Below are 115343 nucleotides of genomic sequence, written 5' to 3'. Positions count from 1 at the left end.
GTTATGCCGATGCCTCGATGAACGAGGCGCTACACGGCGACGGGTTCGACGGGTTCGACATCTAGAACCGAAAAAGCGGGCCCGCGTTCATCGAACGCGGGCCCGCTTTTCGTACGAAGAATCAGACAACAGCTGGAATGAAAAGCCGGCACCAAGTGGGGTCGGCTGTTTATTTATACCTGTGGTAGCTCGTCCCGGCGCACCCGGTAATCACTTGGGCCCTCCTGGCAGCGGCACCGACGGAATCGTCAGCGTCGGGACAACCGGATTCGCGCTCGGCACCACCGGGATGGTCTTCTCCACCGGAGGCTGGGTGACCGGCTGCTGGCCACCCGCCGGAGCCGTGGTGAGCGGAGCCCCGGTCGGAGGCTCCGCGATGGTCGTCGGTCCGGCGCTCGGAATCGTCGCGGGCTGCGACGGTTCCACGGTGCCCGGCTGCGACGGCACGGTGCTGGGCAAGGAGTTCGGCAGGGTGGTCGGTCCGCCGGTAATCGGCCCGGTACCGGGTTCGGTGGTGTCCAGACCGCGCGGATCATAGGACGGCGCGGTGCTGCCGCCATTCGTGCCGGGCACGGTGGTGGGCGCCACCGTGGCACCCGGACCGGTCGTCCCCTGCGGCTGCCCGGTGACCGGCACTGGGACCGGCGGTGCCGGCATCAGCGAGGTGGCCAGATCGGGAGCGACCTTCGCCAGCGAGGTGAGCACCTGCTGCCAGCGATCCTGCAGATCGTCCTTCTTGCCGTTGTCGTTGACCTGATCGACATTCGCCGACGCGCTCTCCAGCAACGCCTTGGCCTGCTCCGGACGCCCCTGATTGATGAGTTCCTGCGCCTGGACCAGATCGTTGTCGGCACGCGAGACGACCGTGCTCTGCGCCTGCTCGCTGAACACGACCTCCTTGACCCGCCACAGCGGATCACCCGGGTTCGCGTTGTACGAGAAGGCCGTCAGACCACCGAAGATCAATGCCAGCGCGGCCGCCGACCCCAGAATGGGTCGAAGTAGCCGTAGTCGCCCACCCGACTGCGCGCCGATCCGCGCCTGCCGGGCACCGATCTCCTGATTGACCGCGGCCACGATGGTGTCCAGATCAGGACCGGCCGGCATCGGCTCGTCCAGAATCTCGGCACGCCAGTTCGCGAGCAACGCCGCGAGCTGATACTCCTCCGTGGTGCCCGTCTGCACGGGACCGTCGCCGGAGATGGCATCGATCAGCGCGTCGTCGCGACGAACCGCCGCGATGTCCACCGGCCCGGTGTCACCGGCCGCCTCGGCGTAGGGACCGCTGTCTTGCGATCCAAGCCGCTTCCAGTCGCCCCGACCGCGCTCGCCATCCCTAGCCATACATTTCACCTGCCCTCGCCACTTGAGACTTGAGTTTCGCGAGTGCCCGATGCTGGGCGACTCGTATAGCACCCGCCGTACTGCCCACGGCGACTGCGGTTTCTTCGGCTGACAAACCCATGACCAAGCGCAGGATGAGGATCTCTCGGTGCTTTTCCGGAAGCGTGGCCAGCAGCGAATTCATCTGCCGACTCGTCTCCGATTCGAGAGCCCGCTGTTCCGGCCCCTGGTCGGTGGATATGACATCCGGTACTTCGGCCATGGCATCCGCTTTGTTACGGGCGGCATTGCGATGAGCGTCGGCGACTTTGTGGGAGGCGATGCCGTACACGAAAGCCATGAACGGTCTGCCCTGGTCCTGATAGCGCGGCAGGGCCGTCATGACGGCCAGACAAACCTCCTGCGCGACATCGTCCGCGGAGAGTTGACCGCGTTCGGCCGACCCGATACGCGCACGGCAATACCGCACCACAAGGGGGCGGATGCTCTCGAGTACCTGGGCTAGAGCAGACCGGTCGCCCTGCGCGGCGGCAGCGACGACGGCTGGGTCCAACTCCTCACCCGTATTGTTCATCGTCAGAGCTGATCCTGGCGTTGCGAGTGGCACCGTGACTGGAAGGCCGGTGCTTCCGCGGAGGGGCGGAACGGTCCAACAATAGCGGCTGACTCACTCGAGCCAGGCGTTACGGGGTCAGTCTCGGGGACGACTCAGGGACCTCTCGGGGACCACTCAGGGACGGTCGAGAGTGTCGCTCGCCGAACGCAATCGACCCCCGCGAAGAGCCAGCAAACGCGCACATTCGGCAGCTTCGGCGGCGGCGCCGGATTCCGGATCGATACCCGAACGCAGCATGGCGCAGGCCCAGCGCAGCGGCAGCAGTTCGAATTCCGCCGTCTCCCCGGCTACCTCGGCCGCGAGCGCGCGGGATCGGTCCAGGTCACCGGTGGCCGCGCAGGCGGCGGCGACCAGTAGCCGGGATTTGACCCGATGTCGTTGCGAGGGTGAGTCCTCGGCGAGGGCGAGCGCGGTCTCCGCATGTGCGAGAGCCGGATCCGACGATCCGGATGCGCCGTCTGCGACCCCTGGAACAGGACCGATGGGTTCGGGCGTGGCGATCAAACCGGCTCCGGGAGCGCACAGCGCGGTCTCGGCAGATACCCAGTGCAGTCGAATGCGTTGTCGCCAAGCGGTTCCCGGATCGGGAAGATGCTGCCCGAGATGGTTGCGGCAACGGTGCAGCAGCCGGGCGGCAAGCTCCGGGCGCGCGGTGCCGAGGGCATCGGCGGCCAGGCCCGTCAATGCGTCGCAAACCGCTTCGGCGCGAGCGATATCCGTCTCGAGGATGACCCGGCGGGCGGTCGGGTCGATTCCGGCACGCCCGGGGACGGGGGTGGCGGGCAGCACCAGGGCGGCGGCGCGGCCGTCGGCGACGGCGGCGCGGGCGTGCCAGCCGAGCTGGCGCAGCAGTGAGCCCTCGAGGCTGTACGTGAGTGAGCGCAGCACCGGATCGGTGGCCGACGCGCGGGCGTGACGGAGCTCGACGCGCGCGGCGGCGTAGTGCCCGATTCCGCTGAGTGAGACTGCGCGGAACCAACTTTCGACTGTGGTCCGCGCGGCGGGCAATCCCGTGGCAGCGCGACCGGGCGCGCCACCGAAGGCGGTATCGAGCAGGAGTGGGTTCACTTCGAGCACAGGCACTGCCGCACTGTAACCAGTGCCGCCTCGACCGGCGACAGCCGCCATAGCATAGAAATTCAGCTATCTTTCAGCATTCATCAGCGTCATTGTGTTTCCACTCGGTAAATCTGTGCTCGCTATCGCCTAGCACGCCCGTAAGGAATTCGTATGGCGTTTCGCGTTATTAACCTGAGCGCCTCGAAGCGGCCATCTCGATCGGGCTCACGACATGGGGCGCAATGGTTGAGATCACGCTGATCGCCATCCCGGCATAGCCGGGGCTGATCGCATTCGCGCCCAAAAAGTGCGCCCTACCAGGTGTTTTGACAAGTCGGATCGGCTATCGCGCCGATCGGCGACCGCTGGGCAACCGATCAGTATCGCCACAGGTGACCCACTTTGTAAATAGCAAAGATGTTAATTCTCTAATGCGCCGGTATTTGAATCCGGATGGAACGGACTATTGACGCGAATTCATTCCCCGACCTAACGTACGACATCGCCGCCGTCGGCGCCGTGTGAAATTACGGAGCCTTCGGAGTGCGATCGCCGGAACCCGGTGATGCGGCCCACTGTTTGCTCACCAGCACCGCTCGACAATGCCGACGAGCTCGCACCAAGAGGAGTTCACCATGCCCATGCCGACCCACCTCCCTGGTCCGAACGCCGATGTATGGGACTGGCAAATGCGCGGATCCTGCCGCGGACAGGATTCATCGGTGTTCTTCCATCCCGATGGCGAACGTGGCCGGGCGCGAGCCCAGCGCGAGATGCGCGCCAAGGAAGTCTGCCGCGCCTGCCCCGTCCTGTTGCAGTGCCGTTCGCACGCGCTGAAAGTCAGCGAGCCCTACGGCATCTGGGGTGGAATGTCCGAGACCGAGCGTGAGATGCACGCCCGCCGGAACCGCCGCCGGGCGGTCGCCTGAGCAATCCGCGAACACAGCTGCGGCGGCTGTGTGAGCACTCCTGTGACAGCTGGGTACCAGCGGTGCGGGCGAGGCACACGACCTCGTTCCCGCTGACCACGGCCGGTGTGAGTTCAGAAAATTTCCCATCCGCGCGGCGCGGCGCGCCGAATGCCTAGCAAATAACCGGCCACTGCCGCAGCAGAGGCTGGTTGGAACTGGCAAGGCTTCGGCGATTCTTACCAACTCCGGCGCGTCTTCGCGTGTCCCGCAAAGGACATGTTCGGGCAAGTCGGACAAATCGGAAAACGGCTGCGCGACAGTCGAATCAGCCGAAATCCCCACCCGAACACCCCCACCCGGGAGGAGGTGATAGCGACCGGCTACCCTCGTGACCGATGACACAGAACGGAGCGTTGTGACGGCGCGGCCGCCGGCCGCAGAGGGCGACTCGTTCCAGAGTTCCAGGAACGCTCGTACGGCCACACCGGCCGACTCTGCGATGACGGCACGCGCAGCCGAAAGCCTCGAACTAGCCGCACTTCTCCAGCGCTGCGGGCAGTCCGACGAGCCGGCATTCGCCGAGCTCTACGACCGCACCTGCGCTCGGGTCTTCGGCCTGGTGCTGAGGGTGCTACACGATCCTGGTTACGCGGAGGAGACCACCCAGGAGGTGTACCTCCAAATCTGGCGCACCGCGGCCAATTTCGATCCGGCCAAGGGCTCCGCTGTCACCTGGCTCATGACACTGGCTCATCGCCGCGCGGTCGATCGGGTACGTGCCGAACAGGCGCACGCCCAGCGCGAGGTCGCCTACGGAACCAGCACCCTCGGTAACGAATTCGACGAGGTCACCGAAGAGGTCGGTCGACGACTCGAACAGCAGGCGGTCCTACGGGGTCTGGAGACCCTGACCGAGACCCAACGCGAAGCCATCTCGCTCGCCTACTTCGGCGGACGTACATATGCCGAGGTCGCGGCCTATCTCGGCGTAGGGTTACCTACCGTTAAGTCCCGTATTCGGGATGGACTGACACGACTCAAGAAAAGTTTGGGAGTGACGTGAGATGAACGAAAGCCAGATCGATCTCGCGCACACTGTCGCGCTGGGATCGATCGGCGACGAAGATCAGCGCGCGGTGCGGGAATTACTGGATACCGACGACCCGCTACTGCGCGCGGACTTCACCCAGGAAGTGCAGCACACCCGAGAGGCTCTCGCCCTGCTGGCGACCGTGGCGGCCACACCGCCACCGCCCGCACTCCGCGAACGTCTACTCGCAGCCGTAGCAGCAGACCAGGCGCCACCCACCGCAATCCATCACAATGGCTCCGCGCTCCACTCCGGCAACGGCCGCCCGCGCGCGATCCGCGACTGATACACCAGTCGGCCCAGCACACCAGGACGCCCGACCGGTCCGTAACCGGACCGCCAGCCCCCTGCCGCGCACCGACTCCCAACACTCCCGTGAGGCCCTGGACAACCAGTCCGGGGCCTCACGCCTTTACTCGTCGTAAGCTCGAGCGTGCACCTACCGGCGGATGGCTCCGGGTTTCTCGGGCCACAACGCACAGTCGCCGCTGAAATCGCGCATCACGCGCAGCCGCCTGTACCGCCGAAGAGGTTTGGCGCGAACACGCCTGTGGCGCAGTCGAAACCTTGGCGCGAATACGCCCGTGGCGCAGTCGAAACCTTGGCGCGAACAGGTCCCTCGCGCATTAGCTCCTCGCAAGACCTCACACCGCGACTTCACCACCGCCATCCCCCATAACCGCGCACTCGCCGTCGGCGATCCGGCACGGCTCGGGACAACCGCGAACCATCACGGCTCGGGACAACCCGGCTCGCGGCGGATTTCGCCCGCGGAGCGTCCCACGCACCGCCCGCGCGATCGGAATTCTCCGAGGGCGCGAGGCGGGCCGACAGCGCCACTCGGATCGCATGTTGTTCCGGGGGAAGGGATTTGGATGAGGCACGGGGTACATGCCGCGCATGTACCCCGTGGCGATTTCGTGCGCGGCGGGGCAACTTCCGCGCGGCAAGGACAATGGCGGCGGGGTGGAGGTGACCGTTACGGCAAGGCCCCCGGACACTTTTCGTGTCCGGGGGCCTTGTCAGTGGCTCAACCGCGGTGTGCGGCAGCTACTTTCAGTGCGAGTGACCGTGGTGGCCGTGGTCGGCCTCCTCGGCCGGCTTCTCCGCGATGGAGACCTCGGTGGTGAGGACCATGCGGGCGACCGAGATGGCGTTCTCGACCGCGGAGCGGGTCACCTTGACGGGGTCGATGACGCCCTCGGAGACCAGGTCGCCGTAGGTCAGGGTGGCGGCGTTGAAGCCGTCCTTGCCATCGGTGACCTTGGAGACCACGACCGCACCGTCGACGCCCGCATTGCTGGCGATCCAGTACAGCGGAGCCAGCAGAGCCGCGCGCACGACCTCGACGCCGACGGCCTCGTCGCCGGTGAGCGACGCCTTCAGATCGGCCAGCTGGGCCGCCGCCTGCACCAGGGCGGTGCCGCCTCCGGGGACGATGCCCTCGGCGACCGCGGCCTTGGCGGAGGAGACCGCGTCCTCGACGCGGTACTTGCGCTCCTTGAGCTCGGTCTCGGTGGCCGCGCCGACCTTGATCACGGCGACGCCACCGGCCAGCTTGGCCAGGCGCTCTTCCAGCTTCTCGCGATCCCAGTCGGAGTCGGTGTTCTCGATCTCCATGCGCAGCTGCGAAACCCGCGCCGCGATTGCGTCGGCGGTGCCGGCGCCCTCGACGATGGTGGTCTCGTCCTTGGTGACCACGACGCGACGGGCCTTGCCCAGCACCTCCAGGCCGGCCTCGCGCAGCGTGATGCCCAGGTCCGGGTTGATCACGGTGCCGCCGGTGACGATGGCCAGATCGTCCAGGAACGCCTTGCGACGGTCACCGAAGAACGGGGCCTTCACGGCGACGGCCTTGAGGGTCTTGCGAATCGCGTTGACCACCAGGGTGGAGAGCGCCTCGCCCTCGATGTCCTCGGCGATGATCAGGACCGGCTTGTTCGCCTCGGCGATCTTCTCCAGCAGCGGCAGCAGGTCCGGCAGGGAGCTGATCTTCTCGCGGTTCAGCAGGATCAGCACATCCTCGAGGACGGCCTGCTGCGTCTCCGGATCGGTGACGAAGTACGGGGACTGGTAGCCCTTGTCGAACTGCACGCCCTCGGTGATCGCCAGCTCGGTCTGCGTGCTGGACGACTCCTCGATGGTGACCACGCCGTCCTTGCCGACGGTGGTCAGGGCCTTGCCGACCAGCGCGCCGATCTCCTCGTCACGCGAGGAGACGGTGGCGACCTGGGCGATGGCCTTCTCGCCGTCGACCGGGGTGGCCATGGCCTGCAGGGCGGCGGTGACCGCGTCGGCGGCCTTGTTCATGCCCTTGCCGAGGGTCATCGGGTTCGCGCCCGCGGCGATGTTCTTCAGGCCGCCCTTGATGAGCGCCTGGGCCAGCACGGTGGCGGTGGTGGTGCCGTCACCGGCGACATCGTTGGTCTTGGTGGCGACGCTCTTGACCAGCTGCGCGCCGAGGTTCTCGAACGGGTCCTCGAGATCGATATCGCGGGCGATGGTCACGCCGTCATTGGTAACGGTCGGGCCGCCGAAGGACTTGGCCAGCACCACGTGCCGGCCGCGCGGGCCCAGGGTGACCTTGACGGCGTCGGCGAGCTTGTCGACGCCGCGCTCCAGAGCCCGGCGAGCCTTCTCGTCGAACTCGATCTGCTTTGGCATGTGTGTACCTACTCCTGAAGTGGGTTGGGGGCGAACGCATTCCGCCCCGGCCGATGGCTTCTGCAAGCGACGACGCGGGGCGGAGTGTCCGGGGCTTCGGGGGGCGGAGCCCCCTTGAAGAGGTCCCGGAGAGTCGTTCTTACTTGGTGACGACTGCCAGCAGGTCGCGCGCCGACAGGATCAGGTATTCGCCACCGGCGTACTTGATCTCGGTGCCGCCGTACTTGCTGTAGATGACGACGTCGCCTTCCTTGACGTCCAGCGGAATCCGCTTCTCGCCATCTTCGTCCCAGCGGCCGGGGCCCACGGCGATGACGGTGCCCTCCTGGGGCTTCTCCTTCGCCGTGTCGGGGATGACCAGGCCGGAGGCGGTCGTCGTCTCGGCCTCGTTGGCCTGGACGAGGATCTTGTCCTCGAGCGGCTTGATGTTCACGCTCGCCACGTTGAGCCCTCCACTTTCAGGGGTCTTCGCGCCCGGGGCGGTTCCCCGAGCTCACGGTTTCGGTCACGTTGCTGACGCTGCGCACAAGCCCCGTCGTCGCGGGTGCCGGGACCATGGCCCAGTGCCACCTAGCACTCTATACACGGGAGTGCCAGCGCTCAAGGCCAGCCTCTGCTATTGCCGCACTCTATGCCGCATAGCCGGGCGCGCAACACGACGGCGGGCCGCCTCGCAATGCGACTCGCCGACCGGAACGGCCGAAGAATCTGAGGGCTTCCAAAGAAATACGAAAATCTGTAACGTTCGGATAACGGATTGTGACATCATTGACGACGGTCGCGTGACAGGGCTGCATCGAGTGCGTCACGTCACCGCCGGACAGTTACACAGAAGCTTCACCCCACTGCGCGGGAGCACTCCGCACAGAGCTGAGACGAGAGCCTTACCGCAAGTGATCGCTGGCTGGTCCCGACGCCCCATCGGACAAGGGCCCCGCCGGATCCGTAGCTCGGAATCGTCCGTCGAACACCCGACGGTTCCAGAGTCCGTTCGAGATGGTCGTCTACACCAGGACCATCCGCTCGAAGGGAGGTGAACATGCGAACATCCCTCGGCATCTCCGCCGGGAGCGAGGTGGTGTGCTCGGCGACGGTCGCCACCACCCCCAACGGCCTACAGCACTTCGATTATCGAGTCGTCACCGCGGATACGGCTCACAGCGATCTCGGCGATCTGGTGGCCTCCTCCATCGAGTTGATGACCACTCAGATCCCGCGCGACACGGTGTATCCCGTCGGCGCGCATCCGGCCGCGATCGCGGCCGCCGCACACCATGATTCGACCCCGGGACCACCCGGTGACATCGCGGTCGCCTATCGGGACCGGGAACAGGCCCAGATCATCCGGTCGGCTATCGGGCGGCAACGCCGCGACGTGCGACTCATCCCGGAAAGCACGGCGGCACTGGCCTTTCTGCGGCACACCGGGCTGCTGGATCGCTATCAGACGGTGGCCGTGCTCGATCTGGGTGCCACCGGGACGACTGTCACCGTGGCCGATCACGCCGACGACACCGTGCTGCGCTCCGAACGCACCGCGACGGTCAGCGGCAATGCCGTGGACGAGCTGATCCTGCGACACCTGCTGGACTGCCATCTGGCCCGGCGCGGCACCCGCCCGAATCGGGGCATGCTGCTCAATCGCTCGCGGGCGGCCAAGGAGCATCTGTCCATCGCGCCCGCGGTGACCATCGACCATGTGGCCGGGCAGCCGCTCAAGCTCACCCGGGTGGACTTCGACGAGCTGGTCGCGGATCTCATGCGGGAGCTGGCGGTATTCGCGCGCGCGGTATTCGCGCGGGCGCCGAAGTTCCCGGAGGCGGTCGCGGTCATCGGTGGCGGCGCGAATACCCCCGCGGTGCTGACGAGTCTGGAGCGGCAGCTGGATGTGCCGGTGCTCACCGTGCGGGAGCCGGAGGCGGCGATCGCCAAAGGTGCCGCGCTGGTGGCGGATTCGGCCGCACCGACCGCGTTCCCGGTGATCAGCCGGGGTTCGGAAGCGCCGATCGGCACCTTCACCAAGCTGGCGGGCACGCTCGCCGGCGCCATCGTCGTGGTCGGGTTGATCATCGGCTACGGCGTGAAAGAGCTTGTCCCCGAACCGCAGGGCACCAACTATTCGCCACCCACCACCGGCACCCAGCAGCCGGTCGTCCCCACCACGCCGCCGAGCGGCCCCACTTCCGGCGCGAGCACCACCGCCAATCAGAGTCCGGCGCACCGCACCACCTCCCCGCCGATCCCCTCCGCGGGCCAGTCCGCCGCCACCCCGCCGACCGGCATCCCCACCCCGCTGACCACGATCGCGCAGCCACCTCTGCGCCCGGATCCGGGCCTACCCCAGATCCCCTTCCCCTCCGATCTTCCCCGCCTGCTGGGTCCCCTGCTGGGCACCACCCTCCCGGCCAGCGATACCGGACCGAGCACCGCCGGAACCACTCCCCCCGGCTCCACCACCTCGAGTGCCCGCAACAATTCCGGCTCCTCCGGCGGCACGACCACAACCCTGGTCCGCCTCACCGATTAGCAGCCGCACACAGAAGCAGCCGCCTCGAAGCAACGCCGCTTCATGGCGGCTGAGTCATATTCGGCTCCCACACCACTAGGTGCACAGCTGCTGAGAGTGCCCCTGCCCCTGGACTTCCCATGTCACGCCGAGCCCGAGCGTGCAGCTACGGCGGTGATATGCCCGAATCGCCCCCGCCCCGGTTTCCCGGGGCGTGGGAAGCATTGGCTGGAGGGCGAATTCGGCCGCCGATACCGTCGCTGCGGGGAACAACCCCGAGTGACGGGAGTGCGGATGCGAATCAAGAATGTGCTGCTCGGACTGGTAGCCGCCGCCGGCCTGGCCTTGTCAGTGCTGTCGACCGCACCCTGGCCCTGGTGGATTCACGGCTGAGCGCGGCTATGACGCGGCTGGTGGTGGGTCAGAGTTGGCTGGTGGAGACGGGGAGGCCCGGATCGGTGGCGACCGTCAGGGCGGAAGGGGTTGCGCCGCCTGCGATTACGTGGGCGCCGAGGGTGGCGATCATGACGCCGTTGTCGGTGCAGAGGCGGGGTTTGGGGATGCGGAGGGTGATTCCGGCTGCGGTGCAACGCTCTTCGGCCATGGAGCGGATGCGGGAATTGGCGGTCGCGCCGCCGCCGAGAACGAGGGTGTTGGTGCCACTGTCCTCGACCGCACGGACGGCTTTCATGGTGAGGACGTCGGCGACGGCTTCCTGAAAGGAGGCGGCGATATCCGGGATGGGGAGGTCACGGCCGTCGCGCTGGGCGGCTTCGACATAGCGGGCCACCGAGGTTTTCAGGCCGGAGAAGGAGAAGTCGTAGCGCGGGTCGCGGGGGCCGGTCATACCGCGCGGGAAGGCGATGGCGTGCGGATCACCTTCGGCGGCAATGGCATCCAGCACGGGTCCGCCCGGATAGCCGAGGCCGAGCAGGCGGGCCACCTTGTCGAAGGCTTCACCGGCGGCGTCGTCGACGGTGCTGCCGAGTTCGACGATCGGCTGTGCCAGATCGGTGACCTTCAGCAGATGCGTGTGGCCGCCCGAGACGAGCAGCGCGACCGCGGGCGGCATCGGCCCATGCTCGAGGGTGTCGACGGCGACGTGTCCGCCGAGGTGATTGAGTGCGTAGAACGGGATATCCCACGCTGCCGCATAGGCTTTCGCCGCCGCGACGCCGACCAGCAGTGCACCGGCGAGTCCAGGTCCGATGGTGACGGCGAGCGCGTCCGGCTTCTCGATATCGGCGGCGGCGAGCGCCCGGCGCATGGCGGGCACAATCGCCTCGAGGTGTGCGCGCGAAGCGATTTCGGGCACCACACCACCGAAGCGCGCATGCTGGTCGACGCTGGAGGCGACCTCGTCGGCGAGCAATTCGCAACTGCCGTCGGGCAATCGGCGCACGATGCCGACTCCCGTTTCGTCGCAGGAGCTTTCGATACCCATGACGATCATGACAAGACCTCTGTGTCCTCCGGGAACCCGGCGTCCTGGGTGTACCCGGCCATGGCGGGCTTGCGCATGGTGTACGCGTCGGCGCCGCTGGGCTGGTAGTAGTTCTTCCGCAGGCCGATGATGTGGAAGCCGTGCTTCTCGTACATGGCGATGGCGGGGGTGTTGTCGGTGCGGACTTCGAGGAAGACGGGTCCGCCGCGGCGTCCGGCCTCGGCGAGCATGGCGAGCAGCAGTCGGGTGCCGACGCCGCCGCGATGCAGTTCGGGGTCGACGCCGATGGTGTGGATTTCGGCTTCGGGCTGATCGTCGGTGCCGAGCAGGGCGATTCCGGCGTATCCGATCATGCGCTCGTCCTCGTCGCGCGCGGTGATGTACCGGTTGTGTGAGGCGGCCAGTTCGGACAGGAACGAGACCTCGTGCCAGGGATCGTCTTCGGGGAACAGGACCTGTTCGAGCTCGGCGCAGCGCACGGCATCGGCCGGCCGCATCGGTTGGATGCGGATGGTCATCGGCCCACCTGCGCATAGCTGCGTTCGACCGCGTCGGGGCGGCGCAGGTAGAGCGGGACCAGTGGTTCGGGGGTGACGCCGGCGAGGATGTCGCGGGCGGCGACGCGTACCAACCCGTAGGGGGACGGGGTTTCGACGGGCAGCACGGGCAGGTCGAAGTAGTCGACGTGCGAGGCGGATCCGGCGATCACGGTGGCGGTGCCCGGGTCGAGGTCGGCGGGTTTGCTCACCTCGGGTCCTTCGACGCGGCCCTCGGCGCGGTAGCGCGCCCAGTACACCTCGCGGCGGCGGGCATCGGTGACGACGAGCAGCTCCACCGGTTCGGCGGGGGTTTTCAGGTAGCTCTCGGTGTCGGCGGCGATCGCGTCCAGGCTGCAGACGCCGTAGACCGGCACTCCGAGTGCGTCGCCGAAGGCGGCGGCGGTGGCCATACCGACGCGCAGTCCGGTGAAGGGTCCGGGTCCGATGCCGGTGACGACGGCGTCGATCTCGGCTCGGGTGCGCCCGGATGCGGCGAGGCAGGCCAGGATGTGCGGGGTCAACACCTCATTGTGCGCGCGTGCGTCCACGGTCACCTTGGAGGTGAGCGTGGTGATGCGAGGTGCGATTGTTCCCTCGTCCGCCGGTTCCAGTTCCACCAGTCCCGCCGTCACGGCAGGGGTCGAGGTGTCGACAGCCAGTACAAGCATGATTGCGTTAACGATACCGGGTGGTCGAGGCCACTCGATGCCGTCCCTGCCTGCACCCATTCAGTCGGCGGAGACCCACTCCCATTCGGCGGTGCGGATGTCGGAGTCGAATTCGCGGCGGAGCAGGACGCGCAGGTGGCGGTCGGCCAAGTGTTCGACGACGCCGAGACCCCATTCGACGACGACCACGGCATCGTGCAGATCGGTGTCGAGGTCGAGGGCGTCCAGTTCGTCGAGATCGCCGCCGAGGCGGTAGGCGTCGACATGCACGAGGGCGATGGAGCGCGGATCGGAACCGGCGCGATGTTGGCGGGCGATGATGAAAGTCGGTGAGCTGACGCGACCTTCGACACCGAGGCCCGCCGCGATGCCGCGGGTGAGCGCGGTTTTGCCCGCGCCGAGCGGTCCGTCCAGGACGACCAGATCACCGGGTTGCAGTTGCGCGGCGAGTTCACGGCCGAGGGCTTCGGTGTCCTCGACGGTGGGCAGGGTGCGCATATTGGTCATCGCGCGTCGCCGGTGTAACTGCGTACGACGCGGCCGCGTGGGGAGCAGACGATTTCGTAGTGGATGGTGCCGAGGGTGTCGGCCCACTCCTGCGGGTGCGGGACACCGGCTTGGCCGCCGAAGAGGATGGCGGTGTCGCCCTCCCGTACTCCGGCCGCGTTGTCGCCGAGGTCGACCACGAGCTGGTCCATGCAGACGCGCCCGATATTGGGTCTGCGCTCGCCGCCCAGCCACACATCGAAGCGACCGCCGAGGGTGCGGGGCACGCCGTCGGCGTATCCGGCGGGGATGAGGGCGACGGTGGTGTCGTGCGGGGCGATCCACTCGTGCCCGTAGGAGACGCCTTCACCCGCGGCGACCTGTTTCACCAGGGCGACCCTGGCGCGGAAGGTCATGGCCGGGCGCAGACCGAAGTCGGAGATCTCCGGAATCGGGGAGAGTCCGTAGACGGCGATACCCGGGCGCACCATGTCGAAGGCCAGATCCGGGCGGGTGAGGGTCGCGGCGGAATTGGCCAGATGCACCAATTCCGGTTGCAGCCCCTGATCTTTCGCCTCGGCGATGAATTCCAGGAAGCGGTCGCGCTGGATGTCGATGGTCGGATGGTGCGGTGAATCCGCGTGTGCGAGATGGGAGAAGATGGCGCGGAAACGGACCGTCCGATTGTCGACCAGCTCCCGAAGCAGAGCCAGTACCTGCGGGTATTCGATCGATGAGACACCGTTGCGATTGAGCCCGGTATCGACTTTCAGCGTGACGATCGCCATTCGATCCAGCTGCCGCGCGGCCACCGCGACCGCCTCCAGATGCCGCACCGAGGACACCGCGATCTCGATATCGGCGGCAATCGCGCTCGCGTAATCGGTATCGGAAGTATTGAGCCAGCACAGAATCGGCGCGGTGATCCCCGCCGCACGCAACGCCACCGCCTCCTCGACAGTGGTCACACCCAACTCCCGCGCCCCCGCCGCGAGCGCCGCCTTGCCGACCTCGACCGCCCCGTGGTTGTACCCGTCCGCCTTCACGACCACCATGACCGCCGCGTCCCCGGCGTGCTCGGCCAGAATTCGCACATTGTGGGCAATGGCATCGAGATCGACGAGGGTCTCCACCTGCGGATCGGGGTTGTTCACCCGTCCGATCCTGCCATCCCCACCCACGCGACTCCCGTCACACCCGGCCGCACACGACTGTGCACTCATGGCGGAGATATGCCCGAATCACCGCCACCAGTGCACACTCGGCACTCGGCGGCCGGGGCGCGAGTGCGCACTCATCACCAATCGATGTGCTGGGGGCCGCGAGTGCGCACCGGGCAGGGGCGAGGCCGCGAGTGTGCACTGGTGGCGGAGATATGTCCGAACCGCCGCCATGAGTGCACACTCGGCGGGCGGTCAGTTGGCGTGGGTGAGGGTTAGGGCGGTGAGGGCGGCTTCGATGGATTGCTGCGAGGCGGGGAGTAGGGGGAGGCGGACTGCGGGGGTGGGGATTCGGCCTTGGGCGGCCAGGACTCCTTTGATGACAGTCGGATTGGGTTCGACGAAGAGGGCGGAGGCCAAGGGGGCGAGGGCGTTGCCGATGCGGCGGGCTCGGTCGAGCGGGCCGGATTGCCAGGCGGAGATGAGGTCGGTGTAGGCGGCGGGGGCGATATTCGCGCAGGCCAGGATGGCTCCGGTGGCGCCCAGGGCGAGCAGCGGGGCGGCGTAGAGGTCGTCGCCGGCGAGGATCGCGGTGTGGTCGGCGGCGCGACTCATGAAGGCGATGGTTTCGTCGTCGATGCCGCCCGCGGTGTATTTGAAGCCCGCGACATTCGGCAATTCGGCTATGCGGCAGAGGGTTTCGGCGCCGAGCGGGCGGCCGGTGCGGTACGGGATGTGGTAGATCACCAGTGGGACCGGGCTGGCCGCGGCGAGCTGCCGGAAGTGTTCCACCACACCGGCTTCGGAGGGGCGCAGGTAGTACGGGACCACGGTGAGTGCGGCCGTGATTCGGGAATCGAGGGTGCGCAGGTCCCGTACCGAACTCGCGGTGATATTCGATCCGGCGGCGGCGATCAGCGGAACCTGACGTTCGGCACAGACATTCGCGCAGATATCGAGTACGCGGCGGCGTTCACCGGCGGTGAGCATGTCCGGTTCGCCGGTGGTACCGAGTGCGACTATGCCGGTCGCGCCCGCATCCAGGACCTCGTGGGCGAGTCCTTCGAGTGCCGACGCGGCGATCTCGCCGGTCGCGGTGAACGGGGTGATCAGCGGCACGAACAACCCTGTGAGTGTCATGGTGTCAGCCTGTCCGGCGCGGACCGTCACGTCTATTTCACGTTTCTGCCGCCGAGCATAAGATGTGCTGATGCTCGATCTGCGCCGCCTGCGCCTGCTCCGCGAACTCGCGCACCGCAAGACGATCGCGGCGGTCGCCGAGGCGCTGTCGTACACCCCGTCCGCGGTGTCGCAGCAGCTCACCGCGCTGGAGCGGGAGACGGGTATCGCGCTGCTGGAGCGCACCGGCCGCAGTGTCACGCTCACTCCGGCGGCCCTGCGCCTGGTCGAACACACCGAGACCATGCTGGCCACTCTCGCTCAGGCGACCGCCGAATTGGCTACGGCCAGAACCGAACTCACCGGCACCCTGCGCATCGGAGCCTTCCCGACAGCGGTCCGCACCATCCTCTCCCCTGCCCTGGTCAGTCTCAGTCGCGCACACCCGCACCTGGAACTGCTTGTGACAGAACTGGATCCGGCCGCCGCGCCCGCGGCCCTACGCGCCGAGACCCTCGATATCGCCCTGGTGCAGGAGTACGACTACGTCCCGATGGATCCCGAACCCGGGCTCGACACCGAGCCACTGCTGACCGAGACGATTCACCTCGCCGCCCCGAACCCGCCTTCCGAGGCTGCGACCATGCAGGCCACCGCTGCATCTTCGTCGTCAATCGTCGGTCCGGAAGCTCTTGCCGTGCACCGGGATTCGCCGTGGATCGCGGGTACCTCGGGCACGCTGTGCCACACCATGACCGTCCGCGCGTGCCGGGCGGCCGGATTCACGCCGCGTATCCGCCATCACGCGGATGATTTCGGCGCGGTGCTCGCGCTGGTTGCCGCCGGTCAGGGTGTGGCGCTCGTACCCGATCTGGGTGCGTTGTCGGTGCCGGCGGGAGTCATCCTGACCCCGTTGCCGACGCGGCGGCGCACTCGCCTCGCCTATCGCCGAGGGACCGCGGAACATCCCATTGTCGCGGCGGGGCGGGCTGCCCTGCACGCCGCGGTCACTCCGAATTATTGAGCCCCCAGTTATCCGGATAGCGGATGCCGCCCGCGACCAGTACGGCACCGACCACCGGCTTCAGCGGTCGGACAGCTCGCGCAGTGTGCCGATCGCCGCGCGGATGTGATGCAGCAGGGGCGTGGCCGAAATAGGCGCGCCCGCAGCGGTATTCGCATGTGCGGCGAGGTTGGCGGCGAGAGAGTGGACGCGGGCGGCGGCCGCGGCCGACCAGGCCGGATCGCGGCCTGCGGCGAGCAGGGCCGCGAGAATGCCGGAGAGGACATCGCCGGAGCCCGCGGTGGCGGCCCAGGAGCCGCCCGCCTCATTGACCAGGACGGGGCGGCCGGGGCTCGCGATGAGGGTGGCGCGGCCCTTCAACAGGACGGTCACCTGCCAGGAGTCGGCGAGCTTGCGGACCGCGGCGACTCGGTCGGGAGCGGGGTCGGAGCCGGTCAGGCGGGCGAATTCGCCTGCGTGCGGAGTGAGGACAGTGGCAGCCGCGCGACCGGTGAGGAGGCCGGGGTCGGCGGCCAGCAGGGTGAGACCGTCCGCGTCCACGACTACCGGAAGGTCGGTGGCGAGGATTTCGGCGAGGCGGTCGCGGGCGGCCGGATCGGTGCCCGCACCGGGACCGAAGACCCAGGACTGGACCCGACCGGTCTCCGAAATCGAGGGGGCGGCAACAACTTCCGGGAAATGGGCCAGTACCTGGGCGGCCCCGGTCCCCGCGTAGCGAACCATGCCGGAGGTGGCGGCCACCGCCCCGCCGGTGCACAGGATCGCCGCGCCCGGATAGGTGGAACTGCCCGCACAGATGCCGGTGACCCCCTGCGTGTACTTGTCGTCGGTCGACCGCGGAACGGGCCAACCCGCGCCTATCGACTCCGGCTCCAGCGCAGCGAGATTCGGCTCGGGAAGGCGTAATCCGATGGGCACCAACTCAATTCGCCCACAATAGGGCGCGGCAAGCGCGTGCACCCGCTTGTACGCACCGAACGCCACGGTGACCGCGGCCCGCACGGCCGGCCCGGTGACCGCACCGGTATCCGGGTCCACACCGCTGGGAAGATCGGCGGCGATAATCGGAACCCGCACGCCGGCAACAATTCTCGCGGCATCGGGGCGCAGCGCTCCACGCCCGGAGATACCGACGATTCCATCGATGACAAGGTCGGGGCCCGCCTCAGCACGCCGATCCCCACCGACCTTCTCTGCGGACTCGCCAGCCATCTCGGCGCGCACCCGCCCACCAGCGACCTCGACGTCCGCACCCGACATCTCGGAGCGTGGACTCCCACCGGCGATTTCGGTGAGCACTCGCCCGCCGGCCTTGCGCAGGGCGGCGAGTCCGGCGGAATGTGCGCGCTCGGGGGACAGCAGCACCGCATTCACCGCGACGCCGCGCCGCCGCAGGAATGCTCCGGCCCACAATGCGTCCCCGCCGTTGTCTCCGGACCCGACGAGCAGTGTCACCGACCGCCCCGCCACTCCCCCGGTCCGTTCCCGCAGTTCCCGAATCACCACCTCGGCGAGCCCGAAAGCCGCACGCCGCATGGGCATTCCAGCTGGAACCCGAGTGAACAGCTCGGCCTCCGCCGCCCGCACCTCATCACCCGTGAAGTACCCGCGCAACGCCGAATCGTCCATCGTTCGCCTCCCGCGCCAGCGAGTTTCCGAGGGGCCGACCCCCACCTGCCTACGACGAATGCAGACTACGCCCTGTCTGTCGAGCAGCTGCCTCGCAGCGCACGCCGCGGGTACTCGCCGTGCCGTGGCAGCGGGGTTCGGCGGCGCGTTCCGGGCGGGCGACCACCTGCGAATTGCCCGCAAATGGTGGGGGTTACGCTGGCGGGCATGCCGATCCGCTACTCGTCTGCTCGTGTTCTGCTGGTCGTGACCGCTATTGCGGGGGTGCTGGTCGCGAGCGGGTGTGGTTCGGATTCGCCGAAGTCGGCTGCGCCCAGTACGACTGTGGCCGCTTCGAGTTCGGCCGCGGTGCCGTCCGGTCCGCGCCAGCCTGCCAGTGTCACGGTCGAAGTGAAAGACATGAAGTTCTCGCCCGCCACGCTCACGGTCAAGGCGGGCGACAAGGTCACCTGGAAGTTCTCCGACAAGGCCCCGCACGCCGTGCAGGGCATCGGCGATACCGCCATCGGCATCAACAGCCCGATCATCCACTCCGGCGAGTGGAGCTACACCTTCACCACCCCCGGCACCTACCGCTACCTCTGCCCCCTGCACCCGGACATGAAGGGCACGGTCACCGTCGAGTAGCGCCCCGCCCCAATTCGATGACGGGACAGCCCGTCTGAGGATCGAACAGCCTATATAAGGGTTGTCCGATATCGAAGCGGGCTGGTCCGCCACGTCCCGTCATCTGTGGCGCGGATCCGTCATCCCGGCGCGTTTATGGCCGGGATCCACACCGCCGGTGCGGCAACGTATTTCGGCTGGGCGACGGCACACCAACCATGGGTGGGCTATTCGACGGTGACGGATTTGGCGAGGTTGCGGGGTTTGTCCACGTCGTAGCCTCGGGCCTGGGCTACCTCGGCGGCGAAGATCTGCAGCGGGACCGTTGCCAGCAGGGGTTGGAAAAGGGTTGGGCAAGCCGGGATTTCGATGAGGTGGTCGGCGAAGGGACGGACGGTGTCGTCGCCTTCCTCGGCGATGACGATGGTGCGGGCGCCACGGGCCTGGATTTCGCGGATATTGCTGAGCAGCTTCGAATGCAGGACCGCGCGGCTCTTCGGCGACGGCATCACCACGAAGACGGGCAGGCCCTCTTCGATGAGCGCGATGGGGCCGTGTTTGAGTTCGCCCGCCGCGAAGCCCTCTGCGTGGATGTACGCCAATTCCTTGAGCTTCAAGGCGCCTTCGAGGGCGACGGGGTAGCCGACGTGGCGGCCGAGGAACAGCACGGTGGACACGTGCGCGAGTTCGCGGGCGAGGGCGCGGATCCGATCGCCTGATTCCAGTACGCGGGCCACGAGTTTGGGCATGCCCTCGAGTTCGGCGAATTCGCGAGCGACCTCGTCGGGGTATTTGGTGCCGCGAGCCTGTGCGAGCGCGAGGCCGACCAGGTAGTTGGCGGTGATCTGCGCGAGGAATGCCTTGGTGGAGGCGACGCCGATCTCCGGCCCGGTGCGGGTGTAGAGCACGGCATCGGATTCACGGGGGATCTGCGCGCCATTGGTATTGCAGATGGCCAGGACTCGCGCCTTCTGATCCTTGGCGTGCCGCACGGCTTCGAGGGTGTCGGCGGTTTCGCCGGATTGGGAGATGGCGACGACCAGGGTGGAGCGGTCCAGAACCGGGTCGCGGTAACGGAATTCGCTGGCGAGTTCGACCTCGACGGGCAGTCGGGTCCAGTGTTCGATGGCGTATTTGGCGAGCAGGCCCGCGTGATACGAACTGCCGCAGGCGACCACGAACACCTTGTCGAATTCGCGTAGTTCCTGATCGGTGAGGCGCTGTTCGTCCAGCACGATGCGGCCGTCGAGGAAGTGTCCGATCAGCGTGTCGGCGACACCGGCGGGCTGCTCCTCGATCTCCTTGAGCATGAAGTAGTCGTGGCCGCCCTTCTCGGCGGCGGCGAGATCCCAGTCGATGGTGAAGGGGCGGGTGCGCACGCCCGCGGTATTGCCGTCGAAATCGGTGACGGCGTAGGTGTCGGCGGTGATGACGACGGCCTGATCCTGGCCGAGTTCCACGGCTTCCCGGGTGTATTCGATGAAGGCGGTGACATCGGAGGCGAGGAACATCTCGCCCCGGCCGACTCCGACCACGAGCGGGGTGTTGCGGCGGGCGGCGATGATGGTGCCGGGGTGGTCGGCGTGCGCGAACACCAGGGTGAACGCGCCTTCGAGGCGACGCACCACCGCGAGCGCGGAGGCGATGAAATCCCCTGCGGTATCGCCGGAGGCGTAGGCGCGCGCCACGAGATGCACCGCCACCTCGGTGTCGGTATCGCTGCCGAGTTCGACTCCGGCGTCCTCGAGTTCGCGCCGCAGTGGCACGAAGTTCTCGATGATGCCGTTGTGCACCACCGCGACCCGCGCGTTCGCGTCCCGATGCGGGTGCGCGTTGCGATCGGTCGGCGCGCCGTGTGTGGCCCAGCGGGTGTGGCCCATACCGGTCGTACCGGTGAATCGGTCGATGCCGGTTTCGCCGAGTTCGGCCTCCAGATTGGCGAGTCGACCGGCTTTGCGTTCGACGGCGAGCCCGCCCGCGCCGTCGAGAATGGCGACACCGGCGGAGTCGTAGCCGCGATATTCCATGCGGCGCAACGCGTCAACCACCACGCCGAGGGCATCCCTGTACCCGACGTACCCCACGATTCCGCACATGGGGCACCACCCTACCGAGGCCGGAGCGGTCCGCGAATCCGAGTGCGCGCGGGACCGGGCGGAACGCCCCAAGGACGCGGCGATCGGATAAGTTCACTGTCGTGTCGGCGTCTGTGAAATCGCTCCTGAGCACCTTGACCGCCCGCGGCCCGCACGCGGTGCTGCGCGGCAACCTCGGCATAGCCGGGCAGCCGGGTGTGGTCTATACGCCCGAGAAGGGGCTCAACCTACCCGCGGTGGCGTTCGGTCACGGCTGGCTGGCCGGGGCGGCGAACTACCGGCGACTGCTCGAACATGTGGCGTCGTGGGGTTACGTGGCGGCCGCGCCGGATACCGAACGCGGGCCGATCCCTTCGCATCTGAACCTGGCGACGGATCTGGTAACCACCCTGGATATCTGCACCGGGGTGCGCCTGGGTTCGGGCGATATCAGCGTGCACCCGGACAAGCTGGCCTTGGCGGGCCACGGTATGGGCGCGGGCGCGGCGATCATCGCCGCCTCCCAACGTGAGGTAGCCGCGGTGGCCGCCCTTTACCCCGCCCCCACCGCCCCGTCGGGTGAGGCCCTCGCCCCCGGAATCGACACCCCCGCACTGATCCTGGCCGGTGCCGCCGATCTCGATTCGGTGAGCTCCAACGCAATCCCTCTGGCCGCGGCCTGGGGCGGCCCCGCCATCCTCCGCTCCGTGGACAAGGCCACCCACAACGGCATGGTCGAAGGCCGCCGCGCCCTGACCGCCCTCGGTGCGGGCAAGCATGAACCCAAAACCGAACGCCTCACCCGAGCCCTCCTCGTCGGCTTCCTCAACTACCAGGTCCTGGGCGACAAGAAGTACAAACCCTTCGCCGACCCCGAAGCCCTCATCCCCCACACCGAAACAGTCGACCCCGAAGCCATCGAGGAAGAATCCGCCGAACCCCAAAAACTCCCCCTCCTCCAACTCGTCCAAGCATTGCGAAAGTAACTCGCCCCGCTGATCATTCGAGAGCAGTCGGCTCCGGGATTTCGACCCCGGAGTCGGGGATCTCGAGAGTGGGATCGCCACGTAGAGCACGGCGGCCGAACCTCTTGTGCCGCGCGGGCTTATCGCGCGAAATACCCTGTGCACCAGGCCCGACGATGCCGAGATGCAGTGCACCCAGCCGCCCCGTATCACCCGGCATGAGACCCATCGCGAAGCCGGGCTTGCGACATCAGGTGCCGAATAGCGAACGGCCGCCTGCTATTCGACGCCGGTCGGCGGGGGCTCCGGGATTTCGACCCCCGAGTCGGGTATCTCGACGGCGGCGTCGCCGTGGTCGACGAGTGGTGGATTGTCCTCCGGCGCATGGTTTTCGAGCAGCGGCGGCGCGCCCTTGCCGGGAGATGCCTGATCGCCGCCGGGTGTGAGACCCGCGCTCTCGGGCGGGAGTCCGGTCCCGTCGGGCGTCGGCGGGATCTCGCTGCCGGGAGCAACGGGAGCTTCGCCGCCGGGTGCCGGGCGGTCGGCTAGCGGCGGGCCGCTGTCGGGTGCGGGCACGCATTCACCCTGCGGGACTTGGCCATTACCGGGCAAGGCGGGCTGTGGGCCGGGCAGCGTTCGGTCGTCTACCGGCTGCGCCGGACATTCCGGTGGCGGTGGCGAGCACTGGTCCGCAGGTGCGCGGTCGTCGGTCGACGGTGCGGCCTCGCTGCCGAATGTCGAGCACTTGCCAGTTGAGGGTTGACCTCCGTCGCCGGGTGAGTGCGTGGCGTCGGCCGGAGCGGGTTGGCACTCGCCTTGCGGCCCCCGACCATTCGCGTCCGGCGGGGGTGAGCATTCCCGCGGCGGCCGTGCACATTGCCCGTCGGATATTTGGCTATCGGTGGTGGCGGGGGCTGGGCATTCGCCCGGTGGCAACTGATCGGAACCGTGCGGGTTCGAGCTATCCGGCGAGTTGGGCGGGGCGCTGCCTGCGGGCGCTGGGCACTCCGGTGGCGTGAGCTTGTCGGGGGTTGTATTCGGTTGCGGCACAACCGGTTGTGCTGACATGGCCTTGTCTGTGCCGGGCTGGACGGGATCCGTTGTGGAGTTCGGGTCGGTTGTAGAGGGATCGCCGCCGGGATCGGTCGAGGGATGGAGCAGGTCAGTGAGGCTGGCGAGGTCGAGGCTGCCGAAGAGGGATTTGAGGAGGTCGGCCAGGGCTGAGAGCGGGTTGGTGTTCGAATCGGGTTGGGCGCCTTCGGTGGTGGAGTCCGTTGAGGTTGTGGGATTGGACTGGCGTGGGGCGGCACTGCCAGCGGGTATACCGGCGGCGGGCCCGGTTGGGGCGGGTTCGGTCGAACCGGCGGGCTGACTCGGGGCGGCGTCGGATGAGGAGCTGGGGGCGGTTTGGGGTTGTGGACTGCCATTGGACGGTGTGGCGGGTGCCTGCTGCGGGCGAGTTGATGTGTCCGGCGCGGGGTTCGGCAGGGATTGCGGACGGGAGTGGGGTTGTGCGGATTCCGGGACAGGCTGGGTGGAGCCTGGGACCGGCACGGTGGGGGCCGCCGCGCCACCGGTGTCGAGGGTGGATGGCGGGGTTTTTCGCGTGGGGAGTGTGAGGTCGGGAGCTGGGAGGTTTGCGGGCTGCGGGTAGGGGAGGTCGAGGATTTGGTTGAGGGCTTTTGTGGCTGTGGCGTAGTGGGATTCGAAGGTGGTGTCGGCGGTTTTGCAGGCTGCGGTGAAGGTGTCGAGTTTGTGTTCCACGTCGGCTCGGAAGACCTCCGTGAGCCACGGGTTGGCTCGGTCGCCGATCATGGCGTCGATTTCCTCGGGAGATTTGCCGCCTATGGTGAGTTTCCTTGCGTCACCTGAAGTCTCCGGCAGGAGTGCGAGGGTGCCTTCGGCCTTGGTGACGACGGCCCGGCGGAGTGGGTCGATCAGGTCGGACAGTGCGGTCGCCGCCGTGTGCGCGGCGTCTAGATCTTCACGGGCTCGGCGTAATTGGGTGATGAGGGCGGCTTGGGCCGTGCCCCCGGTGGGGCCGGTCCAGGTGGTGGGGAGGGTTTGGGCCAGCGTCCACTGGGTGGTCCATTGGGATTCGGCCGCGGTGAGCGCCTTGGCCAGTTCGGTAGTAGCCGTGGCGAGTTCGGCCAGGTTGGTGCCGCGCTGCTCGTCGTAGGCGGCTTGCAGCGCGGACAGGTCGACCACGCGATGCTGGTCGAATGCCTTGGCGTACAGGGGCAGGAAGTGTTCCCAGTACTCCAGTCCGGGTGCACCGTAGTCCAGGATCTGGTCGACCGATTTGCCGGCGGGGTCGAAGGTCATGGGTGCACCGCCGAGATCGCGTCGGCGCGTTCGCGATCGATCCGCTCGTATTCGGTTGCGGCGTGGGCGAATACGTCGGCGGTGGCCGCGGTGCCGGCGCTCCAGTGGTGCAGGCAGGCGGCCATGCGTTCGAGACCTGCGTGGATGGCTGCGCCTTGCGCCGAATAGTTGCGGCCCGCTTCGTCATTGCCGAGCCCGAAGGGGTGCTCGGTAATGCGACGGGACTGCTGTTGCAACGTATCGGCGCAGGTGCGCAGTGTGGTGATGGTGTTGTGCAGGGCGTCGAGGTCTACGCCGAGCATGTCGAATCCAGGCATCGATCCCCCCTTGTCGAAACCCCCTGGTTCGGCTATTTGCCCAGGCGGCCTTCGTCTGTGCGAATCCACTCGGTGGACCCGTCCGGATGGTGGTGGAATTCCCAGGCGGAGTAGTCGCCCCCGCTGTCCACGACGGTGACATGGTCGGCGTAACCATCGTGATCCAGATCCGTCCACACGTGCATGGCGTGGTCGCTGGTGGTGGTCACGGTGTCGAGTAGGCCGTCCCCGTCGATATCCTGGGTGGGATGTTGTAGCTCGATGGCCCCGAGCGACCCGAGCTCGGAATGCGAGTCGAGATTCGGCAGATCAAGGCCCGGCAGATCACCCGATGTGACCATATGCGCTCCTCCGCGATGACGTGGTTACCATCCTGTCACCCGCGGATCGGCCACGCAGCAGCTTCATACCGATTGTGGATAACTCTCCCCCTGTGGACAACTCACCGAGACGTGCAAGGGCATCAACGCTTCGGAATCATCAGCCACAGAATCAGATACAGCACGAACTGCGGTCCGGGCAGCAGGCAGGACAGCACGAACAGGAATCGGACGAGACCCGCACTGATACCGAAGTATTCGGCGAGCCCGCCGCAGACTCCGGCAATCCACTTGTCCTGGCTCGAACGGGTGAGACGCTTGGTGGTCGGTGTAGTCATACCTCCAGTTTCGGCGCGACGACCGCACCGCGCATCGGTCCCTCGACCCATTCCGACCCTGAACTTCGGTAGGGCCGGGGTCAGGGTGCAACCCCGAGCAGGGCAGAATCGCGCAGGTGAGCACCACTCTGCATGCGCGCGGACTCGCTGCCGGACACGGCGAACGCACCCTCTTCGAAGACCTCGATCTCGTGCTGGCCCCCGGCGATGTGATCGGCCTGGTCGGGGTGAACGGCGCCGGAAAGTCCACCCTGCTGCGCATGCTGGCCGACGGAAACGCCCCGGAGGGTGAGATCACGCTCAGCCCACCCGATGCGACCGTCGGCTATCTGGCCCAGGAGCCGGAACGCATCGCGGGCGAGACCGTACTGGAATTCCTGCGCCGCCGCACCGGAGTCGGCGAGGCCCAGCGCGTCATGGACGCGGCCGCCGAACGCCTCGCCGAGGGCGGCGAGGACGAGTTCTCCCCCGCCCTGGAGCGCTGGCTCGCACTCGGCGGCGCGGATCTGGAACAGCGCGCCGAGGAGGTGTCCGCCGATCTCGGCCTGAGCGAGAGCCTCCCGCACGGCCTGGAGACCCTTATGACGGTCCTCTCCGGCGGCCAGGCGGCACGAGCGGGTCTGGCCTCGGTCCTGTTGTCCCGCTTCGACATTCTGCTGCTGGACGAGCCGACCAACGACCTCGACCTGAACGGCCTGGACCGCCTCGAACAGTTCGTCAACGGCGTCCGCGAACCGCTCATGGTGATCAGCCATGATCGAGAGTTCCTGGCGCGCACCGTGAATCGCATTGTGGAACTCGATCTGGCACAGCAGCAGGTCGGCATCTATGACGGCGGCTACGAGTCGTATCTGGAGGAGCGCGAGATCGCCCGCCGGCACGCCCGCGAAGCCTACGACGAGTTCGCCGACACCAAGGCCGGACTCGAGGCTCGCGCAGGCATGCAACGCAATTGGATGGAACACGGCGTCCGCAATGCCCGCCGCAAGAGCAAACAGGACTCCGACAAAATGGGCCGCAAAGCCCGCGCCGAAGCAACGGAGAAGCAGGCGTCGAAGGTCAAGCAGACCGTGCGCCGTATCGAACGCCTCGACGCCGTGGAGGAACCCCGCAAGGAATGGGAACTCCGCATGATCATCGCCGCCGCACCCCGCAGCGGTTCGGTGGTCGCGACGCTCTCCGATGCCACTGTCACCCGAGGTGAATTCACCCTCGGCCCGATCACCGTTCAGGTCGACTACGGCGACCGCATCGTCCTGACCGGAGCCAATGGCGCGGGCAAATCCACCCTGCTGTCCCTACTGCTCGGAAAAGCCCGGCCGGACAACGGATCCGCGGCTCTCGGCTCGGGCGTGGCCATCGGCGAGGTCGATCAGGCCCGCGGCCTCTTCCGCGGAACCGACACCCTCGCAGACACTTTCAGCGCCGAGATCCCGGACTGGCCCGAAGCCGAAGCCCGCACCCTACTGGCTAAATTCGGCCTCCGCGGCCCACACGTCCTGCGCCCCAACGACACCCTCTCCCCCGGCGAACGCACCCGCGCGGCCCTGGCCTTGCTCCAAGCCCGAGGCGTCAACCTCCTGGTCCTGGACGAGCCCACCAACCACCTCGACCTGGCCGCTATCGAACAACTGGAGCAGGCAGTCGAATCCTTCACCGGCACAGTCCTATTGGTGACCCACGACCGCCGCATGCTCGACAACGTCCGAGCTACCCGCCGCTGGCACCTCGACGCGGGCAAACTCACCGAGGAATAGACCATACCGGGTATATCCCTCTACCGACCGGCAGGGTGCTGCAACATGGATGTACTCACGCAGCGGGCTACTCGACGTTTGCCTGCGTGAGTACATCCGTATTGCGTCTCTCCCGGGGAATCGGTCGAATGGGATGATAGTTGGCTGGTACCCGGGGCCTTCGTAGCCGAAGACCCAGCGGGACAGCACGTTCCAGCGGGGTTCGGAAGAGGGCCATGATTTTTCGGAGTGGTTACCTCGCCTGCCGTACCCGACCTTCGCTCCCCACTCAGGCGCGAATACTCGCGACCCAGCCCGGCTGGCAGGCCGCGGTCACCTTCAGAACCACAACGAAAAAGACAAAACCACCCCATCCCCCAGCTGGACAATCGATCACCGGGAACTGAGCGGGCGACACGCCGAATGTGCCAACGCTCAGTTCCCGGTGATCGCACGTCCAGGTCTTCGAGGGTTCTTGTCTCTTCTCGTCCTGGCGTCTTTTGTCTTGTTTGTTCTTGTTTTGCCTCAGACGGCGGCGACGAGTTTGGCGAGATCGTCGGCGAGGCGCTGGGCCTGGCCGGGGTCGGTGGCTTCGACCATGACTCGCACCAATTGTTCGGTTCCGCTGGGGCGGAGCAGGATTCGGCCGGTGTCGCCCAGGAGGCGTTCGGCTTCGGCTACCGCGTCGAGGACCTCGGGGGCGGATGCCACCGCGGCCTTGTCGGAGACGTGGACGTTCACCAGGACCTGGGGGACGGTTTGGACTACCGCCGCGAGATCGGCCAGGGTGCGGCCGGTTTCGGCCATGCGGGCCATGAGCTTCAGGCCGGTGAGGACGCCGTCGCCGGTGGTGCCGAATTGGGGGAGGACGACGTGGCCGGATTGTTCGCCGCCGAGGTTGAGGCCGCTGCGGCGGAGTTCCTCCAGGACGTAGCGGTCGCCGACGGCGGTGGTGCGCATGGCGATTCCGGCGTCGCGCATGGCGATGTGCAGGCCGAGGTTGCTCATGACGGTGGCGACGAGGGTGTTCTCGGCTAGTTCGCCGGAGTCGCGCATGGCCAGGGCGATGACGGCCATGATGGCGTCGCCGTCGACCACATTGCCGTCGGCGTCGACCGCGAGGCAGCGGTCGGCATCGCCGTCCAGGGCCAGGCCGAGGTCGCCGCCGTGTGCGCGGACGGCACGCTGGATCTTGTCCAAATGTGTTGAGCCGCAGGCTTCGTTGATGTTCAGGCCGTCGGGGGCGGCATTGATGGCGATGACGGTCGCGCCCGCTTCACGCAGGGCGGCGGGGCCGACTTCCGAGGCCGCGCCGTGTGCGCAGTCGACCACGACGGTGAGGCCGCTCAGGTCGCGTCCGGTGGCTTCCACCAGATGCTCCACATAGCGTTCGTGGGTGCCTTCCAGGCTGTACTGGTCTGTCGCGCTGAACAATTGGCCGGGCTTGCCGAGGACGCGGCCGACGCCCGCGCCGGTGGGGCGGGTGAAGCCGCCCTCGGCGATCAGGGCCTCGATGCGGTCCTCGATGACGTCGTCGAGCTTGTGCCCGCCGGCCGCGAAGATCTTGATGCCGTTGTCGGGCATGGGGTTGTGCGAGGCGGAGATCATCACGCCCAGGCACGCGTCGTAGACGCCGGTCAGGTAGGCGACGGCGGGCGTCGGCAGCACGCCCACGGAGAGCACGTCCACGCCGGCGGAGGTCAGGCCCGCGATGACGGCCGCTTCCAGCATCTCGCCACTCGCGCGCGGGTCACGTCCCACCACGGCCAGTGCGCGCTTCTTTCCACGGCTCAAAACCTGAGCGGCGGCAGCGGAGACAGCAAGCGCAAGTTCAGGACTCAGCGAGTCATTGGCGAGCCCGCGGACTCCGTCGGTGCCGAACAAACGTCCCATTACCTCACCCCTGATAGGTAGATACAGCACGAGAGCAGGCACCCGGCCCTCTCCCCGCGGCGGCATGCAGCCGCGGGGAAAAGACAGCAACGATTCGCGAAAACCGTTGCGGGGAGCCTGCTCTCGTACAGGTTGCCGCGTAGACCGTACCGTGCCCGTCCCGGAGAGGGGCGGGCACGGTGGGGCCGTACGGCGGAAAAATCAGCGCTTCGAGTACTGAGGCGCCTTACGGGCCTTCTTGAGGCCGTACTTCTTACGCTCGGTGGCACGCGGGTCACGAGTCAGGAAGCCGGCACGCTTGAGGGCGGGACGATCCTCCGGGGTGACCTCGATCAGCGCACGCGCGATCGCCAGGCGCAGCGCGCCGGCCTGACCGGACGGGCCGCCGCCGACGAGGCGGGCGAAGATGTCGAAGGACTCGACACGCTCGACGGTCACCAGCGGCGACTTGACGAGCTGCTGGTGCACCTTGTTCGGGAAGTAGTTCTCGATGGTGCGACCGTTGAGCACGAAGTTGCCGGTACCCGGCACCATGCGCACGCGAACGACGGCTTCCTTGCGGCGGCCGACGGTCTGGATCGGACGATCGATCAGAATCGGTGCGAAGGTCTCTTCCTCGGCGGTGTACTCGGCCTCGTAGCCGTCACCCTCCTCGACGACCTCGACGGTGGTGTCTTCCACGACGAACTCGTCGTCGTTGAATTCCTCAGGAGCGGTCACTGGGCAACCTGCTTGATCTCGAAGGGAATGGGCTGCTGAGCGGCGTGCGGGTGGTTCGGGCCTGCGTAGACCTTCAGCTTGCCGCCGATGCTGTTACCCAGCTTGTTCTTCGGGATCATGCCCTTGACGGCCTTCTCGACCAGACGGTCGGGGCGGGTGTCGAGGATCTGGCCGACGGAGCGGGACTTGAGTCCGCCCGGGAACCCGGAGTGGGTGTGGATGAACTTGTTCTCACGCTTGTTGCCGGAGACGGCAACCTTGTCAGCGTTGATGATGATGACGAAGTCGCCACCATCGACGTGCGGAGCGTAGGTCGGCTTGGTCTTGCCGCGCAGCAGGTTCGCTGCCTGAACGGCGAGACGGCCGAGCACTACGTCAGTGGCGTCGATGACGTACCACTTACGGGTCACGTCACCCGCCTTCGGGCTGTACGTAGGCACAGTCGTTCCCTGTCTGTCGTATGTGGTGCCAGCCAGGTATTCGGTCGAGTGGCCCCGGCGGCTGGTGGAGACCCGGGACTCGTGCGACAGCCAGGCAAAACCCAGCTGTACCGAACGCCAACGAGACAGAGTACTTTACGCCCTCCGCTGCGCTCCGGGCGGGTTCGCGGCCCTGGGGAGTCCGGAACCTTCCCTCCCTCCGCTCAGTCCAGAACCCGGACGGGCCGCGAACTTGGCGCGTTTCTTCAGACGGCTATATCTGCAGGGGCGGGCCCGGGTCGACGCCGCGGACGGGTCCGGGGATGGTGTAGCGGAGGGTGTCTGTGCCCAGGGTCAGGCAATCCAGGTGTTGTGGATCGTCGATTCCGGAGACGCCGGGGCGCGGGGCATTGGAGGCCGAGGGGGTGATGGCGCACACCTGATCGATCAGGTGGGTGTCGAGCACATCGCCGATGCTGAAATCGCTGGTCGCCGCAGACAGTTCGATCGGCTCACTGTCGGCGTGAATGCCTATGGCACCGAGCGCGGCCATGCCGATGATGATGGGCGCGCCGAAACGCTTGCCCTTCATCTTGTTCCACAGCTTGCCCTTGCGCTTGTGCTCCCCCTCGCCGGACTCTGAATCAGACTGACCGGCACTGTCTTCCGGCATCTGCGGATTCGACTGACGCGACCCACTCGGCGGCATCGACCCACCGTACATCGCACCGGCCTGACCAGGAGCGTTTCCGGAAGGACCGGCAAAGTTCGCACCCTGCCCGCCATACCCGCCCTGCCCGTAACCCTGTTGGCCGTAACCACCTTGACCGGACTGGCCATAGCCCTGCGGTTGGCCCTGCTGCCCATAACCGGACTGCCCCTGCGGGCCATATCCCGGCCCGTACTGCACAACCGGGGTATTCGACTGTCCTCCACCGGGGTTCGGCTGCCCGCCGGCATTCTGCCCTCCGGCCGCGGGCTGCTGTCCACCACCGGGATACTGCTGGCCGCTACCCGAGGGCTGCTGGCCGCCTGGATACTGTTGCCCGGCAGCGGGATTCCCCTGCCCGCCGGATCCGGACGGCCACTGCTGCCCGTAACCCGGAACGTCCTGGCCGGTCTGCGGCCCACGGCCCATGACAGCCGTCATCTGATCATCGGCCGGAGTGCCCGGCGGCCGCGTGAAACGCCCACCCACACCGGCCAGCCCGGGCGGCAATCCACCGCGCGAGGCGGTCGGAATCTGTGCGACATCTTCCGCTGTCATACGCCGCGTTTCACCGGCCGCAGCCGCATCCGCGCCAGGCCGCGACCCGGTGCCGGGTGCGCCCGCGGGTTGCGCAGCGGCCCCCGCTTGCGAGCCGACCGGCGCGCCCATTCGAGGCTGCGGGCCGGTGGAAGGTCCCCCGAGGCGCGGGGATTCGGTGCCCGGAGCACCGGAGTCGCTCGGCTGCACAACCTTTCGCGGGCCCTGCTCGACCGGGCGTGCTTCCGCTCCGCCGGTGGCGGATTCGGCTGCGGCCACGGACATCCCGGTCGACCCGGGCATCCCCGCCTGTACGGGTGCGCCGGGCTGTGCGGATTGGCCGGACTGCGCGGGCGTGCCCGTGGGTCCTTGCGGCTGCCCGTGCCGGGGATATTCGCCCGTCGAAGGTCCGCCTCGGCTGCCGTGGTCGGCGTGCCGTGGCATGGCCGAACCCGGTTGCGGGACCTGGGTTTCCGACCGCGAGGCCATGGCCTCGGCGGTGAGTTCACTGTCATTGACCAGCAGGTGCGTGGCACCGAGAACCAGTGCGTGCATCGGATGGTCGGCGACGTGGAAGCGATGCCCGAGGTGGTTCTGGAAGGCCAGGCGCAGGGCATCGTTGAAGCAGACATTCCCGGCCAGCAGCACGGTGGAGGTGTCGGCGTTGATGCCACGGGCGGCGGCCATCACCTCGATGACCACATTGTCGGCGGCGCGCGCCGAGTGCAGCGCCTCGGCGGTGATGGGGACGCTCACCGATTCGGTGGGCTCCTCGTCGTCACCGTCGACGGCCACGACCAGGCATTCGCGTCCATCGGAGTAGACCCCGGTGGCTCCCACGGCAGGCCCGCGCCCCGGGGCGCGCACCAATCCGAGTGCCCGGAGGTATCCGGACAACGCCACCGATTCGGGCAGCGCCTCGGCGACCACGCCGAGTTGCTCGACCAGCCGGATGAATTCATCCACCTTGGGGTCGGGCCACTCGTCCGGGAAGGGTACAGCCAGCACATCGGGCGTTCCGCCCAGATGTTCGGTGACCGAGGCCAGCGGATTGTGCATGCGGGCCCGGAAGACCAGGTCGGCGGGCCAGGTCGCGCCCGCCACCACGATCTGCGGGTGGCCGAGGATGTCACGGACGTCGGAGATGGCGATGCCGACGTCGGGTCGCCGGTCCACGCCGGCGGTGTGCAACCGGCCGGACGCGTCCGCGAGCAGGTATGCGGGCGGTGTGTAGGTGCCCTCGACCTGGATGGGACGGATCGGCGCGCCGCCGCCACCGGCGGCCACGGACACCACGTCCCAGCCGAGATGCACTGCCCCAACTCGAGCTGTCACAGCCATTAGTGTGCCTGTTCGCTGTAGGAAGCGCGCGACTCCCTGTTCACTCCGCGCTCTTTCGGCCGGTCACGCCGCGCTCGTTCACGAGGCGGACTTCTTCAGCCGCAGTCGCGACCAGGTGAGCAGTGACAACAGTACGGTCAGCCCCAGCAGCATTCCGCCATCGAGGTACCAGATGTTCGCCGTATGTTTCCACAACGCGTCGGCCTGGGCGCTCGGGAACAGTTCCCGGATGTTCACCGTCGACGCGCCGGAGGCGTAACCCCAGCGGGCCGGGAACAGCCACGAAACCTGTTCCAGCACAACACGGCCGGTAACCGGAATCATGCCGCCCGCCATCACCAGCTGGCACATGATGACGACCACCAGCAGCGGCATCACCTGCTCATTGGATTTGGCGAGGGTGGACAGCAGCAGGCCGACGACCACACAGGTGACCGCGGTCAAGGCGATATCGATGTACAGCTCGGCACTGCCCGCGGAGAGCACCGCGCCGGGTCCGGGCCGCTTCTTGCCCGCGAGCACGATGCCCATCATGACGCCCGCCTGCAGCAGCGCGGCAATGCTGAACACGACGACCTTGGACATCAGGTATGCCCCGGATCGCAGTCCGACCGCGCGCTCGCGGTAATAGATGGCACGCTCGCCGACCAGGTCACGCACGGTGAGTGTGGAGCCCATGAAGCAGGCGCCGAGGATCAGCACGACCAGTAGCTGTTGTGCCTCGCTGCCGCCGGTCATGACGAACGACCCGTCCGGCATCTGGGTGAAGCCGCCCTTCTGGAAGCCGTTCTTGCCCGGCACCACCAGGGACAGCCCGCCCAATACGAACGGGAGTATCAACAGGAACGCCAGATATCCGCGATCGGCGAGGATCAATCGCAGCTGTCTGCGTGAGAGCGTCGAGAACTGTTTGAGCGGACTGGATTTCGGCGGTTTGGCCTTCTCCACCGGTTGTACCGCCGGTGGCGGCGGCGCAAAGGCTTGGCGGGAGCGGAAATTGGCGAAGGCGCGATCCGGATCGGCGGCGACGCGGGTGAAGATCTCCGCCCAGTCGCTGGTGCCGAGGAAGTCGCGCACGCTGCCCGGATGCCCCGCGAACGCGGTCTTGCCGCCGGGTCCGAGCAGCAGCACCTGATCGCACATGTCAAGGCAGGCAACCGAATGCGTGACCACGATGACGGTGCGCCCGGCATCGGCGAGCTCGCGCAGCATAGTCATGACCTGCCGGTCCAGCGCCGGATCCAGGCCCGAGGTGGGCTCGTCCAGAATCAGCAGGGACGGGCCGGTGAGCAGTTCCATGGCCACCGACGCGCGCTTGCGCTGACCGCCAGAGAGCCGATCGACGCGAGTGTCCGCGTGCTGGGTGAGTGAAAGTTCTTCCAGCACACCGTCGATGACGCGCTGCCGGTCCGCCTTGCTGGTATCGGGGGGCAGTCGCAATTGCGCGGCGAACCCGAGCGCCTGCTTGACGGTGAGCTGCCGGTGCAGCACATCGTCCTGCGGCACCATGCCGATGCGGGAGCGCAGCGCCTCGTACTCGGCGTGCAGGCCGCGCCCCTCGAAGGTGACCACACCCGCGGACGGTTGTGTCGTTCCCGCAATGAGTTTCGACAGTGTGGACTTACCCGCGCCCGATGGTCCGATGAGCGCGGTAAGCGTGCCGCGCCCGGCGGCCATATTCACATCGACGAGCAGTTGCTTATTGCCCTCGACGGTGAAACCGACGCCGTGCACATGCAGACCCTGTTCGGCGGCGGGGCGCTCGCGGCGGACCAGCGTGCCCTGCTGCACCTCGAAGTCGACATTGCCGATGGTGATGATGTCGCGGTCGCGCAGCACCGCGCGCTGTTCGCGGCGGCCGTTGACGAAGGTGCCGTTGGCCGAGCCCAGATCCTCGATGGCCAGATTGCCGCGATCCGACAGCAGCCGGGCATGGCGGCGCGAGGCCAGCGGGTCGTTGACGACGATCTGATTATCGTTGGTACGGCCGATATGCAAGCCGCCCTGCGGGATTCGATCCGCGCGCGCGGCCGGACCGGAGGCGGAGCGGGCGCGCACCGGTGGGGCGGCGGCGACGCTGGCCTTGGCGGTCATATTGATGTTGTCCGGGGCATCCGGATGCAACGGCATGACCGGCTGCACCGGCTGTGGGGCCGACTGCTGTGCGTGCGCGGGCATGCCCTGCGACTGCGGCTGCGCCGAGCGCGGCGGTTGCCCGGATTTCGGCGGCTGGGCATGCGCGGGCAAACCCTGCGACGGCATGCCCTGCGACGGCATGCCCTGCGACGGCATGCCCTGCGACGGCATGCCCTGCGACGGCATGCCCTGTGACGGCAAACCCTGCGCGGGCATGCCCTGCGAAGGAATTCCGTGCGACGGAATGCCCTGCGCGGGTTGCTGTCCCGAACGTGGCGGGCGCACGTAATTGATCGGCTGCTGTCCCTGCGCGGGCGGTCGCTGCACCGGCTGCTGCGGCGGTGTCGGCGGCCGATTCTGCTGCGGGTTCTGCTGCGGCTGCGGGAAGTTCGGCGGCGGTACCCGGCGCTGCTGCGGCTGCGCCGGCGGCGGCATCTGCTGCATTCCGACGCGCGGAATCAGGTGCAGCAGTGGCCCGGTGATGGCATCGCCGAGCCGCACCTGCATGGGCCGGTCGATCGGGATGGGCTGGCTCAGTCGCCGCGCGTCCACGAAAACGCCATTGGTACTGCCGTTGTCGGCGAGCACCCACCCGTTGCCCCGCCATGCCAGCGTGGCATGGACGCGCGAGACGAGGGGGCTGTCCACGAACAGCGTGACCTCCGGCGCCCGCCCCATGGTGATCTGCTGGCTCGCGTCGAAGACTCGATCGGTTCCTTCATGACGCACGGTGATCTGCTGCGCCCCCGGTGAAGACATGGCCCGGATACTACCGTCTGCCCCGCTCAGGGCCGCAGGAGTAAGCGGACCCAGACCGACCGGTCTGTGCGGACCGGATCAACGGCGCGAATCCCGCGCTCCGGCAGGATCGCAACCGATCCGAGCCCCGGTAGCCCGGACAACGAACCCCGCGTTCGGCGGATAATATGCGTGGGGCTCGGACCGGGTGCAACGCCCGGGGAGCCCGGTTCCGGGGAGGAAACGGCCGCAGTTGTAGGGAGAAGACGTGGGGATGCGCGCACGCCGGGCAACAGTGGCCATGGCCGTACTCACCCTCATCGCGGTCCTGCTGAGCGGCTGTACCCGGGATGTGCGCGGGCGCGCGGTATCGATCTACGACGATCCGTTCAAGGTCGCCGGACTGCCCACCACCAGCGGGCCCAACGGGCCGCGCACGGGCGCACCGGATTCCACGCTGACGGCCTCGAACTCCGATGGCGGGGAAATCGACAAACTGGTACTCAACGCGCTCGAGGACATCCAGAGCTATTGGCAGAGTGAGTATCCGCGCGAGTTCGACGGCGCCTTCAAACCGGTCGACAAATTCCTGTCCTGGAGTGCGAAGGCGCCACGCTCACAGGCCGTGCAGTTCTGCAAGGAAACCACGTACCGGCTGCAGAATGCCGCGTTCTGCAGTCTCGACGGGTCCATCGGCTGGGATCGGGCCATGCTACTGCCGACGGTGCAGGAGACCTTCGGAAAGATGGCGGTGGTCATGGTGCTGGCCCATGAATATGGGCATGCCATTCAAACAATGGCCGATATCGTCAGCCGCAAGACACCGACCCTGGTGAAGGAGCAGCAGGCCGACTGCTTCGCGGGGGCGTTCATTCGCAATGTGGCCGAGGGCAAGTCGAAGCATTTCACCATCAATACCTCCGACGGCTTGAACGCCGTACTGGCCGCCACCGTAGCCATTCGTGATCAGAATCCGGGCGATCCGAATAGTGTGCACGGCTCGGCGTTCGAACGCGTCACCGCGGTGCAGATCGGCTTCACCGACGGCGGTAAGGGCTGTAAGGGCATCGACTCCAAGGAGATCGACCGGCGGCGCGGAAATCTGCCGCAGTCCTTCGGGAATGACAGCACCAATGGCCAATCCGATGTGGACAGAACCAATCTCGACGAACTCTCCAAGGCGATGGCGAACATCATGCCGATCTCCAAGGAGCCCAAGTACAGCTTCGACGGCGCGAAACTGGCCTGCAGCAACGGTAAGGACACCGAACCGGTCACCTACTGCCCGTCCACCAATACCATCGGCACCGATCTGACCTCCCTGCACGATCGCGGAGTGGCCAACAGCGACGAACAGGATGGCTTGCCGGTCAGGGTAACCGGCGATTTCACCGCCTACATCGTCTACATCTCCCGCTACGCGCTGGCCGTCCAGCAGAGCGCCGGACAAGCCCTCAAGGGCGCGAAAACCGGCCTGCGCGCGGCCTGCCTGGCAGGCGTGATCACCGGAAAGCTGGCCGACCCCAACCGATCCAAGGCCAACGGCAATATCAGTCTCTCCGCCGGCGACCTGGACGAAGCCGTCTCCGGCCTGCTCACCGACGGCCTGGCCGCCAGCGACACCGACGGCAAAACCGTCCCCAGCGGCTTCTCCCGAGTAGACGCCTTCCGCGCCGGCGTCCTCGGCACCCAGAACACCTGCACCTCCCGCTATTCCTGACTAACCGAACGGCGGCGGCGCGACCGGCTCGAGGCGCAGTACGCGATTGCCGAGCATGACCTCTGCGCCCGGAATCAGGATCATCGGCTGATTCGCTTGCAGGCGAACCCAATCCCGGTATCCGGGCAGCCGGACCCGGGTGCCGTTGGTGGAGCCGCGGTCCACCACGGTGACATCCCAGTTCACCAGCCGGATCTCCGCGTGCGCCCGCGACATGCCGCCGGAGGAATCGTCGATCTTCAAGGGCACCAAGCCCGCCCGCGCCGCTTCGGACTGCTCGGGATCGCGGCCCACGACCGCGTCGGCGGCCAGCATGTACGTCATCCCGTCATCGAGGATGAGCATGCCGAGCGGGGGCCGAATCACCTCGGTGACCTGCTGCGTCTGATCGACCGGCATCCCGCACACCGAACAGAACGCGGCCCGCGGATCACTGGGATGCGCACGCGCGCACTTGAATCCGAGCACCTTCACGGTGAGCGTCGTAGCCTTGGCGGTCGCCTCCAGCCGCCGCTGCAGACTCGGATCCGGCTTCGGCGCGGGATTGGTCCCACCCATCTCGGTCGGCGCACGATGCGGGTCGTAGCCGTCCGCGCCATCACCCAGCGGGTCATGGCCCGTCCCGGCCTCGTATGGCGAACCATGCCCGGCGGTAGGCGCACCGTCCCGTCGCGAGCCGGAACCAGCACCGGCGGAGCGAGACTCGACCTGTGGGTCATAGCCGGCGGTGGCGGCATCCCCCTCGGTTTGCCCACCGAACCCCGGCGTGCCGGATTCGGATCGCCCGCCATAACCGGGTGCGGCGGTGGCGGATTCGGATCGCCTGCCGTAACCGGGTGTGGCGGAGTCCGATTCGGGATCGAAATCCAGTCCGACGGGAATCCGGTTGGAGGTGCGGGTGGGAGTCAGGTTGGGGTCCAGCGGAATTCGTTCCGGCTCCGGGTCGAAGGCCGCGGTCGGCGGAGGAGGCGCGGCCTGGTCCGATGGGGGTCCGGCGGTGTGCGGCCGGGTGCCCACTGCGGTTGCACGCGGCTGCCAGGTGCGCGCCGGTTCACCCTCGAACCAGACGATCGCGCCGCCGGCCTGCGCGATTCCCGCTGTGAGAGAGCCTATTCCGCGGTCGGGTAGCTCCGGAATACGGCGCTTGGCATCCTCGGCGAACAGGGCCGCCGCGCGCTCCGGATGCGCCGCGACGCGGTCGACGGTGAAGGCGGCGTCGCTGCCGCGGTAGTACTCCACTGCCCGTCCGGCCAGTACCGCGGTCACGGAGCCGTGCAGGAAGATGGCGATGCCGCCGGTGTCCGCGGCGGAGAGGATCCCGAACTCCACAGGTACGCCGGGTGAGATGCGTTCGGCCTCTTTCATCAGCCAGCGGGTGGCCTGGCGCGCGATGAGGCGGCCGGGTCCGTCCGGCGCCTGTTCGGTCGTCTCGAGTACGAGGTCGGCGAGCGCGTGGCCCGCCACCACGGCGGGTGAATTCGCCGTCACCGCTCCGCGTTCGCGGTGCGCCACCAGGATCACCGTCCCCGCCGCCCGAATGACCACATGTGGGCCCGCGACAACCTCGACCTGCCGATCCATCAATGGAACCGGCCCCCGGTGTTCGCGCGGCGCGGGATGTTCAGCACACCGACCAGGTTACGTTGCCGCTCCGTGTTGCGTCCGGGCCGCCATGGCGCGATGGACTGTTGACCACTTCGCACCGGGTCCGGCGATCCGCGACCCCGCCCGGCGGCGCGCGCGGTCGGTTACTTTGGATGCACCGTACGGGAGGAACGAGGACCTGACATGGTTCGGAATTCACGCAGATCACTCTTCGCCGCATGTGTTTCGCTCACCGCCCTGCTACTGACCGCGTGCAGCGTGAGTGGCACCCCGACCGCCGGTGAGCTCGATGTCCGCACGCTCGCGGTGGGCGGTTATCCGGTCGACCGGCACACCTATTCGCAGGACGCGGGCTCCAATGGCGCACTGCTGGAAGGTTTCCGGATGTCGGAGGCGGTGGTGCCGACGGTGCAGATCGACTCCGCCCTGGTCTACGGCGGCGGTGGGCGCGCCACCGTGGATGCCGCCGACGCCACCAAAATCGGACTCGCCACCTCGTCGCAGCCGGTGCTGGAGCGTAATCACCTGATCACCGCCTTCGCGGCCAGCGGCGCGGACCAGCCCGATGGGGTGAACCAGTCCGGGGGCACCAGCGTCACCAATATGGTGATGCGCTTCTCCGATGACAAGACCGCCAAGACCGCCGCGCGCGAACTCGAGGACGCGGATTTCGGTGTCGCTCCCGATCTGAACAAGAAGCTCCCCCTCGGCAAGTACCCGGACGCCTTCGTCCATTGGCGGCCGGGCATTGCGACCGTCGGCGCGTTCCTGCCCTATAAGCAGTATGTGATCTCGCTGTTCATCGAGCGCCCCAAGGCCGATGAGAAGGATCTGCTGGATTGGGTGCGCAAAACCTTCGACGCGCAGGTGCCGGTGCTGGACAAGTTCACGCCCACTCCGGAGAGCAATCTGACGGCGCTGAAGGTGGATCCGAATAATCTGCTGGCGCGCGCGGTGATCAAGGAACGTGGCTCCGGCACTCCGGATCCCAAGGATTTCGCCGTCTACGGCGGCACCAAGATCGTCCACAATGCCAATAACCAGACCAAGATCGGACAGGCGGTGACCGACAGCGGCGCGGACGCCCTGGCCACGGTCGGCGAAGCCTGGCTGATTCGCACCCGAGACGACGCGGGCGCGCAATCGCTCATGGCCGCCCTGCTCACCGATGAGACCGATCACTACGACAGCGTCGGGGCCCCCAATGACGTGCCCGGCGCGAAATGCCTGCAGCTGAACAGCAAGGGCGACAGCAACTCCGAGTTCAAGAACCGCTGCTATGTGTCGTACAAACGCTATATCGGTGTGGTGAGCAGCGATGACGAATCCGATGTGCGGCAGAAGGTGGCGGCGCAGTACGCCTTGCTGGCCAACAGCCTGTAGCCCGCATCGGTAAGCTCCGGCGTGCAGTGGCCGCACGAGATCAGGAGTTCCAGCCATGGCGATGAGTCCGGGCACGATCGTCGGCGGCTACCGGATCGAGCGGGTGCTCGGCTCCGGCGGGATGGGCACGGTCTATCTCGCCAAGCATCCGAGCCTGCCGCGCATGGACGCGCTCAAGGTGCTCTCGGCGGACCTCTCCCGCGATCAGGAGTTCCGCAGGCGTTTCGAGCGGGAAGCCAATCTGGTTGCCGGACTTGACCATCCGAATATCGTCGCGGTGCACAATCGCGGCGAGGAGAACGATCAGCTGTGGATCGCCATGCAGTATGTGCCGGGCACCGACGCCTCCGCAGAGCTCAAACGCGATCCGGCCGCCATGAATCCGCTACGCGCACTGGGCATTATCACCCAGGTCGGCCGCGGCCTCGACTACGCGCATCGAAAAGGGTTGCTGCACCGCGATATCAAGCCCGCCAACTTCCTGCTCTCCAGCGCGGACGGTGAGGACGAGCGGGCGTTGCTCGCCGATTTCGGTGTCGCCAAATCCACCGATGACACCACCGAACTCACCCAGACCGGCAGTTTCGTCGCCACCATCGCCTATGCTCCACCGGAGCAGCTGTCCGGCGAGGCGCTCGATCATCGCGCCGATATCTACAGTTTGGCGTGCTCGTTCTTCAAGCTGGTGACGGGCCGAAACCCTTATCCGGGAACACAACCCGCGCTGGTCATGATGGGGCACCTGCATGAGCCGCCGCCGCGTGCGACGGCGGTGAATCCGCATCTGCCCGAGGCCCTGGATCATGTCTTCGCGCGTGCGCTGGCCAAACGTCCGGCCGAACGCTTCGCGAGCTCGCGGGAGTTCACCGAGGCGGCGGCGAATGCGCTGACACCGGGGTACAACCCGGTCTCCACCACCACCTCGCCGACCTATCCGATCCAGGTCGCCTCGACCACCGAGACCACCGGTTACACAAGCCCTTCCGAGCCCACCGAGATCATCGGCAAGAGCCACCGGACGGTCTACATCGGCATAGCAGCGGCGGCGGTCGTGGTGGCACTGGCCATCGGGGTCAGCGCTGTGGTGTTGCGCGGCAACCACTCCGGCACTCCGGCCGCACCCACTGTGGTCGCCATCACCACCACCGCGAGCGGTGGCCCACTCTCGATTGCCAAGGCGCGCAGCGACAATCCGGCCTTCCAGGGCAAGACCATCACCCTGGTCGATGTCGCACGGCAATCCACCTCCGACAAGTATTCGATCTACCTGACCGGCACCGAGCAAGCGCAGTTCACGGAGGCCCTGGGCTTCGCCTACAACCCGCGATACCTGCCCGTGGACGGTGAGCCCTCACCGCGTCCGGCCGACAGCTACGGCGATCTGACGGTGCCCGACGACTCCTATATCGTCGCGGTGCGCAGCGATGAGAAGGCCGGTGGCGGTGGACTACTCGGCCTCCCCGGCGCGATCACCGGCTCACGCGCCATCGTGATACCCCTGGATGATCCGGCCGCGGTCGCCGCCATGCGCAATTGGACGCCGGACTCGGAACAGATTCTGCTGAACAAACTGATTCCGGTGCTGCACAACCGAATCAAATAGGGAGTGCCCGGAGACGGGCTGGGGAGGGAATATGGGAAAGCTCTGCCGGGGGGCGCTATCCGCGGCCACCACACTCGCCGTCGCATTGACCGCCGCCTGCGGCTCGGATGCCGCCCCCGCGGCACCGGCCGATCCGGTGATCGATCTGTCCACCCTGGATGTGGGTAATCTGGCCACGCGGCCCAAGTTCTACGACAAGCCGGTCAATTTCGATCAGGCGAAGCAACTGGAGGCACTTCGACTGGCGGGCTATATTCCGCTGCCGTCGGAGGTCGATCCGGAGGTGAAGTATCCGGCGCAGGCCATGAGCGTGACGGTACGCAGTTTCGTCGACTTCGGTTCCGCCGCCATCCACAATCGTATCGATGCCGATCCGGACGTATTGCGGGCCGCAGCACCGGGATTCATGAGCGGCTTCGTCACCAGCGGCAAATCCGACGACAAGATCAGCCTCGCCTACGAGCTGGAGAATATCGTCCTGCTCTTCACCGATGACCAGTCCGCGACCGCCGCGGCATCGGCGCTCGGACAGGCCGATCTGGACAACAGCGCCGGCGCGCAACGGGTCACGATCGACAAGTATCCGAACGCTTTCGCGCTGGTCGAGCACGATGACGGCGGACCCATCCGATCCTGGTATGCCACCGGCAGATTCGTGATTCTCACCGATATCTACGACAGCGTCATGTCCGAGATCAAGGAACGCGACCTGCCGAAACTGGTGACCCGTGTACAACGCAGCCTGGATGTCATACCGCCCGCGCTCGCGAAATTTCCGGCGACCCCGCTCGACAAACTGATGGACATCCCGATCGATCCGGACGGCGTCATGGCTCGCGCGCTGCCGACCGTGCTCGCGGACCCGACGCAGGCCGGGGTGCCCGGCATCTACGACCGGCACGGCGGGCTCCAGGTGGTGCAGGGCGCGGACGAGGAGCAGCTCTTCGACGAGGCGGGTGTGGACCGGGTGGCCTGGCGCGGCAACTACCTCTACCGAGCCCGGGACGCGGCGGGCGCCGCCCATATCGTCGATGTGCACGCAACCACCTCGCGCCTGTTCAAGCCGGTGGCGTCACCACCGAATCTGCCGAATGCCAAGTGCCGCAAATACACCGGTCCGGCCTTCGGCGCCATCGACCACTATTGCTTCGTCTCCTACGGCCGCTTCGCGGCGGAGGTGTCCGCGAATCAATTGCTGGACGCACAGCAGCGCATTGCGGCCCAATACACCATTCTGGTCAATGCGCACTGAAACGGGGGGAACTGCAATGCGTGGCAAGAGAATTCGCGGCGCGGCCCTGGCGATTTCCGCGCTCGCGCTGACCGCGTGCGGATCGAATGTCGGCGGAACCGCGCAACCGGGTGAAATCGATGTACGGACACTGGATGTGGGCAATTATTCGACAGCGCCGCTGGAGGAACGCTACACCTATTATCCGGACCTCGGAATGGGATTGAACCTGGCGGCCATGCGGCTCGCCGATCATGTCGCGAACGGTCCGGAGATCGACGTGAAACTGGATTACGGCACCGGGATGAAAGCGTTCATCGAAGGTGATGGAGCGACCGCGCTCGCAAAATCCGCACGGCCCGTACTCGATACCGATGGCATGTTGTTCGGCGTCTCGGCGAGCAATGCGGAAAGGCCGCAAGGCAAGGACGGAAAGCTGCCCGAGAACACCACTTTCACCGTGCTGACCGTTGTGCAGTTCGCCGATGCGGCCGCGGCGACCAAGGCGGCGATCGAATTGGAGGCGGCGGATTTCGACGTCGCCGCCGACGGCAATCAGCGGCTCTCGGTGCCGAAATATCCCGCCGCGCACGCGCATTGGCGCCCGGACCAGCCCACCATGGGATCGACGCTCGCGCACGGCGACTACGTGGTCAATGTGGTGGTCGGGGTGAACCTCCCCGATATCGCGCAGTTGACCGCACTGACCGAGCGGGTGTACGACGTCCAACTGGCGCTGCTGGACGGGTTGCCGCCGCTGAGCAAAGAGGGTGCACTGCGCCTGCCGTACGACCCGGACGGCATGATGCGGCGCACCTTGAACCCCAGTGCCTTCGGTATGCCGGACCGCAGCTCCCAGTACGTCTCCGAAACGCGCGGATTCCTGAATCAGATAGCGGATCAGGACCATTGGACTCGCGTCCTGAACGAAAACGGGGTGGATCGCTTCTCCCGGAGTTCCGAGATGTCGAGCAGTTCGATGCTCTATCGTGCCCGCGATACCGCGGCCGCGATCGCGCTGGCCGGAGTGATTCTGGACAAGACCTACCCGAACGCGGCGGCAGCGCCGTCCGTGCTGCCGAATGCCAAATGCGGTGAAAGCCCCATAAAGGACTCCTACTCCACAAAGCGGTTCCGGTGCGTGGTCACATATAGCCGATATGTGGCCACGGTCGAGAGCGACCAGTTGAGCGATGCACATCAACGAGCGAACGCCCAGTACGCATTATTGGCGAACAGCACGTGGTAACCATTATGTGACGTACGCACTGGTCAGCGAGGCCAATCCTTCGGCAGTGTGCTGGCGAATTTCTGTAACAGGGGTGGAACCGCCGGGCCGTGACTTCCGTCTAATCAGGTTGTAGAGGTCTCCCAGCCCGCGCAGTGTGCTTTACATACTCGAAAGGAGGCACCGTGGCCGGTGCATTCGAAGCCAGTAATGAGCTCATCCAGGCCAAGGCCCAGGAGTTCAAGAAGACCCACGACATGCTCATGCACGCCATCGCCGATCTCGAGCGCGATGAGGACAATATGACGGTCGGCTCGAACTGGCAGGGTGGGGCGCGGGACGCCTTCAACGCCTTCATGGAGCGGTACTACTTCCAGGCCGACAAGCTCAATGACAAGTTGGCGCAGACCGCCGAGAACCTGATCAAGGTCGGCTCGCAGTACGAGGACCACGACCAGGACTACAAGTCCCAGATCAACGCGCAGGTCTCCAGCCTCGATCTGCCCCCGGTCTAAATCCGGCCCTCCTCTTCCTGACGACAAAGGACATCACAATGGCAGCAGCCAACGGCCAGGTCATCTCCGCCCACTTCGAAGGCGTCGCCGACGGCGCCAACTCGGTCATCCGCCGTGCCGAGCACATTCGCGACCAGCTCGAAGCCTTCCACCGCAGCGTGGAGGAGTTCGTCACCAACAACTGGAAGGGCTCGACCAACGAGGCCTTCGCCGATATGCAGCGCATGTGGAACACCCACGTAGGCCAGCTCAACGCCACCCTCTCCGGCGCCGGCACCCTGGTCCGCACCGGCAACGCCGAACTCCAGGCCAAGGACATCGCCCTCGCGGGCCTGTTCTGAGCCGAAGCCACAACGGCTAAAACAGAGGCGCTCCCCGGCATGACTGCCGGGGAGCGCTTTTCGCGAGAGCCCCTCGTCATCCCGGCATGTTTTTGGCCGGGATTCACCTCAAGCAGGGGGCAGCCAACCCAATTGGATGAGGTCTTCGCCGGAGCGGGTTACGTAGGTGCCGCGGCCCGGGGGCATGAGGGAGGGGCGGGTGTTGCCGAAGAGGATGCCTTCTTCTCGACTCGCGCTCATGATCAATGCCGCGGAGTTGAGTTCCTTCAAGCGGTTCATGGTGGCCTCGTAGAGGGCGCGGCCCGCACCACCGGAGCGCCTGGCGATAATCAGATGAAAGCCGAGGTCGCGGGCGTGCGCAAGGTGATCGACCAGCGCGTGCAGCGGGTTTCCGGTGGCGGTGGCGACCAGGTCGTAGTCGTCGACGATCACATACAGCTCGGGACCCTTCCACCAGGAGCGGTCCCTGAGCTGCTGGGGCGTGACATCCGGGCCGGGCATGCGCTGGGTGACATACGCCGCGAGATCGGTCATCTGCTGGGTGAATTGTGGTGCGGTGGAACCATATCCGGCGAGATAGCCCGCCGGGACGGTGCCGAGCATGGTGCGCCGGTAGTCGCCCATGATGATGCGCGCGTGATCCGGGGTGTTGTTCGCGCAGATCGACTGCACGATCGAGCGCAGCAGTGTGGTCTTCCCGCTCTCCGAATCGCCGATGACCACGCAGTGCGGACTGGTCGCGAAGTCGAGATGCACCGGGGCCAGCTCGGATTCATTGATACCGATCGGGAAACGCAGTGTGGGCTGCGCCGGATCGGCGGCGTGCTCCTCGCGCGCTCCCGCCAAGGCGAGCAACTCTGCACGCTGCAGGCGTTCGGGCAGCATGCGCACGCGCGGGGCCGGGCGGCCGGGGGTACGTTCGGCGATCAATGAAACAGCCTGTGCCACACCGATTCCGAGCGTTGCCGGGTTGGGATCGCCGTCGACACGCGGCAGCGCGGTCAGCATATGCAGCAGGTCCGCGGTCATACCGCGCCCGGGTCGGCCCTGCGGCACCAGCGCCGCGAATTTACGCCCGAGGTCCGAGTCTATCGGATCACCGAGCCGCAATTCGATGCGGGTGCCGATCTGATCCTTGAGCGCGGGCCGCGCCTCCGGCCATCGTGCCAAAGAGATCACCACGTGCACGCCGTACGAAAGTCCTTGCACCGCAAGGTTCATGACGGTCTGTTCGAGAGCCTCGAACTCCTGCCGGAAGGTGCCGTATCCGTCGATCACCAGGAAGGCGTCCCCGAACGGATCCTCGTGCGCCCCCGCCGCGGCCGCGCTACTGCCCGGTTCCATGGACCGCAGTCTCCGGAATTCCGCCATGGATTCGATGCCGAGCTGCCGGAAGCGCGCCTCCCGCTGCCGCACTATGGTCACCATCTCGGCGACCGTGCGCCGTACCTTGTCGCTCTCCATCCGGCTGGCGACGGTGCCGACATGCGGCAGTCCCTGCAGGCCGACGAGGGTGCCGCCGCCGAAGTCGAGCAGATAGAACTGCGCCTGTTCGGCGGTGTGCGTCAACGACATTCCCATGACCAGCGACCGCAGCGCCGTCGACTTACCGGACTGCGGCCCGCCCACGACCGCCACATTGCCGCGCGATCCGGACAGGTCCACCACCATGGGATCGCGGCGCTGATCGTAGGGCCGATCCACAATGCCGATGGGCGCGCGCAGTGCGGCAATGGGATTCCAGTCCCCGGTGAGCACCGAACGCGGCACCAGCTGGTCGAGGGTGGGCGCCGCATCCAGTGGCGGCAGCCAGATTTCGTGTGCCGGCCGGCCGTGCTCGCGCACCCGCGACACCAGCATCTGCAGATTGGAGACCTGATCGGCCTCGGGTTGCTGCTCCACCTCGGCGAGCTGCACCGGCAGCGGAATACGGTCCTCCGCACGGAAATCCACCTGCGTCGCGGTGAAAGGCCGTGCGGCGATATCGATATCACCGTCCACGGCGGCCTCGGCGAGTTCCCGCTGCGACCCGACCCCGGCATACGGCCCGGACACGTATGCGGACTGGAAGCGCACAATCTCCCCGGAGTCGGATTTCAGGTAACCGCCGCCGGGATTACCGGGCAGATTGTAGGCATCCGGCACACCCAGCACCTGCCGGGATTCATTGGCGGAGAACGTCTTCAAGCCGATCCGATAGGACAGATGGCTCTCCAAACCCTTGAGCCGCCCCTCCTCCAGCCGCTGCGAAGCCAGCAGCAGATGCACATGCAGTGATCGCCCCAATCGCCCGATCATGGTGAACAGCTCCGCGAAATCCGGGTGCTGCGAAAGCAATTCGGAGAACTCGTCGAGAACCACGAAGAGCGCGGGCATGGGATCGAGGTCCGCGCCCGCCGCACGCGCCTTCTCATACTCGGAGACATTGGCGAAATTGCCTGCCGCACGCAGGACTTCCTGCCTGCGGTTCATCTCACCGGCGAGCGCGTCCCGCATACGGTCGACGAGATCGGCCTCTTCCTCGAGATTGGTGATGATGGCCGCCACATGCGCGACCCCCTCCAATCCGAGGAAGGTCGCGCCACCCTTGAAGTCCACCAGCACGAAGTTGAGCTGATCCGGCGAGTGCGTGGCAATGAGCGAAAGCACCAGTGTGCGAAGGAATTCCGACTTACCAGAGCCGGTCGCGCCGATACACAGCCCGTGCGGGCCCATACCGCCCTCGGCGGCCTCCTTGATATCGAGCGGCACCGGCAGCCCGTCCGCGCCGACCCCGAACGGCACCCGCAGTCGTTCGCGCCCATACCGCGGCTGCCAGGTGCTCTCCGGATTGAAGGTGCCGATATCGCCGAGTCCGAGCAGCTGCGACCAGCTCGAAATGACCTCGCCCTCTTCACCACCGGACTCCCCGGCGCGCTGTACCGCCGCCCGATACGGTGCGAGCCGCCGCGCCGCCTGTTCGGCCTCGCGCGCGGTAATACGGTCGATGACGGCGAATCGCTCCATCGTCCCGGTCGGTCCGCGTCCGGCGCATTCGCCGTTCTCCACCAGCATCTGAATTCCGCGCGAGGCGGCCAGCCGGGGCGCGTACCCGCTCAGGTCGACCACGGTGACGCCTTCGAATCCGTTCTCCCGCAAGGTATCTTCCTCGGATTCCAGTAGCCCGCCGTCGACCACCAGCACGATCTGCACCAGATTCGGATTGGGCGGCTGATTGCGCGAGTACCGGACCCGGTTGTACAGCAGCGGAGCCAGTCCCGCGTGCGCCTCACGAATGGACCCGTACACCATGCGTTCGCTGCCCACGCCGTCCTGCGCGTCCGGATGCTGGGTGTGCGGCAGCCATTTCGCCCATTCCCATTCACGGGCGGTGTCCGGTCCGCAGACAACGGCTACAAGTACCTGATCCGGACCCTGGAACATGGCCAGCTGCAGTAGCATTGCCCGCGTCATCTCGCGGGCCTGCGCCCGGTCCCCGGTGAGCTGCACACTGGCGAAGCCCTTCACGGCGAGCGCGGTGGGCAGGTCCGGGACCGTCGAATGGGTCCTCGCGAAGCGTCTCAGCGACACCGCGGCTATCGGCTCCAGCTCCTCCACCGGACCGGTCTCCGGGGCCACCAGCCGGGTGGCCAGCCGCTGACTGCCGAGCCCGATGCGGGCATGGCAGAAATCCTTGTCGCCGGGGCGTCGCTCCCACATACGCGTGGTGCCCGCGAGCATCCAGATGAGCCCTGGTTCCGGGTGACTCCACTCGACCGCGGCGCGCTGCTGCCCGGCGGTCTCCTCGACATCGCGGCGGACCTGATCCAGATAGCGCAGATAGTCCTTGCGATCCTCGTTCGCCTCGGCGGCCTTCTGCCCTTTACCGCCTTGACCTGCGTACATACCGACCATGGAGAAGACCATCATCATCGGGAACATCAGGCTCATCGGATTGGTGGCGATACCGCTGCCCGAGGTGAACATGAGCGCGACCATGCCCAGCATGCCGACGCCCATGACCACCGGCATGAGCTTGCCGAACAGGTTTGCCGGAATATTGCGAGGAATCTCCGGCGGCGGCTGCAGCGTCACCTCACCGCCGGGTGAGCGCGGAATCTCCCGGCGTGGACGGCGCTGGAAACGGACGGTGCTCATCGCGTACTGAAGCCCCCATCGAAGGTCAGGATTGCGGGGCTCAGTGTACGGCCGGCGACCTCGATGCCGTACAGTCTGGTCAGCATTTATACGGACCGGGTATCGCACCGAACCGTTCGGGGGCGCCAGCGTGACACAGCCGCGAGTCGAGGACATATGACCCAGCAGCGCATGGACCATATAGACGACGCTCGCGGGATCGTCCGCGCGCCGGATCTGGCCCGGGTCACCCTGCTCGCCAAGCACACCCAGGTCGATATGGCGATTCCGGTGGATGTGCCGGTCGCCCTGGTCATTCCCAGCGTCGTCGATATGGTCGCCCAGCACAGCCTGGCCAACGACTTCGACAATGACGGCGAACACTTCGAACCACACGAATGGGTACTGGCCCGCATCGGCCGGCCGCCGCTCTCCAACTCCCTCAGCCTGGCCGAACAGGGTGTGCGCGATGGTGAACTGCTCATGCTGGAGAGCGCCGAGCACACCGCACCCACCCCGCTGTTCGACGACATCATGTACAACGTCGCCATCGCCGATGCCGATCACTTCCGCGGCTGGACACCCCGCACCGCGCGACTGACCGGTTCGATACTCGCGGTACTGACCATGCTGACGGGCTGCCTCGGCCTGCTGGCCGCCCCGGATGCGGTGCCCGGCTGGGTGAGCGGCACCGTGGCGCTCTTCGTGGCGCTGCTGCTGGTGGTGGCGTGCCTGGTGCTCGGCCGCATGTACGGCGATACCGCGAGCGCACTTGTACTGGGCGGCTGCGCCTTACCGGCCGCTTTCACTGCGGGCACGCTGTTCGTCCCCGATCACTACGGCTGGGCCAATCTGCTGCTCGGAGCCGTATTGACCGGCGCCACAGCGATTCTCGCGTGGCGGGTGAGCGGTGTCGGCCCGGGCCTGTTCATCGGTGCCACCACCCTGGCCGTGTACCTCATCCCGGCATCGCTGGTCGGACTGCTCACGCATGTGCCGACCAAGGCCATCGGCGCGGGTGCGGCCGCCCTCGGCCTGGCCGGATTGTCCCTCGCGCCAAGGCTTTCCATACTGCTGGCCAAACTGCCGCTGCCGCCGGTGCCCGCACCCGGCACCCCGATCGACCCCACCGAGGACGATCCGGACGACCACCGCGCCCTGCCCAGCCTCGACGCACTACGCACCAAATCCGAACGGGCACGGGAGTATCTGGCCGGATTGGTCGCCGCCACCACCCTCGTGGTCGCCGCGGGCGCACTCGCCGCGACCGATCCGCGCACCGAGAGCGTGTACTGGCCCGGCCTGGCACTCGCCCTGGTCTGCGCGGTCGTACTCATGTTCCGCAGCCGGACCTACGCGGGCGCGGAACAGGCCGTGGTGCTCATTGCCGGTGGCGCGGCCATCCTGCTGATCCTGTTGGGCGGCGCGGCATTCCTGATCAGCCAGCCGCTCACCGTCTTCGGCGCGGCCCTGGTGCTACTGGTGTCGGCGCTGGTGCTGGGCACCATCGTCCCGCGTCAGCAGGCCACCCCGCCCATGCGGCGGGCGGTCGAACTTCTCGAATACGCCTTCGTCGCCGCCGTTGTGCCGCTGGTGTTCTGGGTGACCGACCTGTATTCGCTGGTGCGCGGATTGTAATGCGGTGAATAGCAAAGGGTTTCAGGTTAGAGGGCTGCGAGTTGCCGCCGCGACCGCGGCACTGTTCGCCCTGGCCTCGTTCGGTATGGGTGCGGAGCCCGGTGTGGCGCAGGCGGATCGGCCACCGGCGATCAACCCCGGACTCCTACCGCCGGGCGGACCCGCGGCACCGCCGGGCAAGACCGAGCATCCCGCCAACTCCCCCTGTATCAGCACTCAGGCGGGTGGTGACGGCCCGACGATCCCACCGACTCAGCGCGCCCTGGATCTGGAGCATGCCTGGCAATTCTCGCGTGGCGCAGGACAATTGGTGGCCGTCATCGATACCGGTGTATCCCCGCATCCACGCCTGCCGGGCCTGATTCCCGGTGGCGACTATGTCGCCGATTCCGATGACGGCACCGAGGACTGCGACGCACACGGCACCATAGTCGCCGGACTCATCGCGGCGGACCAGGAATCGGGCCAGGGCTTCGCGGGCGTCGCCCCGGAGGCGCGGATCATGACCATCCGCCAGACCAGCGCCATGTATCAGGCCGCGGGCGCGGGCCGGGACAAGGGCCCCGACGATATGCCGGACGGCTACGGCAAGATCTCCGCCCTGGCCTCCGCGATTCGCCGGGCCGCCGATGCCGGGGCGCGCGTCATCAATATCTCCCTGGTGGCCTGTCCTGCAAAGGAACCCGAGAGCACCGAGATGGGCGTGCTCGGCGCGGCGGTGCAGTACGCGGCCGTGAACAAGGACGTCGTCATAGTGACCTCGGCGGGCAATACCGACACCTGTAAGGCGAGCAATCCGGGTATCGATCCACTGCATCCGAACGCGGACCTCTGGAACCACATCACCTCGTATGTGACCCCGGCCTGGTGGGACGAGTACGTGCTCTCGGTGGGCTCCATCGACGCCCTCGGCCAGCCCTCCAAATTCACCGTCCCCGGCCCCTGGGTGGGCGTGGCCGCGCCGGGTGAGGACATCGTCTCCCTCGACCCCCGCGGTCCGGGCCTCACCACCGCCAAGGTCACCAATCAGGGCCAGGTGAACCAGTACAGCGGAACAAGTTTCGCCGCCCCGTACGTATCCGGCGTTGCGGCACTGCTGCGTTCGCGCTTCCCCGATATGTCCGCCGCGGAGGTCATCGAACGCATCCAGGCGACCGCGCACGCCCCCGGCGAGGGCTGGAATCCCTATATCGGTTACGGCGCAGTCGATCCCGTCGCCGCCCTCACCGCCGAGGTCCCCGAAGACCTCCCGCCCAAACAATCCAATGCCGCCAGGGATAAGCAACTCGCACTCCCGGCAAAACCCGCCGCACCGGATAACACCGCCCGCGATGTGGCCCTCATCGGCACCGGAATCGTCGGTCTCCTACTGATTCTCGGCTTCCTGGCCTCGTTCCCCCTGCGCCGCCGATTCGGCATGCACTCCGAATAGCCCTGTCAGTCGCTCAGTTCTGCGCCTTGACCGGCTGCCCCGCCGGGTTCGGGTCGGGTGCGACACCATCGTGGGCGACCATGGCCGCCGCTCGGCTCAAGGTCGGACCTGGCGCGAGCAGGCCGATAATCGGCCAGGGCGCGGGCTCCGGCCGCACCGATTCCGGGTCCATACCAAGGGCTTTCGCGGCCTCCAGGTCTTTGATCCCGTAGCGCACACCGTAATCGGAGATGAAGAACAGGCTGTCGCGGCGCTGACTATCGGGTTCGAGCCCGGTGGTCTGCACGTACGCCCCCGCACCCGGCTTCATATAGAAAGCGTCGACCTCGGGCCCGTTACCGTCGGCCTGCGCGAGCGGCACCAGGCGGGCACGATCCGGAATCGGCACGGCATGGCCGGTGAGCACGGTCAGGTCGGCATGCTTGCTGCCGTCGGCCTTGTCGGCGGCGCCGACGGGCTGCCAGGCCAGGCAGTCCACCGGCTGATCGTTGCCGTCCACAATGCCCGGCGCGCTATCGGGATAGTTCGCGACCCGCAGCGCCGAGGAGACGGGCGCGCCGGTCCGGTCGGCCTGGGCGATGTGATCATCGACGGCGGTGGAACGGTATGTGTTACGGACGATTTCGGCGGTCAGCGGCGACACCGGCTGCAATCCGTCGGCGAGTACGACGTAGTTCCTACCGTCCGTGCGCACCCGCACTACATCGCCGATGCGATGCTCACCGATCGAATAGTGCGGGGCCGCACCGGCATCCGCGATGGGCGGCGCAATGATCGGCAGCACTTCGGGAATCGCGTTCAGCAGCCCCGCACTGATGGGACGCGGTGTGTGACCGCGAATATCGAGGGCGTCCACCACGGCGCGATCGTTCATATCCAACTGCGCACGCTGATTGTCGTAGATCAGATACGTGTGATCGCGCCCCTGTACCAGCAGCGCCTTCCCGGACTCCAGCGCAGCAGCCTTCTCCCCCAGCGCCGGATCGCCCGCGAGCACCGAGGTGGTGAGCGTGCGACTGCCGTCATTGGCCAGCACATCGCATACGGTCCAGCCGCGCCCATTGCTCTCGGATTCGAAGTTCAGCGTGGCGGGTGCGCCGGGAATCCCGATGAGCTGCCCGCGCGGCTTCTTACTCAGCTCGGATTCCTGCACCGTCGCCGGCTTTGCGGGCTCCCCCGCCGCGAGTCGCGCCGAGGCGAGGTTCAGCGTCGGATGCACCACATTGTCGATGACCACATAGACGGCCCCCGTGTCCTTGCCGATGAGGATCTTGTTGGAGCCGATCTTGTCCTGCGGCCGCAGTAGAGCAAGCACTCCGCAACCCGCCAGCGCGACGACGGCGAGGATGAGTCCGACGCTGAACGCCCGGGACTGGGAGCGCATCGGGTCGTGCAGCATTCGCACGTCCCTGCGGACCAGGGCGTGTTCCATGCGGCGAACCAGGAAGCGATAGCCGCTGACCTGCCATCGCGTCGTCGGTTTTGAAGGCATAAAACTCCCCCGACCAGTGATTGAGTTCGCCGCACACAGTACAGTTCCCGGGAATCCGCATTCGCACTCGGCCACGGATCGGGCGTGGCCGGGCCCGGCAATTGGGGGATGGTGATGGCCCGAGTGGGCATGGTGAACCTGCTGGTCGCACAGGTGACCGCGGTGGCCGTTCTGCTCGTGTGCGCGCTGTGCGGAGTGCCGTTCTGGGTGGCATTGGGCAGCGCCATAGCATTCGGACTGGTCTTGTTTTTGCCACTTGGCAAACGACCAGTTTCCCAATGGATCGCCACCCGGCTGCGCTTCCGCGCCCGCCGCCCCCGCCCGGTGGCCGACCTCATCGACTTTCGCGCCGGCGACGGCCGCTCACTCGGCCTCTTCCGAGACGGCAGCCGCGTGGTCGCCGTGGTCGAGGTGCTGCCCCCGAAGGGCGGACTCACCCGGCTCGGCCGCAGCACCGTCCACTCCTCCCACCTGCTGCCCCTGCCCGAACTCGCGAAAAGCCTGAGCCGGCACGACATTCTGCTCGCCGGCATCGATATCGTCTCGCACGGTCACCGCAGCCGCTCCGGTACGCCCGCCGGAGCCATCTACGAATCCCTCATCGGCCCACTGCCCGCCACCGCGCACCGCACCGTCTGGCTGGCCATCGCCTTCGACCCACTGCTCTGCCCGGATGCCGCCGACCGGCGCGGCGGCGGACTGCCCGGCGCGTGCCGCACGGTTACCATTGCCACCCAGCGCATACTGCGCATCCTCGAGGACGCCGACTGCCCGGCGCGCATCCTCACCGCACCCGAAATCACCAAGGCCACACTGCAAATCACCGCCGGCGCCGACCCGCGCGAACTCACCCAGCACTGGCGGTACGCCGAACTCGGCAACAGCGTCAATATCGGCGCCGCCGTCCCGCCCGGTCGACTGGACTCCGAACAGCTTGCGCGACTGTGGGTTCCGGCGTCCCGCGGCACGACCGTGGCGGTACGCCTGCGCCCCGGCAACTCGGCCGGGACCGTGCGCCTCGGCGCGGCCTGGCGGCTCACGGCACGGGAACTGCCCGAGGAGCAGCTGCAACCGCACATGATCTCCATGAACGGCCGACACCTCGAGGGCCTGCTCGCCCAATTACCGCTCGCCGCACCGGGAATGGACGACACCGTGCCCACCCGGGAGCGCGATATCGCGGAGATCGACAGCGTGGAGCTGCCCTCGGCCGGCTGCGGACAGCTGCTCGGCTCCGACGACGAGGGTAATGGTGTCGCCGTCCGCCTTGTCGGACAGGGCATTTCGAGCGTGTACCTCGCCGGTGAGCTGTATCTGGCGCAGCAGTTGGTATTCCGCGCACTGGCCGTGGGCGAACGGGTCCTGCTGCGCACCGAACGCCCACAGGTCTGGGAGCACTTGATCACCACCATCGGCAATCCGGAACGCCTGACACTGGCCGCCGACACCCACGAATCCGACTCCGGATACACGGCCGTGCTGGTCGACGGCGTACTCGCGCCCGCGCCACATGCCGGAATCACCACCCTCTACCTGGCCGGTGACCCGCTGGGTTGGCCGGGCGCGCGCCCGGATCTGTCCATCGTGCAGCCCGGCGCGGCAGGCAATCGCATCGTCCTGCGCACCGGGACCACACAGGTGGAACTGAACCTGGTCTCGATCCCCCGCGAATCCACCTATATCGGCCGGCCCCGCGCGGCACAGGCGCTCGCCGGTCAGCCTGGTTAGCCGCCGCGCTGCCCGACCGCCGCACGGTCAGCCGGGGTAGGGATCCACCGCCCGCGCCTCGCGCAAAGTCCGTCCCCACCAACCGAGTTGACGCAGCAGGCGGGCAGCGGCGTCGATGGCGGCACCATCCTGGGTCTCCCCGGCCCGGTCGAATCTCCGCTTGGCCTCATGAAAACTGACGGTCTCCCGAATCGACACCATATGTATTTCGGCCACCACCTGCCGTAACTGCTCGACGGCCCGCAGACCACCCGAGAGCCCGCCGTAGCTGACGAACCCGATCGGCTTGGCCCGCCACTCCCGTTTGGCGGTATCGAGCGCGGTCTTCAACGACGCCGGATACCCGTGGTTGTACTCGGAGGTGACGACCACGAAAGCGTCTGCGGTGGCGATCCTTTCGCAGTACGCCCGAGACTCCGGCGTCTCGCTCAGATCCAGCGGCAGCGGTGTCTCGATCAGATCGATGACCCCCACCTCGAATTGCCCATCCGCCCGCGCCGCCCGCAGGAACCAGTCCGCGACCACCGGCGCGAACCGCTGCGGTCGCACACTGGCCACGATTACCTCTAGCCGCAGTGGAGTGCTCACCCGCCGAGCCTATGCCGCGACCGCCGTGATTCCGGCTAGCGCCCGGCCGACGCGGTGGCATAACCGGACAGGCCCGCGCCGGGACCGGTGCGCGCGGTGAATTCCAGTGCGTGCCAGGCCCGTTCGGGATTGGCGACCAGATGCCGGATATCGGTGATCCGATACTGTCCCGTCACCAAGGGCGCGGGTCCGTCCAGCGCCTTGGCCATGGTCGATGCCACCTCCCACAGTGTGAGCGGCTGCCCCGAGGCGATATTCAACGGCACGAATCCGGCCAGCCGCCGGTCCACCGCCGCGACCGTGGCCGCCGCGACATCACGCACATGCACGAAATCCCTTACCTGCCCGCCATCTTCGAAGACCCGCGGCGACCGCCCCGCCAGCAGTTCGGCCCGGAATCGTGCCACCACACCGGATTCCGCCGACCGTACCAGCCGCCCGTCCTGCACGGCCGGGCCGTACACGTAGTGGTACCGCAGTACGGTCGCCGCCGATCCGGTGCTGGCCACCCAGGCCAGCGCGTAATGCTCCTGCGCGACTTTACTTGCCGCATAAGCGCTTCGCGGCCGCAGCGGCGCATCCTCGCCCAGCGATTCCCAGGTCAACAGGTCCCCGGTACGCGGCGCGCGATGATCGAACAACCCGCGATCCAGATCGGATCGCCGCCGTAACCCGGGAAAGAACGGCCCCTGCCGCCCCGCCCGATAGCGCCCCTCGCCATATACCGCCACCGACGAGGCGAGCACCAGCCGCCGCACCCCGGCCCGCTCCATGGCGGCCAGCAGCACCGCCGTTCCGGCGTCATTGTGCGTGGCGTAGACGGCGGCCCGCTGCATTTCGAGGGGTCCGGTGCGCGCCGATTCCCGGGCACCGTCCACCGGTTCGCGCACGCAGGGTCCGGCCCCGTGCCCGACATCCTCGCGCCGTCCGGCCGAAGTATTCACGTGCCCACCGGGTTCCACGCCACCCGCCGCGCGCAATGCCCCGTATCCGGCGGGCCGATCGCTCTCTCCGGCCTCCGGGGCCAACTCGTCCGGAACCCGGGCGGCGTCCGGCCGCTCCGGTCCATCCGGCGTATCGGCCCGGCCGGAGACGGGTCGCGGGGGCACCCACCGCCCCGGGGTATTGCCCGGTAGGTCCGGTACGGGAACGGCAGCAGCCAGGTGGCACACCACGTCGACACCGCGCAACAGCGGCTCGATCGCGTCGGGATTGCGAATATCGACGCGGGAAACGCCTTCGGGGACAGTGGGATTGATGCCGTGCACGGAGTCCAGGAAATTGTCGACGGCGATCACCTCGTGCCCGGCGGCCAGTAGCGCGCGATGCACATGGGAGCCGATATAGCCCGCCGCCCCGGTCAGCAGTACTCGCGTCCGGTCGGCATGCGGTCCGCCTTCGCTCATGCGTTCCAGCCTAGGCGACGGCCCGCGCGGGCGCGCCGCGCGGAATGGGCAAGGCCCGGTCCACGAGTGCGGACCGGGCCGGTGAGCTGGTGATTTCGCCGCGCGGCGCGGAACGTTGCGACGGCCGACTACGGCAGCTCGAACGGCAGCTGCACGCCGGTGCCGGTGAGCACCCGGCAGGCAGCGCAGGTGTCGTCACCTTCGACGGCGGCGATGGCACGGCCGACCATGGCCTTGAACGGCACCAGATTGCGCTCGAATTCGGCGAAGACATCCACCGCGCTGACGCCGTGCCCGGACTCGACGCCCGCGTCCAGGTCGGTGACGAGAGCGATTGCGGAGTAGCACATTTCGAGCTCACGGGCGAGCACGGCCTCGGGGTGCCCGGTCATATTGACCAGTTCCCAGCCGAGCCCGGCGAACCACTGGCTCTCGGCGCGGGTGGAGAAGCGCGGCCCCTGCACCACGACCATGGTGCCGTGATCCTTCATGGGCAGTTCAGTCCCGGCCGCCGCGATGGCCGCACCGCGCAGGTCCGCGCAGTACGGGTCGGCGAAGGAGACGTGCACGCCGCCCGCGTCGTAGAAGGTCTGCTCGCGCCCGGAGGTGCGGTCCACCAACTGATCCGGGACGGCCACGGTGCCCGGCCCCCAGTCGGCGCGCAGACTGCCGACCGCGCAGGGACCGAAGATGCGGCGCACACCGAGCGTGCGCAGCGCCCACATATTGGCGCGGTAGGGCACGGTGTGCGGGGAGTACTCGTGCTTGCGCCCGTGCCGGGGCAGGAAGGCGACCGACCGGCCCTCCACCTGCCCGATGGTGACGGGCGCGCTCGGCGCACCGTAGGGCGTCTCGAGCTCCACCGTGGTGGCATCGTCACCGAAGAAGTCGTAGAACCCGCTACCGCCGATAATGGCCAGCGTGGCCCGAGGATCCGAACTCATGGCCCCGATTCTCGCTCATCCGCGCACGAGTGGTGCTACCGGATCGGAGCATGTACCCTAGGGGGGTATTGATGCCGGGAGTGAGGAAACCGTCGGTGACCAGCGAACAGACCGCCACAACCGAATCCGCCGCCGCGACCGGGACCGACCGGTCCGGCCACGACCACGCCTCGCACGGCTACATCACCGCCAAGGACGACTACCTCAAACGCCTGCGCCGCATCGAAGGTCAGGCCCGCGGCCTGCAGCGCATGGTCGAGGAGGAGAAGTACTGCATCGACATCCTCACCCAGGTCTCGGCCATGACCAAGGCCCTGCAGGCGGTCGCCATGGGCCTGCTCGAGGATCACATCAGCCACTGCGTCGTGGACGCCGCCGTCGCGGGTGGCCCGGAGGCCGAGGCCAAGATCAAGGAAGCCACCGACGCCATCGCCCGCCTGGTCCGCTCCTGATCCGAACCGCTCACGCCGATTCCGCCCGGAATTCACTCGGGGTCATACCCACTTCCTGACGGAAGACCCGGTAGAAGTTGCGCTCGTCGGCGAATCCGGACGCTCCGGCGATCGTGGACAGCGAGCGGAAACCGGGCTCGCGCAACATATTTCGCGCATGATCGAGCCGCATCCCGCGCGAGTGGCTCACACCGGTGATCTTCGCACCGAATGATCGGACAGACCATACGGTTTGCATACCGGCTCAGCAGGCAGCGAGACCGTCCGGACCCTCCCCGCGAATGACCGGCACCGCCCAGCGATCCGTACCCAGCCGCCGCGCCGGTGCGGTACGCGCAGCCTGCTGCCCCCGACGGGTCCGGGGCCGCGGTGCCAGATCCATCTCGCGCAGATCCGGCGCCATCGACCCGATCTCCAGATCGGCGTACAGAATGCCCTCCACGCCCTCGGTGAGCGGCGTGACGACCTCGGTGCCACCCGCGGCATAGATCCGGGCCTGCCCGGTGCTGCGATTGGTCTGCGGTGCACGGCGATCCCACGCGGCATTGCCCACCACCGCACACGGCGCGACGACATACGCGCTCGCTTCGAGCGCGTACATGCGGCTCACCGTGGCGGCCGAATCCGGGCCCGGGGCATCACCTTCGGGATGGCCGGGCCACGCGGCGACGTGAATCTCCTCCTCGTCGGCGCGCAGCGCACGGGTGAGCAGCGGGCGCTGATTCTCCTGCCCCGACAGCGCACCCACCTTCCCGATGTCGCCGTGTTGCACGGTCGGGAGATTCGGTGTGCCCGAGGCGAATACCTTGCGTTCGATACTGTTCAGCCCGGCCTTGCGGCGAACCGAAACCATCTCGCCATTGTCATCGATTACGGCCTGTGCCATATAGATTCGGCGATCCTGCCGTTCACCGAATCCGATGACCACATGCACGCCGTGATCCCTTGCGGCAGCGGTGATTCGGCGCATTTCGGCGCCGTCGCGGGTCATGGAATTCTCCCGGCAGCGGGTCGAGTATTCGACGTTCCACTGATTGGAATCCACCCAGCACCACCAGGGAAAGCCGGGTAGGAAGGTCTCGGGGAATGCGACCAGGCGAGCCCCCGCTGCGGCAGCGACGCCGATCAGCTCGACAGCCTGCTCGACTCCCTCCGATAACCGCAGCCATTTCGGCTCGGCCTGGATCGCCGCCACTCGCACCGTTCGTCTCATCCCATTTCCCTCATGGAATTCGATGCTTGCCAATGGCGCGAGTACACACCATGGCCGAGTGTGCCGCTTTACGGACTGTTCATGCCACTGCGGTGTTTATAGCAATAAACAGTTCATGGCAATGTACGAAATGATCCAGGTGTCGTGCCCATTTCCGTTCGGAAGGAACGATAGAAGCTACGCTCGGTGAGGAAACCCGAGGCCTTCGCCACCGCGGACAGCGGCAACTGCGGTGCGGTACGCAATAACTCGCAGGAACGCTCGATTCGCATGCGCCGCAGTACCGCTCCCGGACCCCCCTCGAACTCAGCGAACACCCGATAGAGGGTACGCCGGGACATTCGGCAACCTTCTGCGATTCGATCAACTCCGAGATCCGGATCCGCGCAGTTGTCACGCATGAAGCTCAGCACCCGCTGCCGATTCAGCGCATCCGCGGACTGATCCCGCGGCACCCCGCCCGAGGCCGCCACCACCGCCGCGGCCAGCAGATCCATCCCCGGTTCGGCCAACAGCGCCGCACCGCCCGGATCATTGCGGCGCAATCCCGCCACACCCCGGAAGAATTGCGCGACGACGCCGGGCGCGCTTTCACTCGAAAAGTGGGTAGCGGTAGGCACATCCGCGTCGATCACGCCGTAGCGCTCACGCAGCTTGCTCAACGGCACCTGGAGAACGACCTGCTCCCAATCCTCGCCGAATTCCCACTCGTACGGCCGCGTCGTGTCATAGAACACGATCCCGCCGGGCCGCACATCCGCTACTCGATCATCCTGACGCAATCGCGCACTACCGGAAAGCGGAATGCTTGCGAGAAGGAACTCGTCTTCGGTTCGCGCAATCAGTCGACCGGTGCGGTGGATCAGTTGCGGCGTCGATCCCACCACCGTGAGGTCCATGTCGCCATATCGCGCATGCTCGATATGCCCGCGAAAGAGCCCGTTGGGCATCGGTGAAACCGCAAGGGGCACATATGCCGCACTCACATGCGCTTCCCAGCGCTCGAAAGCCTCCACCGACGACGCTTCCGATCCGGATCGCACCTCGACCCGATTGACTTCCCCGAACCGCTCCACTCCCCATCCCTCGACAACCATCGACGGCCTCTGCCCGGCCGAATACCGGGCAGTGTGTCAGATTCACCAACGCACGGCCAATAGCCGAAAATCACCGAGGCCCCCGATTGGCGAATCGCGGCGCCCATGCTCGGAGAAAGTGCTAAGCAGCGGACTCGCAACTCAGATCCAACTCCAAGTCCGCGTACAGGATTCCCTGTTCGTGACCGTTCAGCGGAGCCGCCAACTCCGCACCGCCCGGCGCGTAAATTCGCGAATGCCCGCCTGGGCCGCGCACCAGCTGCTTGGCCGGTTCCATACCGCCGCGCCGACTCTCACTACCGGCCACATCCATCACCGAACACGCCGCGATCACATTCAGATTGCCGACCACCGCGTACCAGAGCGTGGCCGCATTGTTCACCCGCACACCCCAATCCACATCCCGGGCGATGATGAACCCGGGCCACGACACGATATGCACCTGTGCGCCGGTGCGTTCCAGCTCCCGGCGCGCGGGCAGATGCAACTGCTCCGAGCCGCCCTGCACGCTGATCCGGCCGATATCGGTGCGGAACACATACGGTTCGGTGATCTCGCCGCAGCGGAAGATCCGGTGCTCGAGGGGTGTCAGCTCCGGCTTGCGGCGCACCCCGGCCAGTACGCCCCGATCGTCGATGAGGCACTGCGACATGTACAGCGCACTCCCGCAGCGCTCACTGAAGCCGAGCAGCACATGGATACGATGCTTACGCGCGGCATCGGCGATGCGGCGGAACTCGGTGCGCCCCACGGTCAATGAGTTGGTGCGGTAGCGGGCGAAGAAACCCTGCCCCCAGCTCACCGAATCCAACCATAGCCACCACGGATACCCGGGCAGGAAGGTCTCCGGGAACGCCACCAGTTGCGCGCCCCCGGCCGCCGCCGATTCGATGAGTTCGATGGCCTGCTGGACGCCCGCCCGCAGATCCAGCCACCGCGGTTCGGCCTGGACGGCCGCGACCCGCACCTTCGTCGGCACCTCGGCTCCCTTCGACGCTGGGGATGATCTGTGCCATCACCCTTCGCCGAACGACTGTCGCGTGCAGCGACATCCTGTGCCGAGCTACCGACGTGATGTGCCTGGGTCCAATTGCGCCCGGAATTGGCCTGGCGTCTGCCCTGTTTCATCCCGGAAGGCGCGGTAGAAGTGCCGGTCGGTGGCGAATCCGGAGGCCGCCGCGACCGCCGCCAGCGGACGATTCAGGTCGGCGCGCAGCAGCCGCCGGGCGTGCTCCACCCGCATCCGCCGCACCAGTGCCGCCGGACCGCCGAAACCCTCGCACAGTCGATACAGCGTGCGCCGCGAGACCAGACAGGCATGCGCCACCTCGTCCACCGTGAGCTCCGGATCGGTATAGCGCTTACGGAGATACGCCAGCACCTGCTGCCGCGTGTACAGCGAATCCGAGGGGGCGGGCGAACTGCGCCCGGTGGCCAGCAACACCGCCGAGGAGAGCATGCCGGCGATCTCGGAGTCCAGAACCGTTGCGGCCTGGGTGGTTTCATCGGGCGGCAACTCGGCCAGCCCACGGAAGAAGGTCGCCACCACACCGAGCGCACCGGTGGTCGGCATCGGCGTGGCCAGTGGTAGTTCATCGCGCACCAGACCGGCGTGCTCCAGCACCAGATGCATGGGCGCGCGCACGATCGCCGATACCGCGTTATCGGTGGTGCGACTGTCCAGTGGACGCGCGCTGTCGAAGAAGACGATGGAACCGGCGGGCGTATCGGCCACCCGCCCGTTCTGCTCGGTCCAGTTCGAGCCCTCCACAACAATATTCACCAGCAGGAACTCGGCACTGGCCTGTTCGATCTGCCGCCGGGTGCGCATAACGCGCTGGGCGCTGGCGGACATCAGGGTGAAACTGGAGCGATCGAACTGGGTGGTGCTTACTTTTCCGTGCCAGTGACCGGTGGCCAGCGGCTCGATGGAACTGGGCAGCACAGCGTCGGAGACGATGGCCTCCCACTTCTCGAACGCCTGGCGCGCCGAGGTATCCGAGCTCGAGCAGACCTCGGTGCTGGCGGTTGCCGCGTTTCCCACTCCGCCATCATCCCATCCCCCGGGCTCCAGCAAACCCTATTGCAGCTGTTTGAACCCGGCGAAACGGACCAATTACCAGATGATTCCGGGCAGTACGCCTACCCGGTCGTCGGCGGCTCGACAACGACCGGGCGGCGTCTCCGCATCGCTCGACCTGGGCCGTCGGCATCATCGACGACTGCGCCGGACATACAAGCGGCGCGGCGCCTCGAGGCACAATCGAACGAGGAGACCGTCGCGTGCACTGGGAAAGCGATTTGGCCCGGGGCTGTCACCGGCGTAAACCGGGTGCCCCCACAAGTATTCACACCGGTTGCCCCGGCGTGACTGTCCTGGCGTGCCAAGTCACTGACTTCTGGCGTCAGGCCGGTTCGACACTACATCGCACACAATGCACCGATCCGAGACCCGCAATCCGCGAATCAGGCATGCGCAGTGCGGAATTCGCCCGGTGTCATTCCGATTTCGCGTTTGAACGCGCGATAGAACTGACGCTCGGAGACGAATCCGGCGGCCCGCGCGATGGAGAGCAGCGGTCTTGTCGGATCTGTCCGGATCAATGCGAGCGCGCGCTCGATCCGCATGCGCCGCAGCAAGACCGCCAGCCCCTCCCCACCATCCTCGAACAGCCGATACAGCGTCCGCCGCGAGACCGCGCAGGCCGCGGCCACTCGATCCACCGTCAACCCCGGATCGGCATAGTGTTGCTGAATGTATGCCAGCGCCTGCTGTTTGGTGAGCGCCTGCCCCGGTTCGTCATGTGAGACCTCCCCCGCCGCCAACTGCACCACCGAGGCCAGCAAACCGGTGCCGTGCCGCGCCAGCACCGCCGCCTGCTCCGGTGCGGTGTACTGCAATTGCGCCAGGCCGCAGAAGAATCGGCCGACAATCCCGGCCGCACCCTCCGGTGGGAAACGCACCGCCGTCGGCAACCGATCCGAGGCGACCCCGGACGCACCCACCACCTGAGACAGCGGCACCTGCACCGCCACCACACCCCAATGCTGATCGAAGTGCGCGGTGAAGGGCCGCGAACTCACGTGCAGCATGAGACCGCCATCGGCCATCTCACCGACGCGACCGTCCTGCGACAGCCAGCCGCGGCCGTGGGTGGTCACCGTGGCGAACAGGATCGGCTCATCGGGTTCGTGGATCAGCCGGGGTATGCGGGTGATGTGCTGACCGCTCGCGCTCACGGTCGAAACATCCATATCATCGAACCGGGACTGCACTATTCGGGCCCGGAAGTCACCGGATCGCACCGGCGTGACCACCAGCGGCACGTAGGCCTGCGCCACCACCGCCTCCCACTGCTCGAAGGTCTCCTGTTCGGAGACCTCGGGCATGGACCGCACCTCCACCACTGCGGGTTCCAAGCCGCCGCTCATCGGCCGATTGTCGCACCATTGGGCGGAGTGAAAGTCGAAATCACTTCACATATTTCAACTTTCGGACCTCATGCCGGAATTTCACCGTGGTCCCGAACACTTGTGCGCCTGTCGCGGCGTTCAACCACGCCGCAGATTGCCATCCGCGACATGAATCTCCAGGGCGGACATGAGGATTCATGTGGCTCGCATTCCGCGTACGGAATGCGAACGCATCGCTGCGAATCCAAGTAGGCACCGAATTATCCTCTGCCGAAGCGGAATTCGACAAGACGGCCGCGCGACACGAAAATCGGGGTGATCCCGTGTCACGCACCCGTTCCGCAGGATGCCCGGTACTCGCCCGGAGTCAGCCCGGTCAGCTCCCGGAACACCCGGAAGAAGTGACTCTCCGCCCGAAAACCCGACCCGGCGGCTACCACCGCAACGGGTAGCTCCGACCTCGCGAGCAACCCGCGCGCATGCTCGACCCGCATTCGCCACAGCACCGCCGCGGGCCCCTCCGCCATACCGTCGAAGATGCGGTACAGCGTGCGCCGGGAAAGCATGCAGCCCTGCGCGATCCGATCCACGGTGAAGGCCGGGTCGGTGCACCGCGCGCGCATGTACTCCAGCACCTGACGGCGATCGAAAGCCTCCGCGGAGTACCCGCCCTCGCCCGCCGGCGGCCGCGGCAAGCCACCCGCCGACCGCGCCGCCGCCACCAGCAGATCCAACGCGGACTCCGCCAAAAGCGCTGCATGCTCGGCATTTTCGCGCTGTAGCCGGGCCAGATCGAGAAAGAACCGGGCGACCACACCCGCCACGCTGTCCGCCGTAATGGTGCGACAGAGCGGCACATCTTCGAGGGTGATCCCGCCGTGCTCGCGCAACAGACCGACCGGCACCTGCAGCACGGTCTTGTCCCAGGTGCTGTCGAAATCCCAGCGCAGTCGCCGGCTGCTGCCGAAGAACACCATGTCCCCGGGCCCGAGCGCGGCGGTCGCACCATCGAGATGCAGCAGGCCGCGGCCCTTGATACCGATGCTGGCCAGCAGATATTCGTCATCGGCGGCGGCGATGAGGGAGTCGGTCAGGCTCACCTGCTGCGGGCTGGAGCCGACCTGGGTCACATCGATCTCGCCGTAGCGCCCATGCGTGATCCGGCCGTGGAACTCGCCCTCGGACAGCGGCGGAACGGCGAGCGGGAAGTAGGTTTCGATCATCTGCGCTTCCCAGCGCTCGAAGGCCTGCGGACGGGACAACTCCGGCCCCGACCGGACCGCGATCTGCCGGACTACCGGTGGCGACTCGACATCGTCCGCCACCCTGCGATTCCCCCTCCATGGCCGAGCTCGAGCATCGCGGTATCCGGCGCCACGGCGTCAATCACCGCAGCAGCCTTCACTATTCGGTACGGTACGCACCTCGCGCGTCTCCGCATTACGCGCGGCCAGCTCCGCGTCCGCCGGATAGTCGACGGCGATCAGGCTGAGCCCGTGTGCGGGCGCGACGGTGACCGCACTGGCCCGCTCACGTTCGTTGAGCAAACCGCCGACCCACTCCGGCGTGCGCCGCCCCTCGCCCACCGCGAGCACCGCGCCGACCAGACTGCGCACCATGGACCAGCAGAACGCGTCGGCGGAGACATACGCGGTGAGCAGCTCACCCTCGCGCTCCCAATCGAAGCGCTGCAGTTCGCGAATGGTGGTCGCGCCTTCCCGGCGGCGACAGAAGGCCGCGAAATCGTGCAACCCCAACAGCTTCCGGGAGGCGGCCGCCATGGCATCCAGATCCACACCCGGTCGGCAAGGCACAATTTGCCTGGCCTGCAATGGGTCAGCGCCATACGGCGCGGTGGTGAGGCGATACGCGTAATGCCGCCGGATGGCGGAGAACCGGGCGTCGAACTCCGGTGGTACCGGCCGAACATCCTTGACGCGCACGTCTTTCGGGAGAAACCGCGCCAACCGGTGCACCAGCCGCGGACCGTCCAGCTCACCGTGCGTATCGAAGTGCGCGACCTGGCCTTCGGCATGCACACCGGCATCGGTGCGCCCGGCCACGGTCAGCTGAATCGGCTCCCGCCGCACCTTGCTCAGCGACTCTTCGAGGACGCCCTGCACGGTGCGCAGGCCGGGCTGGCGAGCCCAGCCGGTGAAGTCGGTGCCGTCATAGCTGATGTCGAGCCGTACCCGAACCGAAACCGGCTCCGGCGCCTGATCCTCCACGGTCACAGCGATCTCCTGGTTAACATGAAGGAAGCCCGCCGACCCGGAGGGGACGGCGGGCTTCCTCATGGAACGGGGAAGACTAGTCTTCCTTGGGCTCACCCCCGCAATGCGGGGAGGGCCTTACTCGGCAGCGTCGGCCTTGGCCTCGGCGGCCGGAGCCTCAGCGGAATCCTCGACCTTGGCGTCTTCGACCTCGGCCTCGACGGCCGGGGTCTCGGCGACAGCCTGCTGCGAAGCCGCGACGCGACGGGCGCGATCGGCCTCGTTGGTCACGGTCTTCTCGCGGACCAGCTCGATGATCGCCATCGGAGCGTTGTCACCCTTGCGCGGGATGGTCTTGATGATGCGGGTGTAGCCACCCTCACGACCCTCGAACGACGGGCCGATCTCCGCGAACAGGGAGTGCACGACGTCCTTGGCGCGGATCACCTTCATCACCTCGCGACGGTCGGCAAGGGTGCCGGCCTTCGCCTTGGTGACAAGCTTCTCGGCGTAGGGGCGCAGCGCCTTGGCCTTGGACTCGGTGGTCGTGATGCGACCGTGCTCGAAGAGCGCCGTCGCCAGGTTGGCGAAGATCGCCTTCTGGTGCGACGCCGACCCGCCGAAGCGAGCACCCTTCTTGGGCTTGGGCATTGGAATCTCCTGTGTCTAAGACCGTCGGGGCGCCCGCCCCATCCGGCCTAAAGCTGTTCGGTCTCGGCGTAGTCCTGCTCGCCGCTGTCGGTGTCGCTGAACGAACCGCTGTCGCTCCAGGTGCCGCTCGCCGCGTCGTAACCGACGACGGAGGACGGATCGAAGGAGGCCGGGGAGTCCTTGAGGGACAGACCAAGCGAATGCAGCTTGACCTTGACCTCGTCGATGGACTTCTGGCCGAAGTTACGGATATCCAGCAGATCCGATTCGGTGCGGGCGACCAGCTCGCCGACGGTGTGCACTCCCTCGCGCTTGAGGCAGTTGTACGACCGCACGGTCAGATCGAGGTCCTCGATCGGCAGACCGAACGAGGCGATGTGGTCCGCCTCGGCCGGGCTCGGGCCGATCTCGATGCCCTCGGCCTCGACGTTCAGCTCGCGAGCGAGACCGAACAGTTCGACCAGGGTCTTACCCGCCGACGCCAGCGCATCCCGAGCGGAAATCGAGTTCTTGGTCTCGACATCCAGGATGAGCCGGTCGAAGTCGGTGCGCTGCTCGACACGAGTCGCCTCGACCTTGTAGGTCACCTTCAGAACCGGCGAGTAGATCGAATCCACCGGGATCCGGCCGATTTCCGCACCCGACGCCTTGTTCTGCACGGCAGGAACGTAGCCGCGACCGCGCTCGACAACGAGCTCGATCTCCAGCTTGCCCTTGTCGTTCAGGGTCGCGATGTGCATGTCCGGGTTGTGCACGGTCACGCCGGCCGGGGGAACGATGTCCCCACCGGTGACGGTGCCCGGGCCCTGCTTGCGGACGTACATGGTGACCGGCTCGTCCTCTTCGGACGAGACAACCAGGCCCTTGAGGTTCAGGATGATGTCGGTGACATCTTCCTTCACGCCCGGAACCGTGGTGAACTCGTGCAGCACGCCGTCGATACGAATGCTCGTAACGGCAGCCCCCGGGATCGAGGACAGCAGCGTGCGGCGCAGCGAGTTGCCGAGGGTGTAACCGAAACCCGGCTCCAGCGGTTCGATGGTGAACCGCGACCGGTTCTCGGACACAACCTCTTCGGTCAGTGTCGGTCGCTGTGAAATCAGCATGGATTTCTCCTCCTTCGAGCGTCCGCTATTTGACGCTCACGACTGGAAATGTGAAGAACCACAACCCTTTTGGGGGCTCGGGAGCCAGGCTCCCGAATCCCCCTTCCGGGGGTGTGGGGGCGAGGCCCCCACAAGTGGTCATCCACCAGCGGCGCGTTAGCGCCCCTATTACTTCGAGTAGAACTCGACGATCAGCTGTTCCTGCAGCGGAACATCGATCTGCGCACGCTCGGGGAGCTGGTGCACCAGAATGCGAAGACGGCCGGGAACGACCTGGAGCCAACCCGGAACCGGGCGGTCACCAACGGTTTCGCGCGCAACCTGGAACGGCAGGGTGCCCAGCGACTTCCCCTTGACATCGATGATGTCGTACTGAGAAACCGAGAAGCTGGGGACGTCGACCTTCACGCCGTTGACCACGAGGTGGCCGTGGCTGACGAGCTGACGAGCCTGACGACGGGTACGGGCCAGACCGGCGCGGTACACGACGTTGTCCAGACGGGTCTCGAGCAGACGCAGCAGGTTGTCGCCGGTCTTACCCTTCTGACGGTTCGCCTCTTCGTAGTACTTGCGGAACTGCTTCTCCATGACGCCGTACGAGAAGCGAGCCTTCTGCTTCTCCTGCAGCTGCATGAGGTACTCGGATTCCTTGATCCGCGCGCGGCCGTGCTGGCCGGGCGGGTAAGGACGACGCTCGAACGCCTGGTCGCCTCCGACGAGGTCGACACGCAGACGACGCGACTTGCGGGTAATGGGGCCTGTATAACGAGCCATTGTTCTGTACCTTTTCCTTCCCGCTTAGACGCGACGCCGCTTGGGCGGACGGCAGCCGTTGTGCGGCTGCGGGGTGACATCGGAGATCGTGCCGACCTCCAGGCCAGCGGCCTGGAGCGAACGGATCGCGGTCTCGCGGCCCGAACCTGGGCCCTTCACGAACACGTCGACCTTCTTGACGCCGTGCTCCTGCGCCTTGCGGGCAGCGTTCTCGGCGGCGAGCTGCGCGGCGAACGGGGTCGACTTACGCGAACCCTTGAAGCCGACGTGGCCCGAGGACGCCCAAGAGATGACGTTTCCGGCCGGATCGGTGATCGACACGATGGTGTTGTTGAACGTGCTCTTGATGTGCGCGTGGCCGTGCGGGACGTTCTTCTTATCCCGGCGACGCGACTTCTGAGTCTTCTTCGGGCCCGAGGCCCGGCTCTTCGGAGGCATGCGCTATCCCTACTTCTTCTTGCCGGCGACGGTCTTCTTCGGACCCTTGCGCGTGCGGGCGTTGGTCTTGGTCCGCTGGCCACGCACGGGCAGGCCACGACGGTGACGCAGGCCCTGGTAGCAGCCGATCTCGATCTTGCGACGGATGTCGGCCTGAACCTCGCGGCGCAGGTCGCCTTCCACCTTCAGAGCGGAGCTTTCGATGAAGTCACGCAGAACCGTGAGCTGCTCATCGGTGAGGTCCTTGGAACGCAGGTCCGGGCTGACGCCGGTGCCTTCCAGGATCTCCTTGGCGCGGGTGCGACCAATGCCGAAGATGTAGGTCAGCGCGATCTCCATGCGCTTTTCGCGCGGGAGATCGACGCCCATCAGACGTGCCATGTGGCATTTCCTTAATGGTTGCGGAGGTCTGCTCCCTGGCCGTCCCCGCGTAGTGGGGCCCCGGCCTCCGTACCGGGGGAAGGCCGCCATCCGCCCTCTACAGGGCTCGACAACGGCGACTGGCGTTGGGAGTTACTTCTTTGTGTCTGCCAATCCGAATCGCGTTCGGTGCTTGGCTGGTGAGCGACCGGAGTTGCCTCCGGCGATCCGGCACGAGGCCGAGATCAGCCCTGACGCTGCTTGTGGCGCAGGTTCTCGCAGATCACCATGACCCGACCGTGACGGCGGATCACCTTGCACTTCTCGCAGATCGGCTTGACGCTGGGGTTGACCTTCACGTCAGATCCAATCTGGTTCCGTGTGCTCACTGGCCGTGAACACAGTTTTTCCCCGGCCCGAAATGGCCGGGGAAGACCCGGAGCACGAAGCCCCGGAAATCTAGCGTCCCCCGAGGGAAATCACTTGTAGCGGTAGACGATCCGACCGCGGGTCAAGTCGTAGGGCGACAGCTCCACGACGACGCGATCCTCGGGCAGAATACGGATGTAGTGCTGCCGCATCTTGCCGCTGATGTGCGCGAGAACCTTGTGACCGTTCTCCAGCTCAATCCGGAACATCGCATTGGGCAATGGTTCGATAACCCGGCCCTCGACCTCGATGGCCCCTTCCTTCTTCGCCATATCCTCCGCGATCCCGTTTCAGGCTGAACCTGGTTGGTTCGAGCTCATCACGTCTTTCGTCCCCTGAAGTTAGTCGTGCACTGCAGTGGACCCGGTGCAATACTTCCTTCGACGCGGCCGTGGGCATGCCACAGCCAGCAGGTAGGTGCACCGCCGACCAAGCCTACCCGTTTCCCCAGATGCGGCCAAATACGCCCTGTTCCAAGTGGGCGGAAACCCGCTCCGGGGCGGGCAGCCGGTGCCCGAACGGGACGGGCGCGCGGCCACCGCACAACCGAATGGGTAGCGTTGCCGCCAAGCTGGGTGGGTGCGAGCTCACCAAGGCCGGAGCGCGGCCCGGGGGAAGATCGCTAAACTACGGCCTGTCCTACCAGACCGCTCAAGCACACACGGGGGTTGACGTGAGCCGCAACAACGACGGCCTCCCCATGCTCCCACCATGGCTGTCCGAGAGCGACGTCTCCCAGGCCGGCTACGAAGCCCCCGTGGAGAACCTCCCCCACGACGACCTCATCCCCGAGGAAAAGTCCCCCCGCCGCCTCTTCGGCCGCCGCAAATCCCGCAAGGACACCACCTCCGACCAGGACCCCACCCCCACCCGCCAACCCTGGTCCACCTCCGGCGACCCCCAACTAGCCGCACCCCCCATCACCCCCCAACCCCCTTCCCCGGAAGCGCAGCGCGGCCCGTCCGCCCCCGACGCGCACCGAAACCCCGTCGCCCCCAACGCGCAGCGCGCCCCTTCGACACCCGACGCGCAGCGAGCCCCCTCCTCGCCCGATGCGCAGCGAGCCCCGAGCATGCCCGGCGTCCAGCAGGGCCCGCACTCCGCAGCCGCTGAGGCGCAACGAGTTCCGCAGTCAACCCCACCCGCCTACGGCCCCGCGACTGATCTGCCCTCGCCCCCAGACCTGCCCCAGTCTCCCGGCCCCACGCCCGAACAGCCCACCCCCGGAGCACGTTTCGCCGCCCCACCTGCCCCAGACGCACACCGCGGCGCACCCCAGCCGTCCTTCGGACAGCCCCGCCCCTCAACCCCCCTCCCCCCAGCCCCCCACGCCGGCTCCAACCCGCCGCTCCCAGACGCACCACAGCAAGGCGCGCAACGGCAGGGTCCGCGGCCCGACCCTCACGCTCAGGGGCCGGCCTCCGGACCACTCACGCCCCCGACGCGCGTCCCACTCATTCCCGACGTCCCGCAGCCGAATCCGCACCTCGCCCCGCAGAGCGCGGATGCCACGACGCGTTTCGATTCGCCGCCGACGCCCGCCCCGAGCGCTCCGCCGAAGCCACACATCCCGGACTCACCGACACACGTCGCCCAGCCGGATCCCCTTGCGCAGCGCCCACTTCCGGACTCACCGACGTCATCACCCGGGGCGCGGCGACTGCCGCCTCTGTCCGACCCGCCGCAGCCGAACCCGCACTCCGCCCCGCGGAGCCAGGCTGGGGATTCGCGAGCCAACCCGCCACTGCCGCCGTCGCCGAACGACCCCGCTCTGTCGCGGCCGGCCCTTCCGGATGCTCCGCCTGCCAATGGACAGTCCAATCCGGTTGCGCCGCAGCAGGGTTCGAACGGAGAGGCACAGTTGCCGGGGGCGGCGAGTTCGGCCGCTGAGGCGCGCCGGGTTCCGCCTACTTCTGATGTGTCGCAGCAGAATCCGTATGCCGGCCCGCAGGGAGGGTTCGAGGATTCGCGAGCCAATCCGCCGCTGCCGCCGTCGCCTGGCGACTCTGCGGCAGCACAGAGTTCGGAAGCAGCACGAGGGTCGCAGCAGGATCCGCTCGGTCTGTCGGCGGATGGTCGGCGGCCGACGCTACCCGATCCGCCGTGGCGGAGCGCGAAGACCGGTGTGGGTGCGGCTGATTCGGTGACGCCGCCGCCCGGGGTTCCTTCGTTGCCGCCTTCGCCGTCTCAGAGTTCCGGCGATAGTTCTTCCGATCCGGGGCTGGGCGGCGCTGTGCCTCCTGCGTTCCCGATGCCCGGTACGCCTGTCGATGACATTCTCGCGGCCCCGTGCGGGGCCGGTTCTGCGAATTCGCCAGTGGGACAGGGCGATTCCAGTACTGGGCCGACCGGTGGAGCCGATCAGTCCGGCAACTCGGCCGACATGACTGTTCGCGTGCCCCTTTCTCCTGCGGTGAGTGAAAGTCCTTCTGCTGCGCCAGAATCGGCGACAGCTGAGGCTGCGCAGGGGGCCGGACGAGATGCTCGGCCGGGCGGATTGCCCGATCCGAGTCTCGGTTCGGTGGGCGATACTCCGCCCGCCCCGATTGGTGGGACTCCTGAGCCGCGGACCGGCGAACAATCCGGCTCCGCGGGCGCGGGGCAAGGGGCGCAGTCGGGTTCGGCGGCGGGTGGCTCCGGAGACTGGGCCTCGGACCGAGATCTCGGAATCAATACCGGGCGCCATCGGGCGATGGATGGACTACTGCCGCAGCGACCGGGACCCATTCCGGGGCAGGGTGATTCACAGGCGGGGCCGTACGGACCGCGTGGCGGCCAGCAGGGACCGGCTCCGGTAGCGCCGCCGAGCGATGGGCGGCAGTGGATGGCGCCGCCGTCACAAGCTCCGGCCGCGCCCGCGCCCGCACCTCATACCGGCGCGCCCGGTACACACGGGTTCCCCTCTTCGCCACAGGGTTCCGCACCCCAGCCGCACAGCTCCACAGCTCAGCCTCACCAGTCCACACCTCATCCACATGAGTCCGTGCCCCAGCCGCACGGCTTTACACCCCAGGCGCAGGGGCCTGCGCCTGCGGCCGCGCAGCAAGGACAAACGTCCGGCCCCGTTGGGCCCGGACATCAGGGGGCGCATACGGGCGGATTCCCGATCGGCACGCCGCCGGGTGGACCCGGAATGGCCACTTGGAACCAGGGCTCATATGCCCCGCCGCAAGGTGCACCGGCGACGCCGCAGCAGGGTGGTTCGGCGCGGTCACCGCTCGGGTCGACTCGGGTACCCGGGGCCAATTGGTCTCCGAATCCGCTTATGTCGGGGTCGAATACGTGGCAGCAGAACCCGGCGCCGGGTGAAAACGGGGATGGCGCGGCGAATTCGGGCGGATCCAGCTCGACGAGTGGGGCGTCGGCTTCAACCAGCGCTGCCGCGGCGAGCAATGACACGCCCGCGCAGGGTGCACCCGGCTCGGTCGCGAATCAACTTCCAGGCGTGAACCGTGATGCGGGGCAGCCCATTTGGGGTGCCGCGCAGCAGCCGAGCGGCGGTCAGGCCGGGCAGGTGAATGGTGGCCCCGGACAGCAGCCCGGCAACCCTATGCCGGGGCAGGTAGGCAGGGGAACTCAACTTCCCGGCGGCGCCGAGACGAGCTCGACCGGGGCGGAACAGCCTGGCAACGTTGCCGGACAAGCGAATTGGGGTGCGCGGCAGCCGGACGCCGCTGGACGCGGGCAGCAGCCCGGCCAGTATGGCGATGGGCAGCAGCCTGGCCAGTACGGACAGGGACAGCCCAGTCCGAATGGGCAGGCGCAGCAACCGGGATCGCAAGGGCAGCAGCCCGGCTCATATCCCGAAGGGCCGCAGCCCGGCTCACATCCCAACGGGCAGCAGGCCAATCCCTATGGGGGTGGGCAGCAACCTGGGCCGTATGGGCAGGGGCAGGCCAATCCTGCTGGGCAGGGGCAGCCGGGTGGGTATGTTCCGCCCGCGGCGCCTTTGCAGTTCGGGGTGGGGCGGCAGGGGCAGCCTTTGCCCTCATTGGATGATGTGCCGTTGCGGCGAGCGAAGAAGGCTCCGGGGTCGGGGTGGCGCCGGGCTGTGCACCATGTTTCGGGTGGGGCGATCAATCCGGGGTTGTCGGCTGAGGAGCGGCGGCTGCAGGAGTTGGTGGCCAGGATTCGGCAGCCGGTGCGCGGGGATTACCGGATCGCGGTGTTGTCGCTGAAGGGCGGGGTGGGTAAGACCACGACCACCATGGGGTTGGGGTCGATCTTCTCGTCGATTCGCGGGGACCGGGTGATCGCGGTGGATGCGAATCCGGACTTCGGGACGCTCTCGCAGCGGGTGCCGTTGCAGACGCGGTCGACGGTGCGGGATCTGTTGCTGGATCCGAGCATTCAGCGGTATTCGGATGTGCGCCGGCATACCTCGCAGGCGGGTAGTCGCCTGGAAGTGCTTGCGAGTGAACGTGATCCGGCGGCGTCGGAGGCGTTCAGCGAGGACGAGTACCGGAGTGTGGCACGAGTTCTGCAGCGCTTCTACAACATCATCCTGACCGATTGCGGTACGGGACTTATGCATTCGGCCATGGCGGGTGTGCTGGATCTGGCGCATTCGCTGGTGTTGATCTCGTCGTCGGCGATCGACGGCGCGCGCAGTGCCGCGGCCACACTGGATTGGTTGTCGCTGCACGGCCACGATCATCTGGTGCGCAATGCGGTGGTGGTGATCAATCTGCCGCGTCCGGGTGCGGCGACGGTGGGGATCAATCAGCTCCGCGATTACTTCCTGTCGCGTTGCCGCGCGGTGCACATCATTCCGTACGACTCGCATCTCGGTGAGGGCGCGGAGATCGACCTGACCCGCCTGGAGAAGGACACCAAGCGCGCGTATGTGGAGTTGGCGGCCACCGTGGCCGATGATTTCGCCACCGATCACCGCCGCTATCGCGGCTGACCCGGCCCGCACTCCGGCCGAGTTCCGCGCACCAGCGCCGGACTCGGCCCGTGAGCGTGCACCTATGGCGGCGAATCCGGCATAAACCCGCCCGGAGTGCACGTTCGTGGCCGCCTATAGACGATCCGGCGCAACCCACTCCCTTCCACGCTCCGGTTTGTCCACTGTGTCCTGCGTCTCTTTGCGGCAGATTAACTGCCACACCATAAGGTCACGCACAGGGAGTTGAGTCAGATGCATCTCGGAGCAGCCGTCGGCATGCTGGACGAGGATCGGATGGAGGTCGCGCCGCGGCTCGAATTCGATCCTGGTTCGCAGCCGCCCGGCGCAAGGCTGGTCTGGCAGGGCGCTCCCGCGTCGCTGACCGAGCTGATCGAGATCTTTTCCGCACTGGGACTACATGTCACCACCCATGAGGTGAGCGGTGACGGCCTACGCACCGAGCACCGATTCACGTTCCGCCCCACCGCTTTCGAGCTCACCGAGCCGATGGCGCGACTGCTCGCCGAGGCGTTCCTCGCCGCGGCGGAGGGCGAGTTCGAGATCGACGGTTTCACCAGCTTGACCGCCTCCGCCGCGCTGCCATGGCGTGATGTGGTGCTGGTGCGCGCGGCCTGCCGTTATCTGCGGCAGGCGGGTTTGCGCCTGGGCGGTCCGACGATCGCCGAAATCCTCACCGCGCATTCGGATTTCGTGCGCGCATTCGTGGCACTGTTCCACGCTCGCTTCGATCCGACGCACGCGGATCGCACCGAGCTGGTCGATGCCGCGGAGTCGGAGGTGCGCCGCCGCTTGGAGGCCGCGACCACACTGCCCGAAGATCAACTGCTGCGCGGCCTGTACACGTTCTGCGCTGCGGTATTGCGCACCAACTGGTTTCAGCCGGGTCGCGCGGTGGCCGCGTTCAAAATCGATCCGGTGCGGCTCTCGCTGTCCGGCCCGATCACCCCGTACCGCGAGATCTTCGTGCATTCGACCCGCGTCGAGGGCAGTCACGTGCGCGGCGGCGTAATCGCGCGCGGCGGCCTGCGCTGGTCGGATCGCGTGGATGATTTCCGCACCGAGGTGCTGGGTCTGATGAAGACCCAGACGGTGAAGAATTCGGTGATCGTCCCCATGGGCGCGAAGGGCGCGTTCGTGGTGCGCGGCGGTGTCACCGATCCGGCGTCGGTCGAGTACGCGTATGCGGCGTTCATCGGCGGCCTGCTGGATGTCACCGACAATATTGTCGAGGGCGTCATCAAGACTCCCCCGCGGACGGTGGTCTACGACGACCCGGATTCCTATCTGGTGGTGGCCGCCGACAAGGGCACGGCGCGGTTCTCGGATCTGGCGAATTCCATTGCGGTGGCACGTGGTTTCTGGCTGGGCGATGCCTTCGCCTCGGGCGGTTCGACGGGTTACGACCATAAGGCGCTGGGCATTACCGCGCGTGGTACGTGGCGTTCGATCCGTCAGCACTTCGCCGAGCTCGGTATCGATCCGGAGGTGCAGCCGTTCACGGTTTCCGGTATCGGCGATATGTCGGGTGACGTGTTCGGCAATGGCATGTTGGAGACCGATTGCATCCGTTTGGTCGCCGCCTTCGACCACCGGCATATCTTCCTGGACCCGGATCCGGACCCGGTGCTCTCGCACAAGGAGCGCACCCGTCTGGCAGCCCTGGAGCGCAGCAGCTGGGCCGATTACGATCGAGCGCTCATCTCCGAGGGTGGTGGCGTCTGGCCGCGCACCGCGAAGTCGGTGCCACTGTCGCCACAGGTGCGCTCGCGCCTGGGCATCACCGCCACGGAATTGCCTGCGCCGGAACTGATTCAGGCCATGCTGAGCGCGGAGGTCGATCTGCTCTTCAATGGCGGCATCGGCACCTATGTGCGAGCACACGGCGAACTCGATTCGGAGGTCGCCGACCCGTCCAATGACGAAGTCCGCGTCACCGCCGACCAGCTGCGCTGCCGAGTGATCGGTGAAGGCGGCAATCTGGGCCTCACCCAGCAGGCACGCATCGAATTCGCGGTGGCGGGCGGCAAGGTGAACGCCGATTTCATCGACAATGCCGCGGGTGTCGCCACCTCCGACCGCGAGGTGAATCTCAAGATCGCCCTGGATGCCGCGGTGGCGGAGGGCCTTTCGACGGTCGCCGAGCGCAATAAGCTGCTCGCCGCCAATGCCGATGCCGTGGCCCGCGCGGTCCTGGCCGACTGCGATCGACAGGCCCTGGCCATCAGCCTGGCCGAGGCGCACGCCCCCTTCCTCATCGACCGGCACGGCCGCCTGATCGAAAACCTGGAGCAGGCAACAGATCTCGACCGGTCGGCCGAATTCCTGCCCACCACAGCGGAACTCGCCGCTCGCCGCCGCGCGGGCAAGGGCCTGGTACGCCCCGAGATCGCGGTTCTGCTGGCCACGTCCAAAAACCTGGTGCGAGACGAGCTGCTGGCCTCGGATGCCCTGAACGACCCGGTCGTGGCCGGTACTCTGGCGGGCTACTTCCCGGAACGTATTCGCACCCTGCTGGGCGAGCGTCTGCTGCACGAGCATCCGGTAGCGCGCGAAATCGTCGCCGTGGCGGCCGCCAACCAGGTGATCAACCGGGTCGGCCCCGGCATGATCCACCGCCTGGAGGAGCGCCTCGGTGCGGGCACCCCGCAGATTGTCCTGGCCTGCACCGTAGTTGACGAAGTGCTGGATGTGGACCGCTGGTGGCGTGAGGCTCTCGCCATGCCGGGCGTCTCCCCGCAGGTCCGCATGGGCGTCCTCAAGGGCATCCAGGATGCGGTGGAACAAGCCACGGCATGGCTGCTCACCCATCGCGCCGCCGACTCGTGGTCCGCCGAAATCGACCGCCACGCAACCCTTGTCGCCGAACTGAGCGCCGTCCTCCCCCGCCCCGGCGGGCACTCCGGCCGCGATCTGGCCAACCTACGCCTGCTCTCCCAGGCCCTGCCCCTCAGCGATACCGCCCGCCGCACCGATCTCCCGGTAGCCCTGGTCGCCCAGACCTACCGCGAACTCGGCGAACTGATCGGCCTGGATTGGCTGGCAACAACTTTCGCCACCACCCGCACCTCCGACCACTGGGAAACCCTGGCCGCCGCGGTCCTGGCAGACGAACTCCAATCCCGCTGGCACACCCTGGTAGCCACGGTCCTATCCGAAGCCGCCCCCGGCGATTCGGCCCGCGCCCACGTCACCGCATGGAAGGAATCCCCCACCGCCCTACGCCTGATCGACCTGGTATCCCAGCTACGCCGCTCCGGCACAGTCGATATCGCCCGCCTCTGCGTAGTGAACGCGGAGCTAGCCACAGCCGCAAGCTGAGCACACCCGCGAGTGTGCACCCACGGCGGCGATATGCCGGTATCGCCGCCACAGGTGCACGCTCGCGAAAGGCGGGCAGGCTGGACGATCAGGCGCGCGTCGGGGGATTGAGCGTCGACCAGGAACTGGTGTCCGCGGCACGCAATGGGTGGGGGACGTGAACTCCTGGTGATCGCGCGTCCATGTCTTTTGGTTCTTCGTCTTTGGCGCCTTGTCGCCAGGTCAGCGGTGAGCGACTACCGCCAGCAGGAGTTCCGCGCGCACCAGGGCTTGGTCCAATTGCACGCCCAGGACTGATTCGATTTTCGCTATTCGGCTGCGCAGGGTGTGGCGGTGGACGCCGAGAGCTGTTGCGGCGGTTTCCCATTGGCCGTGGGCTTCGAGGTAGGCGCGGAGGGAGGCGATCAGGTCGGTGCCGTGGCGTTCGTCGTAGTCGACCAGGGGTTGAAGCATGGCTTCGGAGACCGCGGTCAGGACGCGTTGGGCTTCGGGGAAGGCCAGGAGGGCGTGGCCGGCGAGGGCGGCGAGTTCGAGTGGGCGGGCGCCGGGTACGGCTGCGGAGGAGGCTAATTCGGCGTGTTCTATGGCGGCGTTGAAGCGGCGCAACAGATGTGGGGCGCTGAGTCCGGCACGGGTGGTGGCGCGTACCTCCGCGGGCAGGCCGACCAATAGTTGTTCGGCTGTTTCGTCGTTGTCGGAGCCCGGGAGCAGGATGGCGACGCGGTCGCCTGCCAGATGGGCGAAGAGTTGGCGGTTCATCGGATGCAGCTGGGTGTCAACGGTTTTCAGGGCCTGGCCGGCATCGGACGGAGACGCGCACCAGAGCACGAGGGCCCGGATGCGACCGGTGCGGTCGGCGGCGGTGGCGAGGTGTTGCCACATGGTGTCGGGGTCGCCGGGTTCGTCCAGGAGCATGGCCATGGCCTGGGAGTTCAAGCGGTTCTGAGCGATTCGCAGGCGGGCGGGTTTCTCGAAGTCGAGGGCGAGCAGGGAGCTGGCGTGCCCCAGCAGGACCTGATCAACGGAGCTGAGGGCGGTCGTGGTGACCACGGCGAGGTGCCCGTGCACGGTCTGTCCGGCGGTAATGGCTTGCAGCACAATGTATTGCCTGGACGGCAGCTGGATGACACCACTGCCTGCGCCGTCGCTGCGGGTGGTGAGGAATTCGGTGATGCGGTCGACTATCTCGGCGGCGGGCTGCCGCGGATGAGCCTCGGCGATCGCACCATCCGAGCCGACCACGAGCACGGTGGCCGACAGCGCGGCGGACAGCTCCTTGATTACCGCTCGCACACCTTGAATGGCGGCCCGGGTCATGCGCGGCTGGGCCCGGGAGGCGCGCAGCACCTTCTCGTACTCCTGCTCGGCGAGCCGCTGCATGACCTTCTTGGTGATCACACCGAAGGGCGTCGGCAGCGGTACTTCGAACAGCGGTAGCCCGAGCCGATCGGCGGTTTCGACCAGGTCCTCGGGTACGGTTTCGTGGGAGAGCCCGATGCCGAATCCGACTCCGGCGACCCCGGCTCGATCGAGGTCTTCGAGGTACCGCAACCGGTCCGCGCGACTGAGCGGCAACCCCATTCCGGTGGTGAGCACCAGCTCCCCGCCCGAGAGCCACTGCTGTGCATCGGTGAGTTCGGAGGTGAGTGCGAGCGTGATGGAGCGTCCGAGCCCGTCACCGCCGCCTTTGAGTACGAGCCCGAGCTCGGGTTGGGACAGTACCCATCGGACCGGAATTCCCGCGTTCACAGCGCTCCCGTAGCAAACTGGACAGATTGTCGAAACCCAATTCTGCCCGCACGCCGATCCGGCGGGTGACGCGGGGGTGTGTCGCGCAGCACACTGGCTGGCAACACTCCAGCACTCCCTTCGATCGAGATCGGGCACACATGACCGAGATGCTTCGCAACTTCATCGACGGCCGGTTCGTAGCCGCGACCGCCTCGGAGTCGTTCGAACTGATCAGCCCGGTGGACGAATCGGTGACCGGTCGCAGCCCCATCTCCGGCCAGGCCGATATCGATGCCGCCGTCGCCGCCGCCTCGCGGGCCTTCCCGGCTTGGAAGGCGAGCACCCCGAGCCGGCGCCAGGCCGCGCTGTTGAAGCTGGCCGATGCCATCGAAGCCAACTCCGATGCTCTGGTCGAGGCACAGTGCCGCGATACCGGTCAGCCGAAGCATCTGGTCGCCACCGAGGAAGTGGCCGTCGGAGCCGATCACCTGCGCTTCTTCGCCGGTGCCGCCCGCATGCTGGAGGGCAAGTCCGCCGGCGAGTACATGGAGGGTTTCACCTCGTATGTGCGCCGCGAACCGGTCGGTGTCATCGGCCAGGTGACCCCGTGGAACTACCCGTTCATGATGGCAATCTGGAAGATCGGGCCCGCACTGGCGACCGGAAATACGGTGGTGCTCAAGCCGAGTGACACCACGCCGGGCAGCACCCTCGTACTGGCCGAGCTGACGCAGGGCATCCTCCCGGACGGTGTCCTCAATGTCGTGCTCGGCACCGCCGCCAGTGGCGCGGCCCTGGTGAACCATCCGCGCCTGGACATGGTGGCGATTACCGGTTCGGTGCGCGCGGGTATCGCGGTGGCGACGGCCGCCGCCGAGCAGGTCAAGCGGGCGCATCTGGAACTCGGCGGCAATGCCCCGGTGGTCGTCTTCGGTGACGCCGATCTGGCGACCGCCGCCGACCGCATCGGCGAAGCCGCGTTCTTCAACGCCGGCCAGGACTGCACCGCCGCCACCCGCGTGCTGGTGCACGAGTCGGTACACGATGAGCTGGTCGAGGCGCTGGTCAAGAAGGCGCAGACCGTGAAGCCCGGCCTGCCCGACGATACCGAGGCCGCGTACGGCCCGCTCAACAATATTCGCCACTTCGAGTCGGTGACCGGCAAGCTCGCAGCCCTGCCGCCACACGCCACCATCGTCACCGGTGGTAATCGATTGGGCGACAAGGGTTTCTACCTCGCCCCGACCATCATCACCGGTGTCCACCAGGACGATCCGATCGTGCAGGAGGAGACCTTCGGCCCGGTCATCACGATCCAGCCCTTCACCGATGAGGCCGAGGCCGTCGAGCTCGCCAATGACGTCGACTACGGCCTGGCCTCGAGTGTGTGGACTGGGGATCACGGTGTGGTGCAGCGCGTTTCGGCCGCCCTGGACTTCGGCGCGGTGTGGGTGAACTGCCATATCCCGCTGGTGGCGGAGATGCCGCACGGCGGTTTCAAGCGTTCGGGTTACGGCAAGGACCTCTCCGCGTACGGCGTGGAGGACTACACCCGCATCAAGCACGTCATGAGCGCGCACGACTGAGTACGGCCCGGCCCCCAAACCCTTTCCGCAGAAGGATTCTCAATGACCGAGATCAGCTACCGGCTCCCGCAGCAGCGGGCGCTGAACACCGCCCTGCCGGGCCCGCGCTCGCAGGAGCTGGCCGCGCGTCGCAAGGCGGCCGTCGCCGCGGGTGTGGGTTCCACCGCGCCGGTGTACGCCGCGGACGCCGATGGCGGCGTCATCGTGGATGTGGACGGTAATTCGCTCATCGATCTGGCCGCCGGTATCGCCGTCACCAATGTCGGCGCCTCGCATCCGAAAGTCGTTGCGGCGGTGCAGGAGCAGATCGAGCGTTTCGCGCACACCTGTTTCATGGTGACCCCGTACGAGGCGTACATCGCGGTCTGCGAACAGCTGGCCGAGCTCACCCCGGGCGATCACGAGAAGCGCAGCGTGCTCTTCAACTCCGGTGCGGAGGCCGTCGAGAACGCGATCAAGGTGGCGCGCCTGGCCACGAACCGCACCGCGGTGGTCGCCTTCGATCACGCGTACCACGGTCGCACCAACCTGACCATGGCACTGACCGCGAAATCCATGCCGTACAAGGCGCATTTCGGCCCGTTCGCGCCCGAGGTGTACCGCATGCCGATGTCGTACCCGTTCCGGGACGGCGGCCTGGACGGCGTAAGCGCTGCCCGCGAAGCGATTTCGCGCATCGAGAAGCAGATCGGCGCGGATTCGGTAGCGGCCATCATTATCGAGCCGATCCAGGGCGAGGGCGGATTCATCGTTCCCGCAGCCGGATTTCTGCCGACCCTGGTCGAGTGGGCGCACGCAAACGGCGTCGTATTCATCGCCGATGAGGTGCAGACCGGCTTCGCCCGCACCGGCGATTGGTTCGCCTGTGACGCCGAAGGCGTCGTCCCGGACATCATTACGATGGCCAAGGGTATCGCCGGTGGCATGCCGCTGAGCGCCATCACCGGCCGCGCCGAACTCCTGGACGCCGTGCACGCGGGCGGCCTGGGCGGCACCTACGGCGGTAATCCGGTGGCCTGCGCCGCCGCACTCGCCGCTATCGACGCCATTCGCGAACATGATCTGCCCGCCCGCGCCCGCCACATCGGCGAGGTTTCGCTGGCCCGCTTCAATGAACTGGCACAACAGGTTCCGGCCATCGGTGACGTGCGCGGCCGCGGTGCCATGCTGGCCCTGGAGTTCGTCCGCCCCGGCACCACCGAGCCCGATGCCGCATTGACGGCCGCGATCGCCAAGCGCTGCCTGGAGCAGGGTGTGATCACCCTGACCTGCGGCACCTTCGGCAATGTGATCCGCCTGCTGCCCCCGCTGGTGATCAGCGATGAGCTACTCGACGAGGCGCTGACGGTGCTCTGCACCGCCATCAGCGATCTCGCGGTCTGAATACGGTCGGGGAGAACAATGTTGGAGTACGACCGGATCAGCGGCCTCATCCCCACCGGTGTGTGGATCGACGGCAAATCCGAGCCCGCGAAAAGCACTTTCCCGGTGCGTAATCCGGCGACCGGTGAAATCCTCACCGAGGTCGCCGACGGCACCGCCGAGGACGCCCAGCGCGCCCTCGACTCGGCCAGTCGCGTCCAATCCGCCTGGGCCGCAACCGCTCCGCGCGAACGCTCGGCCATCCTGCGCCGGGCTTGGGAGATCCTCATCGATCGCACCGAGGAGATCGCTCTCCTCATGACCTTGGAGATGGGCAAAACCCTCGCCGAGGCGCGCGGCGAAGTCGCCTACGGCGGCGAATTCCTGCGCTGGTTCAGCGAGGAAGCTGTACGCATCGGCGGCCGCTACACCGACTCCCCCGCCGGGACCGGCCGTATTCTGGTCACCCAGCAGCCGGTCGGCCCGGTCCTGGCGATCACGCCGTGGAACTTCCCGCTGGCCATGGGTTCTCGCAAGATCGGCCCCGCGCTGGCCGCGGGTTGCACGGTCATTGTGAAGCCCGCCGAGGACACCCCGCTCACCATGCTGGCCCTGGCCCAGATCTTCGCCGAGGCCGGTCTCCCCGAGGGTGTGCTCTCGGTGGTCCCCGGCAGCGATGCCGCCGCCATAACCGCACCGCTGCTCGCCGATCCGCGACTGCGCAAGGTGACCTTCACCGGTTCGACTCGGGTGGGCAAGCTGCTGCTGCGTCAGGCCGCCGACAATGTGCTGCGCACGTCGATGGAGCTCGGCGGCAATGCCCCCTTCATCGTGTTCGAGGACGCCGATCTGGAGCAGGCGCTCACCGGTGCCATGGCGGCCAAGATGCGCAATGGTGGCGAGGCGTGCACCGCGGCGAACCGTATCTACGTGCACAATTCGATCCGCGAGGAGTTCGCTTCCCGGCTGGCCGAGAAGATCGGCGCACTGCGCGTCGGCCCCGGTCACGAGCCCGGCGTGGACACCGGTCCGCTCATCAATGAGCGGCAGCGCGATAGCGTCGCCGCCCTGGTCGAGGACGCCGTCGCGGCCGGTGCCGTAATCCGCACCGGCGGTAAGGCGATCGACGGGCCGGGCTGGTTCTTCCAGCCGACCGTGCTCGATGAGGTGCCGCGCACCGCCCGCATGCATCGCGAGGAAATCTTCGGACCCGTCGCCGCCATCTACGGCTTCGACACCGAGGAAGACGTCGTGGCCGCGGCCAATGACACCGAATACGGTTTGGCCGCTTACTTCTACACCCGTGATCTGGATCGGGCCCTGCGGGTTTCGAGCGCCCTGGACGCCGGCATGGTCGGCGTGAATCGCGGCGTCATCTCCGATCCGGCGGCCCCGTTCGGCGGGGTCAAGCAGTCCGGTCTGGGCAGCGAGGGTGGGTCCGAAGGGATTCACGAGTACCTCGACACCAAATACGTCGCGCTGACCCGCTGATGTCATCGGCACCCCGGCCCCTGTGCCGGATTCGGTGCCACCCCGCGCTCCGGCACTGCCGCCGGACCGCGGTTCTTCACCGGCGAGGTGGGTGCTGTCTCAGTACCGCCAGACCCAGTACGAGGAGCTTGGATGCTCGTGCAGAATGCTTCCGAGGCGACAATGCCGTCGCGTGATACCCACGATGTCGGTGGCGGTGCCAGCGGTGCCGCCAGCGACAGTGTCAATGTTGCCGCCAGCGGCAAGGGCTTGGCCACCAACAAGGTCGGTACCTTCGCAGGCGCAATCCTGAGTATCGCGTCCATCGCGCCCGCCTACACCACCACCGCCAGTATGGGCCTGATCGTCGCAGCGGTCGGCTTGAAAATGCCCGCGCTGCTGATCGCCGGGTTCATTCCGATGTTCCTGGCCGCCTACGCCTATCGGGAATTCAGTGCCGAAACCCCGGACTGCGGAGCGTCTTTCACCTGGTCGGCCCGTTCACTCGGTCCGTACGTGGGTTGGATGGCCGGTTGGGGTTCGGTAATCGCCGTCGTCATCGTGCTGGCCAATATCGCGGCGGTGGGTGCGGAGTTCTTCTACCTGTTCGTCGGGCGGCTGGTGCATTCGGAATCCATTGCCACCCTTGGCGATAACAAGCTCGCCAATATCGTGACGACGCTGGTGTTCCTGGCGGCGGCCGGGTGGGCGGCCAGTCGCGGCATCAGTTCGAGCGAACGCGTGCAGTATGTGCTGGTCGGCTTCCAGTTGGTGGTGTTGCTGTTGTTCGCCGGTATCGCACTGGCCAAGGCTATGACCCACGACGCCCCGTCCGGCCTGAGTTTCGATATCGACTGGTTCAACCCGTTCACCGGACTCACCTTGGGCGCGTTCGCGATCGGCCTGATCGGTTCGGTCTTCATGTACTGGGGCTGGGATACCGCGCTGACGCTCGGCGAGGAGTGCAAGGACCCCAAGCGCACGCCGGGCCGCGCGGGACTGCTGTCCATCCTGACCGTGCTGTGCACGTATCTGCTGCTGGCCGTGGCGCTCATGTGGTTCGCCGGAGTCGGCGATACCGGTATCGGTCTGAGCAGCCCGGAGACCACCAATAATGTCTTCGGTGCGCTGGCCAAGCCGGTTATGGGCGGGGCGGGTGAGCTGCTGCTGTTCCTGGCCGTGCTGGTCTCGGCCATCGCGAGCCTGCAGGCCACCTTCCTGCCCGCGGCCCGTGCCATGCTCGCCATGGGAACGTTCAAGGCGCTGCCGGAGCGGTTCGCCACGGTGCATCCGACGTATCAGGTGCCGCGTTTCAGCACCGCCGTCGCGGCCGTGGTGGCGGGTGCCTTCTATACGATCACCGCACTGCTGTCCGAGCATGTGCTGCTGGATACCATTGCCGCGCTCGGCATCATGATCTGCTGGTACTACGGCATCACCGCCTTCGCGGCGGTCTGGTACTTCCGCAAGCACTGGTTCTCCTCGGCGCGCGACTTCGTATTCAAGCTGCTGTTCCCGCTGCTCGGCGGGACCATGCTGCTGGTGGTCTTCGTGATCTCGGTGCGGGAGAGTCTCAAACCCGAAGTCGGCAGTGGCGCTTCGATTTTCGGTATCGGCCTGGTGTTCTACCTGGGCTTCGGGATTCTGGCGTTGGGCGCGGTGCTCATGCTGGTGCAGCGTCTGCGGGATCCGGAGTTCTTCCGCGGTAAGACACTGCCGCGCGCGGTGTCGGGTGATCCGATGCCGGTGCCCGCGGAACCACACCTCAGCTCGCTGTAATGAAACCGCCAGTCCCCCAGTCCACTTCGAGCACGATTCCGGAGTAGTAATGAAGGTCATCACCTGTTTGGAACCGCCCGTCTCGCATGCGCGGGTCGACGCCCCGATCCGGGAACCGTTGCGCGTGGCCCTGGTTCAGCATCGCTGGCAGGCCGACGGCGAGGCCCTGCGCGCCGAATTGAACGAAGGCATCGCTCGCGCGGCCGAATTGGGCGCCAAGGCGGTCTTCCTGCCCGAGGTGACCTTCAGCAAGTACCCGGCTTTCGAGCGCGGCGGCGCGAATCCGGGTGCGGAGGCGGAGGATCTGGCCACCGGACCCACCTTCACCTTCGCGGCAAAGGCGGCCGTGGAGCACGGTGTGTTCGTGCACGCCTCGCTGTACGAGCACGCCGATCAGGGCGATGGACTGGGCTTCAATACCGCGATCCTGGTGTCCCCCGATGGAGAACTGGCCGGCCGCACCCGCAAACTGCATATTCCGGTGACCGAGGGCTATTACGAGGACACCTACTTCCGGGCGGGCCCGGCCACCGAGGAGGCGTACCGGCCGCACAGCCACGCCGATCTCGGTGATGTGCGCATCGGCATGCCGACCTGCTGGGATGAATGGTTCCCGGAGGTCGCGCGGATGTACTCGCTCGCCGGGGCGGACATGATCGTCTATCCGACCGCGATCGGTTCCGAGCCCGGTCACCCGGACTTCGATACCCAACCGCTGTGGCAGCACGTGATCGTCGGCAACGGTATTACCGCGGGCACCTTCATGATCGTGCCCAACCGATATGGCAATGAAGGCGAAATCACCTTCTACGGTTCGTCTTTCATCTCCGATCCGTACGGCCGGGTGCTGGTGCGGGCGCCGCGTGACGAGTCGGCGGTGCTGGTGGCGGATCTGGATCTGGATCAGCGCAAGGACTGGCTGACACTGTTCCCATTCCTGGCGACCCGCCGACCGGATACCTATGGTCGCCTCACCGCGCCGGTCGATCGCGAGCACCCGCTCGGGCGGGCGTGATGACGGAATGGCGTATGCCCGCCGAGCATTCGGCGCATCGGCGGACCTGGATGGCCTTCCCACCCGCGGGCTCGGAGATCACCGCGACCCAGGACGCGACCGACGAGGCGCGGGCCGCGTGGACCGCGGTCGCGCACGCGGTGGCCGAGTTCGAACCGGTGACCATGGTGGTCGATCCGGCCGATGTGCGTGATGCCAAACTCATCCTGTCCGGTGCCGTCGACATTCTCGAAGCACCGCTGGATGACGCCTGGATGCGCGATATCGGACCCACCTTCGTGCATGCGGCCGACGGCTCGGTGGCAGCGGTGGACTGGGTCTTCAATGGCTGGGGTCAACAGGATTGGGCCCGCTGGGGCAATGACGGCAAGATCGGCAAGATGGTCGCCGCGGCCGCCGGCGTGCCGGTCATCGATTCACCGCTGGTGAACGAGGGCGGTGGCATTCAGGTCGATGGCGCGGGAACGGTGCTCCTCACCGAGACCGTGCAGCTGGATCCGTTCCGCAATCCGGGACTGTCCAAGGCCGACGTCGAGAACGAGCTGCGGCGCACCATCGGCATCGATACCGCGATCTGGCTGCCGCGCGGATTATGGCGGGATTCGCAGCGCTTCGGTACGCGCGGGCACGCCGATATCGTGGCGGCGCTGCCGTCGCCCGGGGTGGTTCTCGTGCACGATCAGCGTGACCCGGAGCATCCCGATTACGAGCTGAGTCGCGAACTCGTGCAGCAGTTCGAATCCGAAATCTCCTGCACCGGAAAGCCTTTCGAGGTGATTCCGGTGCCAGCCCCGCGCACGCTGCGGGATGAGGAGGGTTTCGTGGACTACAGCTACATCAACCACTACGTCTGCAACAACGCGGTCATCCTCTGCGGCTTCGACGATGCGAATGATGCCGAGGCCGCCGAGATCATGTCCCTGGCGTATCCCGGGCGCGCCATTGTGACCGTCGACGCCCGGGAGATCTTCGCGCGCGGCGGCGGTATCCACTGCATTACCCAGAATGAGCCGCTCCCGGCTCGCTGACCTGCACACCGGCTGCCAGGATGCACCGGACCGTACACGCCGATCCGGCGAATGAGGGGCGGGCCGATGCACCGAAACGGCGCGGGCATGATCGTGATCGTGCGCACATACTTAATTAGCTACCTTCGGGTTATCCGAAGGTTCTCGACTTACCGGTAAGGAGTTCTCGTGGCTGTCATCACTCGTGACGTTGTGATCGTGGGTGCTGGACCGTCCGGCCTGACCGCCGCCGCCGAATTGCGCAAGTCCGGCCTGTCGGTGGCGGTGCTGGAGGCCCGTGATCGGGTCGGCGGCCGCACCTGGACCGGCGAATTCGACGGCGCCATGATCGAGATCGGCGGCCAGTGGCTGTCCCCGCACCACACCGCCGTGCTGGCGCTGGTCGAGGAGCTCGGCCTGTCGACCTTCTCCCGCTACCGGGACGGCGAGTCGGTCTACCTCGCCGCGGACGGTACCCGGCAGCAGTTCACCGGTGACGTCTTCCCCGCGCCCGCCGAGACCGCCGCCGAGATCGACCGGCTGATCGCCCTGCTGGACGAGCTCGCGGCCGAGGTCGGCGCGGAGGCCCCGTGGACGCATCCGCAAGCGGCGGAACTGGATTCGATCCCGTTCAGCATCTGGCTGGAGCGCCAGTCCGAGAACGAGTACGCCCGCGAGACCGTCTCGTTCTTCGTCGCCGGTGCCATGCTGACCAAGCCCGCACACACCTTCTCGACCCTGCAGGCGCTGCATATGGCCGCCGCGCAGGGCTCCTACACCGCGCTGGCCACCGATTCCTTCATGCTCGACAAGCGCGTTATCGGTGGTATGCAACAGGTTTCGCAGCGCCTGGCCGCCTCGCTGGGTGCCGATGTACACCTGAACGCGCCGGTGCGCCGCGTGCGGTGGTCCGACGCGGGTGTCACCGTCTTCGCCGACGGCGATCTCGAGGTGCGCGCGGGCCGTGTGGTCCTGGCTGTGCCGCCGAACCTGTACGCGGGCATCAGCTTCGACCCGCCGCTGCCGCGCCGCCGGCACCAGATGTACCAGCACATGTCCTTCGGCTTCGTGGTCAAGGTGCACGCGGTCTACGAGACCCCGTTCTGGCGTGAAAAGGGTTTGTCCGGAACCGGTTTCAGCGATACCGACATGGTCTCGGAGGTCTACGACAACACCAATCACGGCGTGGACAACGGCGCCATGGTCGGCTTCATCGCCCACGAACAGGCCGACGCCTACTTCGCCATGGAGCCCGCCGAGCGCAAACAGGCCGCCCTCGACTGCCTGGTCCGCTACCTGGGCCCCGAAGCCGCCAACCCGGTCGTCTACTACGAATCCGACTGGGGCACAGAGGAATGGACCCGCGGCGCCTACGGCGTCAGCTTCGACCTCGGCGGCATGACCCGCTACGGCCACGACCACCGCGACCCCATCGGCCCCATGCACTTCGCCTGTTCGGACCTGGCGGGCCACGGCTTCCAGCACGTGGACGGCGCGGTTCGCATGGGCCAGCGCGTGGCGGCCGCCATCGTGGCACAGCGCAGCCTGGTCTGAGAGCACCACTGCCCGCCCCGGCGTGAACACCGAATGGCCTATGCCGTCGACCGATGTTAGGTTCTTGATCGGTTACAGAAGGCGACAGCGGGTCATCGGTGTCGCGGCGTGGGGGGCGTATGCGGTACAGATCGGGTCGATTCGCCGTCGCCGCAATAGGTTTACTGCTGCTGATCGCCGCATGCGGCGGCAATTCCGGCGGCACAATCGATTACGGCTCATACCCCGTACATCGCATCGAGGGTGACTTCGATCAGCGCCCCAGCCGGGCGCGCGGCATTCTCGCGGAGTCGCTGCGGCTGGGCGAGCGCATCGTGCTCGCGAACGAGGTCGACTCCGATCTCAGCGCGGGGCGTGGTGGCGGGGTGCTGGTCGACAGCAGTGGTCTCACCGACAGCACGCTGTCCGGGCCGCAACGCTCCGCGCTCCAGGGTTATTCGATACTCGGTGGTTACAGCGCGTTGGCGGGGAACAAGCCCTTCGATCCCGCCGAGACCTCGAAGAAATTCCTGGCGGTCTCGATTCTCGCCTTTCCGGATGAGCAGACCGCCGCGGCCGCGGCCGCGGATATGGAGCACGCCGACTTCCTGAGCAATATCGACAATGCCCCGGTCGGTCTGGACGCCTATCCGACCGCCATCAGTCACTGGCGGCCCGGCGTACCGACACTGGGCAGTTGGCTGTCCTGGAAGTCGCTGGTTATCAGGGTCTTCGCCGAACTGCCCGCCCCGGACTTCGGCAAACTCGCCGAGCAGGTGACCAAAACCCTCCGGCTGCAGGTATCGGCGCTCGAAAGGTTCACTCCCACTCCGGTATCGGAGCTTCCGGCCCTGCGCCTGGATCCGGACGGCCTACTGCCGCTGCTGGTCAAGACCGACGACTACACACCGGACGATCGCACCTTCGCGGTCTACAGCACCCGCGCCTTCGCCGCCGCCTCCGCCAAGCCCGCGGCGGATTTCGAGGCGAACAGTTCGCGCGGCGTGACCTCGATCGCGGTGTCGCACAACAAGATGCTCTACCGCCTGCGCGACGCGGCTGCCGCCACCGAGTTCACCGCCCATCAGGTCGAGGCCACACAATCGGAGTATCTCCCGATGCATGGTGTGGCGAACCGGAATTCGATCGTCTGCGCGCAAGCGAAGCAGCCGAACGCGCAGTCGGCCGAAGCGTCGCGTTTCCGCTGTCTGATCACGCGTGGCGAATATGTGGCCAAGGTCTACAGCAATACCGATATCGATGTGCGCCGCTTGGCCGCGGCCCAGGACTCCGTGCTGTCGGACAGGCAGTGAGACAACGCATGTCACTATCCGGAGGGGGCTCGGGATGAAGCCGCTCATGCCGCAGGATCCACAGTGGCTCGGGGAGAATCGGCTGCTGACAGTGATCGGCCAGGGCGGTATGGGCCGGGTATTCCTGGGCCGGACGCCGACCGGAAGACTGGTGGCGGTCAAACAGATTCACCGGCATCTGGCCGGTGATCCAGAGTTCCGGGCGCGCTTCGAGCGCGAGGTACAGGCGGGCCGGATGGTGACCGGCGCCTATACCGCGCCGGTGATCGACAGCAGCGCGGATCCGGAAAACCCGTGGCTGGCAACCGAATACATCGCCGCACCGGATCTGGCGACGGTGCTCGAGGAGAGCGGTCCGCTGCATCTGGGCGGGCTGCGCCTGCTCGCGGCGGGACTGGCCGCGGCGCTGGTGGAGATTCATCGCGCCGGTCTGGTGCATCGAGATCTCAAGCCCGGCAACGTTTTGCTCACACCACAGGGCCCCCGATTGATCGATCTCGGAATTTCCCGGGTGGAGCATGCCGACGGGCAGTTGACGATGACCGGCCAGATGATCGGCTCCCCGGGCTATACCGCGCCGGAACAGTCGGAGGGTCGCGCGGTCGGCCCGGCGGCCGACGTGTTCTCCCTCGGGGCCGTATTGGCCTTCGCGGCAACGGGTTCGGGACCGTTCCCCGGTACCTCGACACCGCAGATCATGTACGCGATAGCGCACTCGGCTCCCGATATCACCGGTGTGCCGCCCTCGCTGCGCGGGTTGGTCGAGTCCTGTCTGGCGAAGGATCCCGCGCAGCGGCCCACCGCCGAGGAGGTGCTCACCACTGCCGCCGATATCACCGCGGAACCGGTGTGGCCGGAACCGGTGTGCACCCGGATCGCGGCCCATCGCGCCGATTCCGACTGGTGGGCCGAGACCGCCGAGAAACAGTCGAAGTATCAGGATCAGTTGGCGGACATCCGAAATCACCGCCGCGAGCTGCTGCGGTGGCTCGCCGTTGCGGCGGTGGCGGTGCTGGTGCTCGCCGGAGTCGGCACTATGGCAAGCCACTGGGCAGCCATGAGCGGGCATGCGGAGCCGATGCACGATCCCTCACTGGCGCTCACCGCGGCGGAGTTGCGCACGCTGGACGACTGCAAGCTGCTCGATATGACGCTGCCCGGGAAGTTCGGCACCCGCAAGAGCGATCCGGACCGGGATTCCGTCGTAAGTTGCGGTCTCACACTCACCGACGCGGCGAACAAGAGCGTCACCTTCAAGCTGGAGGTCGGTGCCCTCCTGTCCGAAACCCTCATCCCCGCACAGAACACCGGCCGCACCGTCGGCTGGACCCCGATCTTCGGTGGTGATGCTTTCTACAGCAGCTGCGACCGGTCGGTGATTACGCAGAGCGGTGGCCAGGTCGCGCTGAAACTCACCGTGCAAGGAGGGAGCGGTGATCAGTGTGAGGTCGCCGAGTCAGCTCTGGTCGCCGTCGTGCGGCAGCTGACGGTATTCGTTCCACTACGGCGGCTGGCACTGGATTCGGTGCTGGCGGTCGACCCCTGTGCGGTGCTCGACCTCGATGCCGGCCGCGCCATCGCGGGCGATCCGGCCAAGCGCGACAGCCAATTTCCGCATGAATGCGCGATCAGTGGCGACAACACCAGTGTTCGTCTCGCGCTGGCGGAAACCAGCCGGCCCGACAGCGGTTCCGAGAAGTTCCAGCTGGGCTCGTACACGGTGTTCCGCTCTTCCGGGGACACTTCCTGCTCGATCGCCTATATGGTGCGCCCGACCACGGGGAAGATGGCAGAAGTCGCGAATATCTCGGTCGCCGACCGCTCGGGGAATATCGATACATGCGCCAGGGCTCAGGAGCTCATGGCCGCTGTCATCCCCAAACTGCCGAAAGCATGACGGTGCAGCCACTTACACACGATGATCCCAGGACGATCGGCCGGTACCGAGTCCTCGGAGTGCTCGGCCAGGGCGGGATGGGCCGAGTTCTGCTCGGGGCCGGGCCGGACGGTCGCCTGGTGGCGATCAAGCAGGTGCACGCGCATCTGCTGAACCAACGCGGCTACCGTGCCCGATTTCAGCGCGAGGTGTCGGCCAGTACGCGAGTCTCGGGCGCTTTCACCGCGCCGGTGGTCGATTTCGATATGGACTGCGAGACACCTTGGCTGGCATCGGTTTTCGTCGTCGGCGTGCCATTGAGTCAGGCTGTCGAGGAGTGCGGCCCGCTGCCGGTGCCGGCGGTCCGGGCACTGGCGGCGGGCTTGGCGGTGGCGCTGCAGGACATTCACCGCGCCGGTCTCGTCCATCGAGATCTCAAGCCCGCCAACGTACTACTGACCGCGGATGGACCGCGCGTGATCGATTTCGGCATCGCGTACATGATGGAGAATCCCGGCGGTCTGACCGAAACCGGCTCCACGCTGGGCTCGCCCGCGTTCATGTCACCGGAACAGACTCTGGGCGAACCGATTACGGCAGCGAGCGATATGTTCGCACTCGGTTCGGTGCTGGCGACGGCGGCCTCGGGGACCAATCCATTCGCGACTTCCTCGGTGGCGTACACGCTATTTCAAATCGCGCACGGTGAATCCGATCTGAGGACGGTCCCGGCGGAACTGCGCCCGGTGATAGCGCCCTGTCTCCACAAGGATCCGGATCTCCGGCCGACACCTGCTCAGCTGATTGCCCAGTTGGGCAGGCAATCCGAGGGTCCGGCCCCGTGGCCCGAGCCGATTCGGCGCGCCATCGAGCGACAGGGTCCAGGTCTGACGGGTGTCGCCGGCGATCGCGACGCGACCCTGGTGGGTTCCCGAACACCGCGGTCGGTAGGTCCGCTCCGGACCGCCGAGATGACCGCTTCCGGATCGCGTCTTCGACGAAAATCGTTGTGGCTCAGCTTTGCCGCGCTGTTGATGATCGCGACAGCGCTGGCGGGTGTGCTCGTCTGGAAGGCCGGCAACAACCCGCGCGCTTCGTCAGTGGCCGATACATCGCTGACCACGCTGCGTGAAGCCGACTCGTGTGCTTGGCTGCGCCAGGCGCTCACCAGATCGGTTCCGGCGGAATCCGGTTGGGACCCCAATCCCGCGACCTGGACCACGAGCGTCTCCTACACCTGGGGTTGTATCGCCAAGTCCGGGGATCAGCGGCTGCTGGTCCAGCCCGGCGATACGACCGCGCTGATGGAACCGATCGACGCACAACTGAACGGCATGCGGCTATACGGGAGTGACGACTCCGAAGCCGTCGGCTGCTTTAGGGGCGTCAAACTCGGCGGCGGAGAACAGGTATGGGGCATCACCGTAGATCTGACCCATGCGCGCAACTGTGATTTCGCCGTTCATGTGATCGAGCGGCTTCTCGCGACCCGCACGACGGCACCGAAGTGGGCCGATGCCATCTCGCTGGCCCGTATCGACCCCTGCGAGGTCGTGCCACACGCCGCACTCGACGCCACGATCGGCCCACTCTCACAGTCACCACCACTCACCACCGCGCGCAGTTGCCACTGGGACGGCTCGTCGACCCTCGAGGTGGGCACACAGCTCTCGGACCTGTCCACCATCCGGGTCGACCCCGCGCTCGATCTGGGCAACGGCCGAACCGCATTCCCCCGAACCACCAGTCTCAGTTCGGTTTGCGAGCTCCTCTACCCCGTCCGCACCGTGGCGAATGAGCAGGAGATCGTCAGTGTCCGTATCGACGGAGTCCAGGGTGCACGCGAAGCCCACTGCGGCACAGCGAGATCGATCCTGCTTGCACTCATAGGCCAACTGCCCGCAGGGAATTGATTCGCCGGTGTGAACGCCTACCGGGGCAGGAGTCTCCACGGCCCAGCGAGCATATCCTTACACCGAATAGTATGGCCCGGGTTCCGGTGTCAGGTTCGTCAGCGGTTATCCGGGAGAGGGAGGAGCGCCGGTTACACGGCGCGGGGGATGTATGCGGTTCAAACTCGATCGATGGGCTGTGGCCGCATTCGGTAGCACGCTGCTCGTCACCGCCGGCTGTGGTGGAAATGGCAGCACCGCACCCGATTACGGGCCCTATCCGCATGAGCGCATCGATGGCGACTACGACACGCGGCCGAGTCTGGCGCGTGGCCTTCTCGTGGAGTCGCTGCGGCTCGGTGAGCGGGTGTTGTACGCGAGCAGTGTCGACCCCGACCTGAAGGTAGGACGCGGGAGCACGGTACTGGTCGACTATGAGGGCGTAACGGGACCGAACTCGGGACCACACCACCGGGTATTGGACCGGTATCAGGTGACCGGCGGTTTCAGCGCCCTTGCCGCGAACAAACCCTATGATGCCGCCGAGACCTCGAAGAAGTTTCTGATGGTTTCGCTGCTGGCCTTCCCCGATGAACAGACCGCCACGGCGGCGGCCGGGGATATGGAGCGCTCGGACTTCGAATTCAATTCGGACAATGTCCCGGTCACACTGGATGCCTATCCGGAGGCGCTGAATCACTGGCGGCCCGGTGTTCCGACGGTGGGCAGTCTGTTGCAGTGGAAGTCGCTGGTCATCCAGGTCTTCGCGGAACGGGAGGAGGCGGATCTCGGTGCGCTCACCGAGATGGTGACCAGCACACTGCGACAGCAACTGGCCGCGCTCGAAACATTCACCCCCACACCGGTATCGGAGCTGGCGTCGTTGCGCTTGGACCCGGACGGTCTGCTGCCGCTACTGGTCAAGACCGGCGACTACACCCCCGACGACAACGATTTCTCCGTCTACGGCGTGCACACCTACGCCACGACACGGGACACTCCGGCCGTGGACTTCGAGGCGGATCAGCGGCGTGGACTGCTGGCAGTCGCCTACTCGCACAACAAGGTTCTGTATCGGTTACGGGACGCCGGCGGTGCGACGGATTTCGCGAGCTATCTCACCGGCGCCCACACAACTCCGGAGTACGTCCCGATGCGCGGTGTCGCGCACCGCCGAGGCATTACCTGCGGTCAGGCGACACAGCCTGCGACACAGCGGATTGCGGCCCGTCGTTTCCGATGTGTGATCACCAGCGGGGCTTACGTGGCGGTCGTCTACAGCAATGTCGATACCGACGTGCGGCAATTGGCCGCCGCACAGGACTCGGTATTGGCGGAGAAACGGTGAGGCAGTACGTGTCACGTCGAACGGGAGACCGGCCATGAAGCCGCTGACACCCCGGGATCCGCAGCGGCTCGGCGGAATTCGCCTGCTCACCACCATCGGCCGGGGCGGCATGGGCCGGGTGTTCCTGGGCCGCACGCCGACCGGAAGACTGGTGGCGGTCAAGCAGATCCACCGGCATCTGGCCAATGACCCCGAATTCCAGGCCCGGTTCCAGCGGGAGGTGGATGCCGGTCGGCTGGTCACCGGCGCGTACACCGCCGCGGTGGTGGACAGCGATACCTCGCCGGAGAATCCCTGGCTGGCAACGGAATACATTCCCGCGCCGGACCTGGCGACAGTGCTACAGGAGTGTGGTCCGCTGCCGGTGGGCGGGCTGCGACTACTGGCCGCCGGGCTCGCGGCGGCCTTGGTCGAGATTCATCGCCCCGGCTTGGTGCACCGAGATCTGAAGCCCGGCAATATATTACTGACACCCGAGGGTGCGCGGGTGATCGATTTCGGTATCGCTCGCGCGGTGGAGACCGACGGGCAATTGACCGCCACCGGGACGATGATCGGCTCACCGGCCTATATGTCACCCGAGCAGGCCGAGGGCCGGGGTGTCACGCCCGCGGCCGATGTCTTCTCCGTCGGCGCCATCCTGGCAATGGCGGCATCCGGAACCAGCCCATTCCCGGGCACTTCGACGCCGCAAATCCTCTATCGCATAATGCATTCCGCGCCCAGCCTGGATCAAGTGCCGTCCGCGCTGCGCGAACTGGTCGAGGCGTGCCTGGCCAAGGACCCGGCGCAGCGGCCGACGGCGCGAGAGCTCTTGGCGGCGACCGGCACGATCACCGCCGAACCGGTGTGGCCGGAGCCGGTGCGGACGCATATCGCGGCCCATCGCGCCGACTCCGAGTGGTGGGTGGAGACGACCGAGAAGCAGCTCGCCTATCAGGATCAGCTGGCGCACATCAGAAGTCGCCGTCGCCGCGTCCTGCGGTGGGCGGCGGTGGGGGCGGTCGCGATGCTCGTACCGGCCGTCGGCGGTGTCGCACTGAGCCACTGGGCGATGGCGAGCGGGCACGCGGTGGCGATGGCGGATCCGTCGCTGACCATCACCCCGGCGGAGTTGCGTGTGCTGGACACCTGCAAGTTGATCGATATGGCGGTGGCCGGGAAGTTCGGCGCGCGCACCGGCGACCTGTCGCAGGATTCGAAGGGTGGCTGCGGTACCGACATCACCGATGCGGCAAAGCGAAAGGTGACCTACACGCTTCGACTCGGCGGCTCGGTCACCGACAGGGCGCGCTATGACGACAGCACGGGGCGCAGCGCGGGCTGGGCTCCGATACTCGGGTCCGAGCCGACCGGTGACGAATGCGGTCGCGAGGTGATCACCCAGACCGGCGAACCCGCCGTGCTCGAGATGACCGCGAAGACTCCGGACGGGGACCCGTGTGACACCGCCGAGCAGGCGCTGACCGCTGTGGTCCGGCAGCTCACCGTCTATGTTCCGCTGCGTCAACTGCCGCGCGAGTCGATTCTGCGCGTCGACCCGTGCTCGCTGTTCGATACCGCCGAGGCTCGGGCACTCTCCGGCGATCCCGGAAAACGCACGGCCACACCACATTCCTGCGCGGTAGGAGGCAGCGACGCCACGATCACCCTTTCACTCGTGGAAAAGGGGCGGCCCGACCACTCTTCCAGCGGCCACGTCAAGTTTCAGGCGGGGCAGTACGTCGCGTACCGGAGCACTGTCGATCTGCCCCGCAGATGCTTCCTGGACTACCTGGTGCGGCCGACCACGGGCGAGCAGGGCGAGGTGCTGGCGGCCGACATCAGCGTTCGGTCAGGGGATGTCGACGCCTGTGCCGAGGCCGGGCAGATACTCGCCGCGGCGATCCCACGGCTGCCGAAGCCATGACCATCAAGCCGCTCGCGCCCGACGAGACGCGAATGATCGGTGGATACCGGGTGCTCGGCGTGCTCGGTGCCGGTGGGATGGGCCGGGTACTGCTGGGTGCCGGACCGGATGGCCGGTTGGTCGCCATCAAACAGGTCCATCCGCACCTGCTCGATCAGCGCGGATACCGGGCGCGGTTCACCCGCGAGGTCGCCGCCAGTACCCGGGTGTCGGGAGCCTTCACCGCGCCGGTGGTCGACTTCGATGTCGATGCCGATATCCCCTGGCTGGCTTCGCTTTTCGTGAACGGGGTACCGCTCGACCAGGCGGTTCGGGAGCATGGTCCACTGCCGGCGCCGGCGGTGCTGGCGCTCGCGGCCGGTATGGCTGTGGCCCTGCAGAATATCCACGCCGCCGGGCTGATCCACCGAGACCTCAAGCCCGCCAATGTATTGCTGACCTCGGATGGTCCGCGCGTAATCGACTTCGGCATCGCCTACCTGGTGGAGAACCCGACCGGTATTACCGAAACCGGGGCGACCCTGGGCTCGCCCGCCTATATGTCGCCGGAACAGACTCTGGGCGAACCACTTTCGGCCGCCAGCGATGTGTTCTCACTGGGGACGCTATTGGCGATGGCCGCGACCGGGACCAATCCCTTCGCGGCCGCCTCGCTGGCGTACACGCTGTTCCGCATCGCGCATACCGAGCCGGATCTGGAGCTGGTGCCGCTGGAGCTTCGGGAGCTGATCGCGGCCTGCCTGCAGCGTGATCCGCACTTCCGGCCGACCACCGCGCAGCTGCTCGAGGGACTGGGCAGACTACCCGGCGGCCCCGCGCCGTGGCCTGCACCGATTCAGGAGGCCATCGCGCGGCAGCATCGCGAATTGGCGGGTATCGCCGCCGATCCCGATGCGACCGTGGTGAGTTCACGCATCGGCCGAGCCGGTGATGCGACCCGGCCGCTCCGCTCCGCCGGTGCGAAACGATCTCGGCGCCGCCCGCTCCGCCTGGCTCTCATCGCGGCACTGGCGGTGGTGGCCCTGGCGGCGGCCGGGCTCACTTGGGTCCGCCTCGGGCACCCACAGGCACCGCCACCGGTGGCCGTACCATTGCTGTCCCAACTGCGGAATACCGATACCTGCGCCTGGTTGCGCCAGGCCGTCGACGGCGCGGTTCCGGCGAACTCCGGATGGCCTGCCGATACCGGTGCCTGGACGATGGAGATGACTTGGGACTGGGGATGTTCCGCGCAATCGGGTGACCACCGATTGACGGTCCAGCCGGGGTCACCGCTCACCGCGATGAAGCCGACCGGCGGGACGGTCGCGGGTTTGCGGACCCTAGGCATAGCGGGCTTCGGCCACTGCGCCCGCGGTGTCGACCTCTCCCGGACGGCCGGACCGTGGGGCATCGATGTGGGCACGGGCCCTTCGGACGACTGCGGATTCACCGAATTCGTACTCTCCCAGCTGATCCGCACGCAGTCGTCGGCGCCGAGACGGACCGACGCCGCATCCTTGGCTGGCGTCGACGTCTGCGCGCTGGTGACGCATGACCTGTTGAACGCGCTCATCGGACCGGTCCAGGAGCAGCCGTCACAGGTCGACGCGCACAGCTGCCAGTGGCCTGGATCGTCCACGGTGCGAGTGCGTTCGGACCTGGCCCAGCTCCCGAACTATGCCGCGGACGAATCCTTCGATCTGGGTGGCGGTCTGCACGCCCTGACCCGTTCGGCCGCGACCAGAAGCACTTCCGAGTGCGAGCTCACCTACGCCTATCGGACGGTCGGCGACCAGCAGGAGGCGCTCTGGGTGACCACCCGGGGCTCGGACGGCGAGTACGAAAAGCTCTGCACCACATCGGCATCGGTGCTGCGCGCGGCGATAGGTCAACTGCCGAAGGCGAATTGAGCTGTGCACCGGTGGTCCGGGCCGCCCTCGGGCCCGGACCACCGGTGCACGTCTACCAGGCCGGGAGTCGGCGGCGTCCGGCGAGCACGTCTCGGACGAGATCGTCGTAGGCGTCGGACAATTCGGCTAGATGGTGCCAAGCGCCGTGCAGCATTTCGTCGTTGGCGTCGAGGGTCATCAGCGCGTGGTGAGCGCGGACGGACGCCTCGGCCAATCGATCGATGACCGACCCGACGGTTTCGGTGTGCAGGGTCGCGCCCAGGCGGTGCTGGGGAACCGTCCGCACGATCCAATCGTCAATGGCCATCACCAATTCGATTCGGCGACGCTTGTTTTCGATAATGGCGGTGGGGTCGGTCTCGGGCCCCGAACCGCCGCGGCCCACTATGCGCCGCTCCTGCAGCACCGCGAGATCATGGGCGAACCACAGCAGGGGTCCGCCGATCACACGGTGACCGCGGCAGGCGCGCAATAGTAGGTCGGAGGTCGGTAATAGGCCGTGCGTCAGGGCATGCGCGTCTATGTCCGCGTATTGATCGGACATGTCGGGCAAAGCCACAACGACCGTATTTGACGTCTCCGAACCTGCCACGTTGCCTCGCGTTCATCGTCGAACAACACCGCATTCAGGACGTTCATTACAATAAACCTCAGAATGTGCCTGTCAAGCCTTACACGGCGATTCGGCACCCGGAGTAGACTTCGGGGCCTTGAAGCAACAACCGAGGAGCGAGATGGCGGACGGTCCGAGATACCAACGGATCGCAGACCTCCTCCGCGAGGAGATCCGCGCCGGCAAGTGGAAACCGGGCGATCGACTACCCAGCCACAATGAGCTGGCCGACCAGATGCAGGTCTCGATCACCACCGCTCGCAACGCGATTCAGCTCCTGGTCGCCGAAAATTTGGTTTACACAGCAACTTCCAGAGGCACCATTGTGCGCAGTCAGGAAGTGCTGGAATCGGTTGTCACCAACCATATTCGGCCCGACCGGCCGCGTGCGGTGAACGACATCTTCGTGGAGATCGCCCGTGCCGCGGGGCGTGAGCCGTCCAAGCAGTTCAGCGCGCGGATGGAACCGGCCAGTCCGGAGGTCGCGCATTGGCTGGGGGTGCAACGGGATTCGTGGGTGGTGTCCCGCACCGTCATGCAATATCTGGACAATGAGCCGTGGTCGTGGGAGGTGAGCTTCTACCCGCGGGACCTCGCCGAGGCCACCGGAATCGATCATCCGTACGACATTCCGGAGGGCACGACACGCCGACTCGCCGAGCGTGGTTTCCCCGAGACCGCGCATCGGGATACCGTCGTCGCGCGCCCAGCCACCTCCGAGGAGGCTGCCGTGCTCGGTGTCGGACCAGGCACCATACTGCTGGACCACCTGCGCATAGGCGCGAACCATGAACGCATCACCCGCGTCACCCGCCACCGCTCCACAGCGGCCCGCAACCGTCTGGCTTACGAGCTGGGCGACGACACAGGTACGGACATCATTCGCAAAACACTCGGCGCCCCACCGCCTCCCGCCAACTCGCACTCCTTCGAGAGCTCGCTGCTACCCGGCTCGCCATGACCCCGCACCTACGTCCGGCTCGACTATCCGACATAGGAACCATCACCCGGTTCCGGCTCCAACGCACCAGCTGGCTCGCGGCCCGCGGTAGCGATCAGTGGACCCGGGCCGGACGCGGCCTGCCCATCGAGACCTTCGTCCGATCGGTGGCCCGCGCCGTCAGCAATGGCGAAACCTGGATGGCCGAGATCGATGATGAGCCCGCCGGCACCATCACGGTCAACGACCGCGCCGACGAGGGCCTGTGGTCCCCCGGCGAAATCGCCGAAGCGGTAATCGTCCACTACATGATCGTGGACCTCCGCTTCGCCGGCCACCGCATCGGCCACGCCCTCCTCGAACACGCGGCAACCCTTGCCGCCCAAAGCAACCGGGACTGGGTCCGCCTCGACGCCTGGACCACAAACGCCGACCTGCACACCTACTACACCCGAGCCGGCTTCCGCCAAGCCCGCTTCGCCGAAGCCACCGGCCCCTCCGGCGCCCTCTTCGAACGCCCCACCGCCAGCTGGCTCTCCACCCGCAGACTCCTCCCCGCCCCCCTCCCCATAACCGCCCGACCCCAACTCCACGCGGGCTGACCGAACACTCAGCGCGAGCCAAGTGACCGCGAGGTCGCGCGAAACCGGCACTGCGCGTGCCGGTTTGCCTACCGACCGGCAGGCCATCCACGCGAGTGTGCACTCATGGCGCGACACGCCGTATGACACGTACATGAGCGCACACTCGCGGAACAGTTTCGGGGCATTGCATGCGACTGCCATGGCGAGCAGGCTGGGTGCGGCCGCCCGCTGTGAGGATGCCCCGAGGCCAGGGGTTATGGGGGCGGAAACGGGGGCAATTCTCGCGTCGCATTCGGGGCGGTCTCGGCATGCGGGGACTGAAGCCAAGGCGGGAGGGCCAAGGGTGCCGCGGTATGCGATGACGTAGCGGCGAGTTGGATGAATTCTGGGGCGGTGGTTCGGGTTATGAGGATGGCCCGGCCGGGCGGCAGGGACATGGGGCGGGTGTCAGCTATGAAGGCGCCTTCGTCTGGGTTACCGGACATCAGTAGGACGGAGGGCGATTGTGCCCGAAGCTCGGCGAGGACCGGGTCGGTGGCGAAGGCGCGCGTCGCGCCCCCGGTACAGCGAGTGAGGACGAGATGCAGGCCGAGGTGTTTCGACAGCGGGAGGAGTTCGAGTAGCGGAGCGAGTGGGTTGGCCGCCCATGGGCGGGTGACTCGTTCGTAATCGTCTACGAATAAGTAGATTTCGGGGCCTGTCCACCAATCGCGTTCGCGGATTCGGCGCGGAGTGAGGTCGGGTCCGGGGACACGGCGCGCGATGTAGCGGGCCAGGTCCGCTACCAGGGCCGCACTGGTTTGGGGCGTTGTCGCGTAGCCGGCAAGGAAGGCGTCGTCCACCTCGCCGAGCAGGGTGCGGCAGTAGTCGAGGGCGAGTATCCGCGCGCGGGCGGGAGTGCTGTGGTCGGTGATCCCGCGAATTATGTTGCGCAGCAGCGTGGTTTTGCCGCTCTCGGTTTCCGCGAAAGCCATGAGGTGTGGGTCGATGTCGAAATCCAGTACCTGCGGACGTAATTCGGATTCGGCGATGCCTATGACCACTCGGGTCGAGCCCTGATGGATGTCCAGGGCGCGAGCTTGCCGCTGCACCTCGTCGCGGGTGACATCGAATGGCAGCACCTGGATTTCAGGTACGCGATAGGTGTCCGGACGGATCGGGAGAGTGACCATCGCACCGAGGAGGGGCGCGACAATAATCGGGGGCTGGACGCCTCGCTCGGCGCGATGGTCATGCCACAAATTGATGAGCGTTCCGAAAGTCTCCCGCACAGCGGGCGGGAGATGGAGTCTTCGGGTAGAGGCCAACAGGACGTGGATTCCGAACGGAAGTCCGTATGCGACAAGCTCATAGAGGCATCTGTCCAGGGTCGGATGGTTCACCCGCAGCATGTCCCAGCCGTCCACCACCAGGATCACATCGCCGAATCCGTCCTCCAGCAGCGGATCTCCGGTCGAGCCCGCCAGCAGGGCCGCATACCGATCCCGACGGAATTCCGCCATGGATTCCACACCGAACAGCGCGAAGCGCTCCCGCCTTCGGCGCAGCAGCGCTAGAAGCTCTTGGAGGGTACGACGTATGAGGCCGTCGGCGCGCCTGCACGCGATCGAGCCGACGTGCGGGAGATCGGCGAGATCGCCCATGCCCCAACCGAAGTCGATGCCATAGAACTGCACTTGCTCGGGTGAATGCACCGCCGCGATGCCCGTCACCAGTTCTCGCAGTTTGGCGCTTTGGTCGGCGGGGCTACCGCCGACCACCGCCACATTGCCCTGCGCGCCGGAGATATCGACGTGCAGGGCCGTACCGTCCGCCAATTACAGTCCTGGTAGGTCGGCTATTTGAATCATTTCCTGGCCGCGGCTGCGGGAGGCGAGGATGCCTCGGCCGGGGGGCAACTTCATGGGGCGGATGTCGCCGATGATCTTGCCTTCGTCTCGGGGGCCGGACATGAGCAAGGCGTCTACGGACATGTTCTTCATGGCTCCGAGGACGCCGTCGTAGAGGGCTCGGGAGACGCCGCCCATGCGGCGGGTGATGATTACGTGCATGCCGATGTCGCGCGCCTGGGGGAGGTATTCGACAAGGGGGGCAAGGGGATTCATCATGCCGCCGGTGGCGACCATGTCGTAGTCGTCGATGACGATGTAGATCTCCGGGCCGGTCCACCAGCTGCGTTCGCGCAGCTGCTGGGGGGTGATGTCGGAGCCGGGGATGCGCTTGGAGAGGTAGTTGACGACCTCTTGGATCATCGGGCCGCAGGTCTGCGAGGAGGTCGAGTAGCCGGCCAGCTGATCGCCTTCCAGCGCACCGAGCAGGGTGCGGCGGTAGTCGATGAGGATGACGCGGGCCTGTTCGGCATTGGAGTTCTCGGCGATGCCGTGGATGATATTGCGCAGCGCGGTGGTCTTGCCGCTCTCCACGTCGGCGAAGATCATCAGGTGCGGGTCGGCACCGAAATCCAGTACCAGCGGCGCCAATTCGGCTTCGCCGATACCGACGACGATCTTGGTGGCGCTCGGCTGGATGCCGTGCGCGTGCGCCAGCCGCAGCACCTGATCGCGCGGAATATTCATCGGCAGCATACGAACCTCGGGTGCCCGGCGATCGCCGTACAGCGCGGTCATCTGCTCCTTGGCCGCGCCGACGCCCTCGGGCAGGGTGGCCGGATCGGTGTCGGAGTCCAAGCGCGGCAGGGCGATCAGCAGGTGCAGCGGATCGGCGGTGAGGCCACGGCCGGGCTGGTTCACCGGCACGTTGACCGCGACCCGGCGTCCCATCTCGGAGTCGGACGGGTCACCGAGCCGCAGCTCGATGCGGGTGCCGATCATATCCTTCATGGCGGGCCTGATCTCGGCCCACCGGTTCGCGCTCAGAATGACGTGGATACCGTACGAAAGACCCTGTGCGGCAAGGGCTCCGACCTGAGGCTCCAGGGTGTCGAAGTCCTCGCGGAATACCTGCCAGCCGTCGATGACCAGGAATACGTCACCGAACCTGTCCTGCAGAATCGGATCGTCCATCGCGCCCGCGGCCAGCGCGGCATGCTTGCGCCGCCGGAACTCGGCCATGGATTCGATGCCGAGCGCCGCGAACCGCTCCTCACGCTGCTGCAGCAGGGTGACGAGTTCGGCGATGGTGCGCCGCAGTCGATCCACATCCAGCTTGCTGGCGACCGAACCCACATGCGGTAGGCCGGACATGCTGCCGAGGCTACCGCCGCCGAGATCGATGCAGTAGAACTGGATCTGCTCGGGCGTATGAGTCGCGGCGGCGGCCATGATGATGGTGCGCAGCGCGTTGGATTTACCGGCCAGCTTGCCACCGACGACCGCAACATTGCCTTGTGCGCCGGCCAAACTGATGGTGAGTACGTCACGCCGCTGCTCGTACGGCTTGTCGATGATGCCGATCGGCATCCACAGCTGTCCGTGCCGGTTGACCGGCGAACTCCACTCGGGATCCGGCAGCAGCATATCGACGGTCGGCGATTCGTCGAGCGGCGGCAGCCACACCTCGTGCGCCGGACGGCCGTGTCCGGTAAGGCGTTTCACGACAACCTGCAAAAGCGTATCGGGAATGCCCTCGTCGGCGGGCGGTGGTGGCGGCAGCAGATCCAGCGGATCGAGCGGATTCTCCGGCTCCGGCAAGGCGAGCATTTCCACTGGCCCAGCGGTGAATTCGCGCGGCGGCGCTTCGGCGACGGCCCGCCCGTCCAACTGCCGGGTGGCGCGCGGCGCGACATACGGCCCCGACACATAGGTGGCGTTGAACCGCAGCGGATCGGAGGCGTCGCTCTTGAGGTATCCGGAGCCGGGGATACCGGGCAGATGGTAGGCGTCGGTAATACCGAGCACGGCGCGAGATTCGTTGGCGGAGAACGTACGCAGACCGATCCGATAGGACAGGTGCGAGTCCAGCCCGCGCATCTTGTTCTCTTCGAGCCGCTGCGAGGCGAGCAGTAGATGCACGTGCAGCGATCGCCCGAGTCGGCCGATCATGACGAACAGATCCGCGAAATCCGGTTTCTGCGAGAGCAATTCGGAGAACTCGTCGATGACCACGAACAGCGCGGGCAACGGATCCAGCGGCACACCGGCCGCACGCGCCTTCTCGTAGTCGGTCACATTGGCGAAATTGCCTGCCGTGCGAAGCAATTCCTGCCGCCGGTTCATCTCACCGGCGAGCGCGTCACGCATACGGTCGACGAGCGAGAGCTCCTCTTCCAGGTTGGTGATGACGGCCGCGACATGCGGCAGCGGATCCATACCGAGGAAGGTCGCACCACCCTTGAAGTCGACCAGCACCAGGTTCAGCTGATCGGGTGAGTGCGTGGCGACCATCGAAAGCAGCAGTGTGCGAAGGAATTCCGACTTACCCGAACCGGTCGCGCCGATGCACAGTCCGTGCGGGCCCATACCGTTCTCGGCGGATTCCTTGATATCGATCTCGACGGGTGTCCCGTCGGGCGTGATGCCGATCGGCACGCGCAGGCGTTCGCGCCCGTACCGCGGCCGCCACACCTTGGCCGGATCGATCTGCGCCGCATCCGGAATCTTGAGCAGTGCCATCAGACCCGGGTCGGCCGTGGAGGTGTTGTCGCCGAGGCTGACGATCTGCGCCGCGGTGGCGATCCGGAACCGAGCGAGGCTGCGCGAGAACGCCTCCGCCTCGGCGAGTGTCACCACATCCGCGGTCGCGAACTTTTCGGTGCCCGCCGCGCTCTTGGCGAACACATCCCCACCGGAGGCCACCAATTGCAGACCACGCCGAGCCGCGAGACTGTTCTCCCCGGCGCTCAGATCGATGACTGTCACAGCGTCCAAACCGGATTCGCTGATCAGCCGCTCACTACCGCTGACATAACCGTCGTCGACAATGACGACGAAGTGCAGACGCCCCTGTGTCGGTTGCGGATTGCGCATGAACCGCCCGCGCTCGAGCAGATCGTCCGCGAGCGCGGTCTCGAACTCACCGAGCGAGCGGTACATCATCCGCGCCGCGCCCATGCCATCGCGCTGCGACGGATGCTGTAGCTGCGGAAGCCATTTCGCCCAAGCCCAGGCTTCCGAATCCGGATCGGCACAGACAATGGCAACGGCCACATGGTCGGGTCCGTGGAAGGCGCACAGCTCGATGAGCATGCCCCACACCAGTTTCCGGGCATCCTCGGCCGGCCCCTCGACATTGATGGCCGGGAACGCGCGCAGCGACACCGCGGTCGGCAGCTGATGCACCACCGAGTGCGTACGCACGAACCGCCGCAACGCGACGGTCGACACCGGCTCCAGATCCTCCAGCGGCCCCGTCTCGGGTCGCGCGAGTTTGGCTGCGAGCCTGTGGGTTCCGATCCCGACCCGCACATGCCCGAAGTCGGGATCATTGGGCCGCCGCTCCCACATGCGCCGGGTACCGACAACCGAATGCAGGTCGGCGGGCTCGGGATGACTCCAGACCAGCGTCTCCAGCTGCTTCAATGCCGTGCGCCGCACCTCACGCCGGGTCTGGTCGAGGTACCGGAAGTAGTCCTTGCGTTCCTCATTGAGCTCACCGGCGCTCTTGCTGCCGCCGCGCTGCCCCATGAACATGCCGGCCATCGACATGATCATCATCATCGGGAACATCATCATCATGGGGTTGGTCAGAATGGACCGCCCCATCATCGCCATCATGGCGATCATGCCGACCATGGCGACCACCATGACCACCGGCATGAGCTTGCTGAGCAGGTTGCCCGGTACTGCGCGGGGGATCTCGGGCGGCGGGGTCAGGGCCATCTCACCGCCGGGCGCGCGCGGTGGCGCGATGCGAGGACGACGTACGAAACCTTCGGTAGCCATGAGTGTTTCTCCGGTCGTTACGAATCGAGGTCGGGCAGCTCGTCGTCGCGGCGGGCGCGCCGGAATGGAATCGACAGTGCGAGACCGATTCCCAGCGCGGCGAGACAGACGATCGACCCGATAATGGCGACCAGACGCGGCAAAGCGTCCGGCCCGGCGGGCTTTTCGGGTGCGGGGAAGGCGTGCGGCTGATCCGCGCCGACGCCGATGGGCTGTGCGGGCAGCTGCGCGGTGAGCGCGGCGAGTGGATCGATGAGCCCGTAGCCGATGCGATCGTCACGCCCGGTGCCGGGACCGTGCGCGGTGCGGGTGATCCGGTCCATGACTTCCTGCGCGGTCATTTGCGGATAGTAGGAGCGAACCAGCGCGGCCAGCCCGGCCACATAGGGCGCGGCGAAGCTGGTGCCATTGATGCTCTGCGGCCCCTTCTCGGTGATCGAGGAGGCGTTCACGAGTCCGGTACCGCCGGGCTTGTTGTCCAGCGAAACGATCTTGGTTCCGACCGCGGCCACCCCGACCCACGGCCCGTGCAGCGAGAAGTCGGACGGATTGCCATCGGAGTTGACCGAGGCGACGGTGAGCACATACGGGCTGAACCAGGCCGGGCTGGCCACGGTATTGACCTTGCTCCAACCGGTTCCGTCATTCTGCGTGGCACAACCGTTGGCGGAGTCCACGTTTCCGGCGGCGACGACCACCACGACATCGTGGTCATACGCGTATTTGGCCGCCGCGCCCATGGCCGCGTCCGCGGAGTCCGAACCCGCACTGGAACAGGCCACTTCGGACAGGTTGATGACGGTCGCACCCATATCCACCGCGCGCACCACGGCCGCGGCGAGGGTCAGCATATTGCCGTACCCGGAGCTGGTCATCTTGCCCGGCTGATCGCCGTTGTTCTGGTCCTTGGCCTTGTAGTACTCGCTGTTCTGGCGGATGGCGAGAATATCCGCCGCCGGCGCGACCCCGACGAAGGCGTCATCACCGCTGGGCCGGGCCGCGATGATGCCGGCGACCAGGGTGCCGTGCCCATCGCAGTCGACGGTGCCGTCACTGTCCGCGGAGACGTAATCGCCGCCGGCCTCGATGGCACCGAGTCGCGGATGCCGGGTCACCCCGGTGTCGATGACCGCGACCTTCTGTCCCTCACCGCGCGTGAATTGCCATGCGGCAGGCAGATTCAGCACGCGCTGGGCCAGGGGTTCATCCTTCTGCGAGGACCCGGTCATCAAAGGTTCGGCGCAGAAGTGCTGCTTCTCGGTGACCTCGGGCGGCGCGGCCTTACCGCTGAGCGCCTGCGCCTGCGCGAGCGCTCCGGTATCGATTTTCGGCGGCGCGAGTTCGGCGGACGCGACACCCTGCGGGCTCAGCAGCGCAGCACCGAGAACAGCTGTGGCGCACAGGATCCGCGCCCAGCCGCCCCCCAGCGATCTCATATGTTGCGTGCCATCGAGTAGACGTCCGATAGCCATAGCACCAGCGGGACGATCGATACGATCAGGCCGTATTCGAATATCTCGTTGAAGCGCCGGGTCACCGGAGTCACCTCGATGTGCGGGCCGATCACGCCGAATACGATGGCAGCCACCGCGAAGGCGAGCAGCAGTCCGGCCGAGACCAGCGGCGTGCCATCGTCCCCGAGCGCGAGTAGCACCAGCAGCGAGACGAAAGTCAGTCCGCCACCGGCGATCAGGACGGTGGCCTGGGTGAGGTCCGCGAAGGCCCGCCCGCGCAGGCACAGGATGATGGCGACCACCGTGGCCAACGCGACACCCTGCCAGCGCGCCGCGCCCAGCGGATCGGCTGCGGCGACAGCACCGAAGGTCCCGCCGAGCGCGGCTCCGACGACCATGCCGGTCTGGAATTGATTGGCAATGCGCGCCCGCATACCCAACCCGTGCGCTGAAGGCAGCACGGTCGCACCGATCGCGCCGATACCCTCGATGGTGGGCCGCGGTTCATGATCGGTGGGGTCGATGGCCGCACCCGCGGTGGGCACCGGCGGAACCGGAAGCCGAGCCAGCATGGCGGCCAATCGCGGTACCGCCGAGAGCAGCAGAATCGACGCGACCAGCACTCCGGCAGCAAGTTTCGGCAGTCCGGTGTCCCAGATCAGCCGCACCGCCGCCGCGCCTCCGACGAAGATCGACAGCGTGACGGCCGCGGAGATAATCGCCGCGCCGGTCCGAACCATCCGATATCCGATAACGGCGATCAGCAAAGTCGCACTGGCGCCGAGCAATACGTGCGGAGCGCCCAGGGCGTGCGGTACCGCCAGCGCCGCGCCACCGAAGGTGAGCAGCAGCAGCAATAGCGTGAGCACGGTCGCGGTGAGCTCGTCGGCGTACTTGCGTTCGGCGATCATGGCGGCCACCAGGGCCGCCACCGCGCCACCCAGCAGCATGGCCGGTGCGACGAATTGGTCTCCCGCACCGCGCGATACCGCGCCGAGCAGCAGCGCGAACAGTGTCGCGACAATGGCCGCGCAGAGTCCGGTCCAGCGCGCCGCGGCCGGTGACCAGCCGCGGAACTCCTCGGAGGTGAGCCGCGAGACCGCGTCGATCACATCGTCGAAGAGCGCGGGTGCTTCCTTGGCGGCGACGGCGCGCAGCACCAGCAGCTCGCCGTCGTAGATTTCGGCGTCATTGAGCGTCTGGCTGGGCGCGATCATGTCGCGGCCGAGCTTGGCCAGCGTCCAATGTTGCGGTTGGAGCGGCGTTCCCCCCTCTTCGCCTCCGAGTGGATCCGGATTGCGAGATTCGATAAGTCTGACCAGATCGCCGATGAAGGCGGCGATCGGTGCGTTTGCCGGCAGACCGACGTCGAGCTGGGTGTTCCCCCCGATGACGGACACTCGGCACAATTCGGGTTCAGCGGCGCCCAAGCCGCTGATCGACTGTGCGGTCACTTGCTGAACTGCTCCCTCACCCTCGTAACAGTTGCCCGCCCAGGGCGGTTAACCATAATGTATCCGACTGTCCGCAACTGTGCGATCCGCCCGTGTGGATGGGGAATGTGAACGAAAGCCTAACCAGGTTCAACGAATTCGGGGTTCGACTGCGATGATCGACACTCGTCAGGCACAACGCGCCTTCGACGCGGGGGTGCTCTCTCTGGGGTTGAGCATCGACGGACAGGAGTCCAACAAGGACCTCGACTACGCGAAGCTGGCCTTTCAGCGCGCGACCGAGTGGGATCCCACCATGTGCGATGCCTGGCTCGGCCGGGCGGTAGCGGGTGAGGTAACCAAGGACGTTCTGCACAACCTGTACAAGTGCAGCACCGTCTCCCTGGGACGGGAACAGCGGCGGTTGGGGCTACCGCCGCGAGTGCTAGCTGGACGTTTCCTGCCGGGTCTCTATATCGATTACCCGCTGGCCAGTTTCACCGAGATCTGGCTCGCCTATGCCGCACATCTGATCGCGGACAAGCAGTTCGGCGAGGCCGAGACGGTGCTCAACGAACTCGAGCAGCATCGCCGGGCGCGGGCCAATGAACCCGACTTCGAAATCGACGGCCGGGTCACCAAATACGTGCGCGGCATCCTGCACTACAACACCCAGCGCTGGTCCGATGTGATGACCGTGCTCGCGGGTTCCGAGGCGTGGGAAGATCCCTATCTGGCCGCCGGCGCACATGTGATGGTCGGCACAGCGTGCGCGCAGCTGGGTCTGTTCGGTGAGGCCATTCGCCGCATGGAACAGGCTGAGGCGGGACCGATTCCGGCCGCCCGCACCGCCGCCATGTTCTGCCGCGGCCTGTGCCTGCGCGAGACCGGCGAGGCCGATGAGGCGCAGGCGCTGTTCGAGAAGGTGTATTCGCAGGCCCCGGATTTCGAGGCCAATACCGCCGCCATGCGCGATCGGACCTACCGGATCACCGTCACCTCGAAAGAGGTGATCGAGGCTCGCACCGATAAATGGGATCCGGCGTCCGCGGCCTCGCTGGAGGAGAAGCGCCAGGCCGAGAACGAGGATCGCGCCAAGAAGATCCTCGAAGAGGCGCGCGCCGAACTGGATAAGCAGATCGGTTTGGCGGCGGTGAAAACCCAGGTCGCCCGGTTGCAGTCGAGCGCGCAGCTGGCGAAAATCCGTTCGGAGAAGGGGCTTTCGAGCTCGGCGCGTGGCCAGCATCTGGCGTTCACCGGCCCGCCCGGTACCGGTAAGACCACCATCGCGCGTGTGGTCGCCAAAATCTATTGCGGCCTGGGCATTCTCAAGACCGAGAAGGTGGTGGAGACCAAGCGCTCGGACTTCGTCGGCCAGCATCTGGGTTCGACGGCCATCAAGACCGAGAAGCTCATCGACACCGCCATGGATGGCGTGCTCTTCATCGATGAGGCGTACACCCTTATCCAGCAGGGTCTTTCGGGTGGCGACGCCTTCGGCCGCGAGGCGGTGGACACCCTGCTGGCCCGCATGGAGAACGACCGCGAACGCCTGGTGGTGATCATCGCCGGATACGACGGTGAGATCGATCGCTTCCTGGCCGCCAACGACGGTCTGGCCTCCCGTTTCGCCAAGCGCGTCCAATTCCCTTCCTACACAGCGGAGGAGCTCGGCCAGATCGGCCAGGTCATTTCGCTGAAGCGGGATTCGGAGCTCTCCGACGGGGCGATGGAGCAGCTGGTCAAGACCTGCCAGAAGCTCTACGACCTGGAGAGCACCGATCAGAGCGGGCAGCCGCGACGCGGGGTGGATGTGGCCGGTAACGGTCGTTTCATCCGAAACTTGATCGAGGCGGCCGAGGAAGAACGCGAATTCCGGCTCGCCAATGACGAATCCATCGATTTGAGCGAGATCGACGAATCGGTGCTCATGCGCATCGAGGCGCCGGATATGAAGGCGGCGCTGCAAACGCTGCTCAGCTCGCTGGGTTTGTCGTCCGCAGCTGACTAGGGCTGTTCTATGCAGGGAGGGGGCTTGTCCGTGAGCGACGGGTACGGGGCTGTGAACGAGGGTGCTGGGCTGTGAACGACGCCGAACTGCGGTCGGACGATCTGTGGTTGTTCCGGGTGCTGCCGCTGCGCCTGGTGATCCCGGTGGGGCTGGTCGGTGTAGTGGCCTGGCTGGTCGCTGTCGCCTGCCAAGTCCCTTGGTGGGCAGCGGTATTGGCCGGCGTCGTGCCGGTGCTCATCGGCCTGACCCCGGTGGGCGGTAAGCCCATCGGTATGCGCCTGGGCCGCTGGGTGGCGTACCGCTGGCGGCAGGCCCGCCGGCGTCCGGTGGAGGAGTCCAAGCAGTTCGACGTACCGCTACCCGACGGTGGCAGCTACGGATTGCGCTGGGACGGAACGCTGCTCACCACCATGCTGCGCATCGACACCCCGCCGGACACGCTGACGCTGCTGCGGCGCGGATCGCTGAGTACCGATCAGGTGCTGCCGCTCGCCGAAATCGCCTCCTGCCTCAGGCAATACGATGTCGAACTGGATTCGGCGGATGTGATCAGCACCGGAACCCGCACGGCCGGAACCGAAGCCGTGCTGTCCGGATACGCGGCCAGCATCGCACCGCTGGGACGGTTATACGACGAAATCCTCGGCCCGCTACCGGCTATCGCGCATCGCACGGTGTGGCTGGTGCTGCGACTGAACCCGCTGGCCAACTCCAAGGCGGTCCAGAATCGCGGTGGCGGCCCCGAGGGTGCGCTGCGTGCGGCCATCGTCGCCACCCGCCGGGTCGCGAATCGTCTTGCGGCGCGCGGCATTACCGCCTCGGTACTGACCACCGCCGAAATGACCGCCGCCACCCGCGAATTGACCCGCGGCATTCCGCTGGAAGAGTTCGTGGAGACGCAGAACTCCCTCGAGCACAATGGCGTTCACCTCACCAGCTTCCAGATCGATCCGAGCCTGTTCACCGCCGACGGCCTCGCGGCAGTCTGGTCGGTGCGCAGCCTTGCCACCACGGTCACCGTGCGGTTGCGCCCCGCAGTGGCCTCGTCGTCGGATACCGATCGCAAGGACGAGTTCATCGAGGTGGATGCCCGCGTCCGCTACGACACCCCGCAGCTCATGGACGAGCCGCCGGTGACCGGGCTGCGCTCCCTCCCCCAGCGCCAATTGTGGGCACTGACGGACACTTTGGCGTTCGGTGCGCAGGAGCTGCGCTCGGCCTCGCATCGCGGTCCGGTGAGCGCGCTCGCCGATATCACGGTGCCGACCGCGGGCTGTGGACAACTGATCGGCGCCGACGCCTCCGGTAGTGGTGTGGCAGTGCCGCTGATCGGTGACGGTTCCAGGCGCATCGACATCATCTCGGATCTGCATTTGGCACAGCAGGTCATTCTGCGCGCCATCGCCCTGGGCGCGGGCGCGGTGGTACACACCGCACGCCCCGGAGCCTGGCAGCGCATGGTCAACAATGTCGGTGCGACACACGCGCTTTCACTCGCGTCATCGGTGACACACAGTTCTCGTCACAGCACCATGACGGCGCGGACCCCGCATCCGGCGGCTACGGTGATCGTGTTCGACGGCGTGCCCTCGACGACTCCGCCCGGGTCGGCAACGGTGGTTACTCTCCACGAGCGACTCCCCCAGCACTACCAACCCGATGCCGATGTGACGATCGTCCAGCACCCCAACGCCCCACACACGGTCACCGTCCACACGCCCGCGACCCGCACCACCGCACAGCTTGTGACGACTCCGACCGAACAGCACTACATCGGCGCGACAGGTCGCTGACCCCCGTCATCCCGGCACGAAAGTCCCCGTCATCCCGGCACGAGAGTCCCCGTCATCCCGGCATGCTTTTGGCCGGGATCCACTCCCGAACTAAGTCCACCCGCTGTTGACCAGTAGGGCGAACTGCGCCGCAGCGCGCTGATGCGCATCCTGTAACTGCCCGCTGGCCACCTGCGCCACA

Annotated in this window: 91 protein-coding genes (2 of these 91 cut by a window edge); 39 read left to right on the top strand and 52 right to left on the bottom strand. The window is 66.8% G+C overall.

Features of this window, described 5'->3' with window-relative positions:
• Positions 1-65, top strand: the final stretch of a protein-coding gene (locus tag GFY24_RS15090) for a DUF5319 domain-containing protein (protein ID WP_067561879.1). It extends 349 nt beyond the left edge of the window; the window shows 65 of its 414 coding nt (coding positions 350-414); its start codon lies off the left edge, out of view; its stop codon occupies positions 63-65.
• 145 nt (positions 66-210) lie between these two features.
• On the opposite strand, the gene GFY24_RS15085 is transcribed toward GFY24_RS15090, so the two are convergent.
• From GFY24_RS15085 to GFY24_RS15075, 3 genes are all read right to left on the bottom strand, one after another.
• Positions 211-1344: an anti-sigma-D factor RsdA gene (locus tag GFY24_RS15085; protein ID WP_153805678.1), complete on the bottom strand. Its 1134-nt coding sequence runs from the start codon at positions 1342-1344 to the stop codon at positions 211-213.
• A complete protein-coding gene (locus tag GFY24_RS15080; RefSeq protein WP_067561873.1) occupies positions 1337-1918 on the bottom strand; it encodes a sigma-70 family RNA polymerase sigma factor in 582 nt (193 codons plus the stop codon). Before GFY24_RS15080 ends, GFY24_RS15085 begins: the two co-directional genes overlap by 8 nt.
• Positions 1919-2074: 156 nt before the next feature.
• Positions 2075-3043 carry a hypothetical protein gene (locus GFY24_RS15075; RefSeq protein ID WP_309230870.1) on the bottom strand — a complete coding sequence of 323 codons (969 nt, stop codon included), beginning with the start codon at positions 3041-3043 and terminating at the stop codon, positions 2075-2077.
• A gap of 611 nt (positions 3044-3654) precedes the next feature.
• Between GFY24_RS15075 and GFY24_RS15070 the strand changes: the two genes are divergently transcribed.
• From GFY24_RS15070 to GFY24_RS15060, 3 genes are all read left to right on the top strand, one after another.
• On the top strand, positions 3655-3948 hold the full coding sequence (locus GFY24_RS15070; protein WP_153805677.1) for a WhiB family transcriptional regulator: 294 nt from the start codon (positions 3655-3657) through the stop codon (positions 3946-3948).
• Positions 3949-4429: 481 nt separating this feature from the next.
• Positions 4430-4993, top strand: a complete 564-nt coding sequence (locus GFY24_RS15065) for a sigma-70 family RNA polymerase sigma factor (protein ID WP_153805676.1) — start codon at positions 4430-4432, stop codon at positions 4991-4993.
• Between the two features lies 1 nt (position 4994).
• Entirely contained in the window at positions 4995-5306 is a 312-nt protein-coding gene (locus GFY24_RS15060; protein ID WP_228566337.1) for a hypothetical protein, read from the top strand.
• Positions 5307-6076: 770 nt separating this feature from the next.
• On the opposite strand, the gene groL is transcribed toward GFY24_RS15060, so the two are convergent.
• Both groL and groES read right to left on the bottom strand, forming a co-directional pair.
• Positions 6077-7684, bottom strand: a complete 1608-nt coding sequence (gene groL, locus GFY24_RS15055) for a chaperonin GroEL (RefSeq protein ID WP_153805675.1) — start codon at positions 7682-7684, stop codon at positions 6077-6079.
• 139 nt (positions 7685-7823) lie between these two features.
• Entirely contained in the window at positions 7824-8126 is a 303-nt protein-coding gene (gene groES / locus GFY24_RS15050) for a co-chaperone GroES (RefSeq protein ID WP_067561862.1), read from the bottom strand.
• Between the two features lie 597 nt (positions 8127-8723).
• On the opposite strand from groES, the gene GFY24_RS15045 reads away from it, so the two are divergent.
• Positions 8724-10211, top strand: coding sequence for an Hsp70 family protein (locus tag GFY24_RS15045; protein ID WP_153805674.1), 1488 nt, complete (start codon positions 8724-8726; stop codon positions 10209-10211).
• 400 nt (positions 10212-10611) lie between these two features.
• Here the strand turns inward: GFY24_RS15045 and tsaD are convergent, their stop codons facing one another.
• From tsaD to dapA, 6 genes are all read right to left on the bottom strand, one after another.
• Entirely contained in the window at positions 10612-11643 is a 1032-nt protein-coding gene (gene tsaD / locus GFY24_RS15040; RefSeq protein WP_153805673.1) for a tRNA (adenosine(37)-N6)-threonylcarbamoyltransferase complex transferase subunit TsaD, read from the bottom strand.
• Positions 11640-12152 (bottom strand): ribosomal protein S18-alanine N-acetyltransferase, encoded by a 513-nt coding sequence (gene rimI / locus GFY24_RS15035; protein WP_153805672.1) that lies wholly within the window; start codon positions 12150-12152, stop codon positions 11640-11642. The genes tsaD and rimI overlap by 4 nt, the downstream gene beginning before the upstream one ends.
• Positions 12149-12841: a tRNA (adenosine(37)-N6)-threonylcarbamoyltransferase complex dimerization subunit type 1 TsaB gene (tsaB, locus tag GFY24_RS15030; protein ID WP_153805671.1), complete on the bottom strand. Its 693-nt coding sequence runs from the start codon at positions 12839-12841 to the stop codon at positions 12149-12151. The genes rimI and tsaB overlap by 4 nt, the downstream gene beginning before the upstream one ends.
• Positions 12842-12901: 60 nt before the next feature.
• Entirely contained in the window at positions 12902-13348 is a 447-nt protein-coding gene (tsaE, locus tag GFY24_RS15025; protein ID WP_153805670.1) for a tRNA (adenosine(37)-N6)-threonylcarbamoyltransferase complex ATPase subunit type 1 TsaE, read from the bottom strand.
• A complete protein-coding gene (gene alr, locus GFY24_RS15020) occupies positions 13345-14481 on the bottom strand; it encodes an alanine racemase (RefSeq protein WP_309230869.1) in 1137 nt (378 codons plus the stop codon). Before alr ends, tsaE begins: the two co-directional genes overlap by 4 nt.
• Before the next feature lie 261 nt (positions 14482-14742).
• Positions 14743-15627, bottom strand: coding sequence for a 4-hydroxy-tetrahydrodipicolinate synthase (gene dapA, locus GFY24_RS15015; RefSeq protein ID WP_153805668.1), 885 nt, complete (start codon positions 15625-15627; stop codon positions 14743-14745).
• Between the two features lie 70 nt (positions 15628-15697).
• Here dapA and GFY24_RS15010 point away from each other — a divergent pair, with 70 nt between their 5' ends.
• Positions 15698-16630 carry a LysR family transcriptional regulator gene (locus tag GFY24_RS15010; RefSeq protein ID WP_153805667.1) on the top strand — a complete coding sequence of 311 codons (933 nt, stop codon included), beginning with the start codon at positions 15698-15700 and terminating at the stop codon, positions 16628-16630.
• 60 nt (positions 16631-16690) lie between these two features.
• On the opposite strand, the gene GFY24_RS15005 is transcribed toward GFY24_RS15010, so the two are convergent.
• Both GFY24_RS15005 and GFY24_RS42005 read right to left on the bottom strand, forming a co-directional pair.
• Positions 16691-18259, bottom strand: a complete 1569-nt coding sequence (locus GFY24_RS15005) for an NAD(P)H-hydrate dehydratase (RefSeq protein ID WP_153805666.1) — start codon at positions 18257-18259, stop codon at positions 16691-16693.
• A 218-nt stretch (positions 18260-18477) separates the two neighbouring features.
• A complete protein-coding gene (locus GFY24_RS42005) occupies positions 18478-18660 on the bottom strand; it encodes a hypothetical protein (RefSeq protein WP_228566336.1) in 183 nt (60 codons plus the stop codon).
• On the opposite strand from GFY24_RS42005, the gene GFY24_RS42000 reads away from it, so the two are divergent.
• Positions 18659-18886, top strand: a complete 228-nt coding sequence (locus GFY24_RS42000) for a plastocyanin/azurin family copper-binding protein (RefSeq protein ID WP_228566335.1) — start codon at positions 18659-18661, stop codon at positions 18884-18886. The genes GFY24_RS42005 and GFY24_RS42000 overlap by 2 nt on opposite strands.
• A 206-nt stretch (positions 18887-19092) precedes the next feature.
• Here GFY24_RS42000 and glmS read toward each other — a convergent pair whose 3' ends face one another.
• Positions 19093-20961 carry a glutamine--fructose-6-phosphate transaminase (isomerizing) gene (glmS, locus tag GFY24_RS14995; RefSeq protein WP_153805664.1) on the bottom strand — a complete coding sequence of 623 codons (1869 nt, stop codon included), beginning with the start codon at positions 20959-20961 and terminating at the stop codon, positions 19093-19095.
• Between the two features lie 101 nt (positions 20962-21062).
• Between glmS and GFY24_RS14990 the strand changes: the two genes are divergently transcribed.
• On the top strand, positions 21063-21926 hold the full coding sequence (locus tag GFY24_RS14990) for a dienelactone hydrolase family protein (RefSeq protein ID WP_309230868.1): 864 nt from the start codon (positions 21063-21065) through the stop codon (positions 21924-21926).
• Between the two features lie 258 nt (positions 21927-22184).
• Here the strand turns inward: GFY24_RS14990 and GFY24_RS14985 are convergent, their stop codons facing one another.
• The 4 genes from GFY24_RS14985 to GFY24_RS14970 all read right to left on the bottom strand — a co-directional run bounded on the left by GFY24_RS14985 (position 22185) and on the right by GFY24_RS14970 (position 25205).
• Entirely contained in the window at positions 22185-24230 is a 2046-nt protein-coding gene (locus tag GFY24_RS14985; protein WP_153805663.1) for a hypothetical protein, read from the bottom strand.
• Positions 24227-24547 (bottom strand): hypothetical protein, encoded by a 321-nt coding sequence (locus tag GFY24_RS14980; RefSeq protein WP_153805662.1) that lies wholly within the window; start codon positions 24545-24547, stop codon positions 24227-24229. The genes GFY24_RS14985 and GFY24_RS14980 overlap by 4 nt, the downstream gene beginning before the upstream one ends.
• A 32-nt stretch (positions 24548-24579) precedes the next feature.
• A complete protein-coding gene (locus tag GFY24_RS14975) occupies positions 24580-24888 on the bottom strand; it encodes a DUF6802 family protein (RefSeq protein WP_153805661.1) in 309 nt (102 codons plus the stop codon).
• Positions 24889-25010: 122 nt separating this feature from the next.
• Positions 25011-25205, bottom strand: a complete 195-nt coding sequence (locus GFY24_RS14970) for a PspC domain-containing protein (RefSeq protein WP_153805660.1) — start codon at positions 25203-25205, stop codon at positions 25011-25013.
• Between the two features lie 116 nt (positions 25206-25321).
• Here GFY24_RS14970 and GFY24_RS14965 point away from each other — a divergent pair, with 116 nt between their 5' ends.
• Positions 25322-26962 (top strand): ABC-F family ATP-binding cassette domain-containing protein, encoded by a 1641-nt coding sequence (locus tag GFY24_RS14965; protein WP_309230867.1) that lies wholly within the window; start codon positions 25322-25324, stop codon positions 26960-26962.
• Between the two features lie 504 nt (positions 26963-27466).
• Here GFY24_RS14965 and glmM read toward each other — a convergent pair.
• From glmM to GFY24_RS14940, 5 genes are all read right to left on the bottom strand, one after another.
• Positions 27467-28834: a phosphoglucosamine mutase gene (gene glmM, locus GFY24_RS14960; protein ID WP_153805659.1), complete on the bottom strand. Its 1368-nt coding sequence runs from the start codon at positions 28832-28834 to the stop codon at positions 27467-27469.
• A 201-nt stretch (positions 28835-29035) separates the two neighbouring features.
• On the bottom strand, positions 29036-29554 hold the full coding sequence (gene rpsI, locus GFY24_RS14955; protein ID WP_309230866.1) for a 30S ribosomal protein S9: 519 nt from the start codon (positions 29552-29554) through the stop codon (positions 29036-29038).
• On the bottom strand, positions 29551-29994 hold the full coding sequence (rplM, locus tag GFY24_RS14950) for a 50S ribosomal protein L13 (RefSeq protein ID WP_309230865.1): 444 nt from the start codon (positions 29992-29994) through the stop codon (positions 29551-29553). Before rplM ends, rpsI begins: the two co-directional genes overlap by 4 nt.
• A 253-nt stretch (positions 29995-30247) precedes the next feature.
• A complete protein-coding gene (locus GFY24_RS41995) occupies positions 30248-32554 on the bottom strand; it encodes a hypothetical protein (protein WP_228566334.1) in 2307 nt (768 codons plus the stop codon).
• Positions 32555-32638: 84 nt separating this feature from the next.
• On the bottom strand, positions 32639-35455 hold the full coding sequence (locus GFY24_RS14940; protein ID WP_153805657.1) for an FHA domain-containing protein: 2817 nt from the start codon (positions 35453-35455) through the stop codon (positions 32639-32641).
• Between the two features lie 253 nt (positions 35456-35708).
• Between GFY24_RS14940 and GFY24_RS14935 the strand changes: the two genes are divergently transcribed.
• Entirely contained in the window at positions 35709-37154 is a 1446-nt protein-coding gene (locus GFY24_RS14935; protein ID WP_194852894.1) for a metallopeptidase, read from the top strand.
• Here GFY24_RS14935 and GFY24_RS14930 read toward each other — a convergent pair whose 3' ends face one another.
• Positions 37155-38735, bottom strand: a complete 1581-nt coding sequence (locus GFY24_RS14930) for an FHA domain-containing protein (RefSeq protein WP_153805656.1) — start codon at positions 38733-38735, stop codon at positions 37155-37157.
• Positions 38736-38942: 207 nt separating this feature from the next.
• Between GFY24_RS14930 and GFY24_RS14925 the strand changes: the two genes are divergently transcribed.
• The 6 genes from GFY24_RS14925 to GFY24_RS14900 all read left to right on the top strand — a co-directional run bounded on the left by GFY24_RS14925 (position 38943) and on the right by GFY24_RS14900 (position 45060).
• A complete protein-coding gene (locus GFY24_RS14925; RefSeq protein ID WP_153805655.1) occupies positions 38943-40142 on the top strand; it encodes a hypothetical protein in 1200 nt (399 codons plus the stop codon).
• Positions 40143-40197: 55 nt separating this feature from the next.
• Positions 40198-41745 carry a serine/threonine-protein kinase gene (locus GFY24_RS14920; protein WP_153805654.1) on the top strand — a complete coding sequence of 516 codons (1548 nt, stop codon included), beginning with the start codon at positions 40198-40200 and terminating at the stop codon, positions 41743-41745.
• Positions 41746-41776: 31 nt separating this feature from the next.
• Positions 41777-42997, top strand: coding sequence for a hypothetical protein (locus tag GFY24_RS14915; RefSeq protein WP_153805653.1), 1221 nt, complete (start codon positions 41777-41779; stop codon positions 42995-42997).
• Between the two features lie 16 nt (positions 42998-43013).
• Positions 43014-44225 carry a hypothetical protein gene (locus GFY24_RS14910; RefSeq protein WP_153805652.1) on the top strand — a complete coding sequence of 404 codons (1212 nt, stop codon included), beginning with the start codon at positions 43014-43016 and terminating at the stop codon, positions 44223-44225.
• Between the two features lie 164 nt (positions 44226-44389).
• Positions 44390-44719 carry a WXG100 family type VII secretion target gene (locus GFY24_RS14905; protein ID WP_153805651.1) on the top strand — a complete coding sequence of 110 codons (330 nt, stop codon included), beginning with the start codon at positions 44390-44392 and terminating at the stop codon, positions 44717-44719.
• Positions 44720-44757: 38 nt separating this feature from the next.
• Entirely contained in the window at positions 44758-45060 is a 303-nt protein-coding gene (locus tag GFY24_RS14900; RefSeq protein WP_153805650.1) for a WXG100 family type VII secretion target, read from the top strand.
• Positions 45061-45168: 108 nt separating this feature from the next.
• Here the strand turns inward: GFY24_RS14900 and eccCa (GFY24_RS14895) are convergent, their stop codons facing one another.
• Positions 45169-49197 (bottom strand): type VII secretion protein EccCa, encoded by a 4029-nt coding sequence (gene eccCa / locus GFY24_RS14895; RefSeq protein ID WP_153805649.1) that lies wholly within the window; start codon positions 49195-49197, stop codon positions 45169-45171.
• Between the two features lie 156 nt (positions 49198-49353).
• Here eccCa (GFY24_RS14895) and eccD (GFY24_RS14890) point away from each other — a divergent pair, with 156 nt between their 5' ends.
• Entirely contained in the window at positions 49354-50814 is a 1461-nt protein-coding gene (gene eccD / locus GFY24_RS14890; RefSeq protein WP_153805648.1) for a type VII secretion integral membrane protein EccD, read from the top strand.
• An 85-nt stretch (positions 50815-50899) separates the two neighbouring features.
• A complete protein-coding gene (gene mycP, locus GFY24_RS14885) occupies positions 50900-52246 on the top strand; it encodes a type VII secretion-associated serine protease mycosin (RefSeq protein ID WP_153805865.1) in 1347 nt (448 codons plus the stop codon).
• Positions 52247-52259: 13 nt separating this feature from the next.
• Here mycP (GFY24_RS14885) and eccB read toward each other — a convergent pair whose 3' ends face one another.
• Positions 52260-53738: a type VII secretion protein EccB gene (gene eccB / locus GFY24_RS14880; protein ID WP_153805647.1), complete on the bottom strand. Its 1479-nt coding sequence runs from the start codon at positions 53736-53738 to the stop codon at positions 52260-52262.
• Between the two features lie 84 nt (positions 53739-53822).
• Here eccB and eccE (GFY24_RS14875) point away from each other — a divergent pair, with 84 nt between their 5' ends.
• Entirely contained in the window at positions 53823-55466 is a 1644-nt protein-coding gene (gene eccE / locus GFY24_RS14875; RefSeq protein ID WP_309230863.1) for a type VII secretion protein EccE, read from the top strand.
• 27 nt (positions 55467-55493) lie between these two features.
• Here eccE (GFY24_RS14875) and GFY24_RS14870 read toward each other — a convergent pair whose 3' ends face one another.
• The 3 genes from GFY24_RS14870 to GFY24_RS14855 all read right to left on the bottom strand — a co-directional run bounded on the left by GFY24_RS14870 (position 55494) and on the right by GFY24_RS14855 (position 58404).
• The gene (locus tag GFY24_RS14870) at positions 55494-56054 is read right to left on the bottom strand and encodes an NAD(P)H-dependent oxidoreductase (RefSeq protein ID WP_309230862.1); all 561 of its coding nucleotides are present in this window, start codon (positions 56052-56054) and stop codon (positions 55494-55496) included.
• A gap of 35 nt (positions 56055-56089) precedes the next feature.
• Positions 56090-57460: an NAD(P)-dependent oxidoreductase gene (locus GFY24_RS41990; protein ID WP_228566333.1), complete on the bottom strand. Its 1371-nt coding sequence runs from the start codon at positions 57458-57460 to the stop codon at positions 56090-56092.
• A gap of 128 nt (positions 57461-57588) precedes the next feature.
• Complete coding sequence (locus tag GFY24_RS14855; protein ID WP_153805646.1) at positions 57589-58404, bottom strand: S-methyl-5'-thioadenosine phosphorylase; 816 nt, start codon at positions 58402-58404, stop codon at positions 57589-57591.
• A 95-nt stretch (positions 58405-58499) separates the two neighbouring features.
• On the opposite strand from GFY24_RS14855, the gene GFY24_RS14850 reads away from it, so the two are divergent.
• Positions 58500-58856 carry a metal-sensitive transcriptional regulator gene (locus GFY24_RS14850; RefSeq protein WP_309230861.1) on the top strand — a complete coding sequence of 119 codons (357 nt, stop codon included), beginning with the start codon at positions 58500-58502 and terminating at the stop codon, positions 58854-58856.
• 10 nt (positions 58857-58866) lie between these two features.
• On the opposite strand, the gene GFY24_RS14845 is transcribed toward GFY24_RS14850, so the two are convergent.
• The 16 genes from GFY24_RS14845 to GFY24_RS43720 all read right to left on the bottom strand — a co-directional run bounded on the left by GFY24_RS14845 (position 58867) and on the right by GFY24_RS43720 (position 74332).
• Positions 58867-59046 carry a helix-turn-helix domain-containing protein gene (locus GFY24_RS14845; RefSeq protein ID WP_194852877.1) on the bottom strand — a complete coding sequence of 60 codons (180 nt, stop codon included), beginning with the start codon at positions 59044-59046 and terminating at the stop codon, positions 58867-58869.
• A 54-nt stretch (positions 59047-59100) separates the two neighbouring features.
• On the bottom strand, positions 59101-60069 hold the full coding sequence (locus GFY24_RS14840) for a nitrilase-related carbon-nitrogen hydrolase (protein ID WP_153805644.1): 969 nt from the start codon (positions 60067-60069) through the stop codon (positions 59101-59103).
• 113 nt (positions 60070-60182) lie between these two features.
• Complete coding sequence (locus GFY24_RS14835) at positions 60183-61166, bottom strand: AraC family transcriptional regulator (protein WP_153805643.1); 984 nt, start codon at positions 61164-61166, stop codon at positions 60183-60185.
• A gap of 121 nt (positions 61167-61287) precedes the next feature.
• Entirely contained in the window at positions 61288-62145 is an 858-nt protein-coding gene (locus GFY24_RS14830; protein ID WP_153805642.1) for a nitrilase-related carbon-nitrogen hydrolase, read from the bottom strand.
• Between the two features lie 84 nt (positions 62146-62229).
• Positions 62230-63210, bottom strand: coding sequence for an AraC family transcriptional regulator (locus GFY24_RS14825; protein WP_194852876.1), 981 nt, complete (start codon positions 63208-63210; stop codon positions 62230-62232).
• 422 nt (positions 63211-63632) lie between these two features.
• A complete protein-coding gene (locus GFY24_RS14820) occupies positions 63633-64598 on the bottom strand; it encodes a helix-turn-helix domain-containing protein (protein WP_153805640.1) in 966 nt (321 codons plus the stop codon).
• A gap of 308 nt (positions 64599-64906) precedes the next feature.
• Entirely contained in the window at positions 64907-65905 is a 999-nt protein-coding gene (locus GFY24_RS14815) for a helix-turn-helix domain-containing protein (protein WP_153805639.1), read from the bottom strand.
• A 57-nt stretch (positions 65906-65962) separates the two neighbouring features.
• Positions 65963-66814, bottom strand: coding sequence for a tRNA pseudouridine(38-40) synthase TruA (gene truA / locus GFY24_RS14810; RefSeq protein WP_309230860.1), 852 nt, complete (start codon positions 66812-66814; stop codon positions 65963-65965).
• Between the two features lie 117 nt (positions 66815-66931).
• Complete coding sequence (rplQ, locus tag GFY24_RS14805; RefSeq protein ID WP_153805637.1) at positions 66932-67444, bottom strand: 50S ribosomal protein L17; 513 nt, start codon at positions 67442-67444, stop codon at positions 66932-66934.
• Between the two features lie 47 nt (positions 67445-67491).
• On the bottom strand, positions 67492-68550 hold the full coding sequence (locus tag GFY24_RS14800; RefSeq protein WP_067561714.1) for a DNA-directed RNA polymerase subunit alpha: 1059 nt from the start codon (positions 68548-68550) through the stop codon (positions 67492-67494).
• Between the two features lie 168 nt (positions 68551-68718).
• Positions 68719-69324, bottom strand: a complete 606-nt coding sequence (gene rpsD, locus GFY24_RS14795; protein ID WP_153805636.1) for a 30S ribosomal protein S4 — start codon at positions 69322-69324, stop codon at positions 68719-68721.
• 24 nt (positions 69325-69348) lie between these two features.
• Positions 69349-69762 carry a 30S ribosomal protein S11 gene (gene rpsK, locus GFY24_RS14790; protein WP_153805635.1) on the bottom strand — a complete coding sequence of 138 codons (414 nt, stop codon included), beginning with the start codon at positions 69760-69762 and terminating at the stop codon, positions 69349-69351.
• Between the two features lie 9 nt (positions 69763-69771).
• On the bottom strand, positions 69772-70143 hold the full coding sequence (rpsM, locus tag GFY24_RS14785; protein WP_153805634.1) for a 30S ribosomal protein S13: 372 nt from the start codon (positions 70141-70143) through the stop codon (positions 69772-69774).
• 224 nt (positions 70144-70367) lie between these two features.
• Positions 70368-70481: a 50S ribosomal protein L36 gene (rpmJ, locus tag GFY24_RS14780; RefSeq protein ID WP_067561702.1), complete on the bottom strand. Its 114-nt coding sequence runs from the start codon at positions 70479-70481 to the stop codon at positions 70368-70370.
• A gap of 120 nt (positions 70482-70601) precedes the next feature.
• The gene (gene infA / locus GFY24_RS14775) at positions 70602-70823 is read right to left on the bottom strand and encodes a translation initiation factor IF-1 (protein WP_040804562.1); all 222 of its coding nucleotides are present in this window, start codon (positions 70821-70823) and stop codon (positions 70602-70604) included.
• A 3095-nt stretch (positions 70824-73918) separates the two neighbouring features.
• Entirely contained in the window at positions 73919-74332 is a 414-nt protein-coding gene (locus tag GFY24_RS43720) for a hypothetical protein (RefSeq protein WP_153805632.1), read from the bottom strand.
• 201 nt (positions 74333-74533) lie between these two features.
• Between GFY24_RS43720 and GFY24_RS43715 the strand changes: the two genes are divergently transcribed.
• Together GFY24_RS43715 and GFY24_RS14760 are read left to right on the top strand one after the other, a co-directional pair.
• On the top strand, positions 74534-75460 hold the full coding sequence (locus tag GFY24_RS43715) for a MinD/ParA family protein (protein ID WP_375336051.1): 927 nt from the start codon (positions 74534-74536) through the stop codon (positions 75458-75460).
• A 234-nt stretch (positions 75461-75694) separates the two neighbouring features.
• Positions 75695-78781, top strand: coding sequence for an NAD-glutamate dehydrogenase domain-containing protein (locus GFY24_RS14760; RefSeq protein ID WP_153805631.1), 3087 nt, complete (start codon positions 75695-75697; stop codon positions 78779-78781).
• 222 nt (positions 78782-79003) lie between these two features.
• On the opposite strand, the gene GFY24_RS14755 is transcribed toward GFY24_RS14760, so the two are convergent.
• On the bottom strand, positions 79004-80530 hold the full coding sequence (locus tag GFY24_RS14755) for a PucR family transcriptional regulator (RefSeq protein ID WP_309230858.1): 1527 nt from the start codon (positions 80528-80530) through the stop codon (positions 79004-79006).
• A gap of 140 nt (positions 80531-80670) precedes the next feature.
• Here GFY24_RS14755 and GFY24_RS14750 point away from each other — a divergent pair, with 140 nt between their 5' ends.
• The 13 genes from GFY24_RS14750 to GFY24_RS14690 all read left to right on the top strand — a co-directional run bounded on the left by GFY24_RS14750 (position 80671) and on the right by GFY24_RS14690 (position 100494).
• On the top strand, positions 80671-82098 hold the full coding sequence (locus GFY24_RS14750) for a gamma-aminobutyraldehyde dehydrogenase (RefSeq protein WP_153805630.1): 1428 nt from the start codon (positions 80671-80673) through the stop codon (positions 82096-82098).
• A gap of 42 nt (positions 82099-82140) precedes the next feature.
• The gene (gabT, locus tag GFY24_RS14745; RefSeq protein ID WP_153805629.1) at positions 82141-83481 is read left to right on the top strand and encodes a 4-aminobutyrate--2-oxoglutarate transaminase; all 1341 of its coding nucleotides are present in this window, start codon (positions 82141-82143) and stop codon (positions 83479-83481) included.
• Positions 83482-83499: 18 nt separating this feature from the next.
• Entirely contained in the window at positions 83500-84951 is a 1452-nt protein-coding gene (locus GFY24_RS14740; RefSeq protein ID WP_153805628.1) for an NAD-dependent succinate-semialdehyde dehydrogenase, read from the top strand.
• A 162-nt stretch (positions 84952-85113) separates the two neighbouring features.
• Entirely contained in the window at positions 85114-86709 is a 1596-nt protein-coding gene (locus GFY24_RS14735) for an APC family permease (RefSeq protein WP_153805860.1), read from the top strand.
• Between the two features lie 49 nt (positions 86710-86758).
• Positions 86759-87724, top strand: coding sequence for a nitrilase-related carbon-nitrogen hydrolase (locus tag GFY24_RS14730; protein WP_153805627.1), 966 nt, complete (start codon positions 86759-86761; stop codon positions 87722-87724).
• Complete coding sequence (locus tag GFY24_RS14725) at positions 87724-88752, top strand: agmatine/peptidylarginine deiminase (protein WP_153805626.1); 1029 nt, start codon at positions 87724-87726, stop codon at positions 88750-88752. The genes GFY24_RS14730 and GFY24_RS14725 overlap by 1 nt, the downstream gene beginning before the upstream one ends.
• Positions 88753-88920: 168 nt before the next feature.
• Positions 88921-90285, top strand: coding sequence for an NAD(P)/FAD-dependent oxidoreductase (locus tag GFY24_RS14720; RefSeq protein WP_309230857.1), 1365 nt, complete (start codon positions 88921-88923; stop codon positions 90283-90285).
• A 119-nt stretch (positions 90286-90404) separates the two neighbouring features.
• Positions 90405-91577, top strand: coding sequence for a hypothetical protein (locus GFY24_RS14715; protein WP_153805625.1), 1173 nt, complete (start codon positions 90405-90407; stop codon positions 91575-91577).
• Between the two features lie 34 nt (positions 91578-91611).
• On the top strand, positions 91612-93474 hold the full coding sequence (locus tag GFY24_RS14710; RefSeq protein ID WP_194852875.1) for a serine/threonine-protein kinase: 1863 nt from the start codon (positions 91612-91614) through the stop codon (positions 93472-93474).
• Positions 93471-95366, top strand: a complete 1896-nt coding sequence (locus GFY24_RS14705; RefSeq protein WP_194852874.1) for a serine/threonine-protein kinase — start codon at positions 93471-93473, stop codon at positions 95364-95366. The genes GFY24_RS14710 and GFY24_RS14705 overlap by 4 nt, the downstream gene beginning before the upstream one ends.
• A gap of 178 nt (positions 95367-95544) precedes the next feature.
• Positions 95545-96693, top strand: a complete 1149-nt coding sequence (locus GFY24_RS14700) for a hypothetical protein (protein ID WP_153805622.1) — start codon at positions 95545-95547, stop codon at positions 96691-96693.
• 34 nt (positions 96694-96727) lie between these two features.
• The gene (locus GFY24_RS14695) at positions 96728-98602 is read left to right on the top strand and encodes a serine/threonine-protein kinase (protein WP_194852873.1); all 1875 of its coding nucleotides are present in this window, start codon (positions 96728-96730) and stop codon (positions 98600-98602) included.
• A complete protein-coding gene (locus GFY24_RS14690; protein WP_194852872.1) occupies positions 98599-100494 on the top strand; it encodes a serine/threonine-protein kinase in 1896 nt (631 codons plus the stop codon). Before GFY24_RS14695 ends, GFY24_RS14690 begins: the two co-directional genes overlap by 4 nt.
• 52 nt (positions 100495-100546) lie before the next feature.
• Here GFY24_RS14690 and GFY24_RS14685 read toward each other — a convergent pair whose 3' ends face one another.
• Positions 100547-101053, bottom strand: a complete 507-nt coding sequence (locus GFY24_RS14685) for a DUF4254 domain-containing protein (protein ID WP_309230856.1) — start codon at positions 101051-101053, stop codon at positions 100547-100549.
• A gap of 175 nt (positions 101054-101228) precedes the next feature.
• Between GFY24_RS14685 and GFY24_RS14680 the strand changes: the two genes are divergently transcribed.
• Positions 101229-102068, top strand: coding sequence for a GntR family transcriptional regulator (locus tag GFY24_RS14680; RefSeq protein ID WP_153805619.1), 840 nt, complete (start codon positions 101229-101231; stop codon positions 102066-102068).
• Complete coding sequence (locus GFY24_RS14675) at positions 102065-102649, top strand: GNAT family N-acetyltransferase (protein WP_153805618.1); 585 nt, start codon at positions 102065-102067, stop codon at positions 102647-102649. The genes GFY24_RS14680 and GFY24_RS14675 overlap by 4 nt, the downstream gene beginning before the upstream one ends.
• Before the next feature lie 236 nt (positions 102650-102885).
• Here the strand turns inward: GFY24_RS14675 and GFY24_RS14670 are convergent, their stop codons facing one another.
• The 4 genes from GFY24_RS14670 to eccD (GFY24_RS14655) are packed head-to-tail and all read right to left on the bottom strand — an operon-like array spanning position 102886 to position 111379.
• On the bottom strand, positions 102886-104448 hold the full coding sequence (locus GFY24_RS14670) for an FtsK/SpoIIIE domain-containing protein (RefSeq protein WP_153805617.1): 1563 nt from the start codon (positions 104446-104448) through the stop codon (positions 102886-102888).
• Positions 104449-108471, bottom strand: a complete 4023-nt coding sequence (gene eccCa / locus GFY24_RS14665; RefSeq protein ID WP_153805616.1) for a type VII secretion protein EccCa — start codon at positions 108469-108471, stop codon at positions 104449-104451. It abuts the gene before it with no gap.
• A gap of 17 nt (positions 108472-108488) precedes the next feature.
• A complete protein-coding gene (mycP, locus tag GFY24_RS14660; protein ID WP_153805615.1) occupies positions 108489-109907 on the bottom strand; it encodes a type VII secretion-associated serine protease mycosin in 1419 nt (472 codons plus the stop codon).
• Positions 109904-111379: a type VII secretion integral membrane protein EccD gene (eccD, locus tag GFY24_RS14655; RefSeq protein WP_309230855.1), complete on the bottom strand. Its 1476-nt coding sequence runs from the start codon at positions 111377-111379 to the stop codon at positions 109904-109906. The genes mycP (GFY24_RS14660) and eccD (GFY24_RS14655) overlap by 4 nt, the downstream gene beginning before the upstream one ends.
• Positions 111380-111533: 154 nt before the next feature.
• Here eccD (GFY24_RS14655) and eccA point away from each other — a divergent pair, with 154 nt between their 5' ends.
• Positions 111534-113369 (top strand): type VII secretion AAA-ATPase EccA, encoded by a 1836-nt coding sequence (gene eccA / locus GFY24_RS14650; protein WP_153805614.1) that lies wholly within the window; start codon positions 111534-111536, stop codon positions 113367-113369.
• Between the two features lie 71 nt (positions 113370-113440).
• Complete coding sequence (eccE, locus tag GFY24_RS14645) at positions 113441-115162, top strand: type VII secretion protein EccE (RefSeq protein ID WP_309230854.1); 1722 nt, start codon at positions 113441-113443, stop codon at positions 115160-115162.
• 90 nt (positions 115163-115252) lie between these two features.
• Here eccE (GFY24_RS14645) and GFY24_RS14640 read toward each other — a convergent pair whose 3' ends face one another.
• On the bottom strand, positions 115253-115343 hold the 3' portion of the coding sequence (locus GFY24_RS14640; RefSeq protein ID WP_153805612.1) for a hypothetical protein. Its footprint extends 770 nt past the window's final position; the window shows 91 of its 861 coding nt (coding positions 771-861); its start codon lies off the right edge, out of view; its stop codon occupies positions 115253-115255.

Origin of the sequence: Nocardia sp. SYP-A9097 (assembly GCF_009649815.1) — a bacterium.
GTDB lineage: Bacteria > Actinomycetota > Actinomycetes > Mycobacteriales > Mycobacteriaceae > Nocardia.
The sequence above is the reverse complement of the archived record's forward strand: the minus strand, read 5'-3'. Positions and strand labels throughout refer to the sequence as shown.

Bases quoted from the DNA above. Each gene is read 5' to 3' on its own strand.
- dapA (WP_153805668.1), bottom strand. From the start codon at position 15,627: ATGACACTCACAGGGTTGTTCGTGCCGCTGATCACCCCGTTCACCGCG.
- eccCa (WP_153805649.1), bottom strand. From the start codon at position 49,197: ATGAGCACCGTCCGTTTCCAGCGCCGTCCACGCCGGGAGATTCCGCGC.
- GFY24_RS14985 (WP_153805663.1), bottom strand. From the start codon at position 24,230: ATGACCTTCGACCCCGCCGGCAAATCGGTCGACCAGATCCTGGACTAC.
- GFY24_RS15080 (WP_067561873.1), bottom strand. From the start codon at position 1,918: ATGAACAATACGGGTGAGGAGTTGGACCCAGCCGTCGTCGCTGCCGCC.
- eccCa (WP_153805616.1), bottom strand. From the start codon at position 108,471: ATGGCTACCGAAGGTTTCGTACGTCGTCCTCGCATCGCGCCACCGCGC.
- GFY24_RS15060 (WP_228566337.1), top strand. From the start codon at position 4,995: ATGAACGAAAGCCAGATCGATCTCGCGCACACTGTCGCGCTGGGATCG.
- rpsM (WP_153805634.1), bottom strand. From the start codon at position 70,143: ATGGCACGTCTGATGGGCGTCGATCTCCCGCGCGAAAAGCGCATGGAG.
- GFY24_RS14980 (WP_153805662.1), bottom strand. From the start codon at position 24,547: ATGCCTGGATTCGACATGCTCGGCGTAGACCTCGACGCCCTGCACAAC.
- GFY24_RS14930 (WP_153805656.1), bottom strand. From the start codon at position 38,735: ATGGATCGGCAGGTCGAGGTTGTCGCGGGCCCACATGTGGTCATTCGG.
- infA (WP_040804562.1), bottom strand. From the start codon at position 70,823: ATGGCGAAGAAGGAAGGGGCCATCGAGGTCGAGGGCCGGGTTATCGAA.
- GFY24_RS15085 (WP_153805678.1), bottom strand. From the start codon at position 1,344: ATGGCTAGGGATGGCGAGCGCGGTCGGGGCGACTGGAAGCGGCTTGGA.
- GFY24_RS14760 (WP_153805631.1), top strand. From the start codon at position 75,695: ATGCATCTCGGAGCAGCCGTCGGCATGCTGGACGAGGATCGGATGGAG.
- GFY24_RS14840 (WP_153805644.1), bottom strand. From the start codon at position 60,069: ATGAGACGAACGGTGCGAGTGGCGGCGATCCAGGCCGAGCCGAAATGG.
- GFY24_RS14920 (WP_153805654.1), top strand. From the start codon at position 40,198: ATGGCGATGAGTCCGGGCACGATCGTCGGCGGCTACCGGATCGAGCGG.
- GFY24_RS14690 (WP_194852872.1), top strand. From the start codon at position 98,599: ATGACCATCAAGCCGCTCGCGCCCGACGAGACGCGAATGATCGGTGGA.
- tsaE (WP_153805670.1), bottom strand. From the start codon at position 13,348: ATGACCAATATGCGCACCCTGCCCACCGTCGAGGACACCGAAGCCCTC.
- eccA (WP_153805614.1), top strand. From the start codon at position 111,534: ATGATCGACACTCGTCAGGCACAACGCGCCTTCGACGCGGGGGTGCTC.
- GFY24_RS14735 (WP_153805860.1), top strand. From the start codon at position 85,114: ATGCCGTCGCGTGATACCCACGATGTCGGTGGCGGTGCCAGCGGTGCC.
- GFY24_RS14925 (WP_153805655.1), top strand. From the start codon at position 38,943: ATGGTTCGGAATTCACGCAGATCACTCTTCGCCGCATGTGTTTCGCTC.
- GFY24_RS14800 (WP_067561714.1), bottom strand. From the start codon at position 68,550: ATGCTGATTTCACAGCGACCGACACTGACCGAAGAGGTTGTGTCCGAG.
- GFY24_RS14705 (WP_194852874.1), top strand. From the start codon at position 93,471: ATGACGGTGCAGCCACTTACACACGATGATCCCAGGACGATCGGCCGG.
- tsaD (WP_153805673.1), bottom strand. From the start codon at position 11,643: ATGATCGTCATGGGTATCGAAAGCTCCTGCGACGAAACGGGAGTCGGC.
- GFY24_RS14820 (WP_153805640.1), bottom strand. From the start codon at position 64,598: ATGAGCGGCGGCTTGGAACCCGCAGTGGTGGAGGTGCGGTCCATGCCC.
- GFY24_RS14975 (WP_153805661.1), bottom strand. From the start codon at position 24,888: ATGGTCACATCGGGTGATCTGCCGGGCCTTGATCTGCCGAATCTCGAC.
- GFY24_RS41990 (WP_228566333.1), bottom strand. From the start codon at position 57,460: ATGAGCGAAGGCGGACCGCATGCCGACCGGACGCGAGTACTGCTGACC.
- rpsD (WP_153805636.1), bottom strand. From the start codon at position 69,324: ATGGCTCGTTATACAGGCCCCATTACCCGCAAGTCGCGTCGTCTGCGT.
- GFY24_RS14935 (WP_194852894.1), top strand. From the start codon at position 35,709: ATGCGCGCACGCCGGGCAACAGTGGCCATGGCCGTACTCACCCTCATC.
- gabT (WP_153805629.1), top strand. From the start codon at position 82,141: ATGACCGAGATCAGCTACCGGCTCCCGCAGCAGCGGGCGCTGAACACC.
- eccD (WP_153805648.1), top strand. From the start codon at position 49,354: ATGACCCAGCAGCGCATGGACCATATAGACGACGCTCGCGGGATCGTC.
- GFY24_RS14970 (WP_153805660.1), bottom strand. From the start codon at position 25,205: ATGACTACACCGACCACCAAGCGTCTCACCCGTTCGAGCCAGGACAAG.
- GFY24_RS14915 (WP_153805653.1), top strand. From the start codon at position 41,777: ATGGGAAAGCTCTGCCGGGGGGCGCTATCCGCGGCCACCACACTCGCC.
- GFY24_RS15070 (WP_153805677.1), top strand. From the start codon at position 3,655: ATGCCCATGCCGACCCACCTCCCTGGTCCGAACGCCGATGTATGGGAC.
- GFY24_RS14910 (WP_153805652.1), top strand. From the start codon at position 43,014: ATGCGTGGCAAGAGAATTCGCGGCGCGGCCCTGGCGATTTCCGCGCTC.
- GFY24_RS42005 (WP_228566336.1), bottom strand. From the start codon at position 18,660: ATGTCTTTCACTTCGACCGTGACACTGGCAGGCTGGCGCGGACCGGAC.
- GFY24_RS14900 (WP_153805650.1), top strand. From the start codon at position 44,758: ATGGCAGCAGCCAACGGCCAGGTCATCTCCGCCCACTTCGAAGGCGTC.
- groL (WP_153805675.1), bottom strand. From the start codon at position 7,684: ATGCCAAAGCAGATCGAGTTCGACGAGAAGGCTCGCCGGGCTCTGGAG.
- GFY24_RS14750 (WP_153805630.1), top strand. From the start codon at position 80,671: ATGACCGAGATGCTTCGCAACTTCATCGACGGCCGGTTCGTAGCCGCG.
- GFY24_RS15005 (WP_153805666.1), bottom strand. From the start codon at position 18,259: ATGGACGATTCGGCGTTGCGCGGGTACTTCACGGGTGATGAGGTGCGG.
- glmM (WP_153805659.1), bottom strand. From the start codon at position 28,834: ATGGGACGTTTGTTCGGCACCGACGGAGTCCGCGGGCTCGCCAATGAC.
- GFY24_RS14940 (WP_153805657.1), bottom strand. From the start codon at position 35,455: ATGTCTTCACCGGGGGCGCAGCAGATCACCGTGCGTCATGAAGGAACC.
- GFY24_RS14725 (WP_153805626.1), top strand. From the start codon at position 87,724: ATGACGGAATGGCGTATGCCCGCCGAGCATTCGGCGCATCGGCGGACC.
- GFY24_RS14695 (WP_194852873.1), top strand. From the start codon at position 96,728: ATGAAGCCGCTGACACCCCGGGATCCGCAGCGGCTCGGCGGAATTCGC.
- GFY24_RS14740 (WP_153805628.1), top strand. From the start codon at position 83,500: ATGTTGGAGTACGACCGGATCAGCGGCCTCATCCCCACCGGTGTGTGG.
- GFY24_RS14710 (WP_194852875.1), top strand. From the start codon at position 91,612: ATGAAGCCGCTCATGCCGCAGGATCCACAGTGGCTCGGGGAGAATCGG.
- GFY24_RS15045 (WP_153805674.1), top strand. From the start codon at position 8,724: ATGCGAACATCCCTCGGCATCTCCGCCGGGAGCGAGGTGGTGTGCTCG.
- GFY24_RS14715 (WP_153805625.1), top strand. From the start codon at position 90,405: ATGCGGTACAGATCGGGTCGATTCGCCGTCGCCGCAATAGGTTTACTG.
- GFY24_RS42000 (WP_228566335.1), top strand. From the start codon at position 18,659: ATGAAGTTCTCGCCCGCCACGCTCACGGTCAAGGCGGGCGACAAGGTC.
- GFY24_RS15010 (WP_153805667.1), top strand. From the start codon at position 15,698: ATGCTCGATCTGCGCCGCCTGCGCCTGCTCCGCGAACTCGCGCACCGC.
- GFY24_RS14855 (WP_153805646.1), bottom strand. From the start codon at position 58,404: ATGAGTTCGGATCCTCGGGCCACGCTGGCCATTATCGGCGGTAGCGGG.
- rimI (WP_153805672.1), bottom strand. From the start codon at position 12,152: ATGACCATCCGCATCCAACCGATGCGGCCGGCCGATGCCGTGCGCTGC.
- tsaB (WP_153805671.1), bottom strand. From the start codon at position 12,841: ATGCTTGTACTGGCTGTCGACACCTCGACCCCTGCCGTGACGGCGGGA.
- mycP (WP_153805615.1), bottom strand. From the start codon at position 109,907: ATGAGATCGCTGGGGGGCGGCTGGGCGCGGATCCTGTGCGCCACAGCT.
- rplQ (WP_153805637.1), bottom strand. From the start codon at position 67,444: ATGCCCAAGCCCAAGAAGGGTGCTCGCTTCGGCGGGTCGGCGTCGCAC.
- rpsK (WP_153805635.1), bottom strand. From the start codon at position 69,762: ATGCCTCCGAAGAGCCGGGCCTCGGGCCCGAAGAAGACTCAGAAGTCG.
- GFY24_RS14835 (WP_153805643.1), bottom strand. From the start codon at position 61,166: ATGGTTGTCGAGGGATGGGGAGTGGAGCGGTTCGGGGAAGTCAATCGG.
- GFY24_RS14730 (WP_153805627.1), top strand. From the start codon at position 86,759: ATGAAGGTCATCACCTGTTTGGAACCGCCCGTCTCGCATGCGCGGGTC.
- GFY24_RS15065 (WP_153805676.1), top strand. From the start codon at position 4,430: ATGACGGCACGCGCAGCCGAAAGCCTCGAACTAGCCGCACTTCTCCAG.
- GFY24_RS14675 (WP_153805618.1), top strand. From the start codon at position 102,065: ATGACCCCGCACCTACGTCCGGCTCGACTATCCGACATAGGAACCATC.
- glmS (WP_153805664.1), bottom strand. From the start codon at position 20,961: ATGTGCGGAATCGTGGGGTACGTCGGGTACAGGGATGCCCTCGGCGTG.
- GFY24_RS14680 (WP_153805619.1), top strand. From the start codon at position 101,229: ATGGCGGACGGTCCGAGATACCAACGGATCGCAGACCTCCTCCGCGAG.
- eccB (WP_153805647.1), bottom strand. From the start codon at position 53,738: ATGCCTTCAAAACCGACGACGCGATGGCAGGTCAGCGGCTATCGCTTC.
- mycP (WP_153805865.1), top strand. From the start codon at position 50,900: ATGGGTGCGGAGCCCGGTGTGGCGCAGGCGGATCGGCCACCGGCGATC.